This window comes from Candidatus Methylomirabilota bacterium (assembly GCA_036001065.1).
Classification (GTDB): Bacteria; Methylomirabilota; Methylomirabilia; order Rokubacteriales; family CSP1-6; genus MNEF01.
In genome coordinates, this window is the sequence record DASYUQ010000126.1 from 1 (window position 1) to 97,450 (window position 97,450).

The 97,450-nt window shown below is 70.0% G+C and carries 95 protein-coding genes and 1 riboswitch; of the genes, 41 read left to right on the top strand and 54 right to left on the bottom strand.

From position 1 onward, the window contains the following. Positions 1 to 77: 77 nt before the first annotated feature. Positions 78 to 260, bottom strand: a riboswitch (cobalamin riboswitch). 94 nt (positions 261 to 354) lie between these two features. Continuing rightward, on the top strand, positions 355 to 1,206 hold the full coding sequence (locus VGV13_12045; GenBank protein ID HEV8641822.1) for a metal-dependent hydrolase: 852 nt from the start codon (positions 355 to 357) through the stop codon (positions 1,204 to 1,206). Between the two features lie 14 nt (positions 1,207 to 1,220). Here VGV13_12045 and VGV13_12050 read toward each other — a convergent pair whose 3' ends face one another. Further along, positions 1,221 to 1,595 (bottom strand): RNA-binding S4 domain-containing protein, encoded by a 375-nt coding sequence (locus VGV13_12050; GenBank protein HEV8641823.1) that lies wholly within the window; start codon positions 1,593 to 1,595, stop codon positions 1,221 to 1,223. Positions 1,596 to 1,796: 201 nt separating this feature from the next. Between VGV13_12050 and VGV13_12055 the strand changes: the two genes are divergently transcribed. Beyond that, positions 1,797 to 2,471, top strand: a complete 675-nt coding sequence (locus tag VGV13_12055) for a DUF3047 domain-containing protein (protein HEV8641824.1) — start codon at positions 1,797 to 1,799, stop codon at positions 2,469 to 2,471. Continuing rightward, a complete protein-coding gene (locus VGV13_12060) occupies positions 2,468 to 3,121 on the top strand; it encodes a ferritin-like domain-containing protein (protein ID HEV8641825.1) in 654 nt (217 codons plus the stop codon). Before VGV13_12055 ends, VGV13_12060 begins: the two co-directional genes overlap by 4 nt. Positions 3,122 to 3,314: 193 nt before the next feature. On the opposite strand, the gene VGV13_12065 is transcribed toward VGV13_12060, so the two are convergent. From VGV13_12065 to cobS, 5 genes are all read right to left on the bottom strand, one after another. Beyond that, on the bottom strand, positions 3,315 to 4,217 hold the full coding sequence (locus tag VGV13_12065) for an ABC transporter permease (protein ID HEV8641826.1): 903 nt from the start codon (positions 4,215 to 4,217) through the stop codon (positions 3,315 to 3,317). Positions 4,218 to 4,283: 66 nt separating this feature from the next. After that, positions 4,284 to 5,228, bottom strand: a complete 945-nt coding sequence (locus VGV13_12070) for an ABC transporter permease (GenBank protein ID HEV8641827.1) — start codon at positions 5,226 to 5,228, stop codon at positions 4,284 to 4,286. Positions 5,229 to 5,471: 243 nt separating this feature from the next. After that, positions 5,472 to 7,028 carry an ABC transporter substrate-binding protein gene (locus tag VGV13_12075; GenBank protein ID HEV8641828.1) on the bottom strand — a complete coding sequence of 519 codons (1,557 nt, stop codon included), beginning with the start codon at positions 7,026 to 7,028 and terminating at the stop codon, positions 5,472 to 5,474. Positions 7,029 to 7,072: 44 nt separating this feature from the next. Beyond that, positions 7,073 to 7,687 carry a histidine phosphatase family protein gene (locus VGV13_12080; GenBank protein ID HEV8641829.1) on the bottom strand — a complete coding sequence of 205 codons (615 nt, stop codon included), beginning with the start codon at positions 7,685 to 7,687 and terminating at the stop codon, positions 7,073 to 7,075. Beyond that, complete coding sequence (gene cobS, locus VGV13_12085) at positions 7,666 to 8,412, bottom strand: adenosylcobinamide-GDP ribazoletransferase (protein ID HEV8641830.1); 747 nt, start codon at positions 8,410 to 8,412, stop codon at positions 7,666 to 7,668. The genes VGV13_12080 and cobS overlap by 22 nt, the downstream gene beginning before the upstream one ends. A gap of 174 nt (positions 8,413 to 8,586) precedes the next feature. Here cobS and VGV13_12090 point away from each other — a divergent pair, with 174 nt between their 5' ends. The 3 genes from VGV13_12090 (at position 8,587) to VGV13_12100 (ending at position 11,785) form a co-directional block, all read left to right on the top strand. Further along, positions 8,587 to 10,329 carry a phosphoenolpyruvate carboxykinase (GTP) gene (locus tag VGV13_12090; protein HEV8641831.1) on the top strand — a complete coding sequence of 581 codons (1,743 nt, stop codon included), beginning with the start codon at positions 8,587 to 8,589 and terminating at the stop codon, positions 10,327 to 10,329. A 47-nt stretch (positions 10,330 to 10,376) separates the two neighbouring features. Further along, positions 10,377 to 10,835, top strand: coding sequence for a nucleotidyltransferase family protein (locus tag VGV13_12095; protein ID HEV8641832.1), 459 nt, complete (start codon positions 10,377 to 10,379; stop codon positions 10,833 to 10,835). Between the two features lie 278 nt (positions 10,836 to 11,113). Then, the gene (locus tag VGV13_12100) at positions 11,114 to 11,785 is read left to right on the top strand and encodes a uracil-DNA glycosylase family protein (protein HEV8641833.1); all 672 of its coding nucleotides are present in this window, start codon (positions 11,114 to 11,116) and stop codon (positions 11,783 to 11,785) included. A gap of 98 nt (positions 11,786 to 11,883) precedes the next feature. Here VGV13_12100 and VGV13_12105 read toward each other — a convergent pair whose 3' ends face one another. Genes VGV13_12105 through VGV13_12120 form a run of 4 tightly spaced genes read right to left on the bottom strand, consistent with a single transcriptional unit; the run spans position 11,884 to position 15,739 of the window. Next, complete coding sequence (locus tag VGV13_12105) at positions 11,884 to 13,413, bottom strand: acyl-CoA carboxylase subunit beta (protein ID HEV8641834.1); 1,530 nt, start codon at positions 13,411 to 13,413, stop codon at positions 11,884 to 11,886. Positions 13,414 to 13,429: 16 nt separating this feature from the next. Continuing rightward, positions 13,430 to 14,437: a sigma-70 family RNA polymerase sigma factor gene (locus VGV13_12110; protein ID HEV8641835.1), complete on the bottom strand. Its 1,008-nt coding sequence runs from the start codon at positions 14,435 to 14,437 to the stop codon at positions 13,430 to 13,432. A 42-nt stretch (positions 14,438 to 14,479) separates the two neighbouring features. Continuing rightward, entirely contained in the window at positions 14,480 to 14,971 is a 492-nt protein-coding gene (gene aroQ, locus VGV13_12115) for a type II 3-dehydroquinate dehydratase (GenBank protein HEV8641836.1), read from the bottom strand. 36 nt (positions 14,972 to 15,007) lie between these two features. Next, entirely contained in the window at positions 15,008 to 15,739 is a 732-nt protein-coding gene (locus tag VGV13_12120; protein HEV8641837.1) for a ZIP family metal transporter, read from the bottom strand. Between the two features lie 17 nt (positions 15,740 to 15,756). On the opposite strand from VGV13_12120, the gene gspE reads away from it, so the two are divergent. The 11 genes from gspE (at position 15,757) to gspD (ending at position 26,987) form a co-directional block, all read left to right on the top strand. Beyond that, complete coding sequence (gspE, locus tag VGV13_12125; protein ID HEV8641838.1) at positions 15,757 to 17,451, top strand: type II secretion system ATPase GspE; 1,695 nt, start codon at positions 15,757 to 15,759, stop codon at positions 17,449 to 17,451. Between the two features lie 5 nt (positions 17,452 to 17,456). Next, complete coding sequence (locus VGV13_12130) at positions 17,457 to 18,668, top strand: type II secretion system F family protein (GenBank protein HEV8641839.1); 1,212 nt, start codon at positions 17,457 to 17,459, stop codon at positions 18,666 to 18,668. Positions 18,669 to 18,865: 197 nt separating this feature from the next. Next, positions 18,866 to 19,288, top strand: coding sequence for a type II secretion system major pseudopilin GspG (gene gspG / locus VGV13_12135; protein ID HEV8641840.1), 423 nt, complete (start codon positions 18,866 to 18,868; stop codon positions 19,286 to 19,288). Next, a complete protein-coding gene (locus VGV13_12140; GenBank protein HEV8641841.1) occupies positions 19,267 to 19,713 on the top strand; it encodes a GspH/FimT family protein in 447 nt (148 codons plus the stop codon). The genes gspG and VGV13_12140 overlap by 22 nt, the downstream gene beginning before the upstream one ends. Beyond that, complete coding sequence (locus VGV13_12145; GenBank protein ID HEV8641842.1) at positions 19,710 to 20,153, top strand: prepilin-type N-terminal cleavage/methylation domain-containing protein; 444 nt, start codon at positions 19,710 to 19,712, stop codon at positions 20,151 to 20,153. Before VGV13_12140 ends, VGV13_12145 begins: the two co-directional genes overlap by 4 nt. Beyond that, positions 20,153 to 20,767: a prepilin-type N-terminal cleavage/methylation domain-containing protein gene (locus VGV13_12150; protein ID HEV8641843.1), complete on the top strand. Its 615-nt coding sequence runs from the start codon at positions 20,153 to 20,155 to the stop codon at positions 20,765 to 20,767. Before VGV13_12145 ends, VGV13_12150 begins: the two co-directional genes overlap by 1 nt. Further along, positions 20,764 to 21,702 (top strand): hypothetical protein, encoded by a 939-nt coding sequence (locus VGV13_12155; GenBank protein ID HEV8641844.1) that lies wholly within the window; start codon positions 20,764 to 20,766, stop codon positions 21,700 to 21,702. Before VGV13_12150 ends, VGV13_12155 begins: the two co-directional genes overlap by 4 nt. A 102-nt stretch (positions 21,703 to 21,804) precedes the next feature. Beyond that, entirely contained in the window at positions 21,805 to 23,337 is a 1,533-nt protein-coding gene (locus VGV13_12160; protein HEV8641845.1) for a PilN domain-containing protein, read from the top strand. Beyond that, the gene (gene gspM / locus VGV13_12165; protein HEV8641846.1) at positions 23,334 to 23,903 is read left to right on the top strand and encodes a type II secretion system protein GspM; all 570 of its coding nucleotides are present in this window, start codon (positions 23,334 to 23,336) and stop codon (positions 23,901 to 23,903) included. Before VGV13_12160 ends, gspM begins: the two co-directional genes overlap by 4 nt. After that, on the top strand, positions 23,903 to 24,622 hold the full coding sequence (locus VGV13_12170) for a hypothetical protein (GenBank protein ID HEV8641847.1): 720 nt from the start codon (positions 23,903 to 23,905) through the stop codon (positions 24,620 to 24,622). Before gspM ends, VGV13_12170 begins: the two co-directional genes overlap by 1 nt. 250 nt (positions 24,623 to 24,872) lie before the next feature. Continuing rightward, positions 24,873 to 26,987, top strand: coding sequence for a type II secretion system secretin GspD (gene gspD / locus VGV13_12175; protein ID HEV8641848.1), 2,115 nt, complete (start codon positions 24,873 to 24,875; stop codon positions 26,985 to 26,987). A gap of 123 nt (positions 26,988 to 27,110) precedes the next feature. Here the strand turns inward: gspD and VGV13_12180 are convergent, their stop codons facing one another. The 4 genes from VGV13_12180 to VGV13_12195 all read right to left on the bottom strand — a co-directional run bounded on the left by VGV13_12180 (position 27,111) and on the right by VGV13_12195 (position 30,710). Further along, positions 27,111 to 27,827 (bottom strand): response regulator transcription factor, encoded by a 717-nt coding sequence (locus VGV13_12180; GenBank protein HEV8641849.1) that lies wholly within the window; start codon positions 27,825 to 27,827, stop codon positions 27,111 to 27,113. A 255-nt stretch (positions 27,828 to 28,082) separates the two neighbouring features. Further along, on the bottom strand, positions 28,083 to 28,868 hold the full coding sequence (locus tag VGV13_12185; GenBank protein HEV8641850.1) for an enoyl-CoA hydratase: 786 nt from the start codon (positions 28,866 to 28,868) through the stop codon (positions 28,083 to 28,085). Positions 28,869 to 28,890: 22 nt separating this feature from the next. Continuing rightward, positions 28,891 to 29,451, bottom strand: coding sequence for a cysteine hydrolase family protein (locus tag VGV13_12190; protein ID HEV8641851.1), 561 nt, complete (start codon positions 29,449 to 29,451; stop codon positions 28,891 to 28,893). 2 nt (positions 29,452 to 29,453) lie between these two features. Next, positions 29,454 to 30,710, bottom strand: coding sequence for an MFS transporter (locus VGV13_12195; protein HEV8641852.1), 1,257 nt, complete (start codon positions 30,708 to 30,710; stop codon positions 29,454 to 29,456). A gap of 57 nt (positions 30,711 to 30,767) precedes the next feature. On the opposite strand from VGV13_12195, the gene VGV13_12200 reads away from it, so the two are divergent. Both VGV13_12200 and VGV13_12205 read left to right on the top strand, forming a co-directional pair. Then, positions 30,768 to 31,550, top strand: a complete 783-nt coding sequence (locus VGV13_12200; GenBank protein ID HEV8641853.1) for a BtpA/SgcQ family protein — start codon at positions 30,768 to 30,770, stop codon at positions 31,548 to 31,550. Beyond that, positions 31,540 to 32,670, top strand: a complete 1,131-nt coding sequence (locus tag VGV13_12205) for a glycoside hydrolase family 3 N-terminal domain-containing protein (GenBank protein HEV8641854.1) — start codon at positions 31,540 to 31,542, stop codon at positions 32,668 to 32,670. Before VGV13_12200 ends, VGV13_12205 begins: the two co-directional genes overlap by 11 nt. Before the next feature lie 33 nt (positions 32,671 to 32,703). Here VGV13_12205 and VGV13_12210 read toward each other — a convergent pair whose 3' ends face one another. The 4 genes from VGV13_12210 to VGV13_12225 all read right to left on the bottom strand — a co-directional run bounded on the left by VGV13_12210 (position 32,704) and on the right by VGV13_12225 (position 36,253). After that, the gene (locus VGV13_12210; protein ID HEV8641855.1) at positions 32,704 to 33,483 is read right to left on the bottom strand and encodes a 3-oxoacyl-ACP reductase family protein; all 780 of its coding nucleotides are present in this window, start codon (positions 33,481 to 33,483) and stop codon (positions 32,704 to 32,706) included. A 94-nt stretch (positions 33,484 to 33,577) separates the two neighbouring features. Continuing rightward, a complete protein-coding gene (locus VGV13_12215; protein ID HEV8641856.1) occupies positions 33,578 to 34,399 on the bottom strand; it encodes a polysaccharide deacetylase in 822 nt (273 codons plus the stop codon). A 58-nt stretch (positions 34,400 to 34,457) separates the two neighbouring features. Beyond that, on the bottom strand, positions 34,458 to 35,372 hold the full coding sequence (gene rbsK / locus VGV13_12220) for a ribokinase (protein ID HEV8641857.1): 915 nt from the start codon (positions 35,370 to 35,372) through the stop codon (positions 34,458 to 34,460). Beyond that, a complete protein-coding gene (locus VGV13_12225; protein ID HEV8641858.1) occupies positions 35,354 to 36,253 on the bottom strand; it encodes a nucleoside hydrolase in 900 nt (299 codons plus the stop codon). Before VGV13_12225 ends, rbsK begins: the two co-directional genes overlap by 19 nt. Positions 36,254 to 36,358: 105 nt before the next feature. Between VGV13_12225 and VGV13_12230 the strand changes: the two genes are divergently transcribed. Further along, positions 36,359 to 36,547 carry an Rdx family protein gene (locus tag VGV13_12230; GenBank protein HEV8641859.1) on the top strand — a complete coding sequence of 63 codons (189 nt, stop codon included), beginning with the start codon at positions 36,359 to 36,361 and terminating at the stop codon, positions 36,545 to 36,547. On the opposite strand, the gene VGV13_12235 is transcribed toward VGV13_12230, so the two are convergent. Beyond that, positions 36,537 to 37,799 (bottom strand): acetyl-CoA hydrolase/transferase C-terminal domain-containing protein, encoded by a 1,263-nt coding sequence (locus VGV13_12235; GenBank protein ID HEV8641860.1) that lies wholly within the window; start codon positions 37,797 to 37,799, stop codon positions 36,537 to 36,539. The genes VGV13_12230 and VGV13_12235 overlap by 11 nt on opposite strands. 44 nt (positions 37,800 to 37,843) lie before the next feature. Here VGV13_12235 and VGV13_12240 point away from each other — a divergent pair, with 44 nt between their 5' ends. The 3 genes from VGV13_12240 to VGV13_12250 are packed head-to-tail and all read left to right on the top strand — an operon-like array spanning position 37,844 to position 39,231. Then, the gene (locus tag VGV13_12240) at positions 37,844 to 38,020 is read left to right on the top strand and encodes a hypothetical protein (protein HEV8641861.1); all 177 of its coding nucleotides are present in this window, start codon (positions 37,844 to 37,846) and stop codon (positions 38,018 to 38,020) included. Further along, entirely contained in the window at positions 38,020 to 38,784 is a 765-nt protein-coding gene (locus VGV13_12245; GenBank protein ID HEV8641862.1) for an SDR family oxidoreductase, read from the top strand. The genes VGV13_12240 and VGV13_12245 overlap by 1 nt, the downstream gene beginning before the upstream one ends. Before the next feature lie 12 nt (positions 38,785 to 38,796). Continuing rightward, positions 38,797 to 39,231, top strand: a complete 435-nt coding sequence (locus VGV13_12250) for a RidA family protein (protein HEV8641863.1) — start codon at positions 38,797 to 38,799, stop codon at positions 39,229 to 39,231. Positions 39,232 to 39,403: 172 nt separating this feature from the next. Here VGV13_12250 and VGV13_12255 read toward each other — a convergent pair whose 3' ends face one another. From VGV13_12255 to VGV13_12265, 3 genes are all read right to left on the bottom strand, one after another. Further along, the gene (locus VGV13_12255) at positions 39,404 to 39,730 is read right to left on the bottom strand and encodes a hypothetical protein (protein HEV8641864.1); all 327 of its coding nucleotides are present in this window, start codon (positions 39,728 to 39,730) and stop codon (positions 39,404 to 39,406) included. Positions 39,731 to 39,767: 37 nt separating this feature from the next. Further along, complete coding sequence (locus tag VGV13_12260) at positions 39,768 to 40,112, bottom strand: general secretion pathway protein GspB (GenBank protein ID HEV8641865.1); 345 nt, start codon at positions 40,110 to 40,112, stop codon at positions 39,768 to 39,770. A gap of 468 nt (positions 40,113 to 40,580) precedes the next feature. Then, positions 40,581 to 42,293, bottom strand: a complete 1,713-nt coding sequence (locus VGV13_12265; GenBank protein ID HEV8641866.1) for an AAA family ATPase — start codon at positions 42,291 to 42,293, stop codon at positions 40,581 to 40,583. 175 nt (positions 42,294 to 42,468) lie between these two features. Here VGV13_12265 and VGV13_12270 point away from each other — a divergent pair, with 175 nt between their 5' ends. Beyond that, positions 42,469 to 43,296, top strand: a complete 828-nt coding sequence (locus VGV13_12270) for a hypothetical protein (protein HEV8641867.1) — start codon at positions 42,469 to 42,471, stop codon at positions 43,294 to 43,296. Between the two features lie 7 nt (positions 43,297 to 43,303). On the opposite strand, the gene VGV13_12275 is transcribed toward VGV13_12270, so the two are convergent. From VGV13_12275 to VGV13_12290, 4 genes are all read right to left on the bottom strand, one after another. Then, the gene (locus VGV13_12275; protein ID HEV8641868.1) at positions 43,304 to 45,559 is read right to left on the bottom strand and encodes a bifunctional salicylyl-CoA 5-hydroxylase/oxidoreductase; all 2,256 of its coding nucleotides are present in this window, start codon (positions 45,557 to 45,559) and stop codon (positions 43,304 to 43,306) included. A 116-nt stretch (positions 45,560 to 45,675) separates the two neighbouring features. Then, complete coding sequence (locus VGV13_12280; protein ID HEV8641869.1) at positions 45,676 to 46,512, bottom strand: carbohydrate ABC transporter permease; 837 nt, start codon at positions 46,510 to 46,512, stop codon at positions 45,676 to 45,678. Then, a complete protein-coding gene (locus VGV13_12285; GenBank protein HEV8641870.1) occupies positions 46,509 to 47,459 on the bottom strand; it encodes a sugar ABC transporter permease in 951 nt (316 codons plus the stop codon). The genes VGV13_12280 and VGV13_12285 overlap by 4 nt, the downstream gene beginning before the upstream one ends. 7 nt (positions 47,460 to 47,466) lie before the next feature. Beyond that, complete coding sequence (locus tag VGV13_12290; protein ID HEV8641871.1) at positions 47,467 to 48,828, bottom strand: extracellular solute-binding protein; 1,362 nt, start codon at positions 48,826 to 48,828, stop codon at positions 47,467 to 47,469. A gap of 147 nt (positions 48,829 to 48,975) precedes the next feature. Here VGV13_12290 and VGV13_12295 point away from each other — a divergent pair, with 147 nt between their 5' ends. Then, the gene (locus VGV13_12295; protein HEV8641872.1) at positions 48,976 to 49,152 is read left to right on the top strand and encodes a DUF1059 domain-containing protein; all 177 of its coding nucleotides are present in this window, start codon (positions 48,976 to 48,978) and stop codon (positions 49,150 to 49,152) included. On the opposite strand, the gene VGV13_12300 is transcribed toward VGV13_12295, so the two are convergent. Both VGV13_12300 and VGV13_12305 read right to left on the bottom strand, forming a co-directional pair. Further along, positions 49,128 to 50,363, bottom strand: a complete 1,236-nt coding sequence (locus VGV13_12300; protein ID HEV8641873.1) for an NAD(P)/FAD-dependent oxidoreductase — start codon at positions 50,361 to 50,363, stop codon at positions 49,128 to 49,130. The two genes, VGV13_12295 and VGV13_12300, sit on opposite strands and share 25 nt — an antisense overlap. Positions 50,364 to 50,368: 5 nt before the next feature. Beyond that, on the bottom strand, positions 50,369 to 50,755 hold the full coding sequence (locus tag VGV13_12305; GenBank protein ID HEV8641874.1) for a hypothetical protein: 387 nt from the start codon (positions 50,753 to 50,755) through the stop codon (positions 50,369 to 50,371). A 36-nt stretch (positions 50,756 to 50,791) separates the two neighbouring features. Here VGV13_12305 and VGV13_12310 point away from each other — a divergent pair, with 36 nt between their 5' ends. The 7 genes from VGV13_12310 to gvpJ all read left to right on the top strand — a co-directional run bounded on the left by VGV13_12310 (position 50,792) and on the right by gvpJ (position 58,604). Then, complete coding sequence (locus VGV13_12310; protein HEV8641875.1) at positions 50,792 to 55,126, top strand: DEAD/DEAH box helicase; 4,335 nt, start codon at positions 50,792 to 50,794, stop codon at positions 55,124 to 55,126. 3 nt (positions 55,127 to 55,129) lie between these two features. Continuing rightward, a complete protein-coding gene (locus tag VGV13_12315; protein HEV8641876.1) occupies positions 55,130 to 55,498 on the top strand; it encodes a DUF488 family protein in 369 nt (122 codons plus the stop codon). A 10-nt stretch (positions 55,499 to 55,508) separates the two neighbouring features. Further along, a complete protein-coding gene (locus VGV13_12320) occupies positions 55,509 to 55,931 on the top strand; it encodes a hypothetical protein (protein HEV8641877.1) in 423 nt (140 codons plus the stop codon). Between the two features lie 12 nt (positions 55,932 to 55,943). Next, positions 55,944 to 56,210, top strand: a complete 267-nt coding sequence (locus VGV13_12325; protein ID HEV8641878.1) for an Lrp/AsnC ligand binding domain-containing protein — start codon at positions 55,944 to 55,946, stop codon at positions 56,208 to 56,210. 16 nt (positions 56,211 to 56,226) lie between these two features. Continuing rightward, positions 56,227 to 57,183, top strand: coding sequence for an NAD-dependent epimerase/dehydratase family protein (locus tag VGV13_12330; protein ID HEV8641879.1), 957 nt, complete (start codon positions 56,227 to 56,229; stop codon positions 57,181 to 57,183). Then, entirely contained in the window at positions 57,180 to 58,133 is a 954-nt protein-coding gene (locus VGV13_12335; GenBank protein ID HEV8641880.1) for a D-2-hydroxyacid dehydrogenase, read from the top strand. Before VGV13_12330 ends, VGV13_12335 begins: the two co-directional genes overlap by 4 nt. A 66-nt stretch (positions 58,134 to 58,199) precedes the next feature. Beyond that, positions 58,200 to 58,604: a gas vesicle protein GvpJ gene (gene gvpJ / locus VGV13_12340; protein ID HEV8641881.1), complete on the top strand. Its 405-nt coding sequence runs from the start codon at positions 58,200 to 58,202 to the stop codon at positions 58,602 to 58,604. Between the two features lie 437 nt (positions 58,605 to 59,041). On the opposite strand, the gene VGV13_12345 is transcribed toward gvpJ, so the two are convergent. The 12 genes from VGV13_12345 to VGV13_12400 all read right to left on the bottom strand — a co-directional run bounded on the left by VGV13_12345 (position 59,042) and on the right by VGV13_12400 (position 74,243). Then, a complete protein-coding gene (locus tag VGV13_12345; GenBank protein ID HEV8641882.1) occupies positions 59,042 to 59,566 on the bottom strand; it encodes a type 1 glutamine amidotransferase domain-containing protein in 525 nt (174 codons plus the stop codon). A 208-nt stretch (positions 59,567 to 59,774) separates the two neighbouring features. Next, positions 59,775 to 61,229 carry an NAD-dependent succinate-semialdehyde dehydrogenase gene (locus VGV13_12350; GenBank protein HEV8641883.1) on the bottom strand — a complete coding sequence of 485 codons (1,455 nt, stop codon included), beginning with the start codon at positions 61,227 to 61,229 and terminating at the stop codon, positions 59,775 to 59,777. A 234-nt stretch (positions 61,230 to 61,463) separates the two neighbouring features. Then, on the bottom strand, positions 61,464 to 62,798 hold the full coding sequence (locus VGV13_12355; protein HEV8641884.1) for an amidase: 1,335 nt from the start codon (positions 62,796 to 62,798) through the stop codon (positions 61,464 to 61,466). 183 nt (positions 62,799 to 62,981) lie between these two features. After that, positions 62,982 to 65,012 carry a TRAP transporter large permease subunit gene (locus tag VGV13_12360; GenBank protein ID HEV8641885.1) on the bottom strand — a complete coding sequence of 677 codons (2,031 nt, stop codon included), beginning with the start codon at positions 65,010 to 65,012 and terminating at the stop codon, positions 62,982 to 62,984. Then, positions 65,009 to 65,677, bottom strand: coding sequence for a TRAP transporter small permease subunit (locus tag VGV13_12365; GenBank protein HEV8641886.1), 669 nt, complete (start codon positions 65,675 to 65,677; stop codon positions 65,009 to 65,011). The genes VGV13_12360 and VGV13_12365 overlap by 4 nt, the downstream gene beginning before the upstream one ends. Before the next feature lie 71 nt (positions 65,678 to 65,748). Beyond that, positions 65,749 to 66,894: a C4-dicarboxylate ABC transporter gene (locus tag VGV13_12370; protein ID HEV8641887.1), complete on the bottom strand. Its 1,146-nt coding sequence runs from the start codon at positions 66,892 to 66,894 to the stop codon at positions 65,749 to 65,751. Between the two features lie 98 nt (positions 66,895 to 66,992). Continuing rightward, entirely contained in the window at positions 66,993 to 67,736 is a 744-nt protein-coding gene (locus VGV13_12375; GenBank protein HEV8641888.1) for an ABC transporter ATP-binding protein, read from the bottom strand. Continuing rightward, entirely contained in the window at positions 67,733 to 68,488 is a 756-nt protein-coding gene (locus VGV13_12380) for an ABC transporter ATP-binding protein (protein HEV8641889.1), read from the bottom strand. The genes VGV13_12375 and VGV13_12380 overlap by 4 nt, the downstream gene beginning before the upstream one ends. A gap of 1 nt (position 68,489) precedes the next feature. Continuing rightward, positions 68,490 to 69,488, bottom strand: a complete 999-nt coding sequence (locus VGV13_12385) for a branched-chain amino acid ABC transporter permease (GenBank protein ID HEV8641890.1) — start codon at positions 69,486 to 69,488, stop codon at positions 68,490 to 68,492. A 142-nt stretch (positions 69,489 to 69,630) separates the two neighbouring features. After that, entirely contained in the window at positions 69,631 to 70,509 is an 879-nt protein-coding gene (locus VGV13_12390) for a branched-chain amino acid ABC transporter permease (protein HEV8641891.1), read from the bottom strand. Further along, positions 70,509 to 72,800: a hypothetical protein gene (locus tag VGV13_12395; protein ID HEV8641892.1), complete on the bottom strand. Its 2,292-nt coding sequence runs from the start codon at positions 72,798 to 72,800 to the stop codon at positions 70,509 to 70,511. The genes VGV13_12390 and VGV13_12395 overlap by 1 nt, the downstream gene beginning before the upstream one ends. A gap of 72 nt (positions 72,801 to 72,872) precedes the next feature. After that, positions 72,873 to 74,243, bottom strand: a complete 1,371-nt coding sequence (locus VGV13_12400; GenBank protein HEV8641893.1) for an ABC transporter substrate-binding protein — start codon at positions 74,241 to 74,243, stop codon at positions 72,873 to 72,875. Positions 74,244 to 74,398: 155 nt separating this feature from the next. On the opposite strand from VGV13_12400, the gene VGV13_12405 reads away from it, so the two are divergent. Further along, entirely contained in the window at positions 74,399 to 75,061 is a 663-nt protein-coding gene (locus tag VGV13_12405) for a hypothetical protein (protein HEV8641894.1), read from the top strand. 51 nt (positions 75,062 to 75,112) lie between these two features. On the opposite strand, the gene VGV13_12410 is transcribed toward VGV13_12405, so the two are convergent. From VGV13_12410 to VGV13_12420, 3 genes are read right to left on the bottom strand one after another with little or no spacing between them, the layout of a single operon-like run. Next, positions 75,113 to 75,793 (bottom strand): PDZ domain-containing protein, encoded by a 681-nt coding sequence (locus VGV13_12410; protein ID HEV8641895.1) that lies wholly within the window; start codon positions 75,791 to 75,793, stop codon positions 75,113 to 75,115. A 1-nt stretch (position 75,794) separates the two neighbouring features. Next, a complete protein-coding gene (locus VGV13_12415; protein HEV8641896.1) occupies positions 75,795 to 76,466 on the bottom strand; it encodes an LON peptidase substrate-binding domain-containing protein in 672 nt (223 codons plus the stop codon). Between the two features lie 23 nt (positions 76,467 to 76,489). Then, the gene (locus VGV13_12420; GenBank protein HEV8641897.1) at positions 76,490 to 77,572 is read right to left on the bottom strand and encodes an Mrp/NBP35 family ATP-binding protein; all 1,083 of its coding nucleotides are present in this window, start codon (positions 77,570 to 77,572) and stop codon (positions 76,490 to 76,492) included. A 301-nt stretch (positions 77,573 to 77,873) separates the two neighbouring features. Here VGV13_12420 and VGV13_12425 point away from each other — a divergent pair, with 301 nt between their 5' ends. From VGV13_12425 to VGV13_12440, 4 genes are read left to right on the top strand one after another with little or no spacing between them, the layout of a single operon-like run. Next, entirely contained in the window at positions 77,874 to 78,359 is a 486-nt protein-coding gene (locus VGV13_12425; GenBank protein HEV8641898.1) for a flavin reductase family protein, read from the top strand. After that, positions 78,356 to 79,432: a DegT/DnrJ/EryC1/StrS family aminotransferase gene (locus tag VGV13_12430; GenBank protein ID HEV8641899.1), complete on the top strand. Its 1,077-nt coding sequence runs from the start codon at positions 78,356 to 78,358 to the stop codon at positions 79,430 to 79,432. The genes VGV13_12425 and VGV13_12430 overlap by 4 nt, the downstream gene beginning before the upstream one ends. Before the next feature lie 7 nt (positions 79,433 to 79,439). Further along, complete coding sequence (locus tag VGV13_12435) at positions 79,440 to 80,549, top strand: glycosyltransferase family 4 protein (protein ID HEV8641900.1); 1,110 nt, start codon at positions 79,440 to 79,442, stop codon at positions 80,547 to 80,549. Then, positions 80,546 to 82,291: an ABC transporter ATP-binding protein gene (locus VGV13_12440; protein ID HEV8641901.1), complete on the top strand. Its 1,746-nt coding sequence runs from the start codon at positions 80,546 to 80,548 to the stop codon at positions 82,289 to 82,291. Before VGV13_12435 ends, VGV13_12440 begins: the two co-directional genes overlap by 4 nt. Positions 82,292 to 82,359: 68 nt before the next feature. Here VGV13_12440 and VGV13_12445 read toward each other — a convergent pair whose 3' ends face one another. Then, positions 82,360 to 82,866, bottom strand: coding sequence for a hypothetical protein (locus VGV13_12445; GenBank protein HEV8641902.1), 507 nt, complete (start codon positions 82,864 to 82,866; stop codon positions 82,360 to 82,362). Between the two features lie 251 nt (positions 82,867 to 83,117). Then, positions 83,118 to 84,845: an NAD+ synthase gene (locus tag VGV13_12450; GenBank protein HEV8641903.1), complete on the bottom strand. Its 1,728-nt coding sequence runs from the start codon at positions 84,843 to 84,845 to the stop codon at positions 83,118 to 83,120. Between the two features lie 80 nt (positions 84,846 to 84,925). Here VGV13_12450 and VGV13_12455 point away from each other — a divergent pair, with 80 nt between their 5' ends. From VGV13_12455 to VGV13_12470, 4 genes are all read left to right on the top strand, one after another. Further along, positions 84,926 to 86,452, top strand: coding sequence for an ABC transporter substrate-binding protein (locus VGV13_12455; protein HEV8641904.1), 1,527 nt, complete (start codon positions 84,926 to 84,928; stop codon positions 86,450 to 86,452). A 45-nt stretch (positions 86,453 to 86,497) separates the two neighbouring features. Beyond that, complete coding sequence (locus tag VGV13_12460) at positions 86,498 to 87,412, top strand: ABC transporter permease (GenBank protein HEV8641905.1); 915 nt, start codon at positions 86,498 to 86,500, stop codon at positions 87,410 to 87,412. Positions 87,413 to 87,417: 5 nt separating this feature from the next. Next, entirely contained in the window at positions 87,418 to 88,326 is a 909-nt protein-coding gene (locus tag VGV13_12465; GenBank protein ID HEV8641906.1) for an ABC transporter permease, read from the top strand. Positions 88,327 to 88,480: 154 nt separating this feature from the next. After that, positions 88,481 to 88,669, top strand: coding sequence for a hypothetical protein (locus VGV13_12470; protein HEV8641907.1), 189 nt, complete (start codon positions 88,481 to 88,483; stop codon positions 88,667 to 88,669). 150 nt (positions 88,670 to 88,819) lie between these two features. Here VGV13_12470 and VGV13_12475 read toward each other — a convergent pair whose 3' ends face one another. From VGV13_12475 to VGV13_12515, 9 genes are all read right to left on the bottom strand, one after another. Further along, positions 88,820 to 89,908, bottom strand: a complete 1,089-nt coding sequence (locus tag VGV13_12475) for a TIGR00730 family Rossman fold protein (GenBank protein ID HEV8641908.1) — start codon at positions 89,906 to 89,908, stop codon at positions 88,820 to 88,822. Positions 89,909 to 89,910: 2 nt separating this feature from the next. Beyond that, the gene (locus VGV13_12480; GenBank protein HEV8641909.1) at positions 89,911 to 90,807 is read right to left on the bottom strand and encodes a DMT family transporter; all 897 of its coding nucleotides are present in this window, start codon (positions 90,805 to 90,807) and stop codon (positions 89,911 to 89,913) included. A gap of 193 nt (positions 90,808 to 91,000) precedes the next feature. Beyond that, the gene (locus tag VGV13_12485) at positions 91,001 to 91,414 is read right to left on the bottom strand and encodes a hypothetical protein (protein HEV8641910.1); all 414 of its coding nucleotides are present in this window, start codon (positions 91,412 to 91,414) and stop codon (positions 91,001 to 91,003) included. Between the two features lie 43 nt (positions 91,415 to 91,457). Continuing rightward, complete coding sequence (locus VGV13_12490) at positions 91,458 to 92,450, bottom strand: inorganic phosphate transporter (GenBank protein HEV8641911.1); 993 nt, start codon at positions 92,448 to 92,450, stop codon at positions 91,458 to 91,460. Next, the gene (locus tag VGV13_12495) at positions 92,450 to 93,067 is read right to left on the bottom strand and encodes a DUF47 family protein (GenBank protein HEV8641912.1); all 618 of its coding nucleotides are present in this window, start codon (positions 93,065 to 93,067) and stop codon (positions 92,450 to 92,452) included. Before VGV13_12495 ends, VGV13_12490 begins: the two co-directional genes overlap by 1 nt. A 97-nt stretch (positions 93,068 to 93,164) precedes the next feature. Continuing rightward, positions 93,165 to 93,749: an ANTAR domain-containing protein gene (locus VGV13_12500; protein ID HEV8641913.1), complete on the bottom strand. Its 585-nt coding sequence runs from the start codon at positions 93,747 to 93,749 to the stop codon at positions 93,165 to 93,167. Between the two features lie 270 nt (positions 93,750 to 94,019). Further along, positions 94,020 to 95,444: a type I glutamate--ammonia ligase gene (gene glnA / locus VGV13_12505; GenBank protein ID HEV8641914.1), complete on the bottom strand. Its 1,425-nt coding sequence runs from the start codon at positions 95,442 to 95,444 to the stop codon at positions 94,020 to 94,022. 127 nt (positions 95,445 to 95,571) lie between these two features. After that, on the bottom strand, positions 95,572 to 96,861 hold the full coding sequence (locus VGV13_12510; GenBank protein ID HEV8641915.1) for an ammonium transporter: 1,290 nt from the start codon (positions 96,859 to 96,861) through the stop codon (positions 95,572 to 95,574). 244 nt (positions 96,862 to 97,105) lie between these two features. Further along, on the bottom strand, positions 97,106 to 97,444 hold the full coding sequence (locus VGV13_12515) for a P-II family nitrogen regulator (protein ID HEV8641916.1): 339 nt from the start codon (positions 97,442 to 97,444) through the stop codon (positions 97,106 to 97,108). Positions 97,445 to 97,450 lie beyond the last annotated feature (6 nt).

The window sequence follows — 97,450 nt, forward strand, 5'->3', positions numbered from 1 at the left end:
CCGCTCTTGCCGCTGCGCGCGCCGCCCAGAACAAGAAGCGATGACGGAATCGCCCGGGCCCTCCCTCGAAGACCGGTTGAGACGTGAGGCGCCCGGGCAGGTCTCCTGGCTCTCGGATCGTCCTACTCCCCGCGCCTTCCCGGCCGACTCGGCCAGTGGCATCGCGTGCGGGTTTCGTCCCCGATTACAGTGACGGGGTCGCGGCGGCTTCGCACCGCCTTCCCTGGGCCCTCGCGGGCACCCTGGGCACGAACGACGCCGAGACGTTAGCAGAATCCCCGCGCGCTTTCAATGCGGGCTGCGCGCGATGTGGTAGAGTGCAGCGCATCCCAATCCTCAGGAGGCACCATGGGCATGGATCGGCGGGACTTCCTCAAGCTCAGCACCGCTCTCACCTTCACCCTCGCCACCGAGCGCGCCTGGGCCCAGACCGCGAAGGTCGAGGTGCACTGGCTCGGCCAGGCGACGACCAGGCTCACGACGCTCACCGGCAAGGTGATCGTGATCGACCCGTTCCTCACGCACAACCCCAAGACGCCTCAGCAGTACAAGAACCTCGACGCGCTCGGCAAGGTCGACGTGATCCTCGTGACCCATGGCCACGCCGACCATGCCGGCAACCTCGGCCGCACCGACGGATCGAGCGACACGGCGGAGCTGGCCAAGCGGACGGGCGCCAAGGTCCTCGGGCCGGCCGGTCTCATCGCCACCATGATCGATCTGGGATGGGTGAGCTCCGAGCAGGGCGTTCGCTTCGGCAAGGGCGGCACGGTGACACCGCTGGGACCGCAGATCAAGATCACCCAGGTACGCGCCGAGCACTCGTCGGAGGTCACGATCACCGACCCCGCCACCAAGAAGAGCACGACCTATCCTGGCGGGGAGCCGGCGGGATTCATCATCGAGTTCGAGAACGGCTTCAAGCTCTATCACATGGGCGACACGGGGCTGTTCGGTGACATGCGGCTCATCGGCGAGTACTACAAGCCCGACCTGATCATGATCCCGATCGGCGGCCATTTCGTCATGGACCCGCGGGCCGCGGCTTACGCGACGAGGGAGATGCTCAAGCCGCGCTACGCGATCCCGTTCCACTACGGCACGTTCCCGGTGCTCAGGGGCACGCCGCAGGAGTACCAGCAGTTCCTCGGGCAGACGACGACGCAGGTCTTCCCGATCAGCCCCGGGGACAAGCTCACGTTCTAGCGGGCGGGCTCTCGTCACCGGCCGCGCAGGCGCTCGATCTGGCGGCGCTCGCGCTTGGTAGGCCGGCCGGCGCCCGCGGGCCGGTAGGGCGGCGGCGCGTGGCGGAGGCGCGGCGGCGCCGGCGGCGTGAGGTCGGAGTAGAGCGCGCGCGCCTCGCCGGCGGGGCCTCTGCGCTCGCTGAGCGCCACGACCCGCGCCAGACGCCGTCCGCCCGGCAGCGTGACCTTGATGAAATCGCCGGGGCGTACCAGCTTGGCCGGCTTGGCCCCATCGTCGTTGACGTCCACCTTGCCTCCGGCGCACGCGGCCGCGGCCAGGCTGCGCGTCTTGAAGAAGCGCGCGGCCCACAGCCACCTGTCCACGCGCATCGAGGGCGGGGCATCCGCCATGCCGTGACGGTATCATAGGCCCCGTCGTGACCACGCGGCCGGCGATCCCGGCTTCCTCGACGCGAGCACCGCGCTCGCCGGGCACAGCGAACGGCTGGCCCGCGAATTGCGCCCGCCGCTGGTAACGACGGTGCCGGCCGACGAGAATGAAACGACGGGCCTGGGCGTCAAAGCCCGTGGTATGCGTCCATGAGGAGAGCTATGCGGACTGACCGGTTCCTGATGACCGCGGTGCTCGTGGCGGTGGCGGTGACGGCCTGGGCGGCGGAGCGCGTCGTCGTCGAGGACTGGCTGAAGCACCCCGTGGGCGCCAAAGGGATCCCGCCCGGCTGGAAGGGGCAGAACTGGGGGAGCCCGGCCTACGACTTCGCCGTCGTGGAGAACGACGGTAACAAAGTGCTGCACCTCAAGAGCCGGGACGAGGGCTCGACGATCAGTAAGGAGATCAAGGGCAAGGTCAACCTGAAGGAGACGCCGATCCTCGAGTGGAAGTGGAAGGTCGTGACGCTGCCCCAGGGCGGCGGATCCTGCAACAAGACGACCGACGACCAGGCCGCCCAGGTCTACCTCACGTGGCCGCGCTTCCCCGAGCAGCTCCGCTCCCGGATCATCGGCTACGTGTGGGACACCACCGTGCCGGCGGGAACGATCTGCAAGAGCGAGAAGACGGGTACCGTCACCTACGTCGTTCTGCGCTCCGGCCGAACCGATCTCGGCAAGTGGGTCACCGAGCAGCGGAACGTGCGGGACGACTTCAAGAAGATCTACGGCGAGGAGCCGGAGAACCCCGCGGCTGTCTCCCTCTCCATCGACTCCAACGACACGCACTCGACGGCGGAGGTGTTCGTGGGCCCGATCGTCTTCAGAAAGCCGTGACCGATCCGCGCGAGTTCGTCCGGACGCTGGCCGACGAGAACGCCGCGTTCTGGAAGGGGCGCGACGTCCGCCTCGACCCCGGGGCGCCGGCCGGGCGACGCCTCCAGCAGATCCGCTACCGCATGCGCCAGGGCGTGTACAACGAGCTGCGCTCCGTCGAGCTGCTGGCCGCGTGGATCCCCTACACGCCCGAACGGGAGATCCGGGAGCTGCTGGCCAGTCAGCTCGACGACGAGCATCGCCATTGGCGCTTGCTGCGCCAGCGGCTCATCGCGCTCGGCGAGGACCCCGACGCCTACCGCGCGCTTCCCGAGTGGGAGGCGCTCTTCGACTGGCTCGTCGCCGCCCGCGCCCGCCCCACCCTCGAGCGCCTGGCCATGTTCCAGTTCGCCGGCGAGACGCAGTCCTGCGAGGGCTTCGAGACGCTCATCGCCCTGGCTCGGGACGTCGACCCCGAGACGGCCGACCTCTACGCCAGGGAGATCCTGCCCGACGAGTACCGCCACGCCGCCATCGGCCACCGGGGCCTGCACCTGCTGGCCGACACGCCGGAACGTCAGCAGCTCGCGCGGGCGGCCTGCCGCGAGATGAACGAGCGCATCCTGGCCGCCTACCGCGCCCACCGGATCCGCGCCGACCGCGGCGACTAGTGCCGTTCCAACTATTCGCGCCTAGTGCCGTTCCAACTATTCGCGCATAGGAAGGCACCGTGTACGTCGTTCGTGGACAGATTTAGTATCAACAAGTTGGAACGGCACTAGAAGAACCGGTGATCCGCGGCCGCTGCCGACTCGCCCATCTCGTGGTCGGTCTGGCCGGTGTCCTGGTGGCCGCGGCCGTCGATCAACGGGCGCCGGGCCGTTCGGAGCCGAGGCCCCGAAGCTTCGGATCCAGGAGGTCGCGCAGGCCGTCGCCGAACAGGTTCAAGCCGAGAATGGTCAGCATGATGGCCGCGCCGGGGTAAAGGACCAGCCAGGGCGCCTGCTGCAGGTAGAGGCGCCCCTCCGACAGGATGTTCCCCCAGCTCGGCACGTAGGGCGGCACGCCGACGCCGAGGAACGAGAGCGCGGCCTCGGTGAGCACGGCGGCGGCGAAGACGAAGCTCCCCTGCACGATCACGGGGCTGAGGCAGTTGGGCAGAATGTGGCTGAGCATGAGGCTCGCGTCGGAGGCGCCCAGCGCGCGCGCCGCCTCGACGTAGGCGGTCTCGCGGATCACCAGCACCGAGCCGCGCACGATCCGGGCCATCCGGGGCGTGTAGACGACGGCGATGGCCAGGATCACGTTGGTGACGGAGGGGCCGAGCGAGGCCATCAGCGCGATGGCCAGAATGATGGCGGGGAAGGCCATGAGCCCGTCCATCACGCGCATGATCGGGTTGTCGAGCGCGCGGAAGTAACCGGCGAGCAGCCCTGCGCTCACGCCGGCCACGAAGGCCAGCACCACTACGGCTGTGCCGACCAGGAGCGAGAGTCGCGCGCCGTAAACGACGCGGCTGAAGACATCGCGGCCCAGGTCGTCGGTGCCGAACCAGCGGGCCGCGCTCGGCGCGCCGAGCCGCGCCGCCACGTCCATGTGGGTGGGGTTGCCAGCGATCACGGGTGCCAGCAGGCCGACCGCCGTGGTCAAGACCATCAGCACGGCGCCGAGCACGGCGATCTTCCGCCGCAACAGGACGGCCAGCGCCGGGGGCATCCGCCGCCGCACGGCCGGCGCCCGCGGAATCGCGATGGTCAATCGGCCCATTTCACGGCTCGCCTCGGGCGCGCGCCGCCGCCGGCTCCGCGTCCGCCCTGCGGCTCGCACGACCACTCACCGGTACTTCACCCGCGGGTCGATCACGAGGTAGGAGAGGTCCACCAGGAGGTTCACCAACATGTAGACGCCGGCGATGACGAGCACCACCCCCTGCACCACCGGGTAGTCGCGCCTGAGCACGGCCGAGATGATGAGGCGGCCGAGCCCCGGAATGTTGAAGACGGTCTCCACCACCACCGCGCCGCTGATCAGCACGGCGAAGCTGATGCCGATCACGGTGACCGTGGGCACCAGCGCGTTCCGCAGCGCGTGCTTGTAGACGATGGCGCGCTCACCGAGCCCCTTGGCCCGGCCGGCGACGATGAACTGCTCGCGCAGCACGTCGAGCATGCTGGAGCGGGCGATGCGCGCGATGAGCGCGGACTGGACGAGGCCGAGCGCGAAGGCCGGCAGCACGAGCGAGCGCAGCGTGGCCGGCCAGCCGTCCTCGAGCGGCGAGTAGCCGGCCACCGGGAACCAGCCGAGCCAGACGCCGAAGACCAGGACGAACAGGAGGCCCAGGAGGAAGTTCGGGATCGAGATCCCGGCCAGCGCCAGCATCATGAACGCCTGGTCGGTAGCCGAGTTGTGGTAGCGCGCGGAGAGCACGCCGGCGGGGACGCCGATGAGGACGGCGATCAGCACGGCGGCCAGCGTCAGCAGCAGGGTCGGCTCCACGCGGTCCAGGATGGCCGCGGTCACGGGCTTGCGGAGGAAGATCGAGCGCCCCAGGTCGCCCTGGAGCAGGCGGCCGTACCAGCGCACGAGCTGGACATGGAGCGGCTGGTCGAAACCGAGCTGCTGGGCGATCTTCCCGACGTCCTCGGCGGAGGCGTCGGGACCGGCGATGATGGAGGCAGGATCGCCCGGCGCCAGGTGGATCAGCACGAAGCCCACCGTGGCCACCACCAGCGCCACCGGGATCAGCGCCAGGAGCCGCCGGAGGACGTACGTCTTCACGCCGGCGGGGCTACCGGTCGAGCCAGACGTTCCAGAGCATCAGGGTGGTCGTGGGGACGAACGCCCCTCGTCCGCGATGCTGTGGCCCTCGGCCAGCAGCGGGATCGGGTTGAGGTCGCGGTCGAACGGGTAGAGCGTCTCGTACATGTGCCAGGTGATCTGCTGGGTCAGCGTGGCGGTGGTCCAGTGCAGATCGAGCGAGGGGCTCGCCGTACGAGCCTCATGGCCGGTCTTCCTTCGCCCTCAGCGCGCGGGCGCGAGCCACACGTTCCAGAAGTTCAGCTCCGGCGTGGACCGGAAGCCCCGCAGCTCCTTGCGTGCGACCTCGAGCGAAAAGTAGTCCCCGAACTTGACCCGGCCGACGTCCTCGTAGAAGAGAACCTGGACCTTCTCCCACATCGCCTTCCGCTTCCGGGGGTCGGTCTCCCGCGCCACGGCGTCCAGCCAGCGCTCCTTGTCCTCGTGGCACCACCACCCGGGCCAGTTGCACTGCACGCCCGTGTTGTAAGCCGGCTCCGGGTTGAAGGTGATCCCGGTGGAGAAGGCGTCCCACAGCTCGGGCTTGTTGCGTCGCTGGACGAGCGTCGCCCAGTCGACGACCTGCAGGTCGATCCGAAAGCCGACCGCCTCCAGCTGCTGCTTGGCGACGAGCGCGTTCTTGTACATCCACTCGTACTCCCGCGTCGTGATCCAGCGCACCGGCTGGCCGGTGTAGCCCGCCTCCTTCAGGAGCTTCTGCGCCTTGGCGGGATTCCTCTGGTTGTAAAGCTCGGCGCCCACCGTCGAGTACCACTGCGCCTGCTCGACGTGCATGAGGCTCGGATCGACGCGGTAGAAGGCCCGGTGGCCGAAGCCGGCCGCCATGATCGGCTCCATGTCCAGCGCGGCCTGGAAGGCCTGCCGGATCCGCCTGTCGGTCATGAGCCCTTGCTTGTGGTTCAGCACCGCGGTGGACCAGCCCGCCGGCTTGATGACGCCGGGCGCGACGCCCGCCATGGCCCGGATCCGCTCGAACTGGTCCTGCTTGATCTGCTGGGCGTAGTGGTACTCGCCGGTCTCCACCCCCGCCAGCCGCACCGCGACGTCAGGCACCGGAATGAAGAGGATCTCGTCGACCCAGGCCGTGCGCTTGCCTCCGAACCCTTCGGGGCCGTCGGGGCGGGCGACGTAGTCCTTGAAGCGGGCGAGCTTGATGTAGCGGTCGGGCTTGTGCTCGACGAAGCGATAGGGACCGGTGCCGACGAACTGCGAGATCTGCTGGTCGCCGGCGGCGTCCACGATCTCCTTGGGATAGATCGCGGCGCCGTTGTTGGGTCGCGCCAGGGCCATGAGCAGGGCGCCGGAGGGCTCCTTCAGGTACATCGCCACCGTGGACGGATCCTTGGCCTCCAGGCCCTCGACGTTCCGCCACACGGCCTTGCCTGGCGTCGCCATGCGACCCCAGCGGCTCAGCGAGGCCACCACGTCGGCCGAGGTCAGCTCCTTGCCGTTGTGGAAGCGGACCCCCCGGCGCAGCCTGAACGTGTACGTGCGACCCCGGTCGCCCAGCGTGTGGCCTTCGACCAGCAGCGGGATCGCGTTGTAGTTCCGGTCGTAGGTGTAGAGCGTCTCGTAGACGTGCCAGGTGATCTGCTGGGTGATGACGGCCGTCGTCCAGTGCAGATCGAGCGACGGGGGCTCGCCGATCATCGCGGCCTTGAGCACGCCGCCCGCCCGCGGCTCCTCGGCGACAGCGGGCGCGCCCGCCAGCAGCGCGAGGCTCAGCACAAGGACACCGGCGCCCCCGCCCCGTCTGGTCATGGAATCTTCCTCAGGAGATGCATGCGTCACCCCGCGGCCGCGAATTATAGCACCGGCAGCTCGTTCAGCCGGCGCAGGCGCCAGCGCCCCGCGGCGTGCTCGAGCACGGTGAGAGCAGCGTAGTCCTGGCCGAAGGCCAGGATGCGCCTCATCGGAAGGTCCAGCGCGCGGCAGAGCAGGACCCGATTCGTCCCGCCGTGCGCCACCACGGCGATGCGCTCGCCCGCGTGGGCGACGACCATCGCTTCGAAGGCCGGCCAGGCCCGCGCCAACAGGTCCCCCAGGCCCTCACCGCCGGGAAAGGCAAAGTCGCCGATGCGCGCCATCCAATCCGTGAACGCTCGGGGCTCGCGCTCCGCGATCTCGGCCGCGGTGAGCCCGTCCCAGCGTCCCATGTCCATCTCGCGCAACGCCGGCGCCGCGTCCGGCCGCAGGCCGTGCGGGGCCGCGATGATCTCACCGCTGCGCCGGGCGCGCGCCAGATCGCTGGTGAACACGGCGGTGAGCGTCACGTCGCGGAGCCGCTCGGCCTGAGCCGCGCATTGCCGCTCGCCCAGCGGCGACAGGGGAACGTCCAGGTGGCCGACGAACCGCCGGGGCTCCGCGGGCGCGACCTCGCCGTGGCGGAACAGGTAGATCAGCGTCCGGCGTGCGTCCACGCCGACACCGTCAGCAGGACGATGAGCTCCGCGGCCTCCACCGCGGCCCCCAGGACGTCGCCGGTGATCCCGCCCAGCCGCACCGTGAGAAAGCGTCCCAGGCCGAGCGTGCCCAGGCAGGCGACGACGAGGGCGGCCAGCCCCAGGAGCCCGAGCGCCCCGGCCGCGATCAGACCCGCCAGGACCAGCGCCAGGACCACTGCCCGCGATTGCACACCCGCGCGGAACGCCGCGCCGTGGCCGTCGACGCGGGCGGCCGGGAAGCAGCGCGCGAGCAGCGCGGGTGTGGCCCGCGCGATCGCGGGCGTCGCCAGCAACGCGCGCCAGCGGACCGGCGCCGGAAGCTCCGCGACCGCCGCGATCTCGAGCAGGAGGAAGAGGATCAGCCCCATGGCGCCAAAGGCGCCGATACGGCTGTCGCTCATGATCCGCAGTCGCTGGCCGGCGTCGTGGCCCGCCAGCCCGTCCAGGCAGTCGGCCAGACCGTCCAGGTGGAGGCCGCCGGTGAGCAGTTTCCACACCGTGACCGTCAGCAGCGCGGCGAGCAGCATCGGGAAGAGCCAGGCGGTGACCCGCTCGGTGGCGACCACCACCAGTCCGATCCCCAGCCCCACCGCCGGGAACCATGGCGCCGCCCCTCCCAGCGAGGCGCCCTGCTCGTGAGGTCGCCCACCCCCGACCGGCACGATCGTCAGATAGCGCGCGGCCAGCAGGAGGCCCCTCACGGGCGCGATGCTAGCATGTTCCGCTTGACGTCCGCGGGAAGACCGCGCACGCTTAGCCTTGACGGCAGGATCGCAGCGGGCTTCGTGCCCGGGGCGACGATCGCCCGACGCCCGTGCGGCGCGGCCGGCCAGCCGTATCGAAAGCTCACCTAAAAGGATGACGAGGATACGCGCATGAGCGTGACCAGCGTGACCGAAAAGTGGGTGGACGAGGCCGCCGCACTCACCCGGCCGTCCCGAGTCGTCTGGTGCGACGGCTCGAAGACCGAGTACGACGCCCTCGTCGAAGAGATGCTACGGGACGGAACGCTGTTGCCCCTCAACCCCCGGACCTATCCGAACTGCTACCTGCACCGGAGCCACCCCCAGGACGTCGCGCGAACCGAGCAGCTCACCTTCATCTGTACGCGGGAGCGCGACGACGCCGGGCCCACCAACAACTGGATGGCGCCGGCCGACGCCAAGGCCAGGGCGGGTGGCTTTCTGCGGGGGGTCATGCAGGGTCGGCCCATGTATGTCATCCCCTACCTCATGGGTCCGGCCGGCTCGTCCATGAGCCGCGTGGGGCTGATGGTCACCGACAGCGCGTATGTCGTCGCCAGCATGCACATCATGACGCGCGTGGGGCCGGCAGCCCTGCAGCACATGCGGAGCGAGGACGACCTCGTCTTCGGGCTCCACTCGCTGGGCGATCTCTCGCCCGAGCGCCGGCTCATCCTCCACTTCCCGGAGGAGAAGCTCATCTGGAGCGTGGGCTCGGGCTATGGCGGCAACGCCCTCCTCGGCAAGAAGTGCCACTCTCTCCGCATCGGCTCCTGGCAGGCCCGGCAAGAGGGCTGGCTCGCCGAGCACATGCTGATCATCGGCGTGGAGGACCCCGACGGGCGCGTCACCTACCTGGCGGCGGCGATGCCCAGCGCCTCCGGCAAGACAAATCTAGCGATGGTGGAATCGCGGCTTCCCGGCTGGCGGGTGTGGACCGTGGGCGACGACATTGCCTGGATGCACGTGGACGCCAGTGGGCAGCTCCGCGCCACCAACCCCGAGCGCGGGTTCTTCGGCGTGGCCCCCAACACCAGTCCGAAGACGAATCCCAACGCGATCACCATGGTCCGCTCGAACACCATCTTCACCAACGTGGCGCTGACGCCCTCCCGCGAGCCGTGGTGGGAGGGGCTCACGGCCGAGCCGCCCGCGGGGTTGGTGGATTGGCAGGGCCGACCGTGGCAGCCCGGCAGCGGCCCGGCCGCCCACCCCAACTCGCGCTTCACCGTGCTCGCGCAGCAGTGCCCGTCCCTCGCGCCGAACTGGGAAGACCCCCAGGGCGTGCCCATCGCCGGGCTCATCTTCGGCTCGCGACGCTCGCAGGTGATCCCGCTGGTCTTCGAGGCGTTCGACTGGACGCACGGCGTGTTCCTCGGCTCGGCCATGAGCACCGAGACCACGGCCGCCATCACCGGCAAGGTCGGCGTCGTCCGCCGCGACCCCATGGCCATGCTCCCGTTCTGCGGCTACAACATGGCCGACTACTTCGCCCACTGGCTGGCCGCGGGGCGGCGTCTGGCCCGACCGCCGCGCATCTTTCGCGTGAACTGGTTCCGCCGCGACGGGGACGGGCGCTTCCTGTGGCCGGGCTACAGCGAGAACGTGCGCATCCTCAAATGGATGGTGGAGCGGATCCGCGGCACCGCTCGGGCCGAGGAGACGCCGGTCGGCTGGGTTCCGGCCCCCGGCGCTCTCGACACCAGCGGGCTCGACGTCACCCCCGAGCGCTTGGGGCAGGCCCTCCGCTGCGACGCCCGCGAATGGCTCGCGGCCCTCGACGATCTGGGGGAGTTCTATCGGCAGTTCGGCGCACGCCTGCCCGCGCCCATCGCCCAGGCCCTGGCTGAGACGCAGAGACGTTTCCGCGCCTGACCATCGAGCCGGCCGGGTTGGGCAGGCGGTGATACATTGACCCGCGGATGCTCGACCTCTACGCTGAGCTGCGTCGGATCGTGGAGGCGCTGGCCGTGGCCGACATCCCGTACGCGCTGGTCGGCGGTCTCGCAGTATCGATCTATACGACGCCTCGCGCCACCGAAGACATCGATCTGCTGATTGCTCCCGCCGACCTCGAGCCGGCCGCCACTGCGTTGCAGTCCCTCGGGTTTCAATCCGCTGGCGGGCCGATGCGGGTGGCCGGGGGGCGTCTGGACATCCAGCGCCTGATCAAGATCGATGGCTCGGACCTGCTTCCCGTGGACCTCCTTCTGCCGACCGACGACGCTCTGGCAGCGCTGCTTCAGGACCGCGTGGCCATGACGGTCGAGAGTCAGTCGATCTGGGTGATCGGGATCCGCGCGCTGCGAACTCTGAAGCGCCTGCGCGGGTCACCACTCGATCGGGCAGATTTGGAAGCCCTGGGACCAGACGAACCGTGACGCCTCCAGAGATCACCCAGACCCTGCGCAGGGTCGCTGCTCTCCGCGGCCTGTGCCTCAGGCTCCAACACATCCCCACTCCGGGCGAGGAGAGGCTCCTGACCCACTTCTGGGCACTGGCTGACTCCCCCCAGGAGGTGAGGCAGGACGACGTCCAGGCCGTCGCGGTCGGCTGGCGCCGGTGGTGGCGTGCCGGCGAGATAGACCGTCTCCTCTCGATGGCCGCAGCGCTCCCGCCAGCATTGATTTGCCTGGGCCGCGAGGCGACCACTCATCTCATGGCCGCTCGCGTCCGCCGCTGGAGCGAGTACCAGGACACCATCGAGCGGTGCCGTCGCTGCAAGAACCTCCGACCCACAGAAGTCGACTTCCCCCTGTGTCGGGGAGAGATTCCTCCACCGCCCCTGACGATACGCATTCTGTTCGTGGGAGTCGCCCCCGCACGGATCAATGGGCGGAGCCGGGGAATGCACTTCTATTCGAACCGGACCGATCTTCTTCGGACTGGGTTGTTCCGCGCCCTCGACGCGTCCCCGTTCGGGACTGCGCTTCTCGAGAGCAACAGGCGCAGCAGGGAGGACGGCGACAGCGCCTTCCACCGGGCCGGGTTCTTCTTCGTGCACTCTGCCAAGATTCGCCCGACTCAGCGGGACGCGCCGCCGACGACTGTTCTCACCGCTTGTGCAGCCGAGCATCTCCGGACTGAGGTCCAACTGCTGCAGCCACGGGCCGTTTGCTTTCTCGGGAACACGCGGGGACATCTGCCCGCTGTTGCCAGCGCGCTGTTTGGACGGCGCATCGCCGATATCCCCCAGCGTGCGACCCTCGGCTCCTGGAACGGAGTCGTGGCAGTGACGGCTCAGCCGAGGCGGGGCGGCGTGCGGCGGGCCGGGCAAACCGTTCGAGCGTTCTGGCGCATCCTCGAGAACGCCGAGACCGCGGCGGGCTGAGTAACGCCTTTCGAGCGCCGGCTTTGCCGGCGCAACCCTGGGTTCGGAGGGGGCCGTCGCGCCCTGAGGGCGCGCCTGTGAAGTCGCCCCCTCCGACGTTACACGGGGTACACGCCGTTGCGGCGCGGCGGGAACTCGTGGACCTTGGTCTCGGCGTAGGCCAGGCGCTTGATCAGCTCGGCGCGCAGCGCGGAGCCGGGCACGATGTCATCCACCAGCATCTCGGAGGCGAGCTTGTAGACGTCCACGTCGCGGGCGAACTCGTCGCGCTTCTGCCGCACGAACGCAGCGCGCTCGGACTCCGGCAGCTCCATGATCTTGTTGTAGTAGACGGCGTTCACCGCCGGCTCCGGCCCCATGATGGCGATCTGGCCCTGGGGCAGGCTGAGCGCGGCATCGGGCTCGAAGGCCGGACCGCACATCGCGTAGAGCCCAGCCCCGTAGCACTTGCGCACCACCACGCAGATCTTGGGCACGGTGGCCTGGGAGGTGGCGAAGATCATCTTGGCGCCGTGGCGGATGATCCCCTCGCGCTCGACCTTGGTGCCCACCATGAAGCCGGCCACATCGGCCAGATACACGAGCGGGAGGTTGTAGGCGTTGCACAGCCAGATGAAGCGCGCCGCTTTGTCCGACGAGTCGACGAAGAGCACGCCGCCCTTCACCTTCGGCTGGTTGGCGACGATGCCGACGGCGCGACCGCCGAGGCGGCCGAGGCCGACGATCACCTCCGGGGCGAACAGGCGCTTGAGCTCGAACCAGGAGCCGGCATCGAGGACGCGGTCGATCACCTCGTACATGTCGAAGTACTTCCGCTGGTCGTAGGGAACGATCTCCTCGATGGACCGCCCGGGCTTGGGATCCACCGCCGCCGTCCGGGCCGGCCGCTCCCGGTAGGACTGGGGCATGTAGGCGAGATACTGCTTGGCGAGCTCGATCGCTTCCTCGTCGGAAGGCGCCAGCACGTCGCCGCAGCCGGACACCGTGCAGTGCATGCGCGCGCCCCCCAGCTCCTCCGGAGTGGTCTTCTCGCCGATCGCCATCTCGACCATCCGGGGGCTGCCCACGTAGAGCGAGGCCTTGCCCTCCACCATGATGACGACGTCGGTGAGGGCGGGGAGATAGGCCGAGCCGGCCGGCGAGGGACCGAAGAGGATGCAGAGCTGGGGCACGACGCCGGAGAGCTGCACCTCGTTGTAGAAGATCCGCCCGGCGTGGAAGCGCCCGGGGAAGACGCTGATCTGTTCGGAGATCCGGGCGCCGGCGGCGTCGACCATATAGAGGAGAGGCACCTGCAGCCGGCCCGCCTTCTCCTGGATCCGGATGATCTTCTGGACCGTCTTTTCGCCCCAGGAGCCGGCCTTGACCGTGTAGTCGTTGGCCATGATGCAAACGGTCCGGCCGCCGACGGCGCCGACACCGGTCACCACCCCGTCGGCCGGCGTCTCCGCTTCCTGCCCCCGCGCGAAGAGCCAGTCCTCCTGGAAGTCGCTGCCGGGATCGAGCAGTAGCTTCAGGCGGTCGCGGACGAAGAGCTTGCCCTCCGCGCGGAGCTTGTCGCGGTACTTGGTGTGGCCCTGCTCGATCCGCGCCCGCTCGCGGAAATGACGCTCTTCGCCTTCGCCCACCCTGCCTCCCGGAACGCTATGGACTCGGCGAGACGACGATGATGAGCACGCCGTTGCCGTGGGGGGGTCCGCCGATGACGGCCGGCGCGCCGGGGGCGGCCTGGATCACCGTGTTCACCTCGGCGACGCGACCGCGGAGGAGCCGGACCCGCAGCCGGACCGGCGACGCGGACTCCGGCGTGATCTCGAGCTGCCGGTCCCCCGGCACGGCGAAGCGCTGGCTGGAGCCGACGGCGGCCTGCCCGCGGTAGCGCTCCAGCAACGCGTACTCGCGATACCGGAGCGTCTGTCGGAGGCGGGGCAGGAGCCGCTCCAGATCGGCCGGTACGCGCGAGCCGCCGGCGGGGGCATCGCTGGCCAGCAGCACCTGGGCGCCGAACCTCACCGCCTGCTCCGCCCGGACGACGACTGGCGCCAGCAGCATCACCAGCGCCAGGACCAGGACCAGCAGCGGTCCCAGCGCCTGGCGCAGGCGCTGGCGGGCGTTGTGCAGGCGCGACATCACCGTGCCCATCGGAATGTCCAGCACCTCGGCAATCTCCCGGTACGAGAGCCCTTGGAGATCGCCCAACATGATAATCGCGCGGTGATGCGGAGGCAAAGCCTCCAGCGCCCGCCGGACGCGCTCCCGGTCCTCGGCGCGCATCGCGACGTCGTCCGGCGCCGGACCTGGATCGACCATGACCCGCGCCCAGTCCTCCTCCGGCACCGGCTCGGTGCCGAACGCGCGCCCCCGGGCCGCCCGCTGCCGCGCCCGGTCGGTGGCGGCGTTGATCGCGATTCGGAACAGCCAGGTGTAAAACGCCGACTGCCCCCGGAACGACGGCAGCGCCTGCCAGGCCCGGACGAAGGCCTCCTGGGCCACGTCCCACGCCTCTTCGGGATCCCGGAGGTAGTTGCAGGCGAGGCGCCACACGCGCTCACGGTATTTCTCCACCAGCGGCTCGAAGGCCGCCAGGTCGCCCTGCCGGCATCGCTCGACCAGCGCCTGATCGTCGGTGTCCACCGGGTGTCGGTTGCCCACCCCGCGCCGTCAGGGCTTAGACGCCGGGGCGGCGGAGCCGATTCATCGGCGCACGGCTCGCCGACGCGCGCGCCGGTTCGCGTCATCGCCGGCAGGCGTGAGCGTGAGGAGAGCGTCGAGGCCGAGCAGGTAGCTCTGGGGGCCGAAGCCGGAGATCTGTCCCCGGGCGACGGCGGCGATCACCGAGTGGCGCCGGAACTCCTCCCGGCCGTGGACGTTGCTGAGGTGCACTTCGACCACCGGCAGGCGGATCCCCGCCACCGTGTCGCGGAGCGCGATCGAGTAGTGGGTGAAGGCGCCCGGGTTGAAGACGATCCCGGTGAAGCCCTCACGCTCGGCGCCCTGCAGCCAGTCGATGAGCTCCCCTTCGACGTTCGACTGACGACACACCACCCGCATCCCCCGCCGCCGCCCGTGGGACTGGATCAGGCGATCGAGCGCCGCCAGCGACAACGACCCATAGATGGTGGGCTCGCGGACGCCGAGGAGGTTGAGGTTGGGACCGTGGAGCACGAGCCCGGCCGGAGATCTCATGGCCGCCAGGATACCATCACGGCGTGGAGGCCGGCGTCAACGAGCGCCGAACGACGACAACGCCCAGTCGGCGGCCACGAAGAGGACGAGGCCGCCGATCACCGTCCAGGCCAGCGCGGGGCCGCCCTCGCGGTTCACCTCGGGGACCAGGTCCGAGGCCGCCACGTAGATCGTCACGCCGGCCGACAGGGCCAGCGCGTATCCGATGTGGCTCTCGGCCAGCAGGCTCGTGGCCAGCGCGCCGAGCACGGTGAGCACCCCGAGCGCGAGGCCGGCGCCCAGCGCGGCGGCGCGGGATCGTCCGGTGGCCAGCACGATGGAGGCGACCGTGAACCCCTCGGGCAGCTTGTGCAGCACGACCGCCAGGAACAGCAGGAGGCCGAGCGTGGGATCGATCATGAACCCCGCGGCGATGGCCACGCCGTCGAAGAGCGTGTGCACGCCGAGACCAAGCAGGGCCAGGTAGCCGGCCGAGGGCCGCAGAAACGCGTCGGCGTGGATCTCTTCCCCGAAGTGGAAGTGGGGTGCCACGGTGTGCTCGAAGAGATGGATCCCGAAATAGCCCAGGAGCACGAACAGGAAGGCGTGAGGGACGTGGGCGCTCTCGGGCAGCATCCGCACGAACGCCGCCGCCAGCATGAAGCCGGCGCCCAGGGCCACGAAGTAACGCAGCGGCGCCCGGCGCCGACGATGCACGCTGGTGACGAATGCGGCGCCCGCCAAGTCCGCGGCGGCGGCCACGGCCACGAAGGCCCACTGTGCTAACATGACCGCTGGAGCATAGCATGGCCATCGCGACGTCGACCCGGCTCCTCGGCGAGATTCTGATCGCCGACGGCATCACCACGCCCGAGATGGTCGCGCTGGCGCTGAACCGCATGCGCACGACCGGCGAGCGCCTGGGCGAGGCGCTGGTGGGGCTCGGCGCCGCCACCAAGGAGGACGTGCTGCGTGCGGTCGCGCGCCAGCAGAACCTGCCGTACCTCTCGCGCGACGAGCTGCCGTCACCCCTGCCCGTCATCAAGAACCTCTCGCCCAAGTACCTCCGCCAGTACGTCGTCTGTCCGGTGAGCGTCGACGGCAGCCTCCTCACCGTGGCGACCTCCGAGCCGCTGAACCCGGTCATCGTGGACGATCTGCACCAGTGGACCGGCCTCAGCGTGCGCATCGTGGTGAGCGTGCCCGAGGTGATCCTGGAAGCGATCGACCGCACCTACGACGGCGCCGCCAGCCCGCTGCAGCGGATCGTCGAAGGCATGGAGGACGAGCGGGGACCCGACGGCGAGGAGGACGTGAATCACCTGCGCGACATGGCGTTCGAGGCGCCGGTGATCCGCCTGGTCAACCTGCTCGTCGAGAGCGCGATCGGGGCGGAGGCGTCCGACATCCACATCGAGCCGTTCGAGGACACCCTGCGCGTGCGCTACCGCATCGACGGCGTCCTGTACGACCAGGAGTCGCCCCCCCGGCGTCTGCGCGACGCGGTGACCTCGCGCATCAAGCTGATGGCGGAGATGAACATCGCCGAGCGGCGCCTGCCCCAGGACGGCCGCCTCCGCGTGTCCCTCCTGGGCCGGCGCGTCGACATCCGCGTCTCCACGATCCCCACCGTGCACGGCGAGTCCATCGTGATGCGGCTGCTCGACCGTCAGAGCGTCTTCCTGCCCCTCGAGCGCCTCGGCTTCGGTGCCGAGACGCTCAAGCACTTCGAGGCGCTCATCGAGCGGCCGCACGGGATCCTCCTCGTCACCGGCCCCACCGGCTCGGGCAAGACCACGACGCTCTACGGCGCGCTCGACAAGATCAACTCCCCGGACCGGAAGATCATCACGATCGAAGACCCGGTGGAATATCAGCTGAAGGGCGTGAACCAGATTCCGGTGAAACCGAAGATCGGTCTGACATTCGCCACCGGCCTCCGACATATCGTGCGTCAGGATCCCGACGTGATCCTGGTGGGGGAGATCCGAGACCTGGAAACGGTGGACATCGCGATCCAGGCGGCCCTCACCGGCCACCTCGTCTTCTCCACGCTCCACACCAACGACGCCCCGGGCGCCATCCCCCGCCTGCAAGACATGGGCGCCGAGCCCTACCTGGTGGCGTCGGTGCTGGAAGGCGTGCTGGCCCAGCGTCTCGTACGCCGCATCTGTCCGGAGTGCCGGGCGCCCCACACGCCGACGGCCGCCGACATCGAGGCGCTCGGCGTCGCCGCCCCGCCCGGGGTGCAGCTCTACCGCGGGCGCGGGTGCGACCAGTGCCGGGGAACGGGCTACCGGGGACGTACGGGGATCTACGAGCTGTTCCCGATCACCGAAGACGCGCGGAGCCTCATCCTCCGCCGCGCGTCGAGCCGCGAGATCCGCCGCCTGGCCATCGAGGCCGGTATGACGACGCTGCGACTCGACGGCTGGGCCAAGGCCTGCCAGGGCGTCACCACGCTCGAGGAAGTCCTGGGCGTCACGCAGGAAGACGCCTGAGCCCGATGCCCGTTTACGTCTATCGCGCGGCCGACCGGCGCGGGCAGACGATCGACGGCGTCATGGAGGCGCCGGATGCCCGGGCCGTGATCGAGCGGCTGCACCGCGAGGCGTACTTCCCCATCCGGGTAGCGCCCCACGCCGAGCGAGGTCCGTGGCTGAGCCTCGCCCTGTCGGGACGGGTCCGGCAGCGCGATCTCCTCGCGTTCACCCAGCAGCTGGCCACCCTGGTCGAGGCGGGCGTGCCGCTCGATCGCGCGCTCGGCATCCTCGAGGAACTGGCGACCAACCCGCGCCTCCGGGTCATCGTGGCGGACCTGCTGCGGACCGTACGCGGCGGCGGCTCGCTGAGCGATGCCCTCGCCAAGCACCATCCGCGCCCCTTCCCCCGCCTCTACATCAACATGGTCCGCGCGGGCGAAAAGGGCGGGGTCCTCGAGTTGGCGCTGCGGCGTCTGGCCGAGTTCCTGGAATCGCGCGCGGCCTTCACCGAGGCCATCATCTCGGCGATGGCCTATCCGCTGGTCATCACCGGCGTGGGGGCCGGCGCCGTCGTCTTCCTGCTCACGTTCGTGATCCCGCGCTTCGCCACGATCTTCGCCGACCTCAAGCAGACGATCCCCCTGCCGACGCAGATCCTGCTCGTCGTGAGCGGCGTCGTCCGGGAGTACTGGTGGGCGGGGGCGCTGGTCGGCCTGGCCGCGGTCCTGGCCTGGCGCGTGTGGACCCGCACGCCCGAGGGGCGCCTGCAGTGGGATCAGGTGCTCCTGCGCCTGCCCCGCTTCGGCGAGCTCATGATGAAGGTCGAGACCGCGCGTTTCGCCCGCACGCTCGGCACCATGCTCAAGAGCGGGGTGCCGGTGCTGGGAGCGCTGGCCGTCGTCGGCGACATGATGTCGAACCAGGTGATCGCGCGGGCCGTCGAGCGCGTGGCCGAGACCGTCAAGCGGGGGAGCAGCATCGCGGCGGCCCTGAGCGAGCACGCGCACCTGCCGGCGCTGGCCGTGCACATGGTCCGGGTCGGGGAGGAGACGGGCCGTCTGGAGGAAATGCTGCTGAAGACCGCCGAGACCTTCGAGGGCGACGTCCGCACGGAGCTGAAACGGTTCATCGCGCTCCTGGAGCCCGCGATCATCCTCGGAATGGGGGTGCTGGTGGCGTTCATCGTCGTCGCGATGCTCATGGCCATCTTCTCGATCAACGAGCTCCCGCTGTGATCGGCGATCGTGCCTGCGCCGGGGGGTGGCCGGGGAGCGGTCCCCGTCCGCCAGCAGATGCTGAGCGGCGCCGGGGAGGGGGAGGTCCCGGAGCGAGTTGTAGTTCGAAGCGACGGGGCCTCCCCCTCCCCGGCGCCGACCAAGAGCCGGACGGGGGCCGTGACCCGGACAGGCCCCGCCGGCGCGGGCGCCGCGCGATCACCGACCAGCGGGGGTTCACGCTGATCGAGCTGCTGGTGGTCATCATCATCCTGGGCCTGCTGGTAGGGCTGGTGGGACCGCGGCTCTTCGGGCGCGTGGGGCAGTCCAAGACGGCCGCGGCGCGGGCGCAGATCGAACTGCTCGGCGCGGCGCTGGACCAGTACCGCCTCGACGTGGGGCGCTACCCCGACACGGGCCAGGGCCTCGACGTGCTGGTGCGGAACCCGGGTACCCCCAACTGGAGCGGCCCCTACCTCAAGAGGGACGTGCCGAAGGACCCCTGGGGCAACCCCTACAAGTACCGCTGCTGCCCGGGACAGCACGGCGATTACGACCTCTGGTCCGAAGGCGCCGACGGCGCCCCCGGCGGCGAAGGGGAGAACGTCGACGCGACGTCATGGGACAGCGGGTCGAAATAGACGAACGCGGGTTCACCCTCCTCGAGCTGCTGGTCACCTTGCTGGTCCTCGCCGTCGTCCTGGGTCTGGCCGGGCCCACGATCGGGCGCAGCGTGGAGGGGGTCCGGATGCGCGCCGAGGTATCGCGCTTCGCGGCGATGCTCCGCCACGCCCGGGAGCAGGCGATCACCACGCGGCGCCCCCACTCCCTCCTGGTGGACCCGCCCGGGCACCGGGTGTTGATCATGGGCAACGACGAAGTGCGCGAGACACGCGCATTGCCGGCGCACCTCACGGTCGAGGCGGAGCCGCCGCCAGCGCTCACCGTCCGCTTCGAGCCGTACGGCGTCTCGAACGGCGGCACCTTCCGGCTGACCTCGGGCGACATCCGCTATCGGGTCACGGTCGATCCCCTCACCGGCCGTGTCCGCACGGAGCGGCTGTGATCCCCGGCCGGCCGCGGCCGGCGCGGAACGCCCACGGGGACTCGGGGTTCACGCTGCTCGAAGTGCTGGTGGCGCTCGCGATCCTCGGCCTGGCGGTGGTGGCGTCGATCCAGGCGTTCGCGCAAGGGCTGCGGCTGCTCAAGCTCTCCGGGGATCACCAGCAGGCGATGCTCCTGGCAGATCTGAAGGTGCGGGAGGTCGTCACGCCGGAGGAGGGGCGTGAGGAGCGCGACGAGGGCCGGTTCCACTGGGAGCGAACGACCAAGCTCGTCCCGGCGCCGGAGCTGACGCCGCTGGCCGGGCCGCTTCGATGGCACATCTACGAGATCGCGGTGCGGGTCTCGTGGGACGAACGGCGGCAGGTCGAGATCACGACGCTCCGCACGGTCCCGGCCCAGCCGGCGCCGGGGCCTCCCAGCCTCAGTCCGAGAGCGCGCTGATGCGCCGTCGTGGCCAGCGGGGTTTCACCCTTCTCGAGCTCATCCTCGCGCTGGCGATCGTCGGCGCCCTGGTCGCGGTCGCCTTCGGCGGCCTGCGAGTGGCGCTCGCCGCCTGGACCCAGGGCGAGGACCGGGCCGAGGCCCATCAGCATCTGCGCAGTGTCGCGCTGATCCTCGGCCGCACGCTGGCAGGGACATACCCCTACCGCGCGGCGGCGGAGCTGGCGCCCAACCCCGTCATCCTCTTCCGGGGCACCGAGAATCGGGTCGAGCTGGTCACCCAGGCCGCGCCGTTCCCGCTGGCGATCCCCGTCGCGTTCACCGCGGTCGTGATCGCGCTCGAGACCGACCAGGGACCCGCGCTGGTCGTCCGCCAGCGCGCCCTGCCCAATCGCGATCCCTTCATCCAGGCCGCGGTCGCGCTGCACGATCCCGGCATCCAGGCTCTCGAGTTCCGCTACCTGAACCAGAGCGGCGCCTGGCAGCCGACGTGGGACGCCGAAGCCGAGCAGGGGCTTCCGCGAGCGGTGCAGGTCACGGTGGCGACGACGCGGGGGGGACGGACCGAAACGCTGCCGCCCCTGACGGTCGTGCTCCGCACGGGGACGCTGTGAAGCCCGCCGCCGGCGCCAGCGAGCGCGGCTTTGCGCTGGTCGCCGTGCTCCTGGTGCTGTCGCTCGTGGGCATCATCGGCGCCGAGTTCGCGTACTCGATGCGCCTGGAGGCGAGCGCGGTCCGCGCCTGGAAGGACGGCATCACCGCCGCCCATCTGGCCGAGGCGGGGGTCGAGCAGGCCATGCGCGAGATCGCCGCCGACGCCGCCTACGTGGCCGTGGCCGACGACGGCGAGCTGACGTTCTACACGCGCGAGCGCATCGCCCGGCCGCGCTTGCCGCGCAGTGGGGTATCCCTGGGGGGCGGTCAGTTCTCCTACCGGGTCACGGACGAGGAGGCGCGGCTGAACCTCAACACCTCGCCGCCCGACCGGGTCGACCGCCTGCTGCTCGTCCTCGGTCTCACCAAGGCCGAGCGCGACGTCATCGTCGATTCGCTGCAGGACTGGATGGATCCCAACGAGGAGCACCGCGCGAACGGCGCCGAGAGCGAGGACTACTACCTCAAGCTCCCGATTCCCCACCAGTCGCGCAACGGCCCTCTGGAGTCCGTGGCCGAGCTGCTCCAGATCCGCGGCGTCACGCCGCGGATCTTCAACGGCGACGGCGACACGCCGGCCCTGGCGGACCTGGTCACGGTCAAGACCCCGGGCCAGACCAACATCAACACCGCCAGCCTGCCGGTGCTGCGTGCGCTCGGCCTGTCCGACGCCGAGATCTCCGACATCAGCCAGGGGCGCCGCGACAGCCCCTACCCGACGGTGCCGGGACGCTTCACGGGCCGCGGCCTGGTCACCACCACGCGAACGTTCCGGATCGAGGCGCAAGGCCTGGTGGACGGCCAGGTGCGCGCCCGCCTGACCGCCGTCGTCCAGAGGCGCGCCGACGCCATCACCGGGTCGATCGTCGTGCTGGAGTGGTCAGGCGCCCACTGATCGGCCTAGCCCCTCACAACCGAATTCCCCAAGCGCAACAAGACGTTGCGCATGACTCGCCATTCGGCGTAAGCTCTGGGCGGGAAGCGTAAGCTTGGCCCAGTGATACTCGATCCCACCCGACTCGCGATTTTCCTGCTCAGCGACCGCCTCGTCGCCGTGGCGATTCAGAGGCGTCGGGTCGAAGCCTTCGTGGTCGACGCCGAGAATTCCGCGGCCGCGCTCAGGGCCGAGCTCGACCAGCGCCGGCTCGCGCCCCGCACGGTGGCCATCGGACTGCCGCGCGCCTCGGTCACCGTCAAGCCGATCGAGCTGCCGTCCGTAGGCGGCGAACTCCGGGACATGGTCAGGTTCGAGCTGGAGCGCCACCTGCCGTCGGGCGGTGACGATTCCCCCTTCGACTACCTGCCCCTGCCCCCCGAGAGCGACGGCGGGCCCGCGCCGGCGGCGCAGGAGGTGCTGATCGCCGCCGCCGACCGGCGGGTCGTCGACGGGGCGCTCCGCATCGCCGAGGACGCCAAGCTGCGGCCCGTCTCGATCACCGTCGCCTCGCACAACCTCACCGCGCTCGTCCCGCGTCAGCGCCGCGGCAGGGTCGTCTGGGTCCATCGAGTCGGCGACGGGACCGACCTGCTTTTTCTCTCGGGGCCGACGCTGGTCCTCAGCCGCACCCTGCCCGAGGCCGACCACACCGTCATCGCCGACGCCATCCGGCGCAGCTTCGTTCTCGCCCACTGGCGCGGCTGCGATGCGATCTGGATCTCCGGGGATGCCACGGCCGACGCCGCGGGCGCCCTGGCCGATCTGGGAGCGCCCGTCACCGAGCCTCCCTTCACGTCATCGGCGCGCCAGCGGCTGGCTGCGATCACCGAGACGCCGCGAGGCGCGTTCGATCTGGCGCTGGCGGTCGCCTCGGCCGGTCGCGTCCGGCCTCTGGAGCTGATCCCTCCCGCGTTGCGACCCCGGCACCTCACGCGCCCCCAGATGATGACGGCCGGAATGCTGGCGGCGACGCTCCTGCTGGGCCTGGGCGCTCTCCTGGTCCCGGGTTACCAGAACAGCCGGCGTCTGGCCGACCTCAACGCGCGGATCGCGCGGCTCGACCCCGAGGTCCGCGCCGTGGAGAAGGTGGTGCAGGAGCTGGACCGCAAGCGGCGCCTGCTGGCGACCGTCCAGTCGATCGAATCCACGACCATCCGGCCGCTGCCGGTCGTCCGCGAGCTCACCGAGCTGCTGCCGACCGACGCCTGGTTGACGATGCTCGCCCTCGACACGAAGGGCGTGGAGCTCACCGGGCAGGCGGCCGCGGCCGCCGCGCTCATCCCGCTCCTCGAAAACTCCCCGCGCTTCGAGCGGGTCGAGTTCTCTTCGCCGGTGACCCGCGGGCGCGACCGCGAGCAGTTCAGGATCCGGGCGACCTGGGAGGCCTCCGCCACGGTCGCCGGCGCGCCGGCCAGCGCGACCCCGCCCACCGGCCGCCCGCCGACGCTGCCGCCGCTGCCGACGCAGCGCCCCGGTCCTCCGACGGTCGGCGCGCCCGCCGAGCCTCCGCAGGCCCCGCTGCCCGAGGGGCTCCCCATGCAGCCGCGCCGGTCGTTTCCGCCGACGGCGATTCCCGGATCGGGAGCCAGATGATCGGCAATCTCTCTCGCCGCGAACGCGTCCTGGTCACGCTCGGCGCCCTGGTGGCGCTGCTCATCATCGGCTGGGAAGGCCTCGTGCAGCCGATCCGCGAGCGGCAGCGCGTCGCCGCCGAGCTGGCGCCTATCCGCGAGCAGGTACTGGCGCGCCGGCAAGAGCTGGTCGCGCGCAGGTCCGCGATCGCAGCGGAGCTGGAGGCGACGAACGCGCGGTTGGAAGCGCTGAGCGCCCGACTTCTGCCCGGGGCCACGCCGGCCGTCGCCGCGTCCGAGCTCCAGAAGCTGGTCAAGGAGATGGCCGGGCAGGCGACGACCGAGGTGCGGAGCGAGCGCATTCTGCCACCGGTCGAGCGCGCCGAGCTGCTCGAGATCCCCCTGGAGATCACGGTCTCGGGCGATATCCGCCAGCTCGTGGATCTCCTCGCTCGGCTGGACCGTGCGCCCAAGCTGCTGGCGGTGCAGGACCTCAAGGTGCGGGTCGTCAACATCAGCCAGCCCAAGGACCTGCTGGCGACGTTGACGCTCTCCGGTTTCATCCTTCCTGGCAGGATCAGGACCTGATGTCCAAGCGACTCCTCATCGTGAACACACTGCTGGCGGCCATGGCCCTGCTGTTCGCGGCATACATCGTGCGGGAGCTGACCCGGCCGGCGCCCGCGTCGGGGCCGGCCCGGGCCCGCGCCGGGGCTCCCCCCGCCGCTTCCGCCGCGCCTGCCGCCACTCCGCCCGCGTCCGGCTCCCCGGCGATCATCGCCGGCCGAAATCTCTTCAGCCCGACGCGCAACGAGGCCCCGGCGACGCCGGCCGGCCTCACCCAGGCGTCGCTGGTGGGCAAACCGAACCTCTACGGGGTAGTGCTCCGGGATGGTGCGCCGATTGCGTATCTCGAGGACCCGGTGACCAAGCGGGTGGCTGGCTATCGCGTGGGCGACGCGGTAGCCGGCGGCAAGCTGACGAAGATCGCCGCCGATCACGTGATTCTCGCGCGCCCGGAAGGCACCCTCGACGTCCGCCTGCACGATCCGGCGAGACCTCGGCCCGCGCCCCCGATGGGGCCGCCGGGCCAGGTCCAGCCGGCGCCCCCGGGCGTTCCAATGCCTCCGCCGCAATCGCTGCCGGGCGTCATCCCGCCGGTGGCACCCTCGCAACCGCCACCTCGGCCGCAGGTACAACCCCCTATGCCGGGCCAGGCCATCCAGCCGCCGCTGCCGCCGGCCCCGTTCCGTCGCCCGCTGCCGCCGGGCTTGCGGCGCTTCCCCAGTGATGCTCCGACCCAATAGCCTCGGCGCCGTCGCCGTCCTGCTCGTGCTGGCGCCGTGGCTCGGCTCCTGCGCCGCCCCGAAGCCTCGGCCGGTGCCGCCGCCCGCGGCGCAGCCCGTCCCGCCGCCGCCCCTAGCCCCGCCTCCTCCGGCGGCGGAACCCGCCTCGCCGCCTTCGATCGGGCCGCGACCGCAAACGGTGCAGGAGCCGCCGACCGTCCAGATTCCGTCCCCTCCCCCGACGCCGCCAGCCCCCCCGACGGCGCCGCCGGTGCCGCCCGGTCAGCGCGGCCGGTTCGTCGTCCTGAACTTCGACAACGCCGACATCGAGACCGTGGTCCACGCGGCCAGCGAGATCCTGGGCTTCAACTACGTCCTGGCCCCCGACGTGCGGGGCAAGGTGACGGTGCAGACCTCCGGCCGGATCCCCCAGGAGGACGTGTTCGGCGTTCTGCTGGCGGTCCTCGAGGTCCACGGCTTCACCGCCGTCAAGTCCGGGAGCCTCTACAAGATCGTCCGCCTCGAGGGCGCGCGGGAACGGGCGGTGCCGACGATCATCGGAGCCGATCCCGATCCCAATCGCACGAGCGACGAGGTCATCACGCAGATCATCCCGGTACGCTATTCGTCGGTGACCGACCTGGGCACGCTGCTGCGCCCGCTGATCTCGAGCCGCGGCACCCTGATCGCGCACCGCGAGACCAACATCCTGATCATCACCGATGCCGCGTCCAACGTACTCCGGCTGCTCAACATCATCCGCCTCGTCGACGTGGAGGTGGCCCTGGACGAGCTGCAGATCGTCCCCATCCGCTTCGCCGATGCGAACGACCTGGCGACGATCCTCAATCAGCTCTTCGCCAGCGGACGGCTCCGCCGCGCCGCCCCCTCGGCCCCCGGCGCCCCGCCGACTCCGCCACCCACGGCGCCCGGAACGCTGCAGCCGCCGACCGCCCCGGCGCCGCGGACGCCCGGCGAGACCGTGGGGGCCGAACGCGCGCCCCTCATCGTGGCCGAGCGCCGCTCCAACTCGCTCATCATCCACGCCCGCAAGCCCGAGGTGGAGATGATCCGCAAGCTGATCAACCAGCTCGACATCAACATCTACGGCGGCCGCCGGGTGTTCATCTACTACGCGGAGAGCGCCAAGGCCAAGGACCTGGCCGCCACCCTGAACGCGATCTATGGGGGGCAGCCCCAGCCGACGAGCACCACGCCGACGCCCTCGACGCCGCGCCGACCGGGCGAACCTGCGCCATATGTGCCCCCACCGCCGCCGCCACCGCCCACCACACCGGGCGCGCCGCCCGGCGGCGCTGCCGCGCCCATCGGGGAGTTGGGTCTCATCGAGGGTCAGGTCCGCTTCATCCCGGACGAGACCACCAACTCGGTCATCGTCACGACCTTCCCGCGGAACTGGCCCGAGATCGAGGCCACCATCAAGCAGCTCGACCGCCAGCCGCGCCAGGTGCTCATCGAGGTGCTGGTGGCGGAGATCACGCTCACCGACGATCTCCGCCTCGGCATCGACTGGGCCATCAAGTCGGGCTCGTACCGGGTGGCCCAGTCCGCCATCACGACCGCGCCGACGGCGGCGATCGTATCGCCGAGCCGCGAGCTGCCCGTGCCGGGGGCGCCGCTCGGGCTGCCTGCGGGCGGCCTCACCGCCTTCGCCTTCCAGTCGGACAGGTTCTTCGCGCTGCTCAACGCGTTCGCCTCCGAGAACCGCGTCAACGTCCTCTCGAACCCGCACGTGATGACGTCGGAGAACAAGAAGGCGGTCATCAACGTCTCGAACTCGATCCCGATCGTCACCAGCCAGCAGGTGCCGATCGGCGGGACGACGACGCCCACGGCGACGGCCACGACTTCGGTCATCGGCACCCAGACGGTCGAGTACCGCGACGCCGGCGTCATCCTGACGGTGACGCCCCGGATCGGCGAGCGTGGCACCGTGGCCCTCGACGTCAAACAGGAGGTGAACGACATCGGCGCCGAGGAACCGCCCACCGGCTCCAAGCGGATCATCAAGCGCGAAGCGGAGACCTCCGTGGTCCTGATGAACAATCAGACGCTCGTGCTGGGCGGGCTGATTCGAGACAAGCGCACGGTCGAAGACCGGGGGATCCCGTTCCTCAAGAACATCCCGATCCTCGGGTATTTCTTCGGCGCCAAGGTCCGGACCCTCGAGAAGACCGAGCTACTGATCCTGATCACGCCGCGCGTGATCGGCACGGCGCTGGACGCCGGCCGGATCACGGAAGAGATGCGGCGGGCGACGCCGGAGGTGGACGAGGCGATCCGGCGGTCGCCGCGCCAGCCCACGCCGCTCCCGCCGCCCGAGCAGGTGCCGCAGCCTCCGCAGCCTGCGCCCTCGGCGCCATAGCCGCGGCTGGAACGGCCCAGCCCCGCCTCCCCACACGCCCTCGGAGTCTCACCGTGTGAGGTAGACTGGCCGGCACCGCCCGCTGCCGTCAGCGGACGAGGGGAGACGACAGCCTGCGGGCGGTCAGTCCGAGTCTTGGACGGGCGCGACCTGAAGGGTGTAGATCGCGAGCTGGAGTCTGCTGGCCAGGTTCAGCTTTCGAAAGATGCTGGTCAGATGCGTCTTGACCGTCGTCTCGACGATGGACAGGCTCTCGGCGATCTCCCGGTTGGCGGCGCCCCGGGCGACGAGGCCGCTGATCTGCCGCTCCCGGAGGGTCAGCTTCCGGTACCGCTCATGGCCTTTCCCTCCACGCTTGCGCTCGAGCGCCGTGAGCTCTTCGACCAGCCGATTGATGACGCGCCGCCGCACCCAGAACTCGCCCTTCTCCACCAGGTGAATCGCCTTGAGGAGCAGCCGCGGATCGGTCGTCCGCGAGCAATATCCCTTGGCGCCTTCCTTCAAGGCTCCGACGGCCGCCGAGTCATCGGGCGACCGGACCAGGAGCACCGTCCTGGTGGATGGGCTCAGCGCGTGGATCGACCGGAGGCTCCCGGGTCGGTGGAAGCCTGCCATCGGGAAATCGAGGAGAAGAATCGTCGGGTTGAGCTCGTCCAGCGCCCGTTCGACTTCCCCCCGGTCCCGGGCCTCGTGAATCGGCGTAACACTCGGCTCTTGCCCGAGCCTCCGGAGCAGGCGCCGGCGTAGCGCGGCGTCGGACCCGGCGACCAGGACGCACGCCTTGCGCCGACCATGGCCGGAAAGGTGCCGATCGAGCGGCTTTCGGGTGTGAAGTACCACGGCCCCTCGCTTTTGCAGAAGGCAAGACGCAATAGTCGTTCCACAGCAGGGCCCTCAATTTTTCGCGCCTTTCTCGTCTCCCGCGCTTCCTTCCAGGGAGACCTTCCCGGGAGCACGCGGAAAACTTCCCTGGGTGAGGCGACCGGCGCCCGAGGTTGGCCGCGGCGCGTCCCGGGGGGACCGGCGTTACCAGCGGATCAACGTGGCGTCAGCGACGGACTGGGGGGGACCGCCAGGCCCTCGCGACGACCGGGTTCATCGCCCGGTGAAGCGGGGCGGGCGCTTGTCGAAAAAGGCATCCAGCCCCTCCCGGTGGTCCTCGCTGGTGATGGCGAGGGCCTGGGAGAAGGCTTCCAGGTCCAGCGCGGACGGCAGGTCGGACGCCGCCGCCCGGTTCACCAGATGCTTGGCCAGGCGGAGCGCCAGCGGCGGTCCGGCCGCGATCCGCTCGGCGAGCGCGCGCGTGGTCGCGTCGAGCTCGGCGGCCGGGACGACGCGATTGACCAGACCGATGCGGTGCGCCTGGGCGGCGTCGATCACCTCCGCCGTGAAGATCAGCTCCTTGGCCCGGCCGAGGCCGACCAGGCGCGACAGCAGCCAGGTGCCCCCGCCGTCGGGCACCAGTCCGATCTTCCCGAACACCTCGCCGAATCGCGCCCGATCGGAGGCCACGACCAGGTCGCAGCAGAGCGCCAGGTTGCAGCCCGCGCCCACCGCGAAGCCGTCGACCCTGGCGATGGTGGGGCGCGGGAAGTCGACCAGGCGCAGCACCAGCCGGTTCAAGAGCGCCACCCGGGCGCGTCCTTCCGCGGCCGTGTGGCGCCGGTCACGCATGAGCTTGACGTCTCCGCCCGCACAGAAGTGTTCCCCGGCCCCGCTGAGGACCACCACCCGCGCCTCCGGGTCGGCCTCGATCTCGTCCAGGGCCGCGACCAGCTCGCGGCGCATCGCCATGTCCAGGGCGTTGCGGGCGTTCGGACGGTTCAGCGTGATCGTCGCGATCGGCCCGGACCGCCCGCTGAGCAGCGTGGAGTAGCCCATCGCGCCCTCCTTCAGGCTCCGATCAGCCGGTGACGTCGGCCGCGCGTTTGATCTCGGCGAGGAACCCGCTCAGGCTGCCGAGATGCGTGCGGTGGACCTGGTCGTGCGGGACGACCTGACCGTCCGGCCCCCGCACGTCCATCGCGGCGGTGGCGTCGGCCAGCACGGTCACCTGGAAGCCGCGATGCGCGGCCTCGCGGGTGGTGGTGTCGACGCACATCTGGGTCATGAAGCCGGTCACGATCAGCCGCTCGACGCCCTGCTCGCGGAGCGCCTGCTCGAGTGGCGTGCCCGTGAACGAGCCCGGCAGGTGCTTGGTGATCACCGGCTCGCCGCTCACCGGCGTCGCCTCCGGGTGAATCGCCAGCGCGGGGCTCCCCGGCGCGAAGATCGTGGCGCCCGGCCGATGGCTCTCGTGCACGATGTGGAACACGGGGAGCTCCCGCCTCCGCGCCCACTCCAGCACGCGCGCGATCTGCTTCACCGCGCGGGGACCGTCGGGGAGCACCATCCGCCCGACGGGCGCGAAGTACTCTTGCTGGGCATCGATGACGATCACGGCGGTCTTCTCTGGCGTGGCCATGGTCAGCGTCCTCCCGCCACCAGACTGAGCGCGGGTAGCGCCCGCGCGCCTTCGTCGATCGTGAGGCTCACCAGGCAGGCGGCGGCAAGGATCGCGCCTCCGACGGCGAAGACGGCGCCGTACCCGCCGGTCAGCTCGAAGAGGAACCCGCCCAGCCACGAGCCCAGCGCGGCGCCCGTCTGGTGGACGAGAAACATCGTGCCGAGCACCGAGCCGACCGAGTAGCGTCCGAAGATGTTCGCGGTGAGCGCGGAGGTCATCGCGAAGGTGCCCCCCATGGTGGCGCCCCCCAGCGCGGCCACGAGGAGCAGCGCCGCCGCGTGATCACGGATCAGGAAGAGTCCCAAGAACGCGAGCGCGCGCCCGCCGTAGATCGATACCAGGACAGGGCGGCAGCCGAAGCGGTCGGCGGCGGCGCCCAGTGCCACCGCGAAGCCGATGCCGGTCCCACCGAGCAGCCCCAGCGCCCCCGACGCCAGCATGGAAGAGTAGCCGTGGTCGGTCAGCATGGGCACGCCATGGGCGGCCAGCAGGCTCATCGTGAAGCCGCAGGTCGAAAGCGCTCCCGCCAACTGCCAGAAGGAGGCGGTCTGCACGGCGTCGGTCACGTTGGTGCGCTCGGGCCCGGGGATGGAGGCGCCCCGCTCGGCCGGCCATCCGTCCGGCGCCAGCCCCATCGACTCCGGTGAGTCACGCACAATGAAGACGCTGAGCGGCATCATGACCAGGAACAGCACGAGTCCCATGACCCCGTACGTCGCACGCCAACCGATCGTCAGGATGAGCCACATCACGACGGGGACGAGCAGGCTCATTCCCCCCATCGAGGCGCCGCCCAGGATCGAGAGCGCGGTGGCCCGCCGGTGCCAGAACCATCGGGCCACCACCGCCGAGGCGACGACAGGACCGGTGGCGGCCAGGCCGAGCGCCAGGCACACCCCGTAGATCAGGTAGAGTTGCCACAGGTGCGTCACCAGCCCGGTGGCGGCGGCGGACGCGGCCAGCACGAGCGTGCCGGCGATGGTCACCGGACGGGCGCCGGCGCGATCGACGAGCCAGCCCACCAGCGGGACGAAGGCGCCGTAGAGAAACAGTCCCACGGCGACGGCCAGCGAGAAGCTGGCGCGATCGAGCCCCAGCTCGGCCACGATCGGCTTGAGGAACGGACCGATGGTGAAGCGCACCCCGGTGGAGATGAAGACCATCGCGGCGAAGGCGAGCGTGACCCACCAGCCGAAGAAGACACGCGAGGGCGGCATCGACGTTTCAGGCGCCACTATAGCTGACGAACCCACGTGTTACAATCCAGCACCCGGATGCGACTCGAGCGCACGCTCATCGGCATGGTGCACGTGCCCCCGCTCCCGGGCAGCCCGCGCTGGGAGGGCTCGATGGAGCGCGTGACGGCGCTGGCCCTCGCCGACGCCCGCGCCCTCCTCGAAGGCGGCATGGACGCGCTGCTCGTGGAGAATCACGGCGACGTCCCCTTCACGGCCGGTCGGGTCGAGCCCGCCACCGTCGCCGCGCTGGCGGTCGTGGTGGCCGAGATCCGCCGGGCCTTGCCAGGCGTTCCACTCGGCGTCAACGTGCTCAAGAACGACGCGCGGGCGGCGCTGGCCATCGCCTGCGCGGCCGGCGCCCGGTTCATCCGCGTCAACGTCCACGCCGGCGCCGTGGTGGCCGATCAGGGCATCGTCCAGTCCGACGCCTACCACACCCTGCGCGACCGACGGCTGCTCGACGCCGACGTCCAGCTCTTCGCCGACGTCCAGGGCAAGCACGCGGTGCCGCTGGGCGCCGTCGAGCTGGAGCAGGAGGCGCGCGATCTCGTTCATCGCGGCCTGGCCGACGCGCTGGTCGTCTCCGGCAAGGGCACCGGCGAGGCCACGCCCATCGCCGACGTCAAGCGGGTGCGGAGCGTCGTCCCCGCCGTCCCGCTGCTGGTCGGCAGCGGCGTCACCGCCGACACCGTGTCGGAGCTCCTGTCGGTCGCCGATGGCGTCATCGTCGGCACGTTCGTCAAGCGCGACGGAAACGTGCGACAGCCGGTGGACCCCGAACGCGTGCGGAGACTGGTCGCCGCAGCCCGTGGCCGCTAGCGCTGCCCACCGCCGGCTCGCCGTCCTGCTGCTGGCGGGGCTGATGGCGGCGAGCGGCTGTCGGACACTGGTGCCCCCCGACCCCGCGCGGGTGGCCGAGCTGTCACCTGCCCTCGGCCAGCTTCTCCTGGTTGGGTTCACCGGCGCGGAGGCGGACGACAATGCCGAGCTGGAGCACCTGCTCTGCGAGGCGCGCGTCGGCGGCGTCGTGCTCTTCGCGCGCAACATCGTCGACGCGCCCCAGGTGGCGCGGCTGACGGCGCGCCTCCGGGAGCGAGCCCTGGCCTGCACGGGCCGCCCACCGCTCGTGGCCGTCGACGCCGAGGGAGGGCAGGTGATGCGGCTCGGCCCCTCCACCGGCCACACGCCGACGCTGTCGGCCGAGGAGCTGGGGGCGGCGAACGACATGACCGTGACCGAGCTGGAGGCGCGACGCATCGGCGCCATGCTCCGCGCGGCCGGCATCAACTGGAACCTCGCCCCCGTGGTAGACGTCGGCTACAACCCGGCCAACCCTGTCATCGTCGGCGTCGGTCGCAGCTTCGGCGCCGACGCCGCGCTCGTCACCGATCACGCGCGCGCGTTCATCCGCGGCATGCGGGAGGCGGGCGTGTTGACGGCGCTCAAGCACTTCCCCGGCCACGGCTCGAGCTTTGCCGACTCGCACCGAGGCTTCGTGGACGTCACCGAGACGGCCCGTCCCGGCGTGGAGCTCCTGCCCTACCGCACGCTGATCACCGAGCGCTTCGCCGACAGCGTCATGACGGCGCACGTCTTCAACCGTCACCTCGATCGCCGCTATCCGGCCACGCTCTCCCGCGCCACGGTGACGGGGCTGCTCCGGGGTGACCTGGGCTTCGACGGCCCGGTGGTGACCGATGACCTCCGGATGGGCGCGATCGAGCAGCACTACGGCCTGGACGAGGCGGCGGTGCTGGCCCTGGGCGCGGGCGCCGACATGCTCCTGATCGCCGATGACCGGCTGCCCGACGGGCGGTCGGCCGCGGGCCTCGCCCTGGCCGCGCTCCGGCACGCGCTGGCCGAGGGCCGGCTCGACCTCGAGCGCGTCGCCGCCGCGCTCCGGCACGTCGAAGCCTTGCGGGAGCGGATCGCCCGCTGAGGCGTCGAGGCGAGCCCCCGCCGTGCGGATGCCTCATCCCATCACCCAGCCGCCGCTCGGGTGGAGCACCTGGCCGGTGAGGTAGCCCGCCTCCTCCGCGGCCAGGAACACGGCGCAGTAGGCCACGTCCTCCACGCCGCCCAGCCGGCGCACGGGCAGCTCCCGGGGGCGGCGCTCCCGGTATTCCGACGTCATGACCTCCCGGCTCATGTCCGTCTCGATGCCGCCCGGCGCGATGGCGTTCACGGTGATGCCGTAGGAGCCGAACTCGTTGGCGGTGGCTCGCGTGAAGCTCTCCACGGCGCCCTTGGTGGCGGCATAGGCGGCGAAGCCGCCACTCCCGATCGCGCGCCGGGCGAGTTGGGAGGAGAGGTTGATGATCCGGCCGTAGCGGCGCTCCATCATTGCCGGCAGCGCGTAGCGCGTGCAGAGCAGCGTGCCGGTGACGTTGACCGCGAACATCTCCTCGTATCTCGCCACCGGGATCTCCAGAAACGAGCCGTGCACCATCACCCCGGCGTTGTTGACCAGGATGTCGAGGCGGTCGAAGCGCGCGAGCGTGGCGTCGACCAGACCGCGGACCTCGTTCTCGCGGCCGACGTCCGCCTTGAGGGCCACGGCCAGACGCCCGAGCTTCACGAGCTGGTCGACGACCTCCTCCGCCGCCGCCCGGCTCGCCCGGTAGTTGACCGCGACGTGCGCCCCCTCGCGTCCGAAGGCGAGCGCGATCGCGCGCCCGAAACCGCGCCCGGCGCCCGTCACCAGCGCCACCTGCCCGTCAAGTCGGAGGGGGCGATTCACAGGCGCGCCCACCGGGCGCGACGGCCCCCTCCGAGACCTCCCCCAGGATCGCTGGCGCCGGCGGAGCCGGCGCTCGAACCGCCTTCAAGACTCGTCACGCGCTCCCTCACCGCTGGGAGAGGTAGTGCTCGGCGATCTCGATGGGCCGCGCGATCCACAGGTCCTTCTGGGCAAGCATGTGCTGGATGAGCCGCTCCACCATGCGCATCCGCGAGGGGCGCCCGATCACCTGGGGATGCATCATGAGATTCCAGAAGCCCCCCTCGTCGTAAGCGCCCTCGAACTCCTCCTTCCAGATGTCGAAGACCTCTTCCTGGCTCCAGATCCCGTTGCCCACCGGCGGCACCGCGCTGAAGCCGAAGTAGACCCAGTCGTCGTTGACCCACGCCGTGGGCAGCTCCACCAGCTCGCCGAATTTCGTCTTGTGGCAGTACGGCAGGTCGCTGTCCATCAGGTTGCTGTGGTAGACGAAGTCGTGCTTCCGCAGCAGCTCCATCGTGTGCTTGCTGGGATCGCAGGAGGGCGCGCGGGAGCCCCGGGGACGGACGCCCAGGATCTTCTCGAAGATGTCCAGCGTCTTGAGCAGGAGCGCCTCTTCCTCCTCCGGACCGGGCAGCGTGAACGGCCGCTCGTGCAGGTACCCGTGATGGCCCACCTCGTGGCCGCGGCGGACGATCTCCTGGCAGAGGTCGGGATAGCGCTCGATGATCCAGCCCGGGATGAACCAGCCCGCCTTGATGTCGTAGCGCTCGAGGATTCTCAGGATGCGGGGCGCCCCGGTCTTCGGCCCGTAGGCGCCCATGCCCATGTGCAGCGGGCGCTCGGCCAGCGCCGGGTCGCGGTGGATCCAGGGGCTCTCGCCGTCCAGGTCGAACGTGATCGTCACCGCGCAGCGGGCGCCCTTCGGCCAGGTGATCGCTCGCTCCATGACGGCCCTCCCCTCAGACACTCATCGAGGCGTAGAGTCTCAAGGCCGGCCCATCCTATCACCTGGCGACGAGGCGCTCGACCTCACCGCGCGACGGCAGCGAGGCCTGAGCGCCCCGGCGGGTACAGGCCAGCGCCGCGGCCGCGTTGGCGAAGATCAGGGCCTCACGCAACTCGCGACCTTCGCCCAGCGCCACGGCCAGAGCCCCGTTGAAGGCGTCGCCCGCCGCGGTGGTGTCGAGGGCGGTCACGGCCAGGGCCGGCACCTGCTGCATGCCGTGGGCCGTGCAGGCCAGCACGCCCTCGGCGCCGAGGGTGACGAGCACGGTGCCCACGCCGCGCGCGCGGAGGACCTCCCCGGCCCGGGCGGCCTCGGCGTGGCTGCCGACGGCGACGCCGCTCAAGCGCTCGGCCTCGCCCGTGTTCGGCGTGAGGTAATCGACCAGCGTCCAGCACTCGAGGGCCGTCTCCGGGACGGGGGCCGGGTTGAGCACCGTGATCGCCCGCCGGCGCCGCGCCCGCTCGAGCACCCACATCACCGTCGGCAGCGGAGTCTCCAGCTGGCAGACGACGACGTCGGCCCAGGCGAAGTCCTCGGCCAGCGCGCTGACGTGCTCGACGGCGAGGAGGCGGTTGGCGCCGGGCGCCACGGCGATCTGATTACGACCTTCGGCGTCCACCACGATGAGCGCGGTGCCGGTGGCGGCCGCGCTGGTGGCGTTGACGCCGGCGACGTCGATGCCCTCGCCCAGGAGCGCCTCGCGGATGGCGCGCCCCGACGCGTCGTCGCCGACGCAGGCGATGAACTTCACCTCGGCGCCCAAACGCCGGGCCGCCACCGCCTGGTTGGCGCCCTTGCCCCCGTGATTGACGAGCAGGGTGCCGCCCGACACCGTCTCCCCCGGGCGGGGCAGCCGCGCCACCGCCACGGTGAAGTCGACGTTGGCGGAGCCGATCACGAGGACCCGGGACACAACCGCTCGAGAAACGTCGCGAGAAAGCGCGGGCGATCCACCCGCGCCGCCACGCGACAGTTGGAGGCGCCGGCCGCCCGCCGCGTGGCGCCGTCCGGCCCGATCTCGAGCCGGGCCTCCTCCCACTCGACGAGCGTCGGATCCGCGGCGGCGGCCACGGCGAGCGGATCGTGGAGGTACATCGCGCCGCCATCCAGCCGGAACGCGCGGCGGGTGAAAGCGGCGATGCGCGAGGCCAGCGGCCCCGGCGTCTTGGCCAGGGCCGCCTCGAGGTCGGCCCGGGCGAGCGTCGCCTGGCGGGTGGCGTCGAGCGGCACCAGGTCGATGGGCAGATCGGCGGTGAAGACGCGCCCGGCGGCGTCGGGATCGACATGCATGTTGAACTCCGCGGTCGGCGTCACGTTGCCGGGGACGTCGACGGCGCCGCCCATCACGACGACCCGATCGACCCCCGCCAGGGCGGCGCGGTCGGCGGCCAGCGCGAGCGCCAGATTGGTCAGCGGCCCCAGCGCCACCAGCGTGAGCCGCTCGCCGAGCCGTCGGGCCGTCTCGGCGATGAGCCCGGCCGCGCTCTGACTGATCGGCGCCAGGGTGACCGGGGGCCAGTCGTCGAGGTCGCCGAGACCGTCCTCGCCGTGATACCGCGCCGCCGTCTGGAGCGGGCGGGCCAGCGGCCGGGCCGCGCCCACCGCCACGGCGGGTCGCGGCTGGGGCCGTCGCAACGCCAGCAGGCGGAAGACGTTGGTGGTCCCGCGCTCCACGGCGACGTTGCCGGCGACGGTGGTGATCGCCTCGACCTCGACTCCGTGCGAGCCCCAGGCCAGGAGCAACGCGAGGGCGTCGTCGATCCCGGGGTCGGTGTCGATGAGGACGGTGGTCATCGAATCCCTGTCGGCTGGGTGGGCATCCTATACAATAACTTCACCATCGCGTTCAGGAGGGGACGGATGCAGATCCGGATCAAGTACTGCGGCGAGTGAAACTACCTGCCCCAGGCCTCCAGTTTGCAGGCCGCCATCAAGAAGAAGTACGGCATCACCGCCGAGCTCGACGAGGGCATGGGCGGAATCTTCGAGGTCTTCATCGACGGCAAGAGCGTCTACTCCAACCAGACGACGTACCGGTTCCCCGAGCCCGAAGAGATCTTCGCCAAGATCGACGCCGCTAAGAAGTAGCACCGCGCTCCAGCTCCTCCCGAAACCGCGGGTGGGCCACCGCCACCAGGGCCGCGACCCGCTCCCGCACTCCCCGCCCGCGAAGGCGCGCCGCGCCGTACTCCGTCACCACCCAGTCGGCCAGGAACCGCGGCGTGGTCACGGCGGCGCCCTCCGTCAGGTGGGGCACGATCCGCGATACCTCGCCGTCGCGCCCCGTCGCCGGCAGCGCGATGATCGAGGCGCCGCCCGCTGAGCGGGAGGCGCCCAGCACGAAGTCGAACTGACCACCGATCCCCGCCACCTGACGCGGCCCCAGGCTCTCGGCCGTCACCTGTCCGGTGAGGTCCACCTCCAGGCCCGAGTTGATCGCGACGAACCGGTCGAGTTGCGCCACGACGTGAGGATCGTGGACCCACTCCGACGACTCCATGTTGACGAGCGGGTTGTCGTCGATGAACGCGAACAGCCGCCGGGTGCCCATGGCCTCGGCGACGTCCATCCGTCCGCGGTGCACGCGCTTGCCGGCGTTGGTGACGACGCCGCGCTCGACGAGCGCCACCGAGGCGTCGACCAGCAGCGAGTGGAGCGCGAGATTGCGATGGGTGCCGAGCGCTTCCAGCACCGCCTGGGGAATCGCGCCCACGCCCACCTGGACGGTGGCGCCGTCGGGAACGAGGGCCGCCACGTGCCGGCCGACGGCGCGCTCGACCTCCGTGATCAGCGGCGGCGGATACTCGAGGAGCGGCTCGTCGACCTCCACCCAGGCGTCGATCTGGCTGCGGTGCAGGTACGCGTTGCCGCGCGTGCGCGGCATGTTCGGGTTCACCTGCGCCAGCACCAGGGGCGCCTGCCGCGCGGCAGGGAGCGCGACGCCGACCGCCAGGCCCAGGCTCAGATAGCCGTGGCCATCGGGCGGGGCGCAGTGCACGAGGACGCAGTCCGGCGCCCAGGACCCGCGATGGCCGGCGGTGACGAGATCGAAGTAGCGCGCCGGCACGAACTCGACCCGCCCGCGCCGGTGGGCGTCCTCCAGCCGCGGCGACATGTGCCACGTCGCGAATCGCAAGGGAGCCATCTGGGGGCGGGCGAACGGGTAGTCGCCCAGATGGATCCCGCCCACGAGCGTGAGATCGCGCAGCCGGTCGGCCTGCCGGCAGATCTCCCCCACCAAGCCTACCGGCTCGCCGCACGCGGGCGGCAGCAACACCTTCATGCCGGGGGCGAGCCTCGCCACCGCGTCGGCCAGCGTCGTCTTGGTGAAGGAGCGCATGATTGGCGCCGTATATATACCCGATGGCGCGCTAGAATGGCGCCATGAAACGACCGAGCGCGCTCGCCCTCTGCCTGCTCGCCCTGCTCGTGCTGGCCGCCTGCGCCACGCCGACCCGGCCGAGTCCGCCGGAATCCTCACCGCGCGTCCGCTGTCTGACGGATCCGCGCGAGAGCGGCACCCGTCCGCTCATCTTCCTCTTCTGCATCGAGAGTCCGTAATGGCGGCCCCCCGTGTCGCCCTGATCACCGGCGGCGGCCGGGGCATCGGCCGCGAGATCGCGCTGGCGCTCGCCCGCGAGGGGCTGGTGATCGCGGTGGCGGCGCGGACGCGCCGGCAGGTCGAGGAGACCGCGGCCGCCGCGCGCGAGCTGGGCGCCACCGCGCTCGGCGTAGCGCTGGATGTCACCGAGCCCGCGGCCGTCGGCGCGGCCGTGGGCGAGGTCGCGCGGGCGCTGGGCCCCGTGGATGTCCTCGTCAACAACGCGGGCATCGCCGAGTCCGCGCCGTTCGCGAAGACGGACCTCGCGCACTGGGAGCGCCACCTGCGCGTCAACGTGACGGGCCCCTATCTGCTGATCCGCGAGGTCCTTCCCGGCATGCTCGAGCGGGGCTGGGGCCGCGTCGTCAACATCGCGTCGCTGGCGGGGCTGGCCGGCGCCCCCTACCTGAGCGCCTACGCGACCTCCAAGCACGCGCTGGTCGGACTCACGCGCGCGCTGGCCGCCGAAGTGGCGGGCCAGGGCGTCACCGTGAACGCGATCTGTCCGGGCTATGTGGCGACCGACATGGTCTGGCGTGGGGCCCGGAACATCGCGGCCAAGACGGGCCGCCCGTTCGAAGAAGCCGTCGCCGCGATGGCCCGCACGAATTCCGGCGGACGGCTCATCGAGCCGAGCGAGGTGGCGGTGGCCGCGGTGAAGCTGCTCCAGGACGAGCAGACGAACGGTGAGACCATCATCCTCGACGGCTCTCCGCGCCACTGACCGGAGGAGGACATGAGCCGCCACATCGAGCCCCTCAATCCGCCCACGCTCTGCAAAGCCGTCGGCTTCTCCCACGGGTTCGAGGCGCGGGGGGGCCGCCTGCTCTTCATCGCCGGCCAGGTGGCGCGTGACCGGAACGGTCACGTCGTCGGCCAGGGCGACCTGGTCGCCCAGTTCCGCCAGGTGTGCGAGAACCTCAAGGCGCTGGTCACCGCCGCCGGCGGCCAGATGACGGACATCGTCAAGCTCACGATCTACGTCCTCGACGCCCACGACTACAAGGCCAAGCTGAAGGCGATCGGCGGGGTCTACCGGCAGTACTTCGGCAAGCACTTCCCGGCGATGACGCTGGTGGGCGCCCGCGACCTCTTCGACGCCGCCGATGGCTGCCTGATCGAGATCGAGGGCGTCGGCGTACTGCCGTACGATCCGCAGACGCCCAGATAGGGAAGCCGTTTTCATAGCTCCCGCGAAGCGCGCGAACGCCTTTCGTGCGCTCCTGACCGAGGCCGACTACGAGATCCAGCCGCTCACGTACCCCTTCCGGGAGCGGCGCGAGGTGACTCCCGAGGAGTTCTGTGGTTCGCCGGCGACCAATTTCCTGGCCCGGCCCCGCGGCTCAGTGACAAACGATGGTGTCGAGCAGCGTGCAGTGGACCGGGTCGGCCGGGGCCTTCGCGTTCCAGGCGGATGAAAACGTGCTGAGAACGACAGCCAGCGCCCGCGGATCCCGTTGGGTGTTCCATCGCAGGAGGAACGGCTCCGCGATGCGGATGATCTCCTCTTGCTGCTCCACCGTGAGCGAGGCCCATTTGTGCTGCCCGCGGGATGGTAGTCCGGCCACGACCTCGTGAGCGAGCTGCCAGTTTGTCGGGGGCCGCCCCGCCGTCGACAGGGGCGTGCACGCCGTCACGCCGAGAAGGAGGAGGAGCACGATCAGGGGCACCGATCCCGGTCCTCGTCAGGGTCACCTTCCGAAGATCTCACCGCTCCGTTCCGGCGGCCCCGGCGGCCGGGCTGGACCGCTGGCCGACCAGCAGCAGGAAACGACGCCCCTGATAACTCAGGATCACTCCTTCTTCAATGATCTTCTCGACGCGAACGTCCCCGTCGATCGTCTGACCCTCGACGTATCTGCGGTTGTTGATGAAGACCATTCGCTGCGGCGCCATCTCGGAGTAGACCAGCGCCTCGAGCCTGAGGTTCGCAACCGTCTCGCCGAGCGCCGCCGGCGGTTCCGTCGACATCGGCCGAGACGCGGCGTCCGGCTCGGCGACCGGCTCCCCCGTTGCCTTCCGCTCCGAGGTGCTGGGGGCCGCCGGGGCCACGCCTCGGACGGCGGTCTGGCTGGTCGCCGGCTTCGCAGGACGTGGCGCCGGTCCGGTCGGCTTCGGCCGTTCGATCCGGGGCGCGCTCGAGGCATCGTGGCCCGGCCGGACCGCCGGCGCCGCTGACCTCTCCCCCTGGACCGGATCCACGCGCGTCACTGGCTCAGCCGTGAGCCGTGCCGTCACCGGTGACGTCGCTGGCTCCCGGACCATGGCCGGCTCCGGCTTCGCCCCGCTACCGCTGGAGCCGGCGGGGACCAGGGCCACGCCGATGCGATCAAGACGAACGACCGCGATCAGGACGGCGGCGTTCACCAACAACACTACGGCGAGTCCCCACGCCCATCGCGGCTGATGCGCGTATGGTCTCGGCCGCGGCCCCGGTATCTGGGCAGCGACACGCCCGGAGTCCCGCTCTTGTTCGGCTTTCTTCAGTGCGTCCAGAATGTAGGACATGGCCCCGGCGAGCTAGCGTCGGGCGGACCCGAGGGAGGGAATACTGGGGTCGCGGATGGCGACCAGACGAGCCAGCGTCTCCGGGCCCACGATCCCGTCCGGCAGCAGCGACTGGTCCCGTTGAAATGCGGCGACCCTTCTCCGCAGCTCCTCGTCATAGAGCTCGACGTCGGTCGCCCTGACCGGTCCACCGTCGACCTCGCCCAGCCGCAGCCTTACCCACGCCACCTCTTTGCCGCGGGTGCCGGGGGGCACGATCGTGATCAGGGTGGGCGGCTTCCAGAGAAGAGTGAACGCGCCGTCCCAGAAACGCTCGATCTCGCCGAGCGGAAACGTGAACTGCCGCTGACCGAACTCGAGGGTGGCGGTCTCTTCGTCGACGGCCGTGACGGTCGCGTAGTGTTTGACTCCGGCGGGGGTCACGAGCTCGACGACGGCAGGCAGGTTGAAGCGGCGGAGCACGTTCCACGTCCCTCTCTTCGACAGGCACTCCAGCCCGGCCGAGCGTCCTGCCTCGCAGGCCAGACGGCCTCCCTGACCCCGGTACTCCACGTGCCATAGGGAATAGAGATTCGTGAACGCGGAAGCTCTGTCGCTCTCGAGGAGCCCGTCGGCGAGGACGGCGGCCAGCTCGGCCTTGTCCGGTAGCTCGGCCCCGCCGGCGCTCGCGCGGGCCAGCATGGCCGGGGCCGGGCCGTCGCCCTCGCCGGGTTTCTCGGCCGTGGGAAGCACGCCCACGGAAGCGGGCGTCGGTGAGGCGCGGCCACCGGTGAGCGCCGCCAGGCGACCTTGCCAGTCCGTTGCCCGGACGGTCGGTCCGGCGCGCTCGGAAGTCAACAGCGCCGAGGCCCCCGCCAGCGCCACCAGCAGCCCGGCCGCGGCCCACAGCAATTGACGGGCGTGGCGGCGCCGGCGGGGGCGGCCGAACACTTCGCGGCCGGCTCGCCGAACCAGCGCCGCGTCGATCCGATGCGCGTCGCTGGCGTAGGCGCCGAGGAGCGCGCGGTCGCAAATGACGTTGATCAACCGCGGAATCCCGCGTGACAGGCGATGCACCTCGCGCAGGGCGCGCTGGTCGAAGATTTCGCCCGGCTGACCGGCCACCCCCAGCCGGTGGAGGATGTAGGCCCGCGTTTCCGACTCGGTGAACGGCAGCAGATGGTAGCGAGCCGTGACCCGCTGCGCCAGCTGGCGCAGCTCCTTGCCATCGAGCAGCTGAACCAGTTCCGGCTGACCGATGAGGATGATCTGCAGCAGCTTTTCTCTCGTCGTTTCTAGATTCGTGAGGAGCCGGATCTGCTCGAGTACCTCGGCGCTCAGATTCTGAGCCTCGTCGATGATGAGAACGGTTCGACGCCCCCGTCCGTGCGCCTCCAGCAGGTGATGGTACAGCGCATCGACGAGCACCTTCAGGCTCGTCGATCCGGAAGGGTACGGGACGCGCAGCTCGTCACACACCGTCGCCATCAGCTCGAGAGCGGTCAGCCGGGGATTGAGGATGAGCGCGGCGTCGACGTCACCGGGCAGTCGCTGGAGGAAGTAGCGGCAGACCGTCGTCTTTCCGGTTCCGACTTCGCCGGTCAGCTGGACGAAGCCGCCGGCCTCTCCAACGCCGTACAGCAGATGCGCCAGGGCTTCGCGATGGCGGGTGCTCAGATAGAGGAATCGCGGATCAGGGGCGATGGAAAACGGCCGCTCCACGAGGCCGAAGAACGACGCGTACACGGACTACCCGGCGGCCTCGACGCGCCAGACGCTGTTCCGTCGCGTGCTCTGGCCCCACCCAGCCGCTCCGAGGACGGCCGACATGGCGCTCAAGGTAGACGACCGATCTGCTGCAGTCAAGGATCGGGGGGCCGTTGTTGTCGAACGACCCCTTTGAGGTTTAGATTGTGTGCCGATGTCACGCGGGCCGGCGAAGCTGCTCACGAAGTGGGGGCTGTCAAGCTCTCTGCTCCTCCTGGAGCTCTGGCCATGGGCCCTGAGCGGACTGCGCCGCTGGTGGACCGCCGCCCGGTGGCGGACCACGCTCGAGCGCCTGCCCCGCGCGCTCGGGGAGCTGCGGGCGAAATGGTCGCCGTCCGAGCCCTCGATCGTGCTCGACCGCCTGCGCCACACGCTGTCGGAGCTGCCGGCAAAGTGGTCGATGTCCAGGCCGCTGACTGCGCTCAACCTCCTGCTGGCCGGGATTTTGGTCGTCTTTGCGATCCAGCTCCTCCGCGGCTTGTCCGCTCCCTCTCCCCTTCCCCCGACCCCGGTTGACCGTCCCCTCGTCGCCGTCGTGTCGGCCAAGAAAGACTCCGGACCGGCCTGGCCACCGTTCACCGCTCATGGCGGGATCGTCGCCCGGAACCTGTTCAACCCCGACCGCTCCGAGACAGGCCGGTCCGATGCGACCCGCCGGGCCCTGCCCGTGGCGGCGAAGCCGGTTCTCTACGGCGTGGTGATCGGCGAAGAGAGCCGGGTGGCTTACCTCGAGGATCCGTCCACGAACCGGATCTTCGGCTATAAGGTTGGGGACATGGTGGCCGGGGGGCAGCTGGAGCAGATCGAGACGGATCGGGTGGTCATCAAGGGCGTCGACGGGCGCCTGGAGGTCATGCTCAGCGGGCCGAACAAGCCCCGGCCGGCGGTCGACGCGTCGATGTCGCCTCAGGTCGTCCGCCCCGCCCCGACCGTGCCGTCGGTTCCGCGCTTCCCGCTGGGAGCGGGCAGCCCGTTCAGATAGGGCCACCTCACCGCAGCCGCGGCGTGAAGTCCTTGACCGACACGTACTGGCTCGGCCACGGCAGGTCGTAGCCCTGCTCCCAGGCAGCGTGACGCGTCCAGTAGGGATCGTAGAGGTGGGCGCGCGCCAGGACGCAGAGGTCGGCGCGGCCGGCGGCCAGGATGGAGTTGACGTCGGCGTGCGACGAGATGTTCCCCACGGTGGCCGTGGGGATTCCCGCCTCGTGACGGATGCGATCGCTGAAGGGCGTCTGGTAGAGACGGCCGTGGACGGGCTGGGCGTGGGGCACGGTCTGCCCCGTCGACACGGTGATGAGGTCGCAGCCGTGTTCCTTGAGCATGAGCGCCACCTCCACCGCCTCCTCCGCGCTGAGCCCGCCCGGGGCCCAGTCGGTGGCCGAGATCTTCACCGACATCGGCTTGCTTCGCGGCCAGGCGGCGCGCACGGCGGCGAACACCTCGAGGGGGTAGCGCATCCGGTGGGCGAGCGGTCCGCCGTACTGGTCCCGTCGGATGTTCGTGAGCGGCGAGATGAAGCTCGAGAGCAGGTAGCCGTGGGCCATGTGCAGCTCGAGCAAGTCGAAGCCCGCCTCCTCGGCCATGCGGGCGGCCTGGACGAACTGCTCGCGTACCCGATCCATGTCGCTGCGGTCCATCTCCTTCGGCACCTGGCTCTGGGGCAGGTAGGGGATCGGTGACGCGGAGATCAGCGGCCAGTTGCCGTCGGGCAGCGGCTCGTCGATCCCCTCCCAGAGCCGTCGCGTCGAGCCCTTACGGCCGGCGTGGGCGAGCTGGAGCGCGATCCTGGCCGGCGTGTGCCGGTGGACGAAGTCCACGATGCGCTGCCAGGCGGCCACGTGCTCGGGCTTGTACATGCCCGTGCAGCCCGGACTGATCCGGCCCTCGCGGCTCACGTCGGTCATCTCCGCCACCACCAGCGCCGCCCCCCCCACCGCGCGCGAGCCCAGATTGACGAGGTGCCAGTCGCCGGGGGCGCCATCCTCGGCCGAGTACTGGCACATCGGCGAGACGACGACACGGTTGGCGAGCACGAGGTCGCGCAGCCGGAACGGCGTGAACATCGGCGGCGGAGCCGGTTGGGCGGCGACGCGGAGGCCGCTCTGGTCGGCCGCCTTGGCCGCGAACCAGCGGTCGACCGTCTCCACGAACTTGGGGTCGCGGACTCTGAGGTTCTCGTGGGTGACGCGCAGGCTGCGCGTGAGCAGGCTGACGGCGAACTGCAGCGGCTCGAGCCGGCCGTAGTAGCGCTCGGTCTGCTCGAACCACTCGAGGCTCACCAGGGCCGCCCGCTGCGCGCTCTCCACCAGCGGGCGCCGCTCGTCCTCGTAGGCCGCCAGGGCGCTGGGGACGTTGCGGTACTGCTGGAGGGCCCGGCTCAGCGCGATGGCGTCCTCCATGGCCAGCTTGGTGCCCGACCCGATGGAGAAGTGCGCGGTGTGGGCGGCGTCGCCGATGAGGACGAGGTTCCGCCAGTGCCACCGCTCGTTGCCGACCGTCGGGAAGCCGCGCCAGAGGGAGCGGTTCTTCAGCATCCGGTGGCCGTCGAGCTCGCGGGCGAAGAGCCGCTCGGTGAAGGCCAGCGTGTCGTCCTCGCTGGCGCCCGGGAGCCCGGCCCGCCTCCAGGTCCCCTCCGTCGCTTCCAGGATGAAGGTCGAGTGGCGGGCGTCGTAGCGATAGGCGTGCACGCGCCAGAGGCCGTGTTCGCTCTCCTTGAAGAGGAAGGTGAAGGCCGGGAACGGGAACGTCGTGCCGAGCCAGACGAACCGGTTCGGGCGCGCGTCGATCCGCGGACGGAAGTGCTGGGCGTAGCGCGCGCGGACGGCGCTGTTGACGCCGTCGGCGGCCAGGATGAGGTCGGCGTCCGCGAACGGCGCCACGTCGCTCACCTCTTGCTGGAACTCGAGCGTCACGCCGAGCTGGCGGCAGCGCCGGTGCAGGATATCGAGCAGGCGCTGGCGGCTGAGCCCGGAGAACCCGTGCCCGGTGGAGGTCAGCACCTGGCCCTGGTAATGGATATCGATGTCGTCCCAGTGGGCGAAGGCGCGGGTGATCTCCTCGTAGCTCTCGCGGTCGGCCTCGGCGAAGTTCTCGAGGGTGGCGTCGGAGAAGACCACGCCGAAGCCGAAGGTGTCGTCGGGCCGGTTGCGCTCGAGGACGGTGATGTCGTGCGACGGGTCGGCCTTCTTCATTAAAATCCCGAAGTAGAGCCCGGCCGGCCCGCCGCCGATGCTGACGATCTTCACACGGCGATTCTACACCGCGCTCCCCGCCTGTCTGGATGGCGCGAGCTCGCTGCGACCACGGCTCGCCGTTCGGGCGCAGGCTTCGCCTGCGCAATCCTTCCTGGGGGAGGCATGGGCTACCCCTTCACTCCGCCGGCGCCCCAGCCCTGGATCAGATAGCGCTGCACGCCGGCGAAGAAGCCGATGGTCGGCACCGTGATCATCACCCCGGCCGCCATGATCATGCCCCAGTCCACGATCGTGGCGTTGAACAGGTCGTTGACGCCGACGGGCAGCGTCTTGAGCTCGTCCGAGGTGATGAGCACGAGGGCGAACAGAAAGTCGTTCCAGGCCAGGATGAACGTGAAGATGCCGGCGGCGATGAGGCCGGGCAGGCTCAGCGGGAGCACCACGTGCCACACCGCCCGCGGACGCCCGGCGCCGTCCACCAGCGCCGCCTCCTCCAGCTCCAGCGGCACGCTCAGGAAGAACGCGCGCAGGAGCCACAGGCAGAACGGCAGGCAGAAGGTCGTGTAGGACAGCACCAGGGCCAGGTGCGTGTTCACGATGCCCAGCTGCCGGACCAGAATGTAAAAGGGAATGATGATCATGATGGGGGCGAACATATAGGTCATCAAGATCAGGCCGGCCACCGTCTCCCGCCCCCGGAACCTGAAGCGGGTGAGGCTGTAGGCCCCGAGCGCCGACACCACCAGGGTCAGCACCACCGTGGTGAAGGAGACGAGGATGCTGTTCCAGAAGTACACGGCGAAGTTCGTCTCCCGGAAGAGCTGGACGAAGTTGTCGAGCGTGGCGCGGTGGGGCACCAGCGTGGGCGTGGCGAAGATCTCCCCGGGCGGCTTGAGCGAGGTGGAGAGCATCCAGAAGAAGGGGAAGGCGCCGATCAGGAGCAGGCCCGCCGCCCCCGCGTAGAGCGTCGCGGTCCGGGTCACCGTGCCCCTGCCCAGTCTCACGCCACCACCTCCTCGTCCCGGAACAGGCGGAAGTAGACGGCGGTGGCGCCCAGCAGGAGCGCGAACATGATGACGGCCAGCGCGGCGCCCATGCCGGCCTGCAGGTAGGTGAACGTCCGCGCGTAGGCGTAGATCGGCAGCGTCCGGACGTAGCGGCTCACGCCGCCCTCGCCGGCCATGAGCCACACCGTGTCGAACTTGGTGAACATCCAGATGCTGCGCAGCAGCACGATGACGAAGAGGACGTTGCGCGTCTGGGGCAGCGTGACGTGGACGAAGCGCCGCCAGGCGCCGGCGCCGTCCACCTTGGCCGCCTCGTAGAGCTCGGGCGGGATCGTCTGCAGCCGGGCCAGATACGTCACCACCACGAAGGGGAAGAACTGCCAGACGCTGGTCAGGATCAGGGACCACATGATGTAGTCCTTGCCGAGCCAGGCCACCGGCGTCCTCACCAGCCCGGAGGCTACCAGCAGATGATTCACCAGCCCGTACGAGTCGTTCAGGAGCCACTTCCAGAGAATGACGGCCACGATCGTGGGGATCATGTACGGGAAGAGGACGACGCCCCGCAGCAGGTTGCGTCCCCGGAAGGCCTCGTTGAGGAGCAGCGCCGCCATGATCCCCAGACCGAGCTGCAGCACCATCGTGGCCCCGGCGTAGACGACGCCGTAGTGGACGCTGCTCCAGAACTCTTCGTCGGTGGCGAAGTACCGGTAGTGCTGCAGCCCCACGAAGGCCTGGGCGGGGAGGAACGCGTGCTTGTCGAAGAGGCTCAGCCAGCAGTTGTAGAGGATCGGGTAGAGGACCAGCCCCCCGATGAGGAGCAGGGACGGGGCGAGCAGCAGCCAGCCGATGACCGGCCCCCGCCGCCGCCGAGAGGATGCGCGTGCGAAGCGGTGAGCGCGGGAAGGGGCCCGGAGCGAGCGAAGGCCCGTCCCCGCGCTCACCGCCCCGTCACGACCAGCGCTTGAACCCGAGCTGCGCCAGCAGCTCTTCGGCGCGCTTCTGGGCGCGGTCCGCCTCGGCCTTCGGGTTCTTCTCGCCCACCATCACCTCCACGATGAGGTCGGCCACGATGCCCGAACCGTCCAGCTCGGCCAGGAACGGCAGCAGGTTGTCGTCGGGACGGCTGAACCCGATAGGCAGGAAGCGCCCCTGGCTGAGCCCCGTCACCATGAAGTCGTGCCAGGTGCGCCACTTCTGGATGCGCGGATGCGCGAGGTACTCGGGATCGTTGAGCATCGACTTGAAGATCGGCGTGAGGTGGATGGGCACCGTGTGGCAGTACTTCAGGTAGTGCTCGCGCTTGTAGAACATCCGGAGGAACTCGAACGCTTCATTAGGGTACTTCGACTGCGTGAACACCGCCCAGTTCTCGCCGTCGAGGGCCGAGATGCCCTTCGGGCCGGATGGGCCGCGCGGCTTGAACATGGGTTGGAAGTGCTCGGGGTCGCGCATGCCCTCCGGCGCGTAGCGCTCGATGTAGCCGATCGTCCGCGCGCCGGACAGGTACACCATGGCGACCTTGCCGGTCGAGAGCGCCGCCAGCGTGTCGAGGTACTTCTGCCCGGACCAGCCCGCCGGCATGTACTTGTTCAGCTTCTGGAGGTATTCCAGCGTCGACACCATCGCCCGGCCGTTGAGCTGGGGTCGCCAGGTCTTGGCATCGACCCAGCTCCCGCCGTTGGAGGCCAGCCACTCGGCGGGATGGACGAAGCCGATGTAGAGCTTTTCGCCGGGCATCTGCAGCCCGTAGCGCTTGCCGTCGTCGGTCAGCGCCGCCGTGAGCTTGAGGAAGTCGGCGTGGGTCTCGGGGGGCTTGAGGCCCTTCTGCTCGCGCAGGTCCCGCCGCTCGGCGATGTAGGTCGCGCCCATGGCGTGAGTGACCCCGTAGTACTTGCCGTCGAAGAGCTGCAGCTTGAGCGTCGCCTCGTGGATGTCCTTCTCGCCCAGCGCCCGGATCAGCTCGTCCATCGGACGGAGCAGCCCCTTCTTCCAGAGCGACGCGGTCATGAACGGATTGAGGTGGGTGAGATCCGGGGGGCTGCCCGCCGCCAGCGCGGCCAGCAGCTTGGTGTTGAGGTCGCCCCAACCCAGCGCCTGCTGCTTGACCTTGAAGCCGGGGAACTTCCGCTCGAACTCGGCGATGCTGGTGTCCTGGATGGTCTTGACGGTCTGGGGCTCGACCTCGGTGTGCCAGACCTGGAGCTCGCGCACCTGCTGGCCCAGGGCGGCGGGAGCGCGGCCGAGCAGCGCGGCGCCCGCCGCGCTGGCCGTACCGATCAGAAATTGACGCCGTGTCGTCGTCTTGGCCATGGCCCTTCTCCTTCCCTGGTCGGTCGACGTCGCCCGGTGCTCGCGTCGAATTGCGGCGGAGTCTAGGCGCGCGCCCGGACGGCTGTCAAGCGCTCGTGGTATACATGACGGGAGCGCAACGCCGTCCCGGCGCGTGAGGAGGAGATCATGCCGAAGGTTCTCAGGTGCGGGGATCTGATGCCCGGCTGCAACGCCGTGATCGAGGGCAAGGATGTCGCCGAGGTGATGGCCAAGGGCGCCGAGCACGCCAAGAAGGCCCACGGGATGGCCACGATCCCGCCCGACATGGCCAAGAAGGTTCAGGCCGCGATCAAGGACAAGTAGCGACTGAGCCGCCGGCGCAGCGCCGCCCGGAAGAACCGCCAGGCCATTTCGAACTTCCGGCGGCGCAGCGCCTCCTCCCCCAGCGCGACGCGCGCGAAGAGGCGGCAGAGCCTGGCGTCACTGGCGGCGGCCCGGACGATGGAGTCGGCCAGGCCGGGGTTGGAGAAGAGTCTCCGCTGGACGCGGACCGAGTCGGCCAGCTCCTCGCCGATCTCCCGCCGCCAGCGCGCTTCGTACTGGCATAGTGTCGCCGCTGTGCAGTCGCGCGCCTCCAGGGCGAGAGCCGCCGTCTGCCCCGCGTGCTGCCCGGTGACCATCGCGTAGTAGATCCCCTCGCCCGTGTAGCCGTTGACGAAGCCGCCCGCGTCGCCGCAGACGATCACCCGGTCGGCGAACGTGCGGGCGATCGGGCCCGCCAGCGGCAGCCGATAGGCCTTGAAGTTCCTGCGGTTCGAGCGCCCGCGGACGACGCCCTTGGCCCTCGCCTCGTCGAGGAAGCGGCGGTGGTGGTCGTAGGGCGCGCCCTCGAGCCGCGTCTTGAAGAACGACAGGAGGAAGCCGACACCCGCATCGACGTGGCGGTGCTTGGGGAACACGTAGCCGTAGCCCGGGTAGCCCTTGTAGCCGTAGGCGACGTATATCGCCTCCGGATCGGCGACCGCCAGCTCCGCCAGCTCGGTCTCCTCCATGGTGTCGATCGCCAGCGCGTCGTCGGCGAAGCCGTCACTCAGCCCCGCCTGCCGGGCGACCACGCTGTTGACGCCGTCGGCGCCGATCACGACCCGGGCCGTGAAGGCGCGGCCGTCGATCGAGCGCACGGCCACATCGTCGGCGCCGCGCTCGATCTCGACAACCCGCGCCCCCTCGACCACTTCGACGCCCAGCGCGCGCGCCAGGTCGAGCAGCGCCGCGTCGAACTCGAGCCGGCGGAAGGTCAGATAGAGAGGCGCCTCCAGCTCGGCCACCACCGCGGCGCCCGCCGGCGACTCCATGCGCACGCGGCGGATCTCGTGGAGCGCGACGGTGCGGTGGAGATAGTCGGCCAGCTCCGGGAAGCGGCGGAGGACACCGTACCGGATGCCGCCGCCGCAGGGCTTGTCGCGGGGGAATCGCTTCTTGTCGAGGAGCAGCGCGCGCGCGCCGCGGCGGGCCAGCGCGATGGCCGCCGTCGAGCCGGCGGGCCCGCCGCCCACGATGATGACGTCCGCCACGGGCTTCAGGGCCGTCTTCCCCGTCGCCAACCCCGCCAGGCCAGCGTCGCCGTCACCGTCTGGCTGACGACGAGGCCGACCACCCAGAGGCGCGAGACGGCGCCGCTTCTGAAGTCGCCGGCCGCGATCTCGCGGCCGTGGTCGAAGACAGCGCCCGCCGTCCAGATGATCCCGACTCCGATGGTGATGATCCAGCCGGCCCGCCGGTCCTGGCCCACCAGGACGAGCCCCAGCCACTGGAGCGCCAGAAATCCACCCAGGAGAAACGCGACGGCCGGCGTGGACAGCCCCACTCGGGGGCCGATCCCCTCCCCGAAGTCCTCCACGACGTGGGGCAGGATGAAGGGCAGGCCGGCCAGGGAGACGGCGATCGTCGCGGCGCGGTGAAGCATGGCACGCATTATCGCCGATTGGGATAATGGCCGGTGATGCCCGACTTCCTCCCCTTCGTCCGGCGCTGGTTCGAGGACACGTTTGGCCAGCCCACGCGGCCCCAGTCCCTCGGCTGGGAGGCGATCGCCTCCGGGCGCGACACCCTGATCGTCGCCCCTACCGGCTCCGGCAAGACCCTGGCCGCGTTCCTGTGGGCGCTCGACCACCTCCACCGTCTGGCCCTCGAGCGACGGCTCGAGGACCGCGTCTACGTCGTCTACATCTCCCCCCTCCGCGCGCTCAACAACGACATCGAGAAGAACCTCCGCGAGCCGCTGGCCGGCATCCGGGCCGCCGCGGCCGCGGACGGCCTCGGGCCGCCCGAGGTGCGGGTGGCCGTGCGCACCTCGGATACGTTGGCGGCGCAGCGTCAGGCGATGACGCGGCGGCCGCCCCACATCCTCATCACCACGCCCGAGTCGCTCTACATTCTATTGACGGCGGAGCGGTTCCGGCCGGCGCTGGCCGGTGCCCGCTTCGTCATCGTCGACGAGGTGCACGCGCTGATGGGCACCAAGCGCGGCGTCCACCTCGCACTCTCGCTGGAGCGGCTGCAGGCGCTCGCGGAGGCGGGCGAGCCCGGCGGCCGACCGCAGCGCATCGGCTGCTCGGCCACCGTCGGCTCCGTCGAGGAGGCGCTCGCCTTCCTGGGCGGCGCCACCGCCCGCGACCCGGTGGTGGTGGACGTCGGGTTCGCGCGCGAGCTCGATCTCCAGGTGGTCGCGGCCGTCGACGACTTCCTGACGGCGCCCAGCGACACCGTCTGGGACGCGACCCTCCAGGAGATCGCCGAGCTCGTCCAGGCCCACCGCACCACGCTGGTCTTCGCTCAGAGCCGGAGATCGGCGGAACGACTGGCCCGCGATCTCAACGACCGCATCACCGACGGCCGCGTCGCCGCGCACCACGGCTCGCTGTCGCGCCGGGCGCGACTGGAGGCCGAGACCCGTTTGAAGAACGGCGAGCTGAGGGCGCTGGTCGCCACCTCTTCGCTGGAGCTGGGCATCGACGTCGGCGCCATCGACCTGGTGGTCCAGCTGCAGTCGCCCCGCAACGTGGCCGCGGCGCTCCAGCGCGTCGGGCGCGCGGGGCACCTCCTCACGCGCATCTCCAAGGGCCGCATCGTCGTCACCAAGGGCGAGGAGCTGGTGGAGGCGGCGGCGGTGGTGCGATCGATCCGCGAGCGGACCCTGGACCGCATCGCCATGCCCGAGGCGCCCCTCGACGTCCTGGCTCAGCAGATCGTGGCCGCCGTCGCCGCCGAGTCGCTCCCGGTGGACGCGCTCTACGCGCGCTTCCGGAACGCCGCGCCCTATCGGGCGCTCTCGCGCGAGGACTTCCTGAGCGTCGTCCAGGCGCTGGCCGAGCCGCTGCCGGCGGAGGTCAGGGGCGTGGCGCCGCGGATCCTCTGGGACCGCGTCAACGACCGCCTCCACGCGCGCCGGGGCAGCCGGTTCTTGGCCCTGACCTCGGGCGGCACCATTCCCGACAACGGGCTCTACGACGTCTACGTCGCCGACACCGATCTGAAGGTCGGCACGCTGGACGAAGAGTTCGTGACCGAGAGCCTCCCCGGCGACGTGTTCCTGCTGGGCTCCCACGCCTGGCGGCTCGTCAAGGTCCGCGCGGAGCGCGTCCTGGTCGAGGACGCCCAGGGGATGTCGCCGACCATTCCCTTCTGGAAGGGCGAGCATCCCTCCCGCTCGTACGAGCTCGGGCTGGCCGTGGGCCGCCTCCGCCGCGATTGCGCCGAGCGGCTGGATGCTCCCGATTTTGCCCAGTGGGCCGCGGCCGAGTGCGGCCTCGACGCGCGGGCGGCGGCCGCGCTGCGGGCGTGGATCGTCAAGGCCGGCGAGGTGCTCGACGGCGTGCCCGACGACCGCGGCATCGTCGTGGAATCATTCTCGGACGAGATGGGCGGGCGGCACGCCATGATCCACGCTGTCTTTGGCATGCGCGTGAACGGCGCCTGGGGCATGGCGCTCCGGGAGAAGCTCCAGCGCCGCTTCGGCCTGAAGGCCGAGGCCAGCCACGTGGACGACGGAATTCTACTGTCCTTCGCGCCGGGTCAGGCGCCGCCGTCGTTCGACCGCCTCCTGGCCCTGGTGAGGCCGGAAGAGGTCGACAGCCTCCTGGGTCAGGCGCTGATCGGCTCGCCCCTCTTCGGCACGCGCTTCCGCCACGCGGCGGTGCGCGCGCTGTTCATCCCGCGGATGCTGAAGGGCCGGCGCGCGCCGGCCTACCTCCTCCGGCTCAAGGCCGACGCGCTGCTGGAGGCGGTGGGCGGGCAGGCGGAATTCCCGGTCGTGGCCGAGACCCTGCGCGAGTGCTTCAACGAGGCGCTGGACGTGCCCCGTCTCAAGCGGCTTCTCGAGCGCCTGCACGACGGCGCGCTGTGGACGCGTCACGTCGACACGCCCCTGCCCTCGCCCTTCGTCTATCCGCTCCTGCTGGCCTGGGACTGGGCGTATCTGGACGCCGGTCACGCCGAGGAGCGCCGGAGCGACGCGGTGACGATGCGCAAGGTCTGGAGCGTCGCGCCCGGCCCGCTCAGGCCCGAGATCGTCGCGGCGGTGGAAGCCGAGCTCGGCCGGACGGCGCCCGAGCGCCGGGCCCGGGACGCCAACGAGCTGGCGGCCATCCTCGACGACCTCGGCGATCTCACCGAGCAGGAGATCGGCGCGCGCACGAGCGGCGAGCCCGCCCGGCTGATCGCGGCCTTGCGGGAGGAAGGGCGCATCGTCCCCCTGGCGCTGGGCGACGGTCGGGGGGCGTGGATCCCCACGACGGACGCGGCGCTCTACGAGGCGCTCGGCACCGACGAGGGGCTCGAGCGGGTGGCGCTGCGGGTGCTGAGGACCCGCGGGCCGCTCACACCCGCGTGGCTCGCCGAGCGCTACGGCGTGGCCGCCAGCGACGTCGCCCGCGTTCTCGAGCGCCTCACCGCGCGAGGCGTCGTGCGCCAGGGGTCATTCCTCGCGGAGGCCCCGGCTCCGCAGTACGTGCACATCGCGGTGCTCGAGGAGATCCAGCGCCGCCACGTCCACGCGCGCCGGGTGCCTCGCCCCGTCGCCTCGCCCGAGCAGTTCTCCGCATTTCTGCTCCGTCGCCATCACCTCCATCCCGATCACCGGCTGACAGGGCCGCCGGGAGTGCTGGCCGCCCTCGAGCTGCTGCAGGGCGAGGACTTTGCCATCCGCGTCTGGGAGCAGGCCCTGCTGCCCTCGCGCGTGGACGGCTACGAGCGCGAGTGGCTCGATCGCCTGGGGCTCTCGGGCGAGATCGTCTGGACCGTGTTCGAGAGCCGGAGCGATCCCCGCCGCGCCGGCCGCGTCGGCGTCGCCCTCCGCGAGAACGTCGGCTGGCTCCGCGAGCGCCCGGCCGCGGCGACCGAGCTCGATACCCGGACCAAGAACGTGCTCCTGCATCTACAGCTCCGCGGCGCCTCGTTCGCTCAGGACCTGGTACGGGTCACCGGGCTCGGCATGCCGGACACGCTGACCGCCCTCTGGGAGCTGTTCTGGGCGGGGCTCGTCACCCCCGACTCCTTCAGCGCCACCGTCGCCGGCACGACGCCGCCGCGCGGTCCCGGCGCCGGGCTCCTTGGGCGGCGCCGTCGCCGCCGGGGCCAGGCGCGCGGGGTCATGCCTCAGCTGCCCGTCGTCGGTCGCTGGAGCGCGCTGGCCGACGAGGAGCCGCTGTCCCCCGAGGAGCGGCAGGAGGCGCGGGCCCAGCTACTGCTCTCCCGCTATGGCGTGGTGGCGCGCGAGCTGGCCCAGGGGGACTGGAGCGCGCTTCGCCACACGCTGCTCCGGATGGAGTACGGCGGCGAGGTCGTCCGCGGCTACTTCGTCGAGGGCCTCTCGGGCGAGCAGTATGCGCTGGCCGACGCCCTGCAGGGGCTCGACGCGCCCTACCGCCGCGCCGAGCCCCACGTGCTCGTCAACATGGTCGACCCCGCCAACGTCTGGGGCCGCGTGTTCGCCCTCACGGGCGGCGACGGCACCCGCGTGGCCGCCACCCGTATCCCGCAATCCTGGCTCGTCCTGCGCGGTGGCCGTCCCGTGCTGCTGACCGAGGCCCACGGCCGGGACCTCACTCCGCTCGCCGGCTGGGAGGCGGTGGATCTGCCCGGCGCGATCCGCGCGCTCCAGTCGCTGACGGAGCGGCCGCTACCCCAGCGCCCCGTGCGGCGGCTCGAGGTGCTGACCTGGGCCGGGCGGCCCGTGCGAGCCAGCGAGGCGTTCGACGCGCTCGTCGACGCCGGCTTCACGGTGGACGGCCCGCGCCTGACCTGGGACGGTCATCCCGGCCCGCGCCATGTCCGCTGAGCCATGGTGACCCGGACGTCCCGCATCCGCACCAAGCGCGTCTACGACCTCACCGGGCCCGACGACGGCACGCGGGTGCTCGTCATGCGTCTGTGGCCGCGCGGGGTCCGCAAGGACCGCATCGATCTCTGGCTGAGGGAGCTGGGGCCAGTCACGCCGCTGCTGCGCGGGTTCCTCGGCGGACGGGTCGGGTGGGCGGAGTACCGCCGCTGCTACCTCGCCGGCCTCGCGCGGCCCGAGGCCCGGGCGCAGCTCACGGAGCTGCGGGGGCTGGCCCGCCAGGGGCCGGTCACGCTGCTCTGCCGCTGCCCGGAGGAATCGCGCTGCCACCGCTCGCTGCTCAAGGGTCATCTGGCGAAGCGGCTGTTGTAGACTGGGCGGCGTGCCGCGCCCCGTCCTCCCGCTGCTGGCCGGGCTGACGCTGCTCGTCGCCGGCGCCGTCGGCGCCGAGCACGAGGTCTACTACCGCTACGTCGTCCTCGGCTACGTCCAGGACGCCCACGGCGAGCCCGTGCGCGCCGGGACCGTCGAGGTGGTGCGGGACAAGACGGGCTTCTCGTATCTGGCGGAAACGAACGACGATGGGCTGTTCGTGGTGGTCGCGCGGCTCGGCGACGAGAGCGTGGGCGAGACGCTGACGCTGCGGGTGGGCGCCGTCCGGACGCGCATCACGGCCCGGTTCGACCCCGCCAATCACGCCGACGACCGGGGAACGCGGGTGGATCTGGAAGCGACGCGATTCGTGGAGCGCCCGGCCGCGTTCCACTCGACGCTGACGCGCTTTCTCGCCACTCCGGAGCGCTGAATGGGGGAGGCCATGAAGACCGCAGGCAAGCGGGTGAAGGCGTACGTCCTCATCGAGACGGCGGCGGGCAAAGCCAAGGCGGTGAAGAAGGCGCTGGCCAAGCTCAAGGGCGGCCCTTCGACCATGGTCCAGCTCGACGGCATCACCGGCCCCTACGACTTCATCGCCATCGTCGAGGGGCCCAGCCTCGACGCCGTCGGCCGGCTCGTCACCGACGGCATCGGGATCATCGACGGCGTGACCCGCACGACGACGTGCGTGGCCGTGGCCATCGGCTGACCGGCGAGACGAGCCGGTGAAGGTGCTGATCGTCGGCGGCACCGAGTTCATCAGCTTCCACCTCGTGCGGGCACTGCTCCGCGCCGGCCACGAGGTGGCGCTGCTCAACCGCGGCCGCCATCCCGAGCGCGTTCCCGCCGGAGTCAGGACCGTGGAGTGCGACCGCAAGGACCACGGGGCCCTGCATAGTGTGCTGGCGACGGAACGGGTCGACGCGCTGGTCGACATCACGTACGCGCCCACGACCGGCCCGGACGTGGATGCCCTGCTGGACGCGCTCGACGGCCGCGTGGGCCACGTGCTGTTCGTCTCCAGCGGCCGCGTCTACGACCACGCACTGCCCATTCCCTTCGACGAGGCGACGCCCCGCAACCTCTACTGGGGCGACTACGCCCGGAACAAGATCGCCGGCGAGGACGCCGTCCTCCGCCGCCATCGCGAGCGCGGGCTGCCCGCCACGATCGTCAGGCCGACCCACGTCTATGGCCCCATGAACACGCGCAACAACGAGACCTTTTTCTTCGACCGCCTGGTGCGGGGACGGCCGATCCTGCTCCCCGGCGCCGGCGGCTGGCTGCGCCAGTTCGGGCACGTGGAGGATCTCGCCGACGCGATGGCCGCGATGCTGGGTGACCGGCGGGCCTTCGGCCAGGCCTACAACGTCACCGGCGAGGAGATCGTCACCCAGGCCGGCTTCGTCGAGCTGACTGCCGATGTGATCAAGCGCCCGCTGGCGCTCGTCCCCTGCCCGGCGCCGCCCGGAGGGCCGCCGGTGCCGTTCGGTCAGAACCTCGTCTACGATTGTCACGCCGTGTACACCACGACCAAGGTCCGGGCCGAGCTGGGGATCCGGCCGCGCTACACGCTGGCCTCCGGCCTGGCCCAGACCTTCGAGTGGTACCTGCGCGAGGGACTCGACCGCCGCGACATCGACTTCTCGGCCGAGGACGCGCTGCTCCGGCGGGTGACATGACGCCGGCGGCGACGGCCACCGTGCTGCTCTACCATCCTTACGAGGCGGCGCGCTACGCGGCGCTCGTGCGGGGCGCGCGCGGCCGCATGAATCTCCAGGTCGTGGCCACGCCCGATGCCGCCGCAAAGTTCATCGCCGAGACCGATGTGCTCTACGCCTGGCAGTTCCCCCCACGGCTCTACGACAAAGCGGGGCGTCTCAGGTGGCTCCAGGCCATGGGCGCGGGCATCGAGTGGGCACTCGTGCCCGAGCTGCCCGCCCGCGTCACCGTGACCCGGGCGCCCGGCGTCTTCGGCCCCTGGATGGCGGAGTACGTCATCGGCTGGTGCGCGTGGGTCACCCAGCGCATGGCGACCTACCGGGAGGCCCAGCGCCAGCGCCGGTGGATCGGCGACGTGCTGCCCCGCCGTCTGGGCGGCACCACGCTGGCGATCGTCGGCCTGGGCGACATCGGCCGCGTCATCGGCCGCGCGGCCCGCGCCCTCGGCATGCGCGTCGTCGGCGTCAGCCGCTCCGGCCGCCCCGTCCCGGAAGCGCACCGGGTGTATCGAACGGCCGCGCTGACCCGCGCGCTCTCCGAGGCCGACTGGGTCGTGGTCGTGCTGCCGCTCACGCCCCAGACGCGCGGCCTGATCGGCGAGCGCGAGCTGGCGGCGATGCGTCCGACGGCGTGGCTCATCAACATCGGGCGCGGGGCCGTGGTGGACGAGAGCGCGCTCGCCCGCGCCCTGGAGGCCCGGCGCATCGGCGGCGCCGTGCTCGACGTCTTCCGGAGCGAGCCGCTGCCGCCGACGCATCCGCTCTGGGGCTTCGACAACGTCGTCATCACGCCCCACGTCTCGGGCCCCAGCACCCCGGAGGAGATCGCGCCGATCTTCAACGACAATCTCGCGCGCTTTCTCGCCGGCCGCCGGCTGCGTCACGTCGTCGATCGCGCGCGCGGCTACTGACTTCAGCGGCACCACCCTTGCCGTTGGTGCTGATTCATCGGCACCGTCCTTGCACCCCGAACGAGCATGGCCGTCCAGAGGTCGCTCACGACGAAGAGTTACGCCGACGTGCTCGAGCGAGTGCTCGACAAGGGCGTCGTCGTCGATGCCCGGCTCAGTATTTCCCTGGCCGGCATCGGCCTCATCGGCTTCGATGCCCTGGTGGTGGTCGCGTCGATTCCGGCGTTTGTGAAGTTTTCCCGGGCGGAGGAGCGCGACGGTGCCACGTTCCCACCGCCGGAGACCCGGCCGCAGACGGAGCGGCCGATCCGCACGACGCGCGGGCCGCGCGGCGCGCGCCACCCTCTCCGCAGCTCCCCGCCGCTGCTGCGGTGCCCGCAGGGGTGCACGTTCGAGGGCGCGGGCGCGCAGCCGGTCACGACACCCTGCCCCTACCGCCCGCGCCGCGTCTGCGTGCTGCAGCCGCGCTGATCGGTTACGTCTTCGAGATGAGGAACCGCCCGAGCGCGGATAGCCGGCGTCGTTCTTGACCCGGCTGAAGCGCTCCTTCGAAGCGCTAGTGCCGTTCCAACTATTCGCGCCTAGGAAGGCACCGTGTACGTCGTTCGTGGACAGATTTAGTATCAACAAGTTGGAACGGCACTAGCCGACGATGTCGCCGTCGCGCAGGATCGCCCCCGTCGCGCAGGCTGCCGGAGCGATCCGGCGACCTTCGGCGGGCAGTCGGCGTGGGTAATCGAGATCCGCGGTGGTGGCCGGCGGCGGGTGGGTGGCGAGGGCCTCCGAGACCCGTTCGCGCCGAGCGGGACTGCGCCGAACGCGGGGTGTGCATCGGCGCCGCCGCGTACATCGGCGGCGAGCTCGTGGTCGAGGACGCTCTCGCCACCTGCCCGCCGCCGACGAGCAGCTTACGCCTTCGCCAGCGCCTGGATGATCGCCCGGCAGAACGCCGGCAGATCGTCGGGCTTCCGCGACGTGATCAGATTCCCATCGACCACGACTTCGGCATCCTTCCAATCGGCGCCGGCAGCGATCAGGTCGTCCTTGATCGAGAAGAACGACGTCGCCTTCCGCCCCTTCAGGATGCCGGCGGAGACGAGCATCCAGCCGGCGTGGCAGATGGCCGCGACCACCTTGCCCTGCTGGGCGGCGTCGCGGACGAGCTGCACCATCGCCGGGTGCCGACGCATCATGTCGGGGGCGTACCCACCGGGGACGACGATCGCGTCGAACTCCACCGCCTTCACCTGGTCGGCCTGGACGTCGACGGTGACGGGGTAGCCGTGTTTGGAGGTGTAGGACTTGGCGCCGCCCGCGCCCACCACCTTGACCTCGGCGCCCTCTTCCTTGAAGCGGTAGTAGGGCACCCACAGCTCCATCTCCTGGTACATGTTCTCGGCCAGGACCGCGATGCGCTTGCCTTCGAGCCTCATGGTCACCTCACTCAAGACTTTCGGGATGTCTTCACAAAGAACGTGCCCACCAGCGGTTGCATCTCTTTGCCGCCGCACTGGGGACACGCCGCGCTCCCCTTGTCGTGCTCGCCCATGGACATGGCCACGGTCACTTCCTTCTTGCACTTCTCACAGTAGTACTCATAGAGAGGCATACCGGCTCCCCCTCTCGACGTTGGTGTGAAGTTCAGCCCAGATTGACGACGACCGATTTCACCTCCGTGTACTCCTCGATGCCCTCGTGTCCACCTTCCCGCCCGATTCCCGACTCCTTGAAGCCGCCGAAGGGGATCTCGTGCGTGTAGCCCGTCGCGTCGTTGGCGCCGACAAGCCCGTACTCGAGCTGCTCGGCCACCCGCATGAGGCGCGCCAGGTCCCGCGTGTAGAAGTAGGCCGCCAGCCCGAAGCGGGTGGCATTCGCTCGGCGGACCACCTCGTCCTCGGCCTCGAACGTGAGAATGGGCGCCGCCGGGCCGAAGATCTCCTCCTGGGCGATCGCCATGTCGTCGGTGACGTCGAGCAGCACGGCCGGAGCGTAGAAGAAGCCCTTGGCGTGCACGCCCTCGGTCAGGTAGTGCCCGCCGCAGACGAGCCGCGCCCCCCGCTTGACCGCGTCCTCGACCAGCGCGTGGACCTTGGCGCGCGTCTCCTCGTTGATCAGCGGCCCCACCTGGGCGCCCGGCTCGAAGCCCGGGCCCACCTTCAACCGCTTCACGGCGTCGACGAACGCGGGGATGAAGCGGTCGGCGATCCCGCGCTGGACGTAGATCCGGTTGGCGCAGATGCACGACTGCCCGCCCACGCGGAGGAACTTCATCGCCACGGCGCCCTCCACCGCGGGCTCCAGATCGGCGTCGTCGAACACGATGAACGGCGCATTGCCGCCCAGCTCGAAGCTGAGGCGTTTGATCTGCCGGGCGGCCTGCTCCATGATCCCCTTGCCCACGTCCGTCGAGCCGGTGAAGCCGATCTTGCGGATCAGCGGGTGGGTGAGCAGCTCGTTGCCGACCAGGCGCGAGCGGTTGGTGGTCAGCACGTTGAGCACGCCGGCGGGCAGCCCGGCGTCCTGGGTGATCTTGGCGATGGCCAGCGCCGTGAGCGGCGTGGCCGAGGCCGGCTTGAGCACCACCGTGCAGCCGGCGGCCAGGGCCGGGGCGATCTTGCGGGTGACCATGGTGGCCGGGAAGTTCCACGGCGTTACCGCGGCCACCGGCCCGATGGGCTGGTGGAGCACCCAGTACCGCTTGCCGGGCTGGGGCGACGGGATCCACTCCCCCGTCAGGCGGCGCGCTTCCTCGGCGAACCAGCCGAAGTAGCCGAGCGAGAACTGGACCTCCTTCTTGGCCTCCTCGAAGGGCTTGCCGTTCTCGAGCGTGACCAGACGCGCCAGCTCGTCCCGGCGCTCCTGCATCAGCTCCTGGATGCCGAGCAGGACCCGCCCGCGGTCCTTGGGCGCGAGCAACGACCACTCGCGAAAGGCCGCGTGGGCCGCCGCCACCGCGCGCTGGATCTCGGGGGCGGCCCCGTTGGTGACCGTGGCCACCACGGACTGGTCGGCGGGGTTGACGATGTCGAACGTCGCGCCGCCCTCGGCAAGGATCCACTCGCCGTTGATGTACATCCGCTTGACGTCACCGCTCATGCATCGTCCTCCTGAGGAAGATACCCGCCGGGAGACCCCAAGGCTACGCCGCGGACACGAGCGTGGCTAGACGCACCGCGCCAACTCATCGGAGGGGGCCTCGGCCGCTCCGAACGCCGGCTTGGCCGGCCAGGCCGAGGAGCGAGCCTGACCAGGCCCGAGGAAGGAGCCGACCGGAGCGTACGCGATTGTGCGTGAGGATCGGCGACGATCGAGAACGAAGTCAGGCGACGCTCATCGGCATTGCATTGCCAGCCAGCGGGCCGTGCGCAGAAGACGCCCATCGCCGTGGCGCGGTCCGACGAGCTGAACGCCGAGCGGCAAGCCGTTCGCCCCCTGCATCAGCGGCACACCGACCGCGGGCATTCCGCACAGCGTCCACAGGGCGCAGAACACGGGATCGCCGGTGGAGGCCAGACCTTTGGGCGCGGTCCCGAGAGCGGCCGGGGTCAGGATCGCGTCGTAGCGCTGCTCGAACAGCTCGACGAAGCTCTGGTGGAGGGGCCGGATGCGAGCGACCGCCCGCTGGTAGTCGAGCGCGCGCACCTGTCGGCCACGCTCGAGCTGGGCCCGCAGCGACTCCGAGAGGCGGTCGCGGCCCTTCTCCCACTCCCGGTCGAGATTCGCCGCCATCTCGGCTTCCATGATCGTCCGCTGCCACTCCCATGCTTCGGCCGCCGACGGGAACAGCTCGATCTCCTCCACCCGGTCGCCGAGGTGCGCGATGAGCTCGGCGAACGCCGCCTTCGTCTCCTCGTCCGCGCGCTCCCAGTACGGCGTCTTCACGAACGCGAACATCGGCGGCAGCGGCGGCTCCTGCGTCGCCACCTCCACGAAGGGGATGCGCGCGCGCGGCCGCGTGTCCGGATCGCGCTCGTCGTAGCCCACCAGCTGCTCCGCGAGCAGCGCGAGATCCTCGACCGTGCGCGCGAACAGGCCGACGTGGTCCAGCGTGCGGGAGAGCATGTACACGCCGTGGCGCGGGATCAGGCCGTGGGTGGGTTTGAAGCCGTAGACGCCACAGAACGACGCCGGACGGATGGTCGAGCCGGTGGTCTGGCTACCGAGGGCGAGCGGCACCATGCCGGCGGCCACCGCCGCCGCCGAGCCGCTGGAGGAGCCGCCCGGCGTGTGCTCGGGATTGTGTGGATTGCGCGTCTTGCCCGGCGCGCGGACGGCGAACTCCGTCGTCACCGTCTTGCCCATGATCACGGCTCCCGCCGCGCGCAGCATCGCCACCACGGTGGCGTCACGGGAGGGCGTACGGCCGGCGTACAGCACCGAGCCGTTCTCGGTGGGCATGTCGGCGGTGTCGATGATGTCCTTGATGCCCACCGGCACGCCGTGCAGCGGCCCGGTCGGCCGCCCCTCCCGGCGCCAGTCGTCGGCTGCCCGGGCCTGACCGAGCGCGTGAGCGGGATCGAGGAACGCCCAGGCCTGGACTCGCGCGTCCATTTCGCCCACCCGCGCCAGGCACGCCTCGACCAGTTGCTCCGAGCTGATGACACCGTCACGGATCAGCCGCGCCGCCTCCGACGCCGACACCCAATAGAGATTCGTCAAATCCATGGCACGCGCGCCGCCGGCCGGCGGGGGGCGATCGGAGAGAGTCCGGATGACCCGTTCCTGCCGCGTGATCCTGCGAAACAGCGGGGGCGAATGGGAATGGCGCGCGGGTGATCGGTTCTCGGCGCCTCGTGGTCAGAGGACCCTCTCCGGTCGTCCCCCGCCCGTCGGCGGTAATGTCGGGGCTCAGGCGCCATACAAGAACTCAGGAAGCCACAGCGTCATGCCCGGCCAGATGTACATGAACACGAGGCAGATGAGGACGATGATCATGTACGGCATCATGCCGGCGAAGATCTGGTTCAGTGTGACGTGCTTGGGCGACACGCCCTTGAGATAGAACGCCGACATCGCCACCGGCGGGGACAGGAACGCCGCCTGGAGGTTGACCGCCACCATGATGCCGAACAGGACCGGGTCCACCTGGAAGTGGGTCAGCAGCGGGATGAAGATCGGGCAGAAGATGACGATGATCTCCGTCCACTCCAGCGGCCAGCCGAGCAGGAAGATGATCAGCTGAGCTATGACCTGGAACCCCAGCGGCGACAGGTTCATGCTCAGCACCCAGCGCTCGATCAGCCCCTGGCCGCCGTGGAGCGCGAACACCGCCGAGAACAGCGCCGAGCCGATGAAGAGCCAGCACACCATGGCCGTCGTCTTCGCGGTCAGGAAAACGGACTGCTTCATGTTCACGCGCAGGTCTTTCGACGTCCGGAGATTCCAAAGCCCCGGAACGACGGCGCCGGCGAGCGTCCCTCCGATCGAGCCGGCGACCACGAGGGCGGCCCAGTCCTCGCCCTGCCACCACCCGAGCGTGAACCCGATGATGAACCCGACCAGGCTCCACCACCAGACCTGACGCGCGTACTTCGCCATGACCGCCAGATACAGCGCACCGAGGGCGCCGATCGCCGCGGACTCGGTGGCGGTGGTGATGCCGAACAGGATGACCGCCAGCACGACGACCGTGAGGACGCCGAGCGGCACGACGGACACGACCAGCTCCTTCAGGATCTCGAGCTGCTCGCCGTCCATGCGCCAGAAGTAGTAGAGGAGGAGCAGGCCGGAGGCCGTCGCCAACCCCCAGAACCAGGCATAGAAGTGCCCGGGGATTCTGCCCACGCCGGCCACGCCGGTCGGCTCGGCTATCGGCAGGCCCAGCTGCTCGGGTGGCCCCGCGGCGGCCTTGGGCGTTTCCGCCGGCTCGGCCGTGGAGGCAACGCCCAGCTCCTGCGGCGTCTCAGGCTCGGCCACGGCCGGTCCCCCCCCCAGCGGCTGGGGGCCGCCCTCGGCCGGCGTGGCCACCGCAGCCGTGGGCGCGTTGTAGATGACGACGTACCACCACGTGGCGCCGAAGGTGCCGACCGTCAGCAGCAACGGCACCGAGAGAGCGAGCAGGTTCTTGACGATCAGGTCGTAGCCGGCCGGGCGCCCGTCGGGCATCCGGGCGCCGCGCACGAGGGCGGGTCGAAACGCAGCCACGACGAGGCCGGGAACGATGGACCGGAACCGGCCGCGCTCGAGCCGCTGCATCCACTCCGGCACCGCCACGCGGTACTCGTTGGGCGACAGCCTGGGCGCGATCCTCGGATTGATGATGGCCCAGCCGAGGATATAGACGAGGTACAGGAACGTGAGGAAGAAGCCCGGCAGCATCGCCGCCGCGTAGAGCTTGACGATCGACTGCCCCGCCACCGCCGCGTAGACGATGAGCATGACCGAGGGCGGGATGAGGATGCCGAGCGTCCCGCCGGCCGTGATGACCCCCGAGGCCAGGCGAACGTCGTAGCCCGCTTTCAGCATCGGCCGCATCGCGATCACGCCCATCAGCACGACCACGGCGCCGACGATCCCGGAAGCGATGCCCCAGAACGCCGACACGATGAGCGTGGTCACGGCCAAGGACGCCGGCACCCGGCGGAAGGCCAGCTGCACGCTGTGGAACATCCGGTCGACCAGCGCCGCCCGCTCCATGATGTAGCCCATGAAGACGAATAGCGGGACCGACAGCAGCGTGTCGTTGGTCATCACCCCGTATGTCCGCTGGACGATGAGGTCGAAAGCGCGGTTGTCCCACCAGTGCGCACCGGGCGTCCAGAACGCGATGTAGCCGAAGATCATACCCAGGCCCATCAGCGTGAACGCGGTCGGAAAGCCCATCATGATGGCCAGCACGATGAGCCCCAGCATCGTCAGGCCCAGCGACGGGTCGCTCATGGGTTCTTGTGTTCCACCGCGCTGCGGTGGCGGGCGGCCTCGTCGATCGCATGCGCCCCTTCGACGGCCACGCGGCGCGACTCCTCGTCCACGTACTCGCTGTGAGAGAGCTGGGTCTCGATCACGTCGATCTCTTCGACGTCCTCGAGCCGCGGCGGCCAGGCTCCAGTGCGCAGGCACACGATGCAGCGGACGATCTCGCCGAGCCCCTGAAGCATGACCACCACACCGGCGATCGGGATCACGGATTTGAAGTGATAGACGGGCGGCCCCTCGGCCGTCACCGTCGAGTGCTCGCCGATGCGCCAGGAGATGGCGGCGTAGTCGTAGCCCGCGTAGATCAGGCCCAGGATACCGGGGATGAAGAACAGCAGATACAGCGTCAGGTCCAGCGCGGCCTGGGCGCGCGGTCGCAGGTAGATGTAGACGAAGTCGGCGCGGACGTGCCCGGCCGCGGCGAGGGTGTAGGCGCCACACATCATGAACAGCGTGCCGTACAGCATGTTGTTGAAGTCGAAGATCCAGGCCGTGGGGGCGTTGAGGATGTAGCGTTTGAACACTTCGAGGGATACCACGAAGGTCAGGCCCACGATCAGCCACGCGAAGGCCTTGCCCGACCAGTAGCTGACCTGGTCGACGGCTCGGAGCAGGGCCTGAGCGGTCATGCAGGCAGAAAACCAGCCAGCCACCCGGCGCGGGCCGGATGGCTGGCCTGCCGCGAAGGCGTCACGGAGAACTAGCTCTTCTTGGGCCCTGGCTGGGCCGGCCGGCCGAAGTAGTGGTTGTAGGCCATCTCACGCCTGACGTTGGTGTCGAGATCCCACTTCACGGCGCGGGCCGCGAATGCCTTCTGCGACGCGGCGACCTCCTTGAACATCGGGTTGTCGGCCGACCTCTTCACCAGCACCTCGTCGAAGATCTGGAGCTGCTTCTGGAGGACGGAGGCCGGGGTCTTGTAGACCTTGACCTTGTCCTTGGTCTGCAGCTCGATGTAGTCCTTCGAGTAGCGGTCGATCGCCTTCCACGACAGGTCGGCCGAGGCCGCCTCCACCGCGTTCTCGATGATCGCCTTGATCTTGGCCGGCAGCGCATCGAACTTGGTCTTGTTGAAGGTGATCTCGAACTGCTCGGCGTTCTGGTGATAGCTCTGCAGCATGTAGACCTTGGAGACGTCGGCGAAGCCGAGGATGCGGTCGGAGGTCGCGTTGTTGAACTCGGCGGCATCGAGCAACCCCCGGTCCATGGCCGGCACGATCTCGCCGCCGGGCAGGGCGTTCACTGCCGCCCCCAGGCCGGTGAACAGGTCGATCGAGATGCCGACCGTGCGGAACTTGAGGCCCTTGAAGTCGTCGGGCTTGGTGATCGGCTTCTTGAACCAGCCGAGCGGCTGCGTCGCCATCGGGCCGTACGGGAAGGACACGACGTTGGCGCCGATGGAGGCGTAGAGCTTGTTGAGCAGCTCCTTGCCGCCGCCGTACTTGTGCCAGGCCAGCAGCATGTTGGCGTCCATGCCGTAGGCGGGACTGGACCCCCAGAGCGCGAGGGCCGTCTGCTTGCCGTAGTGGTACACCAGCACGCCGTGGCCACCGTCGAGGGTGCCCTTGGACACGGCGTCGAGCAAGCCGAAGGCCGGCACCACCGCGCCGGCGGGCAACACCTCGATCTTGAGGTCGCCGCCGGTCATGTCGTTGACCTTCTTGGCGAAGTCGAGCGCGTACTCGTGGAAGATGTCCTTGGACGGCCAGGTGCTCTGCCAGCGCATCGTGATCGGGCCCTGCGCCTTGGCGACCATCGGGAAGGCGAGCGTCGCCGCGCCGGCGGCCGCTGCGCCCTTGAGGAACGTGCGGCGCGGTGCTTCGGGTGTCGTCTGCTGGTTGCTCATGCGTCGTCTCCTCTCAGGATGTTTCTCCGGTGAAGTGGACAGACCGCCGCGGGATTCTACCCCGCCCCTCACGACCCCCGCAAGACCATGCCAGGCTCCTACCCCCGGATGGTCTTCATGACTTCCTCGTTCTGGAACGCGCTCCGGGGGTCGCCGTGGAAGATGATCTCGCCCCGGTCGATGGCGTAGAGGCGGTCGGCCACCCGGGTCGCGTTCATCAGGTTGGACTCCGCGATCAGGACCGAGATCCCCATCCCCTTGATCTTCTTGACGGCGTCGATGAACCGGCTGACCACGACCGGCGCCAGCCCTTCGAAGGGCTCGTCGAGCAGGAGGACCGATGGCTCGAGCGTCATCGCGCGGGCGATCGCCACCATCTTCTTCTGGCCCCCGCTCAGATGGAGACCCCGCCGCTGCATGAAGGTCTTGACCTCGGGGAAGATGCCGAAGATCCGCTCGAGCGCCTGATCGGCGGTCGCGGGCGCCCGCCGGTTTCCCGACCTCCGCGTCAGCCACTGCGTGATCTGGAAGTTCTCCTCGACCGTCAGGTCGGGGAAGATGCCGCAGTCCTCTGGAGCATAGCCGATGCCGAGGCGCGCCCGCTCGTGCGCCGGCAGCCGCGTGACCTCGTGGCCGCCCAGCGCGATCCGACCGGCCCGGACGGGCAGCAGGCCCATGATGCTGTCGATGGTGGTGGTCTTGCCGGCGCCGTTACGGCCCACCAGGCAGACGGCCTCGCCAGTCTTCAGATTAAGGGACACGGTGCGGAGGATCTGCGCCGGCCCGCGGTACGTGCTGACGCCGTCCAACTCGAGCATGGCGCCCGGGCCGGCGGCCGTCATGACGACGTCGCGGTGCCCATGAGGGTCGTGGTGACGGTCGCGTTTCGGCGGATCTCGTCCGGCGTCCCGTCGGCGAGGATTGTACCCTGGTGCATGGCGACGATCCGGTCGGAGTAGTTGAAGACCACGTCCATGTCGTGCTCGATGATCGCGGCCGAGATCCCCTCGCGGCGCACCACCGAGGTGATCGTGTCCATGATGGGGGCCTTCTCCCGCGTGCTGACGCCGCTGGTCGGCTCGTCGAGGAACAGGAGCTGGGGCCGGAGCGCGTAGGCCACCGCGACGTCGAGGAGCTTGCGCTCGCCCTGGGAGATGCCGCCCGCCAGCATGCGCGCCTTGGCCTCCAGGCCGAACAGGCGCAGGGTCTCGGCCGCCTCCTCCCAGACGGCCCGGTCCCTCTCGGCCAGCGAGATGAGCTTCCGGGTCTTCCCCTCGCGCGAGAAGATGGCCAGCGCGACGTTGTCGAGCAGCGTGAGCTGGTCGAACAGGTTCACGAGCTGGAAGCTCCGCGCGATCCCGGCCTTGATCCGCCCGTGCACCGACATGTGCGTCACGTCGTGGCCCTGGAACAGGATCTGGCCGCTGTCGGGCGGGAAGAGGCCGCTGATCAGGTTGACCAGCGTGGTCTTGCCGGCGCCGTTGGAGCCGATGAGGGCCAGCACCTCGCGCTCGCGCACGGTGAAGTCCACGTGGTCGACCGCGTGGGTCTCGCCGAAGTACTTGACGAGGCTCTTCGTGACCAGGAGGCTCACCTCAGGCCGTCCTCCCCCGCCAGCGCTCGAGGAGCCGGCCCGCCGTGCCCACCACGCCGGTCGGCAGCGACAGCACGAGCACCACCAGCACCGTGCCGAGCACGAACTGCCAGTACACCGTGTTCCCCACCGCGGCGGCCTCGAGGTAGTTGTAGAGCACCGCGCCCACGATCGGACCGGCGAACGCACGGAAGCCGCCGAGCACGGTCATGAAGACGATCTTGCCCGAGAAAGTCCAGAGCAGGTTGTCCGGCGTGATGAGGCCGTTGAGCGGGACCCACAGGGCGCCGGCGATCCCGGTGAAGACGCCAGAGACGAGGAACGCCACCCACCGGTGATGCCAGACCTGGACCCCCACGAACTCGGCCCGCGTCTCGCTGTCGCGGATCGACTGGAGCGCCTTGCCGAAGGGCGAGTTCACGATGACCCACATCAGGGCCACACACGCGAAGAAGATCACCAGGATGTAGTAGTAGTAGGTATGCGACAGGAAGTCCATCTTGTCGCCCTTGGCGGTGGCGAAACCCAGCAGCGCGGGCGTCGGCACCCGGAGGCCGTCCGTCCCGCCCGTCACCCAGAAGAACTTGAAGGCGAGGCTCCACAGCACCTGGGACAGCGCGAGGGTGAGGATGCTGAAGAAGATGCGCGTGTAGCGCACACACACGACGCCGAACAGCGCGGCGACCAGGACCGAGGCCACGATGGCGCCGGCGAGGAACAGCTCCATCGAGCTGACCTTGAGGTACTTCACCATCAGGGCCACCGTGTAGGCTCCGACGCCGAAGAACGCCGCATGACCGAACGAGAGCAGGCCCGTGTAGCCCAGGAGGAGGTTGAAGCCGAGCGCGGCGATTGCCATCACCAGGCCATAGGCGAGCAGCATGGCCTGGTACTGCGTGGCCACCCACGGGTATACCAGCAGCACGACCACGATGGGAGCGACCCAGACCAGCAGCTTGGCCGGCGAGCGGGCCTCGAGGGCGACCGCCAGCGTACTCATTCGTCGGAGGGGGCCTCGACGGCCCCCTCCGAGATCCATAGTCGGAGGGGGCCTCGCGGCCCCCTCCGAACCACCCCGACGGAGTGCGCCGGCAAAGCCGGCGCTCGAACGAGCGCGTCCTCGAGGTCGGGCGGTCGCGGGCTCATGAGGCGCGCCCGAAGAGGCCGGCTGGCCGCACCAGCAGCACGATCGCCGCCATGAGGTAGAGGACCGCGAGCTCGATCTCGGGGAACCACGCGATGCCCGCCTCCCGCACCACGCCCACGATCAGCGCGCCGACCAGCGCGCCCTCCAGGCTGCCGAGCCCTCCGATCACGACGACGATGAAGGAGAGCACGAGCGCATCCACCCCCATGTCCAGCACCGCCGACTGGCTGGGCGCGATGATGGCCCCGCCGAGGCCGGCCATGAAGCAGCCGAGCGTGAAGGCCTGCACGTAGACCCGGTTCACGTTCACGCCGAGGGCGGAGGCCATGCGCATGTTCTGGGAGGTGGCGCGGAGAACGATGCCGAACCGGGTCTTGTAGACGAAGGCCCACAGGAAGGCGGCGGCGAAGCCCCCGATGGCGATGACCACCAGATTGTAGTTCGGGTACGGATTCCCTGCGATGGAGAGGCTGCCCGAGTTCTCCCAGAGCGCGCTGGCCGACAGGGGGTAGGGTCCCCACACGAAGTGCATCACGTCCCCGAGGATCATGAGCAGGCCGAACGTCACCAGGAGCTGGTACTCCTCGGCCCGCTTGTAGAAGGGCCGGAGCAGGGTGGGCTCCAGGACCGATCCCAGCAGGGCCGCCCCCACCGCGCCCGCCGGGAGGACCAGGTAGAGGACCGGCGTCGGCGTGCCGGCGACGAGCCGGCCCAGCGCCCACGCCGTCACGTAGGCACCGAAGGCGTAAATGTTGCCATGGGCCAGGTTGACGATCCGCATCACGCCGTAGATGAGGCTCAGCCCCCCGGCGATGAGAAAGAGGGTCGCTGCCGAGAGGAGCGCGTTGAGGAGATGGATGAAGAAGAAGTCCATCAGTCGGCTACGCGATAGGGCAGCACCTTCACCTCCGGGTTCACGAGGTTGCCGTTGAGCGCCAGCGTTACCAGGATCCGATAGGCGCCGGGCGGGAGCTGGCCCCGGAGATCGACGACCAGCCTGTCGCCCTGCAGCTCCCCCGAGGTTCCCGCGCTCACGACCTGGTCCCCTCCGCTCAGGACCGCGTAGTGCGCCACCAGCGCGTGCCGCTTCTGCTCGCCGGCCGGCGGGGGCCGGAACGGCTCGCGCTCGATCTTATACGATCGCTCGAACTTCGAGAGCGTTTCGACGTCCGACTGGATCTCCAGCCGGTCCCCGCGCTGCTCCGCCTTGACCACGTACGCCTTGAGCGGCAGCGCGTACTGGTCGTAGATGCCGACCGGCAACGGGTAGCTCAGGTCCCGGAACACCCCGAGCACGACCGAATCGGGCGACCATTTCTCGAGCCGGTAGGGCCCGTTGGTCACCAGGAAGTGGCCGTGCTGGCGGTGGAAGCGCCGGAGGGCCGCCCAGCGCTGCCGGGCCTCGGCGACCGTCACCAGCCCCCGCAGCGCGTCCGGGACGTAGGCCCGCCGCTCGAAGCTGTCGGCCAGCGATGCCAGCGCGTCCTTGAGCTTCCGGTCCCGCACCAGATCGAGCCAGGGCAGGCCCCGGCGCTTGGCCTCGGCCTCCGAGAAGGCGGCCAGTCCGCGCGTCACTGCCTCCTCCATCAGGACCGTGAGCTCCCAGGGAATCGCGCTCCACGGCGGCGCCACCACCGCGAGATACCGCGGATCGATGGCGCGCTTGAGGTACACGTCGACCTGGGGGACCTCGTAGATGAGCTGGACCTCGCCGTAGTCCTTGATCTGCGAGTCGATGCGCACGATTTTCACGGCGGCCAGGCTCTCGCGCAGCGTCGCCGTCGCCCGGTCGACGACGGGGTCGTAGCGGGTCCCGCCCTGCCCGTCCCGGACGCTCCAGCGGTAGGCGAACGCGAACGGATAGACGATGTCGGCGGGCGACATCTTGGTGCCGTCGTGGAACGCGGAGGCGAGGACCTGATAGGCGACCTTCGCCGGCGCCGTCGCCCCCCGGCCGACCGGACGGAGCGCGCCGGCGGCCGTGTCGGGGACGAGGGCGTCGGGCGGGATCTCCACCGAGCCGTCCGCCGAAGGGGCGGGGCGGACGCGGTTCGGCACCCAGCCGCCGTGGTTCGGCGCCGGGAACAGCGCGGGATCGCCCACGGCCAACCACATCAACCGGCCGGTCGCATCGCCGAACCCGGCGATCGGGTTCCACGCGCTGGTCGGCCGCGCCCCGCTTCCCAGGCGGAGCCAGCCGTTCCAGGGAAAGTCCTTCAGCTTGACGTCGCGGAGGAAGATCGCCGAGCCCAGCCCGGCCTGGGCGTCGTACGCGATGTTCTCGACGCCTTCCGAATACTCCACGTTCAGCGCCTCGCGCTTGAGCGTGTACCCGACGGCGACGCGCTCGCATCCCCGCCTGAGGTCCGTCACGAGCCTTCGCTCGAGGTTGGCCTGCTTGGACGGATCCGGAGGACCCAGGGTCCGATGGGCGAGCGTCTCCTCCACCGTGCGCCGGGCCCCCTCGTCCGCCAGCGTGCCCGCATGGAGGAGGTACGCCTGGAACCAACCCTGCTTGAGCCACGGCGGCCCCAGCCAGCCGTTCAGCCGCGTCTCGTGGGCGGCGAGCAGATCGCGCACGTCGATCTCCTCGAGCGTGGCGTCCCAGTCCTTCGCCCTGACGCGCCCGGGGGCGGTCAGCAGGGCTTCGGCGAGCCTCCCCTTCGCCCTGATCCTGAGCGGCGGGCCGCCGGCCTCGGACTGGGCGGCGAGCTTCTTCCTGACCGACTCGACGAGATCGAAGTGCTGGAGGTAATCGTCGTGGTACGGCGTGACCGGGTACGGATGGAAGATGAACGCGCCCTTCGTGGTCGAGAGCGTCTTGAGCGCCCGGGCGGCGGCCGCGCAGCGGACTCCCGCGTCGGCCGGAGCCCCCGACGAGCGGCCGAGCGTCAGCACGACGTACGACTTGAGCGACTCGGCGTACGCCACGTGAGGCGGGGCGACGCCTCCCGCGAACGGATCGGCGCCGAGGTACCCGTGGAGGGACTTCTTCTGGAGGAGCCGCGCGGCTGCCGCCGGCTCCATGACCTCGAGCTTGATCTCCTGCGGGTAGAAGGACGGGTAGAAGGGGATCTCGTGCCCGGCCCCGGCCCGGCCTGATGCCGAAACGAGCGCCACGAACACCAGGACGGCAAGCCGGCGCAGGATCACGGGAGAGGGCATAGGGGGGCAGGGGGGCTCTGAGCGGAAGTGGTGTTTTCTGGAGCTCAGAGCTCCCCCTACCCCCCTATGCCGTTACGCCTTGACCTTCGGCCAGGTCTTGTCGATCCAGGTGTACGTGGAGGTCGGCTCCCCCTTGGGCCAGCCGGGGGGCGCCGTGATGTTGCGGATCGGGATCGTGATGATGCGCGCCGGGTCGAGGATCGGGAACTGATACTCCGGCACGTTCTTGCTGAACCCCGTCACCGCGTCCTTGTAGCCCTGGTGGTTGTCGGGCCGGATGTACACGTAGCCCGCGGGACCCGCCATCATCATGCCCTCGAGCATCGTGATGATCGCGTCGTCCTCGGGCCACCCGCCCACGAGCTTGTTGGCCTTCTCGATGGCGGTCTTGAGCATGTAGGTGGCCGTGTACGCGCCTTCGGCCTGGAAGTTCGGGTACTCGTTGAACCGCTTGTGGTACTTCTCGACGAACGTCTTGTTGTACGGCCAGCGGTCGCCGGCCGGGTACGTGAAGTGGTAGTTCGAGTGGACGCCCGCGATGATGCCCTCGGGGTGGTCCTTGCCGATCGCGTGGGGCGCGACGCCGAACGCGATCATGCTGGCGACCTTCATCTTGTCGAACATCCCGTACCGGAGCGCCTGCTTGTAGAAGGCGACGTAGTCGCCGCCCCACACCGAGGTGGCCAGGAGGTCAGGCTTGGAGGCGATCGCCTTGGTGATGTGCGAGCTGAAGTCCGTGGTGCCAAGCTTGGGCCACCCCTCGGAGACGTTCTCGGCGTTGGGCAGCATCTTCTTCATCACGATGGTGAAGTGGTCGAACGCGTTGCGCCCGTACGAGTAGTCGGGGTGGATGTGGGCGATCCGCTTGGTCTTCGGCCAGGTCATGGCCGCCGCCACCGCGCCGGTGACGCCGTCCGCCGACTGCATGTTGGTGATCCGGAAGATGTAGTGGGGGTTCGGCACCGCCTTGTCCCACAGGAAATCGGTGCAGCCGTCGACGAAGATCGTCAGGACCTTCAGCTCCTCGGCGACCGGACCCAGGGCCGGGGTGTTGCCGCTGGAGGTGATGCCGCAGAAGAAGTCGATCTTCTCCGAGAGCTTCAGCCGGCGCAGCTCCTTGACGTTCGCGTCGGTACCGGCGTTCTCGTCCGCCTTGAGGAGCTCGATCTTCCGCTTGCCCAGCAGCCCGCCCGCGACGTTGATCTCCTCGGCCGCCAGCTGCTGGCCCTTGAACATCGGCTCGCCCAGCACCGCCGCCGGCCCGGTGAAAAACGTCATGTGGCCGATCTTGTACGGCGTGTCGGGGACGTTGCCCTTGGGCTTGTCCTGGGCCTGCGCGACGCCGACGGCCGGGAGCGCCGCTCCGGCCGATGCGGTCAGCGCAGCGCCGACGCTGACGCCCAGGGTGCTCAGAAAGTCCCGACGGTTGACTTCTCCTGCCATGTTGTCCCTCCTGGTGAAAGACCCCGGATACACGTAATTGACCTTGACGAGTGACCGACGCTGTAACATGCGCGGTGGGACCTGTCAAGGGACGCCGAATGAATTTACAATCGCGAGATGGGAATCGCTCGATGAACAGCCGATCCACGAGGATCGTGGCAGCCTGGCGCGGGGTGACGGCCGCCGTCCGTCGCCGGCCGGGCCTCTTCGTGGTCATCGCCACGGGGGTATTGGCGCTCGACGTGTTCCTCCCCCCGCTGGTCCTCTCGCTCGTCCGCAAACCCTGGACCTTCTTCATGTTCAACCCGTGGCTCAAGAAGCTTCCCGAGTACCTCGCCTCCGACGCCCCCACCGGACAGAAACTCGACTTTCTCTCCCGGGTGGCGCTGTTCTGGTTCACGGCCGACGGCCCCTTCGGCGTGCCCGAGTGGGGTTTTGCGGTCGACACGATGGACGTCGTGCGATTCCTCGGCATGTCGCTCCTGGTGGCCACCTACTTCGTCCTGTGGCTTTACCGACGCGAGCACGGGGTCCTGGCGGAGCGGCCCGGCCCGGCGACGCGCGCCGGCGGAGTGGCGGGCGCGGTGGTCGGCGTGCTCGGGCTCTCGACGGGGCCCTGCAGCGTCGTGGGATGCGGCGCCCCGGTCCTTCCCGTCATCGGCCTGGCGTTCGCCGGTCTCTCCAGCGGCACGTTGGCGCTGCTCTCGGCACTGTCGCGTGTGGCGATCTCGGTGGTGCTCGTCGCGCTCGCCGCGGGCGTGGTGTTTCTCGGCTGGCGCGTCGGGATGCTGCTGCCGCCGCAGGCGCGCGCCCGCTGATCGCGCCGACGGCCGGGGCGCCACCCTTGCCCTCACAGCGCCGGGCGAGCGTCAGGGAGCGGGAACGACCAGCTGCAGGCGCTCGCCTTCCCGGCGGACCGTCAGGCGCAACGGTTGATCCAGGACGACGTCGGCCAGGGCGTCGCGCGCGGTGTCCCGCGTCAGGACCGCGCGATCGCCGACCTGCAGGAGCACGTCGCCGATCTGGAGCCCCGCCCGTTCGGCCTGGCCGCCCCGGAGCACCGCGGCCACCGTGGGCGGGCCCGACGGCGGGCCGCCGACTCCCGGCTCTCCCCGGGGCTCGGCGTCGCGGAGGACGAAGCCGAACTCGGCGGCCACGCGGTCGCCGACGATGTCTCGCGGCATCATCACCAGGCGCACCGGCATCTGACGACGCCCCTCGCGGCGCAACACGGTCAGTCGCATGTCGGACTCGGTGGACGCGACGGCGATCAGGCGCTGGAGCAGCCGCGTCTCGGTGACGGGTCGGTCGTTGAACGCGACGACGACGTCGCCGTTCTGCAGTCCCGCCTTCGCCGCCGGCGTTCCCTCCAGCACCTCGACGACGAAGACGCCGAACCCCTCACGGATGCCGTGCCGCGCCGCGATCTCCTCCATCTCCTGCTCGGAAAGATCGCGGATCCTGACGCCGAGCCACGCCCACTGCCGCGCCTCCACCGCGGCGGCCAGGAGGACGATCAGCGCGAGGGCGAGCAGCAGGGGTCGACGCATCTCAGCCGGCACCCCCGCGCCCGCCGGGCAGCTCGTTGACGAGCGTCTCCAGCGCGGCCGACAGCCGCTCCAGCCGGCGCGCGACCGCCAGCGTCTCCAGCAGCTCCTGGCGCAGCCCGGGGTCGGGGACGAACGCCGCGGCGGCCCGGTCGGCGATGACCGCCGGCGGCTGGTCCGCCGCCAGCAGCGTGTCGAGCAGATCTCGCGGGCGCTCCAGCGCATCGAGCAGCCGCCCGCAGGCGGCGCGGACCCGTCCGACCAGGTCGGAGGCGTCCGCCGAGGGCGGCTCGTCGACGAGGCGCCGCGCGCTGACCAGCCGGTAGAGCGTGTCGCTGGGCCGCTCGCGCTCGATCCGCACGCGCCACTCACCCTTGACCAGGATGTTGTAGCGCCCGCTCGGCAGCCGCTCCCAGTTCACGATCTCTCCGGCCCCGGCGATGGCGGCCACCGCCGGCCGGCCGTCGTAGTGGCGCTCGTACCCGGGCAGCAGCCTTACCACGCAGAGCCGCCGATCACGGGCCAGCGCATCGGTCACCATGGCCCGGTACCGCGCCTCGAAGATGTGAAGCGGCATGAACGTATGCGGAAACAACGTGGCGTCGGGCAGCGGAAAGATCGGCAGGACCAGGCTCGCCGCGGGGCCGGCGGGTGGGGCCGACGGGAACGCCGACATCGGGAGGCCGAGCCGCTCCGGCCTCAGCCGATCTTGGGCAGCGACTTCAGCGGCGCCAGCTCCTCGAGGCGCCGGACGACCGCGGCGGCCAGATCGCGAAACGCGCCGGCCTGAGTGGAGTCCGGCCGCCGGAGCGCAATGGGGAGGCCCTCGTCTCCGCCGATTCGCGTCTCCGGATCGAGCGGCAGGCGCGCCAGCAGCGGCACCCCGTACTCGTCGCTCAGACGCTGGCCGCCGGTGTCGCCGAAGATGCTCGTGTGCTCGCCGCAGCGGGGGCAGGCGAAGGAGCTCATGTTCTCCACGACTCCCAGGATCGGCACGTTGAGCCGCTGGAACATGCCGATCGCCTTGCGCACGTCGAGCAACGCCACCTCCTGCGGCGTCGTCACCATCACCACCCCCGAGAGCGGAATGACCTGCGACAGCGAGAGCTGGGCGTCCCCGGTGCCAGGGGGCATGTCGAACACGAGGTAATCGAGCGCGCCCCACAGCACGTCCTTGAGCATCTGCTGGATGAAGGAGTGGATCATCGGCCCCCGCCAGACGAGGGGCTCGCGCTCCTGCACCAGCAGGCCGATCGACATCATCTTCAGCCCGTGCGCCTCGACGGGGATGATGCGATTCTCGAACATGCCCGGACGACCGCGCGACCCCAGCATGAGCGGGACGTCCGGCCCGTACACGTCGGCGTCGATGAGGCCCACGGCCGCCCCCCTCGCCCTCAGAGCGATGGCGAGATTGACGGCCACCGTGGATTTGCCGACACCACCCTTGCCCGACGAGACCGCGATGGTGTGCTTGACCTCGGGGATCAACTCGGGCGGCCGCCCTGGCGGCGCCGCCGGGGCCGGTCTCGTCGCCTGCGCGCCGCCGCCCATCTTCACGTGGACGCTGGCCACGCCCGGCACTTGCCCGACGGCCTTCGAGGCCTGGCTGTGCAGGGCCGCCTTCGCGGTGGGCGGCTGGGTAGTGAACGCGAGCGTGAACGATACCTCACCGTCCTGGACGCGGAGGTCCCTGACCAGCCCGAGGGCAACGATGTCCTTCTGGTCGGCGGGGTCTTTGACGCCGCGGAGCGCGTCGAGAACGGCCTGCTCACTCACCATACGCGCCACTATACCGCACCGGCCATCGCACGCAAATCGCGGGAAATGGGAAGGGATCTTCCCACTTTGGGCGCGCGCCGACCCACGGCGCCCGGGACTCCGGGGCGTGACGTCGCGATATTTCGAGCTTTCGAGGATGGAACAGAGTTTGCCTGGTCCTCACCACGGCCAGTCTTTCGGCGCCTGCCGAAGACGGTCATCGTAACGCCCTCCCCCCCGGCGAGGGCGGACCTGCCAGGGTCCGCCCTCGTTTATGCCCGCCAATCTTGCATTCCCGGGGTCGACCTGTTATGAAATTCCGGTGATCGGTCCCGACGATTTCCGCCGCGTGCTCGGCCATTTCGCCACCGGCGTCACCGTGGTCACCACCTGTGACGCGGACGCCCGTCCCACGGGGCTGACGGTGAGCTCCTTCGCCTCACTCTCGCTCGAACCGCCGCTCGTGCTCGTGTGCGTGGACCACAAGTCGCAGAGCTACCCGGCCCTCCGCGAGAGCGGCCGCTTCGCGGTCAACGTACTGGCGACGAATCAGGAGGCGCTGTCGCGGCGGTTCGCCTCGACGCGCCTGGACAAGTTCGACGGGGTGCTCCACCACCTGAGCCCGCTGGGGCTGCCCCTCATCGACGCGGCCCTGGCCCACATCGAGTGCGTCACGGTCTCCACCCACGTCGCGGGGGATCACACCATCTTCGTGGGGCGCGTCGAGCGCGCCGTGATCGGCACCGGCGACCCCCTCCTCTACTATCGCGGGCAGTACCAGCGGCTGCAGGGAGGCCCTCCGGCATGATTCCGCTTTCGCGTCCCCCCGTCGACGACGAGATCAAGCACGCCGTCCTGGCCGCCATCGATTCCCGCCAGTACGTCCTCGGTCCCCAGTGCCGCGCGCTCGAGATCGAGCTGGCCCGTCACGCCGGCACCACGCACGCGGTGCTCACCAGTTCGGGGACGGCGGCGCTCTGGATGAGCCTCCGGGCCCTGGACGTGAAGGCCGGTGACGAGATCCTGGCCCCGTCGCACTCGGCCTTCCCGACGATCGAGGCGATCTGCTTCGCCGGCGCCACCCCGGTGTTCGTGGAGGTCGACGACTGGTACGCGCTGGACCCGAAGGACGCGGCGGCGAAGATCACCTCCCGCACGGTGGGCATCGTCCCGGTGCACCTCTACGGCCAGCCGGTGGATCTGCCGGCCGTGCAGGACGTGGCGGCGCGGCACGGCCTGTGGATCCTGGAGGACTGTGCCCAGGCCCAGGGCGCGGCGTGGGACGGGCGACGGGTCGGCGGCTTCGGCCGCGCCGCCGCCTTTTCCTTCTACCCGTCGAAGAACCTGCCGGCGATGGGCGACGGCGGCGTGGTGCTGACGAACGACGACGAGACCGCGGCCCGCTGCCGGCGCCTGCGCGATCATGGGCGGCTCAACAAGGACGTTCATGTCGAGGTCGGGTTCAATCTCCGCTTCAGCGAGTTGCAAGCGGCGGCGCTGCGCGTGCTGCTGGGCCGGCTCGAGGCCATGAACGACCGCCGCCGCTCGCTGGCCGCGCGCTACGCCGAGGGACTGGCCGGGCTGCCGCTGGTCACGCCGGCCGAGCGCGAGCACGCCCGCCACGTCTACCACCTCTACGTCGTTCGCTCCGACCGGCGCGACAAGCTCGCCACGTTCCTCAAGGACCGGAGCATCCAGACCGGCGTCCACTATCCGGTGCCCACGCACCGCCAGCCCGCGGTCGCCCGCTTCCGCCCGCCCGCCCTCCCCCACACCGAGCGCCTGGTCCAGGAGATCCTCACGCTGCCGATGTCGTCGCAACACACCGATGAGGAGATCGACAGGGTGGTGGCGGCGGTGCGGGCGTTCTTCGCCGGCTGACGCGCGCGTGACCACGCTGCACATCCTCCAGCTCTACCCCAAGGCGGACTACTTCACGGGGGCCGCCATCCAGCTGCGCGAGCTGGCGCGGGGACTCAAGCAGCGCGGGCACGAGGTGATCGTGGCCACGCGCCCGAGCGAGACCTGGGCCACCCAGACGCGCGAAGCCGCCATCCCCTATTACCCGCTGCCGATGTCCTCGGAGGTGGACCTCCGCTCGGTGCGCCAGCTCGTGCGGATCCTCCGCCAGCACCGCGTCCAGGTGGTCCACGCCCAGAAGGGCAAGGCCCGGACGCTGGCCCTCCTGGCGGGGCTCTTCGTCCGCATCCCCGTGCTCGTCCTGAACCGCGGCGTGAGCTTCCCGCTCGACTCCTTCAACCGGCTCGGCTACACGACGAAGCGGGTGACGGCGATCGTCGCCGTCTGCCAGTCGATCAAGCGCGGGCTCGTCGCTGCGGGCGTACCGTCCGAGAAGATCCACGTGATCTACTCGGGCACGGACACCGACCGCTTCCGCCCCCAGGTGGACGGCAGCGGGATCCGGCGCGCGCTGGAGCTGGGGCCGGAGCACTTCCTCTTCACGCAGATCGGCGTCAGGAGTTGGAAGGGCAACGACGACGTGATCGACGCGATGGCGGAGGTGGCGGCCCGCGCCCCCCAGGCGCGACTGCTCATCGTGGGCGCACGACGCCCGGAGGCGCTGCTCGACCGCGCGCGGCAGCGCCGGCTGGAGGGGCGGGTCCACGCCTGGGGATATCGCGAGGACATCCCGCAGATCCTGGCCGCCAGCGACTGCTGCGTGGAGGTCCCCTATGCCGGCGTGGGCCTGGCCGGGAGCCTGCGCGAGGCGCTCGCCGTCGAGACGCCGGTGATCGGCACCGACATCGAGGGAATCCCGGAGCTCGTGAGCCACGAGCGGACGGGGCTCCTGGTGCCGCCGCGGAATCCGGACGCCCTGGCCGGGGCCATGGTGCGGATGATCGAGAACCCCGGGCTTCGGCGCGAGACGGCGCGGGCCGGACGGCGGCTGGTGGAGGCGAAGTTCTCGACGCGGGCCAAGCTCGACGCCACCGAGGCGCTCTACCGGAAGCTGGTCGCCGAACGGTGCCCGGCGTGAGGTCGGTGCTCGGCCCCTACCGCCGCCTCCGGCCGTACGTGCGACCCCACGTGCCGATGCTGGCGGTGGGCGGCCTGCTGGCGCTCGTGGTGGCCGCGATGGACGGCGCCATCGCGTGGCTGGTCAAGCCGGCCATGGACGAGATCTTCATCAAGCGCGACCTGTTGATGCTCAAGCTGGTACCGCTGGCGTTGGTGGGCGCGTACATCGTGAAGGGGATCGCCCGTTATCTACAATCGTATCTCATGGCGGCCGTGGGGGAGAAGGTCGTGGCCCGCCTGCGCCGCGACCTCTACACGCACATCCAGAGCATGCCGCTGGCCTTCTTCACGGGGCTCCACTCCGCCGACCTGATGTCGCGCATCCTCAACGACGTCCAGCGCCTGGCCCGCCTGTCATCGAGCATGCTGGTGATGGCCGTCCGCCAGGTGGCCACCGTCGTCGCGTTGCTGGTGGTGATGTTCGCCCGGGAGTGGCTGCTGACCCTGGCCGCCGTCATCGCGTTCCCCTTCATCGGCCTGGTCGTCCGGCTCATCGGCCGCCGGCTCTACCGGATCAACAAGCGCGCCCAGGAGCGGATCGCCGAGCTGGCCGTGCTCCTCCACGAAGCCTTCGCGGGCACCAAGATCGTCAAGGCCTTCGGCCGCGAGCGTCACGAGCAAGAGCGTTTCGACGGCCTGAACCGGCGCCTGCTGGATCTCTCGCTCAAGAACGTCCAGACCGACGAGCTGAGCGAGCCGCTGATGGAGATCGTCGGAGCCCTGGGCATCGTCGCCGCCCTGGTGTACGGCGGCTACCGCGTCATCGAGGGCCACATGACGCCCGGCACGTTCTTCTCCTTCACCGCCGCCGTCATCATGCTCTATGGCCCGGTCCGTCGGCTGTCCCGCGCCCTGAACTCCGTCCAGCAGACGACCTCCTCGGTGGAGCGGGTCTTCGAGATCATCGACCAGCCGCCGGCCATCACCGACAAGCCGAACGCCGTCACCCTCACCGGATTCGGACGCGAGATCGCCTTCGAGAACGTCGGCTTCCGCTACTCGGACTCCGACGACCTCGCGCTCAAGGAGATCTCGCTCACGGTCCGGAAGGGGGAGGTCCTGGCCCTGGTCGGCATGAGTGGCGCCGGCAAGTCGACGCTCATGGACCTGCTGCCGCGTTTCTACGACGTGACGACAGGGCGGATCGTCATCGACGGCCACGACCTGCGCGACGTCACCCAGGCCTCCCTTCGCGCCCAGATCGGGCTGGTGACCCAGGACATCTTTCTCTTCAGAGACACGATCCACTACAACATCGCCTACGGCCGGCCCGACGCGGCGGTCGAGGACGTGGTGCGGGCGGCGCGCCAGGCGCACGCCCACGACTTCATCGTGGCCTGCCCGGACGGCTACGACACCGTCGTCGGCGAGCGCGGCGTCCGCCTCTCCGGCGGTCAGCGCCAGCGCGTGGCGATCGCGCGCGCGTTCCTCAAGAACCCGCCGATCCTGATCCTCGACGAGGCGACGTCGGATCTCGATGCCGAGAGCGAGTTCATGGTGCAGCAGGCGCTGGCCGAGCTGATGCGGGGCCGCACGGTGCTCGTCATCGCCCACCGGCTGGCGACGGTGCGCAACGCGAACCGGATCGTCGTCATCCACGAGGGCCGGATCGCCGAGGTGGGGCGGCACGACGAGCTGCTGGCGCGCGATGGCGTGTACCGGCGCCTCTACGCGCTCCAGATGGAGGGTGTGCCGGGCTAGCTCTACCCGCGCCGGGACCGGGCCCCCTACCCTCGCTCAGCCCGTCCCCGGCGTCCGGGCGGCGACGGTTACTTGCGCGTGTAGTACGGCTTGGGCGAATAGGACAGAGGCTGGGCCAGGAGGATCCAGCTCACCGTCGCCCCGATCAGGATGCCGACCGTCACCTTCAGCACCAGGTAACAGTACGCCTGGACGATGGCGAATTGGTCAGGAGTCAGCCCGGGACGTATCCGGTGCCAGTCCGCCAGCGAGGGAAAGAGCGCGACGCCCATGACGGCGACCGTCGCTAGGTAGTGCGCGAGGCTGAACGGGCGGGCTAGCCGCGTGACGCTCTCGGCCGTGATGATCGCGGCCACCGCGCTGAGAAACAGCCCCAGCCCGGCCAGGCGGCGGAGCGAGGGATTGTCGAGGCCCACGAACAGGTCGAGCCCCTCGGCCGAGCCGACCACCCAGGCCAGCAGCGCCGGCAGCACGTCGTAGAACAGCACGTGCCCCCCGATGGCCACCGGCACCAGCAGCTTCCCCAGCCACGCCCAGCGGCCCCGGGCACTCGCATCGTCTGCGTCACTCTGCATGCCGGACTCCTTGGGTCCCTTAAAATTCGGGCCTGTCTCAATCCTACGCGGACGACGGCGTCGGCGCCTACCTCTTCCGAGCGGCCGCGCGATCGAATCCGGGGGGAGGTTTGGAATGGGGGCGAGGCCCCCCTCCAAGCCTAGTGCCGTTCCAACTTGTTGATACTAAATCTGTCCACGAACGACGTACACGGTGCCTTCCGAGGCGCGAATAGTTGGAACGGCACTAGGCGCGAATAGTTGGAACGGCACTAGCTCTGGCGGAAGCGGTTGACGATCGGCAGTCGCCAGTCGCGCCCGAAGGCTCGCGGGGTGATCTTGACCCCGATGGGCCCCTGGCGCCGCTTGTACTCGTTGCCGTCGACCATGCGGACGACCTTGCCCACCGTTTCCGCGTCGAAGCCCAGCGCGACGATGTCGGCGACCCGCCGGTCTTCCTCCACGTAGGCTTCGAGGATCGCGTCCAGCACGGGGTACGGCGGCAGCGTGTCCTGGTCCGTCTGGTCCGGGCGCAGCTCCGCCGACGGCGCCCGGGTGAAGACGCTCTCGGGGATCAGGTTGCGGCCGGCGCGCTCGTTGACGTGGCGGGCGACCTCGTAGACGAGCGTCTTCGGCACGTCCTTGATCACGGCGAAGCCGCCGGCCATGTCGCCGTAGAGCGTGGAGTAGCCCACGCCGATCTCGCTCTTGTTGCCGGTCGTGAGTACGAGCCAGCCGAACTTGTTCGAGAGGGCCATGAGCAGCGTCCCGCGGATGCGCGCCTGGATGTTCTCCTCGGCCGCGTCCTCCCGCAGCCCCTTGAAGGGCTTGGCCAGCGCCCGCTTGTAGGCCCGGAAGATGTCGCTGATCGGCAGGGTGAGGAACTCGATTCCGAGGTTTTTGGCCAGCCGGCGGGCGTCGCCCCGGGTGCCGGCGGAAGAGTACGGTGAGGGCATCGTCACGCCGGCGACGTTCTCCTTGCCGAGCGCCTCCACCGCGATGGCGGCGACCAGCGAGGAGTCGATCCCCCCGCTGAGCCCGATCACCACCCGCTTGAAGCCGTTCTTCCGCACGTAGTCGCGCGTACCCAGCACCAGCGCCTGGAAGATCTCGGCGACGGGCGCCAGCGTCGGCACCTCCCGCGGCGTCAGCGCCGGGAGCGTCGCGGGCGGGGCCAGGGGGGCCAGCGCCACCCGCGTGACCTGCCCCCCGGCCCGGAGCTTCTCCTTACGGCGGCGGGAATCGTGCAGGCGCGCGCGGAAGACGGCGTCGAGATCGAGATCGGCGACGACGAAATCCTCCTCGAACTGGCGGCCCCGCGCCACCACGTCTCCCCGCTCGTTCACGATGAGGCTGGCTCCGTCGAAGACCAGCTCGTCCTGGCCGCCCACGATATTCAGGAAGGCCATGCACACCAGGTCGTCCGCCGCGCGGGTGGCGACCATCTTCTCCCGGAAGTGGGCCTTGCCGGCGTGGTAGGGCGAGCCGTTGATGGTGACCACGAGCTCGGCGCCGGCCAGCGCCTGCGCCGTGGCCGGCCCTGCCGGATACCAGATGTCCTCGCAGATGTTCACGGCGAACGTGGTGTCGCCCAGGGTGAAGACGGGCGTCTCGGTGCCGGCCTGGAAATAGCGGTCCTCATCGAAGACGCCGTAGTTGGGCAGGTACTGTTTGTGATAGATCCCCGCCAGCTGCCCGTCGTGCAGGACGGCGGCAGCGTTGAAGACGTCGTCGCGCCGGTCGATGAAACCGACGACCACGGTGAGGCCGCGGCTGGCGCGCGTCACCTCGTCCAGCGACCGCAAGTTGGCTTCGATGAAGGCCGGCTTGAAGACCAGGTCTTCCGGCGGGTAGCCGGGGATGGCCAGCTCGGGGAAGGCCACCAGGGCGCAACCCAGCTGCCGGCTCCGCTCCACCCCCTCCAGGATCTTCCGGACGTTCCCCTCGAAATCCCCCACGGTGGGATTGATCTGGGCGAGCCCGATCCGGAACCGCCTCATGGCGCCATTGTACTCGCAGGGCTGGCAGGGGACCTACCGAACGTGGTATACGGTGCGGCACCCCCTAGGAGGAAACCGCCATGAAACGAGCCTTCGTGATGGTCCTGGCCCTGGCGATCCTCGCCACCGCCGCCGTTTCGGCCCCGGGCCAATCCAAGGACACGCTCACGGTCGCGCTGGTCTCCATCATCGACACCCTGGACCCCCACATGCACTTCGAGCGGGTCGGGATCCTGATCAACATCAACATGTTCGACTCGCTGCTGCACAAGAACGCCAAGCTCGAGTACGAGCCGTCGCTCGCCACCTCCTGGAAGGCGCTCAGCGACACGGTGTGGGAGGTCAAGCTGCGCAAGGGCGTCAAATTCCACAACGGCGACACCATGACCGCCGAGGACGTGAAGTACTCGTTCGATCGCGTGACCGAACCGGGCAAGGAAAAGAAGCGCTCGCCCCAGTACGGCAACATCCGGGCCATCAAGGAGGTCCGGATCGTCAATCCCGACACCATCCACATCGTGACCGACAAACCCTTCCCGCTCCTCCTGGAGCGGCTGGTCTTCTTCCCCATCGTGCCCAAGCAGCACATCGAGAAGGTCGGCGATCAGGCCTTCGGCGAGTCGGCCACGGTGGGCACCGGCCCCTGGAAGCTCCTCGAGTACAAGCGCGGCCACCACATCCGCCTGGAGGCCTTCGACCAGCACTGGCGCGGCAAGCCGGCCTTCAAGCACCTGACCATCCGGGGCATCCCCGAGGTGGCCACCCAGGTCGCGGAGCTGAAGACCGGCGGCGTCGACATCATTCGCAACGTCTCCGCCGATCTCGTGCCCGACCTCAAGGCCCACCCGCAGACGTCCATCAGCTCGGCGCCGATCCTCCGCACGCACTACGTCCACCTCGACATGCGGACGGAGCCGTTCAACCGGAAGCTCGTGCGCCAGGCGGCGAACTACGCGATCGACCGCGAGGCGATCGTGCAGAAGATGATGGCGGGGCTCGGCCGCGTGGTGCCGACCGTCGTCCACCCGGCGGTGTTCGGCTACGACGCCTCGGTGACCCCTTACGCGTACGATCCCAAGAAGGCCCAGGCGCTCCTGGCCCAGGCCGGATACCCGAACGGAGTCGACATCACGCTGCACAGCTCCTTCGTGGAGTTCCGTCCGGTCTTCGAGGCCATCACCCAGATGCTGACCGACGTGGGGATCCGGACCAACGCCAGGATGTGGGACCCGGGCCCGGCCTGGAACAAGTACTTCCAGGGAGAGGGCAAGGCGACCCATGGTTACTACGGGAGCTGGGGCTACTACTCGGTGTTCGACGCCGATGCCATTCTGCACCCGCTCTACCACACCGAGCCGGGTGGCTGGGTCGGCAAGTGGTATATCCGCGTCGAGGGGCTCGACCAGCTCGTCGATCAGGCCCGCTCGACCGTCGATCAGGCCGTGCGGAAGCGAACGTACTCGCAGATCCAGCGGCTGATCAAGGAGGAGGCGCCGAGCATCTTCCTCTTCCACCAGTTCGATACGCTCGGCGTGTCCAAGAGGGTCGAGTACCAGGCCCGCGGCGATGAGTGGCTGTGGCTGTTCGACGCCAGGCCGAAGCGGTAGAGAGGGCCCGCCAGCCGCCGCGGGCATGAGGGAGTTGGCAGCGCGGTGACGGCTCTGCTCGTGCGCCGGGTCATCCGCCTGCTGGTGGTGTGCCTCGGCGTCTCGCTCGTGACCTTCTCGATCCTGCACGCCAGCGGCGACCCGGTCTCGCTGGTGATGCCGGAGGCGCCCGAGGCCGACCGGGTGGTCCTCCGTCAGGCGCTGGGGCTCGACGATCCGCTGGCCATTCAATTCTTGAGATTCTTCGGCAACGTGGCGACCGGCAATTTCGGCAACTCCTTCTTTCACCGCACGCCGGCCCTGCCCCTGGTGCTCGAGCGCATGCCGGCGACCCTGACGCTCACCGTGCTGGCCATGGCCTTGGCCCTGGCGGTGGCTGTGCCCGTGGGGATCTACAGCGCCGTCCGCCGGAACTCCCTGGTCGACCACGTGGCCACCGTGGTGGTGTTCCTGGGTCAGTCGATGCCCGTGTTCTGGACCGGAATCATGCTGATCCTCCTCTTCGCCGTCCAGTGGCGGGTCCTGCCGGTCTCGGGCTGGGAGAGCTGGTCGGCGGTGGTGCTCCCGGCCATCACCCTGGGGACGTTCTCGGCGCCCCTCCTCCTGCGCATCGTCCGCTCCAGCATGCTGGAAGTCGTCCACCTCGACTACGTGCGGACGGCGCGAGCCAAAGGGGTCTCCGAGTGGGTGGTGATCCTCCGGCACGCGCTCAAGAACGCGGCGCTCCCGCTGGTGACGGTGGCTGGCCTGCAGTTCGGCCTGCTCCTCGGCGGCGCCGTCATCACCGAAAGTGTGTTCGCCGTGCCCGGCGTCGGCCGCCTGATCGTGAGCTCCATCCGCCAGCTCGATTTCCCCGTGGTGCAGGCCGCCGTCTTCTTCCTGGCCATGATCATTGTCGCCGTCAACTTCGTCGTCGACATGCTCTACATCTACCTGAACCCCCAGATCCGGGTCCGGTAGGCGCGATGGCCGTCGGCACCCTGCCCCAGGAAAGCCTCGGCCTGCCCGCAGCGGCGCCGCAAACGCGCGAGCGGTCGCGGGCCTGGCGCAAGCTGGCCCGCAATCCGATGGCGCTGGCCGGGGGCGTCATCCTCCTCGTCGTGGTCGGCGCCGCCCTGGCGGCGCCCTGGGTGGCTCCGCACGATCCGGCCAAGCAGAGCCTCATCCGTCGCTTCTCGCCGCCGGTGTGGGCGGCGGGCGGACATTCCGCCCACGTGCTCGGCACGGATCAGGTGGGGCGTGACATCCTCAGCCGGATCATCCACGGCGCACGCCTCTCGCTCCTGGTCGGCGTCTCGGCCGTGGTCGTGAGCCTAGTCCTGGGCGTGGCCCTCGGCCTGCTCAGCGGCTACGTCGGCGGCCGGGTCGACACCGTCATCATGACCGTCGTCGACGTCACGCTCTCGTTCCCCCAGCTCTTGCTGGCCCTGGCCTTCGTGGCCGCGCTGGGCCCCAGCCTGGTCACCATCATCGTGGTCCTCGGCCTGACCGGCTGGGAGCGCTACGCCCGCGTCGTGCGGGCCGAGGTGCTGGCCCTGCGGGAGAAGGACTTCATCGAGGCCGCGCGGGCCCTGGGGCTCGGCTCGACCCGCACGCTCGTGCGCCACGTGCTGCCCAACACCTTCTCGTCCATCACCGTGCTGTCGACGCTGCAGGTGGCTCAGGCCATCCTGCAGGAGGCCGCGCTGTCGTTCTTGGGCGTCGGCAGCGGCCGTACGTACCCGACGTGGGGCCAGATGATCGCGCTCGGCCGGGACTTCGTCACGGTGGCCTGGTGGCTGCCCACGTTTCCGGGCCTGGCCATATTGATGACCGTGCTCGCCATCAACCTGGTGGGCGACCGCCTGCGCGACGCCCTCGATCCGCGCGTTTGAGTCGGAGGGGGCCTGCACGGCCCCCTCCGAAGCCTCCCCCCAGGCAGGGTTGCGCGGGCGAAGCCCGCGCTCGAACGCGGCCCGTCAGCGCGCGTGACATCATCGCGCTCGCGCTCGAACCGTGTTCCTTCGCGCGTGCTATGATCCGACGGCGATGGGGGCGAAGGTTCCGTGGCTGCCGTCGGAGGTTCCGCCCGGCGCGAGGCCGGAGCGCTGTCCGCACTGCGGGCGCCCCGCCCTGATCCCCTGGACGCTCCGCCGCGACGATCGCACCAAGGTCGTCCTGCGCACCTGGATCTGCACCGAGTGCCAGACGATGGAGGAGCGCCCGGAGCCGGAGTGAGGCGGCGGGCTGCGGCGCCCTCCTCGACCACGCGCCTCGCGGCGGCTCCGCCCAGCGCTCCTCCATCGACCCGCGTGGACATACCCCAGCGGCGGGAACGGGTCTCCGAGGGCGCCACAGCCCCCCGCCTCACCCGGCCCGGCGGAGCGACTACTGGGGAGGCAAGAGGCCGGGGCTCGGTGGGCTCGGGGCGACGTCCCCGGGACCGCGCAGCCCGTTGATGAAGTCGATGAGCTGGCGCAGCCGCCCGTAGGACGTGCGGTTGAACGGCAGGCTCAGGCGCGGCAGATCGGGAAACTCGTTCAGCTCCTGCGGCACCGGTCCGGCCGTCTGGTCCACGGGCCCCTTCAGGATGTCCTCGAAGCGCCGCTGGAGCTCGCCCAGCTCGGCATCGGTCAGCGGGCGCTGGAGGCGGAACACCAGGTTGTCGCCCACGATCCGCGACGAGTGGAAGACGCGGTAGAAGCCGAGGATCTCCTCCACGGCATCCCCGACGGTGTCCACGATGCGGTAGAGGCCGGCGTCCTCGGCCTCGATCAGCCCCCGCTCCACCAGCGTGGCGCCGATCCAGCGGTTCCAGATCCACCAGTACGGCTTGGGCCCCGCCTCGACGAGCACCACGGGGACGATCGCCGACTTGCCCGTCTGAATGAGGGTGAGCAGCTCGAAGGTCTCGTCCATGGTGCCGAAGCCGCCCGGGAAGAGGGCGACGGCGCTCGCCTCCTTCACCAGGAACAGCTTCCGCGTGAAGAAATACTTGAAGCTGATCAGCTTCGGGTCGGAGGCGATCCACGGGTTGGCTTCCTGCTCGAAGGGCAGCCGGATGTTGAGGCCGAAGCTGCGCTCGGCGCCAGCGCCCTCCTGGGTGGCGCCCATGATGCCGGCGCCGGCGCCGGTGACCACCATCCAGCCCGCCTCCACCATCCGCCGGCCGAACTCCTTCGCCGCGGTGGCCGCCGGCTCCTCCCCCGGCGTGCGCGCCGAGCCGAAGACCGTCACCTTGCGGACGTCGCGGTAAGGCGCGAAGACCTTGTAGCCGTAGCGCAGCTCCTTGAGCGCGGCGTTGGTGATCTTGAGGTCACCGGACGAGGCGCCATCCTCGTGGAGCTTGAGCACGGTCGTCAGCATCTGCTGGAAGTAGCCGCGCCGGTCCGGCGGCACGCCGGCGGCATCGAGCAAGTTCGAAATCACTCGATTGGCGGCTTCGCTCTGCAGCTGATAGCGGCGGGGCTCAGGCACGTTTACGAGTATACCGCCCCGGCCACACCGGACCGCACAGTCAGAACGAGCCCGGCCACGACCAGCGCCCCGCCGCCGAGCGTGAACACGGTCAGCGGCTCACCCAGCAGCGTGACGCCCAGCAGCGCGCCCAGGACGGGCTGGACGTTGAGGAAGATCGCGGCGTGGGAGGCCGTCACGCGCTCGAGGGCCCAGTTCCAGACGAGGTAGCCGAGCGCCGTGATCACCACGGCGAGGTGGAGCGCGCCGAGCAGGGCCCCGGCCGTCCAGACCGGACGGCGCCCGCCCATCCACTCCACGAGCGCCAGCGGCACGAGCATCGGGATCCCCCAGAGGATCGAGCGCGCCGTCACGGGCAGCGCGGGATGTCGCGCCAGCACGGGCCGGCCGAGCAGCGAGTAGGCGGCGTAGGCGACGCCCGAGAGCACGAGCAAGAGGTCGCCGCGCCAGTGGGGCACGAGCCGCTCGGTGACGCCGGGGAGCCCGTTGACGACGACGAGGGCGGCGCCGGTGAGGGCGCAGGCGGCGCCGGCCCGTTCGCTCCGGGCCAGGCGCTCGCCGAGCAGCGCCGGCCCGAGCAGGAGCAGCGTGAGCGGCTCGACGGCGATGAGGAGCGCGGCGTTGGTCGCCGTCGAGCGGGCCAGGCCCCAGTGGGCGAAGGCGAACGCCCCCGCGAATCCCGCGACGCCCATCGCCGCCATCCGCCACTGATCGGCGCGGGTCACCGGCCCCGTCCACGGCGTCCGCCAGGCCAGGGGGACGAGGATCAGCGCGCCGACCAGCAGCCGGAGCAGCGCCAGCGTCGCCGGAGGCACCGCGTCGAGGACCACGCGGGTGGCGACGTACGAGGTCGCGTAGACGGCGTTCGCCAGCAGGAGGGCGAGGTCGGCGAACGCCATGCCCCGAGCATACGCCGCCCCGGCAGCGGGCGCTCAGCCCCGGGCGCGGCCCAGTGCCGAATGCGAGCGCCGATCTCGTCCCGAACTCGACGGAAACGCGCCGCGTCCTAGTGCCGTTCCAACTTGTTGATACTAAATCTGTCCACGAACGACGTACACGGTGCCTTCCTAGGCGCGAATAGTTGGAACGGCACTAGCCGATCCCGAGGGCCTGAGCGGCGCGCTTGAGGTCGCGGGGCTTGACCCAGAGGATCACGCCGTAGCGGCCGGCGCCGGCGCAGACGGCGTCGGTGGCGGTGACGTTGATCTTCGCCGCCGCCAGTCTCCCCAGCACGTCGGCGACCGCGCCGACGCGGTCGTCGCCCTGGACGAGGAACCCCTTCTTGGGGCCTTTCAGCCTCCACTTGCCGGCCGTGGCCGCGGCCCGGAAGGCGGCCGGATCGGCGGGGATGAAGTCCAGCTGCGAACGCTTGCCTTTCGGAAAGCCCGAGAAGGCCAGCAGGTTGACCCCGGCTCGCCGCAATTGGCTCAGCAGCCGCAAGGCCTCGCCGGGTTTGTCCGGAGCTTCGACGTAGAAGTAGTCGACCAGTTGGATCGTCTCGGCCATGGCCCCCTCCCCTGACGTTGGGTGTCGCCGGCGCGAGAGTGTACTACGCGCCGGCCAGACGCAGAAGGAGCCAGGAGGCCGCCGCGATCAGCGCCGAGGCGGGAATGGTGACGATCCAGGCCCACACGATGCGCCCCGCAACGCCCCAGCGCACCGCGGAAAAGCGCTGGAGCGAGCCGACGCCCATGATGGCCCCGGTGATCGTGTGGGTCGTGCTGACTGGAATGCCCGCCACCGCGGTGCCGATCAGCGTGATCGCGCCCGCCGTCTCGGCGCAGAATCCGCCGACCGGGCGGAGCTTGGTGATGCGCATGCCCATCGTCTTCACGATGCGCCAGCCGCCGGACAGTGTGCCGAGCCCCATCGCGGCATGCGCCGCCAGGACGACCCAGAAGGGCACGTAGAACTCGCCGCCGAGATAGCCGGACGAGAAGAGCAGCACCGAGATGATCCCCATCGTCTTCTGGGCGTCGTTGGTGCCGTGGCCGAGGCTGTAGGCGGCGGCCGAGAGGAGCTGCAGGCGCCGGAAGAGCCAGTCTACCCGGCCGGGGGTCGCGCGCCGGAAGACCCACACCGTCACCAGCATCAAGCCGAAGCCCGCCGTGAGACCGATCACGGGCGCCAGGATCATGAAGATGCCGATCTTGATCAGGCCGGCCGCGATCAGAGATCCGACCCCCGCCTTCACGACGGCCGCCCCGGCGAAACCGCCGATCAGCGCATGAGAGGAGCTGGTGGGCAGGCCGTAGTACCAGGTGATCAGGTCCCAGGCGATGGCGCCGAGCAGCCCGGCCAGGATCACCCAGTGGTCGACGATGTTGGCCTCGACCACGCCCTTCCCCACGGTCTTGGCGACATTCACGCCGAAGCCGAACGCCGCCACGAAGTTGAAGAAGGCCGCCCAGAAGACCGCCTGCAGCGGAGTGAGCACGCGGGTCGAGACCACGGTGGCGATGGAGTTGGCGGCGTCGTGAAAGCCGTTGATGAAGTCGAAGATCAGCGCGACGAGGGCGATGAGCGCGATGACGGTCAGCATCAAGCCATCTTCAGAATGATCCCCTCGATGACGTTGGCGACGTCCTCACAGCGATCGGTGATGATCTCCATCGTCTCGTAGATTTCCTTCCACTTGATGACCTCGATGGGGTCGCTGGATTCGTCGAAGAGGGCGGCCAGGCTGTCGCGCAGCAGGTTGTCGGCGCTGTTCTCGAGCCGGTTGACCTCGACGGCGTGCTCGTGGAAGGCGGGATCCATCGTGCGCAGGCAGCGGATCGCCCGGTCCATCGACTGCACGATGGTGACGATCACCTCCGCCATCGCCCGGCAGGCCGAGGTCGGCTCCTTGATCCGGTAGACGACCAGCCGCTCGGCCGCCGCCTCGATGTAGTCGAGCACGTCGTCGAGCCGCGTGGCCAGCGCGTGGATGTCCTCGCGGTCGATGGGGGTGATGAAGGTCGTGTTCAGGCGCTTGACCACCTCGTGGGTGATCTGGTCGCCCTGGTGCTCGACCTCCTTGATCGCGTAGGCCTTGGCCCGGGCGTCGGCGAAGTTGTGGACCAGCTCATGCAGGAGGCCGGCGGCCCGGATGATGTGCTGGGACTGCTGCTCGAAGAGGTCGAAGAAGCGGACTTCCCGCGGGATGAGGTTGAACATGACCGATCGCCGTCGAGTGTAACGGAAACGGCGCGCGGGCGCCACTCCGGAGACACGTCGCCGCCATTGGTACCGAGATCGAGGAGAGGGGCGCGGGCTATTCGGTGACCACGTCCTTGGCCAGCGACTCCGACACGAGCAGGGCGCGGGTGATCTCGACCATCGGCCGGCGGGTGTCCATCGCTGCGCGGCGCAGCCGGCGGAAGGCGTCGTCTTCCGAGAGCCCGTAGCGGGCCATCAGCGTGCCCTTGGCCCGCTCGATGATCTTCCGGTCCTCCAGCCGTCGCTCGAGCGCCCGCGCCTCCCGGAAGCGGGCGATCGCGAGATCGAGGGTAGGGGCCAGCTCCGCGGGGCGGAGCGGCTTGAGGAGATACGCCATGACGCCCGCGGTGCGCGCCCGCTCGACGAGATCGTCGCCGGAGCGGCTGGTGAAGAGAACCACCGGACAGCCCTCGGTGGCCGCCACCCGGGCCGGGACCTCGATGCCGTCCCCGTCGGAGAGACCGACGGCGAAGATCGCGACGTCCGGCCGCGCGCGCCGCAGCAGCGCCAGCGTGTCGGCGCCGCGCGCAGCCTCACCGGCGACCTCGCCTCCGGCCATCGAGATGGCCGCCCGCAGCTCGGCCCGCGAGCGTTCGTGGTCGTCCAGGATGGCGACCCGCCAGCGCGGAGTCCTCCTCACATCGGGTAGAGGCGGGCAAGTGGGATGCCAGGGGCCGCCAGTGAAAAATCGCGGCCTTAGGCGGGCTCCGGGGGTCGAGGGCTGCCCGCGCCGGCGGCAGAGCGATCGCGACTGCCGCTTCCCCGAGCAGCAGTTCCGAGAACGCTACGGCCCGGCGAGGAGTCACCGGGGCGGTCGGTTCGAGCGCGGGCTTTGCCCGCGCCATCGACGATCGAAGCCGGTGGGGGGTGTCGGGGGGAGCGGCGGTCGCTCCCCCCGACTTCGATTCGTCTAAATATCGAAGTAGAGCGCGAACTCCCAGGGATGCGGGCGCAGCCGGACGGGATCGACCTCGTTCTTGCGCTTGTAGTCGATCCAGGTCTCGATGGCGTCCGACGTGAAGACATCGCCCTTGAGCAGCCAGTCGTGCGACTTCTCGAGGTTGTCCAGCACGACGTCCAGCGAGCCCGGAAGCTGCTTGATCTTCTTCGCCTCCTCCGGCGGCAGCTCGTAGAGGTCCTTGTCCACCGGCTTGCCGGGATCGATCTTGTTGGCGACGCCGTCGAGCCCCGCCATCAGACACGCCGAGAATGACAGATACGGATTGCACGTGTTGTCGGGTGTGCGGAACTCGATGCGCTTGGCGCCCTCCGATCTCGAGTACACCGGGATGCGGACGCACGCCGAGCGGTTGCGCTGGCTGTAGACCAGGTTGATCGGGGCTTCGTACCCCGGCACCAACCTCTTGTAGGAGTTCGTCGACGGCGCGATGAGCGCAAGCAGCGCCGGCGCATGCTTGAGGATGCCGCCGATGTAGTAGAGGCAGGTTTTGGAGATATCGGCGTAGCCGCCCCGCTCGTAGAAGAGGTTCTTGCCGTTCTTCCAGATCGACTGATGCGTGTGCATGCCGGAACCGTTGTCCTGGAAGAGCGGCTTCGGCATGAAGGTGGCGGTCTTCCCCCACTTCCGCGCGGTGTTCTTGGCGCAGTACTTGTACCAGAGCACCTTGTCCGCCATCTTGGTCAGCGTGTCGTAGCGCATATCGACTTCGGTCTGGCCGGCGGTCGCCACTTCGTGGTGGTGCACCTCGATCCTGACGCCGACGCTCTCCAGCGCCAGGACCATGTCCGAGCGGATGTCCTGGAACTTGTCCATTGGCGGGACCGGGAAGTAGCCCTGCTTGTAGCGCGGCTTGTAGCCGAGGTTGGGCTGCTCGGGCGTGCCTTCCTTCCCCGAGTTCCAGAAGCCGGCTTCGGAGTCGATGAAGTAGTACCCCGAGTGGTAGTTCTGGTCGAACCGGATCGAGTCGAAGAAGAAGAACTCCAGCTCGGGGCCGATATAAATCGTGTCGCCGATGCCGCTCTTCTTGAGATACGCCTCCGCCTTCTGCGCAATGTACCGCGGGTCCCGCGTGTACCACTTCCCGGTTACCGGGTCTTTCACGTTGCAGATCAGAACGAGCGTGGGCACCGCCGTGAACGGATCCATCGCGGCCGTGTCAGGGTCCGGGATCAACAGCATGTCGGACTCGTCGATGGTCTGGAATCCGCGGATCGACGAGCCGTCGAAGCCCAAGCCCTCCTCGAAGATGTCCTCTTTCAACTCGGAGACCGGTATCGAAAAGTGCTGCCAGAGGCCGGGCAGGTCGATGAAGCGGAGATCGACAATCTTGGCGCCTTTCTCCTTGGCCAGCTTGAGGACATCCTTCGGCGTCATGAACTCCTTCTCCTCTCTAACTTTGCGGTCGGTCATCAATGCCGGACCCGGCGGGCCACCTCGTCCGCCGGGTCCAGATACCTTAGTGAACTAACGCCACAAAATCAAGGCGCCCTCCGTCCGGGCCTCAGTGCGCCACCCGCGCCTTGGCCTCGGCCGCCCGCACGGCCTCCGAGAGCGCGCTGCCGCCGCCGGCGAACTCGCCGTAGGTGCCGCCCCCCATCGTGTAGGCCGTCTCCGAGTGCTGCGAGAGGTCCAGCCCGGCCATTTCGTCCTCCGCGGTCACCCTGAGGCCGACGACCGCATCCACGACCTTGAGGATGATGGCCGTCATCACGATGGCCAGCGCGTAAGTCGCCAGCACCGCCACGATCTGCGTCCAGAGCTGGCCGGGATTGCCATAGAAGAGCCCGTCGCCGCCGGCCTCGTTGACCGCCTTGGAGGCCCACAGCCCGGTGGCGATGGCGCCCCAGGTGCCCCCCACCCCGTGGACCCCCACGACGTCGAGCGAGTCGTCATAGCCGAACTTCGCCTTGAGGTTACAGGCGGTGTAGCACAGCACCCCGGCCAGGGCCCCGATGATCACCGAGGGCAGCGGCGCCACGTAGCCCGATGCGGGGGTGATGGCGACCAGGCCGGCTACGGCCCCCGAGGCGGCGCCGAGCACGGTGGGCTTCCCGCGGCTGATCCACTCGGTGAACATCCAGCCCAGCGCGGCCGCGGCGGCCGCCGTGTTGGTGGCCGTGAAGGCGCTGGCGGCGAGCCCGCTGGCCTCCAGCGCGCTGCCGGCGTTGAAGCCGAACCAGCCCACCCACAGGAGGCCCGCGCCCATGACGGTCATGGGCAGGTTGTGGGGCTGCATCGGCTGGTGGCCGTAGCCGTGGCGCCGACCGACCATCAGCGCGCAGACGAGCGCCGAGATGCCGGAAGAGATGTGGACCACCGTACCGCCGGCGAAGTCCAGGGCCCCCAGCTTCTTGAGCCAGCCGCCGTCACCCCAGACCCAGTGGGCCAGCGGGTCGTAGACGAGCGTCGCCCACAGCAGGGTGAACAGGATGAAGGCCGAGAACTTCTTGCGCTCAGCGAAGGCCCCGGTGATCAGGGCCGGCGTGATGATGGCGAACATCATCTGGAAGAGCATGAAGACCTGGTGGGGGATCGTCTTGGAGTAGGCGTCGAACGGCTCCACGCCGACGCCGCGCAGGCCAATCCACTCCAACCCGCCGATGATGCCGCCCTTGTCGGGGCCGAAGGCCAGGCTGTAGCCCCACAGCACCCACTGGACCGAGATGAGCGCGGCAATGATGAAGCTGTGCATCAGCGTACCCAGCGCGTTCTTCTGGCGCACCATGCCCCCGTAGAAGAGCGCCAGGCCCGGCGCCGTCATCAGGAGCACGAGGGCCGTGGACGTCAGCATCCAGGCGGTGTCGCCCTTGTCGATCTTGGAAGCAGGCGGCGCGGGCGCAGCGGCCGGGGCGCCGGGCGCGGGCGCCGGCGCGGCCGGAGTGGCCGGGGTCTGGGCGAGAGCGGCTGTGGCGCAGGCTATGAGCACGAGCGCCATCGCTAGTGCTGGAATGAAGTGCTTCACGTTCTCTCTCCTTTTGCCAGTCGCAGCGCTTCGTCGCGCCGGACATGTTGGCGACCCGACCGCGAGGCCCGGCTCAGAGGGCGCTCTCGTCGCGCTCGCCGGTGCGAATACGGATCGCCGTCTCGACCGGGACGACGAAGATCTTCCCGTCGCCGATGTTGCCCGTCTTGGCGGCGCCGGCGATGACGTCGGCCACTTTGCCGACGAGATGGTCGGGCACGACCACCTCGACCTTAATCTTGGGCAGGAAGTCGACCGTGTACTCCCCGCCGCGATACAGCTCGGTGTGGCCCTTCTGCCGGCCGAAGCCCCTCACCTCCGACACCGTCATCCCGATCACGCCGATGCCGGTCAGGGCTTCCTTGACGTCGTCCAGCTTGAACGGCTTGATGACTGCTTCGATCTTTTTCATCGCTGG

Coding starts and splice junctions, on each gene's coding strand:
- VGV13_12235 (HEV8641860.1), bottom strand. CDS start 37,799: ATGCGCTCCTTCACCAAGACGACGCTGGCCGACGCGGTGGCGAGGCTC.
- VGV13_12430 (HEV8641899.1), top strand. CDS start 78,356: ATGATTCCGCTTTCGCGTCCCCCCGTCGACGACGAGATCAAGCACGCC.
- VGV13_12350 (HEV8641883.1), bottom strand. CDS start 61,229: ATGAGCGGTGACGTCAAGCGGATGTACATCAACGGCGAGTGGATCCTT.
- VGV13_12390 (HEV8641891.1), bottom strand. CDS start 70,509: ATGGACTTCTTCTTCATCCATCTCCTCAACGCGCTCCTCTCGGCAGCG.
- VGV13_12395 (HEV8641892.1), bottom strand. CDS start 72,800: ATGCCCTCTCCCGTGATCCTGCGCCGGCTTGCCGTCCTGGTGTTCGTG.
- VGV13_12090 (HEV8641831.1), top strand. CDS start 8,587: ATGAGCGTGACCAGCGTGACCGAAAAGTGGGTGGACGAGGCCGCCGCA.
- VGV13_12305 (HEV8641874.1), bottom strand. CDS start 50,755: ATGCTTCACCGCGCCGCGACGATCGCCGTCTCCCTGGCCGGCCTGCCC.
- VGV13_12445 (HEV8641902.1), bottom strand. CDS start 82,866: ATGCAGAGTGACGCAGACGATGCGAGTGCCCGGGGCCGCTGGGCGTGG.
- VGV13_12100 (HEV8641833.1), top strand. CDS start 11,114: ATGGCCGCTCGCGTCCGCCGCTGGAGCGAGTACCAGGACACCATCGAG.
- VGV13_12250 (HEV8641863.1), top strand. CDS start 38,797: ATGAGCCGCCACATCGAGCCCCTCAATCCGCCCACGCTCTGCAAAGCC.
- VGV13_12485 (HEV8641910.1), bottom strand. CDS start 91,414: ATGGCCGAGACGATCCAACTGGTCGACTACTTCTACGTCGAAGCTCCG.
- VGV13_12370 (HEV8641887.1), bottom strand. CDS start 66,894: ATGAGCAACCAGCAGACGACACCCGAAGCACCGCGCCGCACGTTCCTC.
- VGV13_12360 (HEV8641885.1), bottom strand. CDS start 65,012: ATGAGCGACCCGTCGCTGGGCCTGACGATGCTGGGGCTCATCGTGCTG.
- VGV13_12470 (HEV8641907.1), top strand. CDS start 88,481: ATGGGGGCGAAGGTTCCGTGGCTGCCGTCGGAGGTTCCGCCCGGCGCG.
- VGV13_12365 (HEV8641886.1), bottom strand. CDS start 65,677: ATGACCGCTCAGGCCCTGCTCCGAGCCGTCGACCAGGTCAGCTACTGG.
- VGV13_12450 (HEV8641903.1), bottom strand. CDS start 84,845: ATGAGGCGGTTCCGGATCGGGCTCGCCCAGATCAATCCCACCGTGGGG.
- VGV13_12225 (HEV8641858.1), bottom strand. CDS start 36,253: ATGACCACCGTCCTCATCGACACCGACCCCGGGATCGACGACGCCCTC.
- VGV13_12510 (HEV8641915.1), bottom strand. CDS start 96,861: ATGCTGACGTCCACGGCCCTCGTGCTCCTGATGACGGCGCCGGGCCTG.
- VGV13_12385 (HEV8641890.1), bottom strand. CDS start 69,488: ATGAGTACGCTGGCGGTCGCCCTCGAGGCCCGCTCGCCGGCCAAGCTG.
- VGV13_12195 (HEV8641852.1), bottom strand. CDS start 30,710: ATGCCGCCCTCGCGTGTCTTCTTCGGCTGGTGGGTCACGCTCGCCTTC.
- VGV13_12185 (HEV8641850.1), bottom strand. CDS start 28,868: ATGGGCTACTCCACGCTGCTCAGCGGGCGGTCCGGGCCGATCGCGACG.
- VGV13_12465 (HEV8641906.1), top strand. CDS start 87,418: ATGGCCGTCGGCACCCTGCCCCAGGAAAGCCTCGGCCTGCCCGCAGCG.
- VGV13_12270 (HEV8641867.1), top strand. CDS start 42,469: ATGTCACGCGGGCCGGCGAAGCTGCTCACGAAGTGGGGGCTGTCAAGC.
- aroQ (HEV8641836.1), bottom strand. CDS start 14,971: ATGAGATCTCCGGCCGGGCTCGTGCTCCACGGTCCCAACCTCAACCTC.
- VGV13_12480 (HEV8641909.1), bottom strand. CDS start 90,807: ATGGCGTTCGCCGACCTCGCCCTCCTGCTGGCGAACGCCGTCTACGCG.
- VGV13_12190 (HEV8641851.1), bottom strand. CDS start 29,451: ATGGCCACGCCAGAGAAGACCGCCGTGATCGTCATCGATGCCCAGCAA.
- VGV13_12325 (HEV8641878.1), top strand. CDS start 55,944: ATGAAGACCGCAGGCAAGCGGGTGAAGGCGTACGTCCTCATCGAGACG.
- VGV13_12410 (HEV8641895.1), bottom strand. CDS start 75,793: ATGCGTCGACCCCTGCTGCTCGCCCTCGCGCTGATCGTCCTCCTGGCC.
- VGV13_12455 (HEV8641904.1), top strand. CDS start 84,926: ATGAAACGAGCCTTCGTGATGGTCCTGGCCCTGGCGATCCTCGCCACC.
- VGV13_12170 (HEV8641847.1), top strand. CDS start 23,903: ATGTCCAAGCGACTCCTCATCGTGAACACACTGCTGGCGGCCATGGCC.
- VGV13_12150 (HEV8641843.1), top strand. CDS start 20,153: ATGCGCCGTCGTGGCCAGCGGGGTTTCACCCTTCTCGAGCTCATCCTC.
- VGV13_12375 (HEV8641888.1), bottom strand. CDS start 67,736: ATGACGGCCGCCGGCCCGGGCGCCATGCTCGAGTTGGACGGCGTCAGC.
- VGV13_12095 (HEV8641832.1), top strand. CDS start 10,377: ATGCTCGACCTCTACGCTGAGCTGCGTCGGATCGTGGAGGCGCTGGCC.
- VGV13_12355 (HEV8641884.1), bottom strand. CDS start 62,798: ATGGATTTGACGAATCTCTATTGGGTGTCGGCGTCGGAGGCGGCGCGG.
- VGV13_12310 (HEV8641875.1), top strand. CDS start 50,792: ATGCCCGACTTCCTCCCCTTCGTCCGGCGCTGGTTCGAGGACACGTTT.
- VGV13_12215 (HEV8641856.1), bottom strand. CDS start 34,399: ATGGAGCGAGCGATCACCTGGCCGAAGGGCGCCCGCTGCGCGGTGACG.
- VGV13_12515 (HEV8641916.1), bottom strand. CDS start 97,444: ATGAAAAAGATCGAAGCAGTCATCAAGCCGTTCAAGCTGGACGACGTC.
- VGV13_12065 (HEV8641826.1), bottom strand. CDS start 4,217: ATGGGCCGATTGACCATCGCGATTCCGCGGGCGCCGGCCGTGCGGCGG.
- VGV13_12120 (HEV8641837.1), bottom strand. CDS start 15,739: ATGTTAGCACAGTGGGCCTTCGTGGCCGTGGCCGCCGCCGCGGACTTG.
- gspM (HEV8641846.1), top strand. CDS start 23,334: ATGATCGGCAATCTCTCTCGCCGCGAACGCGTCCTGGTCACGCTCGGC.
- VGV13_12415 (HEV8641896.1), bottom strand. CDS start 76,466: ATGTCGGCGTTCCCGTCGGCCCCACCCGCCGGCCCCGCGGCGAGCCTG.
- VGV13_12345 (HEV8641882.1), bottom strand. CDS start 59,566: ATGAGGCTCGAAGGCAAGCGCATCGCGGTCCTGGCCGAGAACATGTAC.
- VGV13_12045 (HEV8641822.1), top strand. CDS start 355: ATGGATCGGCGGGACTTCCTCAAGCTCAGCACCGCTCTCACCTTCACC.
- VGV13_12130 (HEV8641839.1), top strand. CDS start 17,457: ATGCCCGTTTACGTCTATCGCGCGGCCGACCGGCGCGGGCAGACGATC.
- gspE (HEV8641838.1), top strand. CDS start 15,757: ATGGCCATCGCGACGTCGACCCGGCTCCTCGGCGAGATTCTGATCGCC.
- VGV13_12050 (HEV8641823.1), bottom strand. CDS start 1,595: ATGGCGGATGCCCCGCCCTCGATGCGCGTGGACAGGTGGCTGTGGGCC.
- VGV13_12245 (HEV8641862.1), top strand. CDS start 38,020: ATGGCGGCCCCCCGTGTCGCCCTGATCACCGGCGGCGGCCGGGGCATC.
- VGV13_12200 (HEV8641853.1), top strand. CDS start 30,768: ATGCGACTCGAGCGCACGCTCATCGGCATGGTGCACGTGCCCCCGCTC.
- VGV13_12315 (HEV8641876.1), top strand. CDS start 55,130: ATGGTGACCCGGACGTCCCGCATCCGCACCAAGCGCGTCTACGACCTC.
- VGV13_12490 (HEV8641911.1), bottom strand. CDS start 92,450: ATGCTGACCGTCATCGCGCTCATCGCCCTCGTCGCGCTGATCTTCGAC.
- VGV13_12240 (HEV8641861.1), top strand. CDS start 37,844: ATGAAACGACCGAGCGCGCTCGCCCTCTGCCTGCTCGCCCTGCTCGTG.
- VGV13_12295 (HEV8641872.1), top strand. CDS start 48,976: ATGCCGAAGGTTCTCAGGTGCGGGGATCTGATGCCCGGCTGCAACGCC.
- VGV13_12290 (HEV8641871.1), bottom strand. CDS start 48,828: ATGGCCAAGACGACGACACGGCGTCAATTTCTGATCGGTACGGCCAGC.
- VGV13_12075 (HEV8641828.1), bottom strand. CDS start 7,028: ATGACCAGACGGGGCGGGGGCGCCGGTGTCCTTGTGCTGAGCCTCGCG.
- VGV13_12495 (HEV8641912.1), bottom strand. CDS start 93,067: ATGTTCAACCTCATCCCGCGGGAAGTCCGCTTCTTCGACCTCTTCGAG.
- gvpJ (HEV8641881.1), top strand. CDS start 58,200: ATGGCCGTCCAGAGGTCGCTCACGACGAAGAGTTACGCCGACGTGCTC.
- VGV13_12420 (HEV8641897.1), bottom strand. CDS start 77,572: ATGGTGAGTGAGCAGGCCGTTCTCGACGCGCTCCGCGGCGTCAAAGAC.
- glnA (HEV8641914.1), bottom strand. CDS start 95,444: ATGACGCCGAAGGATGTCCTCAAGCTGGCCAAGGAGAAAGGCGCCAAG.
- VGV13_12140 (HEV8641841.1), top strand. CDS start 19,267: ATGGGACAGCGGGTCGAAATAGACGAACGCGGGTTCACCCTCCTCGAG.
- VGV13_12400 (HEV8641893.1), bottom strand. CDS start 74,243: ATGGCAGGAGAAGTCAACCGTCGGGACTTTCTGAGCACCCTGGGCGTC.
- VGV13_12055 (HEV8641824.1), top strand. CDS start 1,797: ATGCGGACTGACCGGTTCCTGATGACCGCGGTGCTCGTGGCGGTGGCG.
- VGV13_12335 (HEV8641880.1), top strand. CDS start 57,180: ATGACGCCGGCGGCGACGGCCACCGTGCTGCTCTACCATCCTTACGAG.